This window comes from Streptomyces sp. NPDC026673, assembly GCF_040638135.1.
GTDB lineage: Bacteria > Actinomycetota > Actinomycetes > Streptomycetales > Streptomycetaceae > Actinacidiphila.
In genome coordinates, this window is sequence record NZ_JBEZXR010000014.1 from 17028 (window position 1) to 132370 (window position 115343).

A 115343-nucleotide genomic window follows, 5' to 3' on the forward strand; every position below is an offset into this window, starting at 1 on the left:
GGTGCTCCACCACGCAGGGCCCCCCGCCCCCCCCCCCCCCCACCCGCCCCCGGGGGGCGGGCGGGGGGCCCCCCCCCCCCCCCCCGGCCCTGCGGTCCTACGGACATCGAATTCCGGGTAATTCCCCGCCTCCGACCGGGGGCGGAATTCAGTACACCCAGCAATCCGTGTAGTACCCGTAGTCGTAGCAGTCCGTGTAGTAGTAGTCGTCGTAGTAGTAGTCGTCGTAGTAGTACTCGGTGTACTCCCAGTATTCATAGTCGGAGTCCCAGCCGCAGCCGCCGCCATTGCTCGCGGCCTTGGCCTCCTGGGGCGCCTGCGTGGCGACGACACCGGACTGCGCCGACGCGGGGGCTGCGAACGCGGTGGTGGGGATCAGCACGCCTCCCGCAGCGAGGGCGGCGGAAGCGGTGAAGAGCGCCAGACGTCGGGTACGAGGTGTGCGAGGCATGATCGTTCTCCTTCGTGAGTGATTTCGGAATGGAAATTCGGCGCACGGTCCGGCCGGTTTTCTCTTACGGCCGGGGCGGAATTCAACTTCCGCGGATGCCGTCCGGATGATTCCGGTGGGTTCCTGCTCCGCGTGAAGCCATGCCTCAATTAACCCCGGCCCGGCGCACCGCGTCACGCCCCTGAAATTCGGGGCTTGACAAATTCGGCACGCCCGGTTCCGATGGCGGCGCGTCCGCGTCGATCCCCGCGGGAACCGTCCCCGCACTCCCCTGCCGGCGCAGGGCGGCGTGCCCGAGTGTCACGTCAAGGCCACAGATCTCCCCGTCCCCGCCCGTCACATACATCCCAGTGGTAACTTCCACCGGCCAGTTGACCTTGCCTTTACGACATCCAGGGGGAACCGCGATGAGCACTCCGCCGCCGCCCGGCACCAACCCGTACTCCCAGCCGCCGGCACCCGGCGCCAACCCGTACTCCCAGCCGGCGCCCGGCGGCAACCCCTACTCCCAGCCCCCGCAGGCTCCTTACGGTGCCCCCGGCGGCAACCCGTACGGCGGCCCCGGCGCTCCGGCCCCCGTCCGCCGCGTGAGCGTCAAGGGCGTGTTCAGGGGCATCGTCGGCGTCCTCCTGGCCGGCTTCCTCCTCTACGGCGGCTACTCCATATGGTTCGGGGGTGCCTCGACCGCGGACGCGGGCGACTGCCTGCACGCCGGCAACGCGACGGCCACCGGCCCGATCTCCGTCGGCGATCCCAAGTTCGAGATCGTGGACTGCGGGGACTCCCAGGCCCAGTTCAAGGTCGTGGACCGGCAGTCCGGCATGAACGGTTCCTGCGACGACCAGTACAAGACCTACACCCAGGGCGGGTCCGGCAGGGACTTCACCCTCTGCCTCGAGCCGCTGAAGTAGCGGGCACCGCCGGAGCGGGCCCGCATCGGCACCACTGACGTGCCGTCAGCGTCGGCGTACCGTGGGCGGGATGCGGATCCTTCACCTGTCCGACATCCACATCGGCCCCTTCGACGCGCCGAACGCCCGCGGCGTCAACGCCAGGGAGTCGCTGCGCAGGATGCTCACCGACCTGGAGGCGGTCCCCGACGTCGGCGCCGTCGTCGTCAGCGGGGACGTCGCGGACGACGGCTCGCCGGAGGCGTACACAGCGGCGCGCGAGATGATCGGGGAGTTCGCCGCGCGCAGACGGGCCCCCGCGGTGTTCTGCACCGGCAACCACGACGAGCGCGGCGCCTTCGCCAATGTGCTGGGCAGCGGCCATGTGGGCGTCGACGGAGGCGATCTGGCGACCGCCCTCGTCGACTCCCCGCAGGGCGAGCGGGCGGCGGCGAGCGTGATCGGCGGATACCGCTTCATCACGCTCGACTCGCTCGTCCCCGGCAAGGTGTACGGCAGGGTCGGCGCCCGCCAACTGGACTGGCTCCGCGAGGTCCTGGCCGTGCCCGCCCCGCACGGCTCCGTGGTGGTCCTGCACCACCCGCCCGTCACCCTCGACGTCGAGGTCCAAAGGACCCTCGGACTGCAGAACGGTGCCGAGCTGGCGGCGGCCGTCCGCGGCACGGATGTGCGCCTCGTCCTGTGCGGCCACTTCCACCTGCAGCTCTTCGGCCACCTCGCGTCGGTCCCGGTGTGGGTGACCGCGGGGGTCCTCAGCCGTGTCGACCTCACCGCCGTGCCGCGCACCGAGCGGGCCGTACGCGGCGCCTCGGCGACCCTCGTGGACCTCGGCGGCCCGTACGCCCCGCTGTTCCACGTACTCCACGCACGCGACCCGCAGGCCGGCGAGACGGTGTACGAGCTCGACCGCGACCGGCTTCGCTCGATCATCGACCGCCTGGGGCCCGGTGCCTGATCGAGCGGTGGCCACTGCGCGGAAAGGTCGCGGGCCACCGTGTGACGGTGCCATGATCTGTGGGCGGTTCGTAGCGGCACCGAGGGGGAGCTCTGTGACACGCCTGATCAGTTTTCGGACGGCGGACGGCGGCGAAGCCGTGGTGGAGATCGGCGAGGACGAGCCGGGCGTGGTCTCGGTCTCCAGAGCCGGGGACGCCATCGCGCAGGCCACCGGCTCGCTGGAGACCGGGCTGGACCGGATCCGCGCGGTGGCCGAGACGACACTCGACCGCCTGATCTCGCTGCCCCGTCCACCGGATGAGGTAAGCGTCGAGTTCGGTGTGCGCTTCAACGCCAAGGCGGGGGCTGTCATCGCCCACACCGAAGGAGAAGGCCATCTCAAGGTCGCCATGGTGTGGCGTCGAGGGGAGTCCTGATTCCGCCGGCCCTCCTACACTGGGCGCAGCGGATGCACGGGACGACGGTGACGCTCGGGGGAGACCATCGCTGTGGGACCTGAACGAGGTCAGGTACGCGTACTGTCCACAGACGGCGAGTTATGGGGAGCCGGTGTCCTGGTGGCGCCCAAGGCTCCCGCGACGACCGGTGTCCACGTCCTGACGTGTGCCCATGTGGTCGATGCCGCCGTCGGCGGCCCTTCCGGAGGCCCCCTCCTCGTCGACCTGCCGGGCCGCGACTGGTCGGCCTCCGCCCGTCCCCTGCCCGCGGCCTGGTCGCCCGCCCCGCCGCTCGACGGCGTCGACCCGGGTGTCCCGCTCACCGACAGCGCGGATTTCGCCGTCCTCGTCCTGGACGACGACCACCCCCGCCTCCCCCGTGGTTGCGGCCCCCTGCCTCTCGCTTCCGGCACCACCCCCTACGGCCGGCACGTCGCGATCATCGGTTACCCCCGCGACGCCCCCGCCGGTCTCATCGCCACGGCTCGGCTGACCGGGGCCGGCGGGCCGTGTCCGGAGTGGGTCCAGCTGGACGGAGTGCGCACCACCGGTGCCGTGGTGCAACGCGGTTTCAGCGGCGCGGCCGTATGGGATCCGGAACCGGGCCGGGTCGTCGGTATCGTCACGGCCGCCCACACCGACCGCGCGGTGAAGGTCGCGTGGATGCTCCCGGTCGAGACCGTCATCCGCCTGTGGCCACCCCTCTCGAGCGCCGCCCGGCTCCCGGCCCCCCGCACCTGTACGCCGCCGTCACTGGCCGAGCAGTACGAACTCGCCGACGCCCTCTTGGACGTGCCGCAGATCGGCTACGACTCCGGCCGGGCGCTGCGGGACGCGCTCCCCGCGTCGGTCCGCCGCGGCATCCGCGACCACCCCTGGCCCCGCCAGCAGCTCCACGCGGTGGTCCAGGCGTGCACCGACCACCACGAAGGATGTCGGGCACTGCGCGCGGCCCTGTCCGCTCTGGGTGGGGACTCGGTGTCGGCCCGGACCGCGGCAAGCGTGCTGGAGCGGATCTGCTGCACCGGCGTGCCGGAATCGGGGGGTGGTCCATGACGGTCGCGGAACGGGTACCACCGAGATATCTGGTCGACGCGGTGGCGGAAGTCGGCTGTCTGCGGGACACGGAGATACTCCGTCAGATCGTGCACCGGCTCTGTCCGCAACTGGGACCGGCCCTGGACAGCACGGCCGGGACGTCCCAACGGGGCCTCGTCTTCAGGATCATGGAGGAACTCTCCGCCGAACCGGCCGGCATCGCGCGGTTGATCGAGACCCTGGAGATACGCGAGGGGAACTCGGTCTCGATGCGGAAGCTGAAGGTGGCCACCGCCGCCTGGGAGGTCGAGCTTCTGGACGACGAGAGCTGGGAGCGGCTCTTCGAGTTGCTGGACGGCATCCGCATCCCCGATCTCGACCGGCGGTACACCGCCTTCCTCCACACCTTGGGCCGGTTCGCGGCCCCGGTCCCCTGCACCGAACCGTGGACGGTCTTCCTGCACGCGGCGACGCTGAACGCGCGACCGGGCGATCAACTCCCCTGCTTCCAGGTGCTGCAGCAGCTTCTCGCGCTGGGCGCGGACGTCGAACGGCAGCGGCTCATCATGGACTGGGCCGAGGAGCACGATCCCTATCGGCCGGCCGCCGCCCGTCAGGAGGAGCCGGCCGCCGTGCCGGCTGAGGATGCCCCGGCGTCCGGACGTATCGACGTATGGAACCCGTCGGACTATCTGATCATCCAGCTCCGCCCGCTGCTCGACCTGGACCCCGCGTCCGGACGCGATGCCCTGCTGAGCCACTGGCTGCGCGTGTACCCGGGAGAGCGGGTCAAGGGGGAGGACTCCCGCATCAGGCTGCGCGACGCCGAGAAGGAGGTGGCCGACTTGGTCTTCGAGGCGGAGAGCGATGTGGCCCACCGCAGAACCGAGTTGGCCTTGGAGTTCGTACTCCCCCGGGATCTCCTGGACCTGAGTGTGGAACGATGGCGCAAGACTTCATTCCAAGGGGTGGGCGGTGTGCTCGGGGAGGATCACCACGTCGTCGTGCGCAGTCTCGACCGCCTCGGCCGACGCGATCTCCACGGCCGCTGGGGCCGGAGGTGGGACGCCTTCGCACACGGCCGTGCCGGTCGTGTGCACTGGTTCCCCGGGGACGGCAGATCGCATCTCCTCTCGGAGCCTCCGCCCGCGGTCGTGGTCCTCAGCGACTCCCCCACCGGCGCACGGAACGAACCGGGGGCGCGCGGAAGCCAGGACGAGCTGGTGGAAGCACTGAGAGCGGGGGTCCCTGTCGTCCTCTGGGACCGGAGAGGTCATGGCGATCGCGGTTTCCTCTCCGCCCTGCGGTCCCTGCTGGACCGCCACGATCCCCGCGGATTACCCGATGTGGTGAAGGCGTTGCGCATCGCAGCCGCGGACGGCGATCCTGAGAACGATGTGATGGTCGGCCGCCATGTCGCTCTGCTCTGGGATGATCCGAACCGGATGCCCATCGCACCCGTGGGCACATCAACGGTTCCTCCCACCGATGGGGAGGAGAGTTCGTGACTCGCCCTGACGATGACGCTGTGCCCGGTGCCGGTACGCACGACGGGCAACCGCCGCGCTGGTGGATCTACCGCGGAACCGGTCGGCCGCTGCACGACACGAGTCTGGCCGCGCTCCTGCCCCCTCCCCCTCCCTGGAGGGCCTTCGACGGCGGTCCGGTCCTCCCGCCACCGCCCGACGACGACGCCGAGATCACCCGCCGGCTCGGCGTGCACCACGCCCCGGCCCGGAGCTTCCCCGGTTTCACCGACCACGAGGCGAAGATGGTGAACACCGCTCTCCTCCTGCGCCGGCCCCTCCTGGTGTCGGGTCGTCCCGGGACGGGAAAGTCCAGCCTCGCCTATCGCATCAGCCGCGAGTTGCGCCTCGGGCGTGTCCTGCGCTGGCACATCACCAGCCGCACCACCCTCCAGCAGGGCCTCTACGAGTACGACGCGATCGGTCGTATCCAGGACACGGCGGCGCTCAGGGCGGCCGCGGGTGACGACCCTTCCGCCGAGGTCCGTTCGGCGCCGCCTGGGGTGGGCGACTACATCCAGCTCGGCCCGGTCGGGACGGCGCTCCTTCCGTACGCCGCGCCTCGGGTGCTGCTGATCGACGAGCTCGACAAGAGCGACCTCGACCTGGCCAACGATCTGCTCAGCGTCTTCGAGGAGGGCTCCTACTCGATCCCGGAACTCCTCCGGGCCCGCCGCAGGCATCCGGCGGTGAAGGTCCTGACGGACGACCCCGAGGGCGAGGCGGAGATCACCGGCGGCTCGGTCACCTGCCGCGCCTTCCCCATCGTGATCATGACCTCCAACAGCGAACGCGAGTTCCCGCCCGCGTTCCTGCGCAGGTGCCTCCTGCTCGACATGCCCGAACCCGACGAGGAGGATCTCGAGGGCATCCTCACCGCGCACTTCGGCGGTGAGGCCGCCACGCAGTGGGGTGGCGAACTGATCCCGCGGTTCCTCGAGCGGAGCCGCCAGCGCGGCGGACTCTCCAAGGACCAGTTCCTCAACTCGCTCCACCTGGCCATGTCGGATCCCGACGCCGACCCGACCGGCCCGCTCCCGGAGTTCATCGAGACGGCATGGCACCCCCTCTTCGGGACCGATCCCGGAACGAGGACCGTGTGACCGGGCGGGACGAGGGACCGTCGCCACGCCCGTCCCAACGCGAATTACTGGACGCGCTGTACCTGTCCGCGTGGCGGGACGCATCGGCTCCCTACCCGTACCTGGACTGGGGGTCCCGGCGCTCCCCGGAAACCCGTCCGTCCCCGACGGGGCGGGAGAGCGGCCCTCAGGATCCGCCCCGGGAGACTCCACGGCACGACGGAGCGCCCGAGGACAGCGGCGCCGATTCCGATGACGCGGGCCGCGGCGCCACGCAGCCCGTGGACGACGGCGAGAGGACTTCCCCGACCGCGCGGCGTGCGTCGGCGTCCGCCGACTCGGCCGAGTGGCGCCGCCGGGAAGCGGCGGGACCCGGGGCGTCCGTCCAGGCCTCCTCCTTCTGGGCAGCCACCCCCCGGTACGAGCCGGGGCCCGGCAACCGTCCGGCCTCGGCGACATCGCCCGGCGATCTCGCCCTGGCCCGGTCCCTGCGTCCGCTGCGGTTATGGCGCTCCTCTCCCGGTGCCTGGACGGTGGACGAGGCGGCCACAGCGGAACGCGCGGCGGCCGACGGGCTGTGGCTGCCGGTCTGCCACCCGGCCCGGGAGCGCAGGCTCGAACTGCTCCTGATCGTGGACGACCATCCGTCGCTCGCCCTGTGGCAGGACACCGTCCGCCGGCTCCGTCAATTGCTGGAGCAGACGGCGGCCTTCCGAACCATCACCGTCTCCCGCGTCGGCATCGCGGAGAAGGGGGCGCGCATACGCGGGCTGGGGGCCACGGCGCGCCGCAGTACACCCGGTCCCGACTGCGTGGTGCTCGTGGTCACCGACGCGGTGTCCCCGTCCTGGCGCAACGGCGACGCCGCCGCCTTCCTCTACTCGATGGCCCGATCCTCACCGACGGCCGTCCTCAGCGTGATGCCCCAGGAAGTTTGGGATGTCACCCTTCCCACGGCGGTGCGGGTGGAACTCACCGTCCCGGCCGCGGCCGCCCCGAACCGGCTCGTCCGGTCGCGCCGGATCGGCGCGAGTGCGTCGGTGCTGGGCGATCCGCCTCACCCGAACGCCACGCAGCCCCTGGCCGTGCCCCTGCTGGAACTCACCCCGGGATCCCTGGGGCGCTGGGCACGGCTGATCGCCTCCTCAGGCGGGCGTCACACCATGGCCGCACTGCTGACGGGCATCAACGGCGATCTCGAGTCCCGGACCGATCAGCGGGTCTGTCTGCAGGAGCCCTCGCAGGGCAGAGCGCGTGAGACGGTCGGCCGTTTCATGGCCAAGGCTTCGCCCACCGCATTCACACTGGCTCGCCGGCTGGCCGCCGCTCCGCTCAATCTCCCCGTCATGCGGCTGGTGCAGCGAATGCTGCCGGAGGCGAGGACCTGGAATCTCGCCGAAATCATGATGTTCGGCCTGCTGCGACGAGTCCGCGACGACTACGACGTCGAGGATGCCCAGCGGGTCTCGTTCGATTTCACGGCAGGCGTGAGACAGGAGCTCCTCGCTCTCGGGACGCGAGCGGAGACGCTGGGCGTCCTGCGCCATGTCTCCACGCATTTGGGCCCGCGACTGGCATCGGCCATCTCGGGAGGGGAAGCCCTGGTCGCCTGGCAGACCGATGCCCCCGACCCCCCTTTGACGGACCAAACAAGGCCTTTCGTCAAGCATTTGCGCACCGCGCTTTCCGCGGTGTCAGGTCCGTATCAAGCCCGCGCCGATCATTTGGACCAGTTGCTCGGCGAGGAACACCACATGAATGTGACACTAGGTGACCGATCGGATACGCTGGAGCAACGCGTGCTGCGGCCTGCCGTTGCGACGGTTCCGGATGAGTCGCCCTCGCCAGCAGTCCCAGGAGGTTCCGTGTCGTCCCCCGTGAAGCAGTCCGCAGGCCCTTTGAGCGTTCAGCCGCAGACTGCCCCGCCCAATCCGAGGCGGATCGGCGCGAACCTGCCGCTGCGCAACAGGAATTTCACGGGACGCGAGGAACAACTCACCAAGCTGCGCCAACGGCTGGCCACCGGAATAACCACCGCCGTATTGCCCGAAGCCTTGCACGGCATGGGAGGCGTAGGCAAATCCCAGATCGCCATCGAATACGTGTACCGCCATGGCAGGGATTACGAGCTCATCTGGTGGATTCCCTCCGAACAGACCAACCTGATTGTGCAATCCCTCATCGAACTCGGGGAACACATGGGATTGCGGGTGGGCGCCGACCGAAGCGCCGTACCCGCGGTCCTGGAAGCGCTTCGGGTGGGCCAACCCTACTCGAACTGGCTCCTGGTGTTCGACAACGCGGAGAACCCGCATGAGGTCCGGCAATTCTTCCCTCATGACGGTCCGGGGCGCGTCTTGGTAACTTCCCGAAACTCACAGTGGTCGACTTTGGCCAGCTCACTAGAGGTCGATGTGTTCACACGTTCGGAAAGCGTCGCGCTGATCAAGCGACGCAGTCCGCAGATTCCAGACGAGGCCGCCGACCGGCTGGCCGACGCCCTCGGCGACCTGCCGCTTGCCGTGGAACAGGCAGCCGTGTGGCTCGCCGAGACGGGAATGCCCGCCCATCAGTACCTGGACCTCTTCGAGACCAAGTGCTCGGAACTGCTGGAGCTGGCACCTCCGCCCGATTACGACCTCCCCGTGGCAGCGGCCTGGAACGTCTCCCTCGACCGCCTCCGCGAAGACCACCCGGCCGCACTGCAGTTGCTGCAGATTTGCGCCTTCTTCGCCCCCGAACCCATTTCCCGGGGGTTTTTCGAGGCAGTACGCGGAGTCAACGCTCCCGCCGCGCTGAAGGCCGCGCTGGACGACCCCATCAAGCTCTCACAGGCGGTACGGGAGATCGGCCGCTACGCCTTGGCGCGCATCGACCACCGCAATTCCACCATTCAGGTCCACCGGCTCGTGCAGCGCGTCCTCGTCGAACAGATGAACCCGCAAGAGCGGGCCGAGATGCGCCACTACGCGCACGAGATCCTCGCCAACGCCGATCCGAGGAATCCGGGACTCCCCGAGGCCTGGCCCCGCTATTCGGCACTGCTGCCGCACGTCCGGGCCACCAGGATGGTGGAATGCGAGGACGGCTGGGCCCGGCAGTTGGTCCTCAACGAAGCGCGTTTCCTCCAGGAGCGCAGTGACTACGTGGAGGCGCTGCAGGTCGCCGACGAGGCGGCGGCCATCTGGCGTCGTTCGCTGGGCGACGACCACGAGCACGTGATCGCCATCGACCAGGTGAGGGCGCTGGCCCTGCGCTGGCAGAACCGCTACACCGAGGCGTACGAACTCCAGGCCGAGTTGGTGGACCGGTGCCAGCGCGTGCTGGGCGAGCGCAACGAGACGACCCAGCGGGCGCTGAGCGTGCTGGCGATCCTGCTCCGCCTGCGGGGCGACTTCTACCGGGCCAGCGAACTGGACCAGCAGGCGTTCGAGACGACACACCGCGAACTCGGCGCCGACGACCCGGGCACCTTGCAGTCCGCCCACAACTACGCGGTCAGCCTCCGCCTCGCGGGACAATTCGCGGAGGCGTACCGACTCGACGAGGACACCTACGAACGGCGGGTCGAGGTCCTCGGAGACGACCACCTGGCGACCCTCAGCAGCCGGTACCAGATGGCCCTGGACCTCCAGGAACTCGGCCGCGGTGACGAGGCGAAGACCCTGCTGGCCAACCTCAGGGACCTGGCACTCGCACGTCTCGGCCCGGAACACGACATGACCATCCGGGCCACCCGCGAACTCTCGGTCACCCTGCGCAAACTGGGCGACCACCAGGCCGCGCTGGACCTCTCCGGCATGGCGCTGAAAGTGCTCCGCGAGAAGGCGGGCGAAAACTCGCTGGAAACGGTGCGGGCCTCGCTCAACCACGCGACCGACCTGCGCCAGACGGGCAGCCTCGACAAGGCCGCGGAGCTCGGCCGGGCCGCGATGAACAAGTGCAAGGCACTACTCGGGGCCGAACACCCCCACACGTACGCCACCGCCACCAATCTCGCGGTCACCCTGCGCCTGCTGGGCCAGGTCTCCGAGGCCCACGACCTGGACCACTCGGCGGTGGACGGCCTCAGCCGGGTGCTCAGCCCGGACCACCCCCGCACGCTCCTGGCCCGGACCAACCTGGCCAGTGACCACTTCGCCGTGGGTGAGTTCGAGGAGGCACGCACGATGGACACCGCGCTCCTGACCCTCAGCACCGAATCCCGCGGCGGCAGCCACCCCGCGACCCTGGCCGTCATGGTGAACCTGTCGTACGACCTCGAGCGCCTCGGCGAGCCCGGGGAGGCGCAGGAGCTGCACGACCGGGCACTGGCCCTGTTCCGTACCGTCCACGGGCCGGAGCACCAAGCCACCCTCGACGCGGAGAACTCCAAGCGGGCCAACTGCGACATCGACCTGCTCGGCGTCTGATGCGCTAGGCCTGGCCGCCGAGGCGGGCGCCGAGCCATTCCGCGAGTTCGTCCGGCCCCGGAGGCAGCACCTCACGGCGCAGCAGGGCGGTGTGGAGCGCCAGGACGAGTTCCGGGCGCTCCACGAGAAGGGTCCGGGGGGCTTCCGCTGCCAGGCCGATGCCGATGCAGGCCGCGACAGCGGAAGCCTCCCTGCGATAGCCGGCCGCCGCCTCTTTGTGCTCCTCGGCCACCAGGGCCGCATCGGCGCCCGAGGCCTGGGGCGTGCCCGCCGGAAGGGCGGCGCCCGCCTGGAGTTCCGCACGTACCTTCGTGAATGCGCTTCGATCCGCGAGCCGCAGGCGGGCGAGCCAGGTTCTGCCCCCTCCGCGGACCCTGGTCGGCCCGCCGGCGAGCATGCGGGCCGCGGGGAGGACCGCGGGCGGGGGCCGGCCACTGAGCCAGCGTCGGGCCAGCGCGTCGGCGCCGGACTCGTCCACCGCCAGATTCGCCGCGCGCCACGTGGCGCGCGTGTCGCGGCAGCATAATTCCGCGAGCCTCGCGGGCAGCCCCCGCACGGGCTCGTCCCACCATGCGGCGACGGATTCCGTCAGGGCGGTGACGATCCGTCCCCCGGCCTCGGTGAGCCCGACCGCGTTGTGCAGAGCGACCAGGGCCATGCGCAACTGCCACCGGTGGAGGGCGAATTCGAAGTCGGCCCGCGGGTCGCCGGCGTGTCGTCGCCGACGCCAGAACGCGGTCATGCCGGCGAACGCGTGGGCTCCGTAGAGAAGTCCGCGCAGGGGGCGCGGATCCTCCCGCCAGGGGGCGAAGTACAGGGGTTCCGGGCCCTCACGCACCGGAACGAAGAGCGGAGTCAGATCCCCGAGGGCCGTCAGCAACTGGTGCCGCGCCTCGTGGATGAGCGTGGCGGCCATGGTGGGCGCGTCGGAGGTGAACGACATGGTGATGGCCCCGTAGGCGTCCGGGACGGACGCACTGACGACCAGCAGGCCACGGGCGCCCTCGACGGGGACCACGGAGCGGACGGTGGAGGCGACCGCCCGGTGCGCCCGCGTGTCGGTGCGCCGCAGCAACTCGTACGCGCACCGGAATTGCGACCGCCATTCCTCGACCGCGGACACCGGGAGTTCCGTGGCGTCGCGCAAGGACCGGAAGTCCCGGTAGGGCGACAGATGGTCCAGCACGGTGGGCCGCGCCGACCCCGGCATCGGGAAGCCGACCTCCGGCAGCGGTGACCACCCCTCGGCCGGGGTCATGACGTCCTCGGGCATGCGCACCGAGCCGCTGTCCCCGAAGACCACCGTCCCGTCGTGGCCGCACTCCACACCGACGACGGCCCAGTCCCCCCGTCCCACGCTCCCGGTGAGGCCGAGGGACGGCAGCCACAGCCGCCCGCCGCGCGCGGGGACCCGCAGCGTGCAGCGCATACCGGCCCGGATCGCGGCAGCCGCGGCCAGGGAACCCAGCATCGTCGCGCCCGCCCATGACGGGGCGTCCGATGGGGCGGCGACCACGCCGTGTGCGAGCTGCCGCAGCAGTTGGAACGCCCAGGCGCCCACGGCCGGGTCCTCGAGCACCGCCTCGACGGCATGCGGATCGCGTCGCTGTGCGGTACCGAGCAACGCCCACGCGGCGGCGGGACGGGTCGGAGGAGTCCCGTGCGGCCATCCGCCCTCGGGATGTCCGGCAAGCTCGAGGATCGCCTTGAGCGCCAGGAGCAGGCGGCTTCGCTGAGCTGACCGCAGCAGGGCGATGTCCGCCTCGCTCAGGTCGCCGACGGCGACTCCGACGAGCGTCTTCCGGTGGATCCGATAGGCGTCAGGTGTGATCAAAAGTCACGGACGGACGCAGAAGGCCCTTCATCGGGCGCCGCCGCACATGGCCGCCATGCTGCCCTCGCACAACGGAGCAGCGATATGGGCCACTTGGCCCTGCAGTACCGCGAGCGCGCGGGGGAGGCCGCGCACCTCGTCGAACTCGTCCAAGGATATGCCCGACAGGTCGATGAGTGCTGACTGCAGGCTCTCGGCACTTCCCTCCGTGTACGTCATGCCCCCATGGTGACCGAAGCGTGTCCTCTGGGGAAGACCCACTTGCCACGGCCCCGGAACGAGGCGCCTCGCGTCACCCGGAGGCCTCTGCTTCACCTCACGGCGCTGTGCGTCGTGTTCTCGTGTCGGCGGAGCATCGCGGTCGTTTCGTGGCGGGCGGCGGGCGGTGGTCCGTGCCATCGCCCGCCGCCGGCACCGGTCAGGGGTTGACGAGGACCTTGCTGATCAGGGGGAGGTGGTCGGAGGCCGTCGGGTCGGCCTGCACGACGCGCGTGACGAGCGGGGTGACGCGCTTGGTGGTGTAGATGGCGTCGATCCGCTCGGTCGGGGCCTCGGCGGGGTAGGTCGCCCCGTCACCGCGCCCGTGCAGGGACGTGGCCCAGGCGTCCGTGTAGGAGGTCTGCAGCGGCTGGGACTCCGGCGCGGCCGGCAGCGCGTTGAAGTCCCCGACGAGGATGGCCGGCTTGGTCTTGCCTATCAGATCGACGATCTGCGGGGTCTGCTCCAGCCGGTCGGTCTGCGAACTGGCGGCCAGGTGCGTGTTGTAGACGTGCACGTCCTTGCCGTGGACGTCGATCGTGGCGTGCAGCAGCCCCCGCTGCTCCTGCCCGGGCGACTTGAACAGCCAGGTGTTGTCGGACGCGGTGATCGGGTAGCGGGACAGGATCGCGGTGCCGTACTGGATCCGGTGCCCGCCGGGGGTGGGGGGCTCCTTGTCGATGTTGGCGCCGAACACCACGTGGTAGCCGAGCGACTTCGCCAGTTCCGCGGCCTGGTCGGCCCAGTCGCTGCGCGCGGAGTAGTGGTTGTCGACCTCCTGCAGCCCGACCACGTCGGCGCCGCTCCTGCGCACCACGTCCGCGACGCGCTGGACGTCGAGCACGTCGTCGGTGCCCTGGGCGTGGTGGATGTTGAACGTCATCACGTCGAGCACCCGGGGACCCGGCGCGTCGGCGGCCGAGGCGTGGCCGATCCCGGTGGCCGTGGCGGTGCCGGTGAGCGCGACAACGGCGGCGAGAGCGGACAGGCTGCGTCGCAGCATGACGGATCCTCCTGTGGTACGGGTGCCCAGAACGTTCACGATCATGGTCCGGCCCCCTGGCGGGCGCGTGACCCGCAGATGAAGAACGCCTCCCCTCCCGGTGTCCGAAGCCGGACGTCACCCGACACCCCCACTCCGGGGGCGCGTTGGGCCACTTCCACCTGTACCGCCGTCCGCCGGCCCGATCCACGGCGGAGTCCCGCACACCGGCCGGAGTTGACCCTCGAGTTGGTGGAGGGGCCAGAGTGCTCGGTGTGGAGAGTGAGATGCGCAGCATCGGGGAGATGGCCCGGGACAGCGGACTGAGCGTGAGCGCGCTGCGGTTCTACGACGGTGCCGGTGTGCTGGTCCCGGCCTGGGTGGACCCCGTGAGCGGCTACCGCTGGTACGGCCCCGAGCAACTCGACGACGCCCGGCTGCTGGCGCGGCTGCGGCGGGCCGGCATGCCGCTGGCGGACATCCGGCTGGTACTGGCCGGCTGGTCCGGCGAGGACACCGCCCTGGTGCGCAAGCTCCTTCAGGCGCACCTGCGCCGTCTCGAACGGGGCCTGTCCGATGCCCGTATGGAGTTCTCCGCGATCCGAGCGCTACTCGAACGCAGGGAGATCCCCATGGCCTTGTCCCCCACCGCCGGCGCCGTCCGGTCGACCGTCTCCGCGCCCGAGCTCGCCGCGGCGCTGGACGCGGTCCGCTTCGCGGCCGGTGCCGACCCCGAGCTGCCGATGCTCGGCGGAGTCCTGTTCGACATCGAGGGCGGGACGCTCCACGTCGTGGCCACCGACCGGTACCGGATGGCGGTCGCGCAGGCCGGCGTCACCGGCCACGGCGGGCCCCGTACGCAGGTCATCGTGCCGTCCCCGCTCGCCGACGCCATGCGGGCGCTGCTGATCGACGACGCGGACGTCCTGTTCACCGTGGACGGGGACCGCGTGGCCCTGGAGGCGGGGGACCGTCAGGTGGCGGGCCGGTGCCTCGCCCACGACTTCCCCGACTACCGCCGCCTCCTCCGCCTGCCGGCAGGGAGGCGTGTGCGGGTCGAGGTCCCGGCCTTCCGGACGGCGCTGGAAACGGGCCCCGTCCGCGCCGGCGAGGTGCGCGAGCAGGACGGCGTGCCCGGCGACATCAGCGTGCTCAGGGTCGCGGACGACGGCACGGTGCTCGTCTGCGAGGACGGGGACGACCGCCAGGGCGCCGTCGCCGTCGCCGTCAATCGCGCGTTCCTGCTGGACGCCCTCGCCGCCGGAGCCCGGGACCGGCTGATCCTGGAGTTCGGCGCCCCGACGGCGCCCCTGGCGATCCGCCGGACCGACACCGAGGACGTCTTCTCGCTCCTGATGCCCGTCCGTCTGGAGGACTGACCGGACATGGACCGGACGCGGACCGGGGTGTCCCGGCACCCGGGCCCCCGCGACGTACACCACCGCGGTGCCGGGGTACTCCGGTACCGGAGACGACGCACGGGTGAGCCGGAGGACCGCCACGCCCGCCCGGGCGGAACGAGCGACCGGGGACCACACGCGGCACACGGCGGGGTACGGCCGGCACGTCACCGGGACGGCGCAGTGCGGCGGGGCCGCCCCTCACGGGACGGGCCCCCGGCGCGGAGGGGGGCATCGCAGGTCAGCGCGAGCCGCGGCCTCGCACCCGGTCGGGCGCGCACCACTCCCCCGTTCGCCCCGAATATCACGAATGGGTAGATTCCCATGGAGTCGCCCGCGGCGTGGCCGCACCTCTGGCCTCCCGTCGCGAGCCCCCGAACGCGCGCCCGGATGGACGGGAGGCGGTCACCCGCCCGTCCTTCCGGCCGGACAACAAGACCTTCGGCCCGAGGTGGCCGCCGAGGAACGGTGAGACCGACTATGGCCACTGACACACCCATGCAGCTCGGCATGATCGGCCTCGGCCGGATGGGCGCCAATCTCGTACGCCGCCTCATGCGCGACGGCCATCACTGCGTCGTGCACGACCTCAATCGCGACGCCGTACTGGAGTTGGAGAAGGAGGGGGCGACGGCCACCGGCTCCCTCCGGGACTTCGTGGAGAAGCTGGAACCGCCCCGGAATGTGTGGCTGATGGTCCCGGCGGGGGTGGTGCAGTCAACGCTCGACGAGCTGACCGCCCTGCTGGAACCCGACGACACCGTCATCGACGGCGGCAACTCGTACTACCGCGACGACATGGCGCGCGCCCGGCAGCTCGCCCCGCGGCGGATCCACTACGTCGACTGCGGCACGTCCGGTGGCGTCTGGGGGCTCGACCGCGGCTACTGCCTCATGATCGGCGGCGAGGACGAGCCGGTGGCGCGGCTGGACCCGATCTTCCGCACCATCGCCCCCGGCCGCGGGAACGTCGAACCCACGCCCGGCAGGACCCGGACCGACGGGACCGCGCCGGAGGGCTACCTCCACTGCGGGCCGAGCGGCGCCGGCCACTTCGTGAAGATGGTCCACAACGGGGTGGAGTACGGGATGATGGCCGCCATCGCCGAAGGCCTCAGCATCATCCGGCACGCGGACGCGGGCCTGGGCCGCAGGGCCGTCGACGCCGAGACCGCGCCACTGCGCGAGCCCGAGGCGTACCAGTACGAGATCGACGTGGCCGAGGTCGCCGAGGTGTGGCGGCGCGGCTCCGTGATCGGCTCCTGGCTGGTCGACCTCGTCGCCGACGCGCTCGCCCGCTCACCGCAACTGGACCAGTTCACCGGCCGGGTCTCGGACTCCGGCGAGGGCCGCTGGACGGTCCAGGCGGCGATCGACGAGAGCGTGCCCGCCCCCGTCATCAGCGCCTCACTGGCCGAGCGGTACGCGTCGCGGGGACTCGGCGAGTTCGGCGACAAGGTGCTGTCGGCGATGCGCGGCGAGTTCGGCGGCCACGCCGAGAAGAGCGGGTGAAGGCGCCATGGCCCACCGTTCCCCCTCGCCGAGTCACGGTCCGGTCCCCGACGACCATGTGGTCGTGCTGTTCGGTGCGACCGGTGACCTCGCCCGCCGCAAGCTGCTGCCCGGACTGTTCCACCTGGCCAAGGCGGGGCTGCTGCCGGCCCGCTACCGGATCGTCGGCTCGGCGCCGGCGCAGAGCGCGCTGAGCGACGAGGACTTCCGCAAGCACGCGCGGGAGGCGGTCGCCGAATTCGGCCGGTCGAAGCCCGAGGGCCGCGCGTGGCAGGAGTTCGAGGCCGCGCTGTCGTTCGGCGCGTGCGATGCCGGCGCCGCCGAGCCGCTGCTCGCGGCCGTACGGGAGGCCGAGCAGGCCATCGGGGGCAGCCCGCGGCGCCTGTTCCACCTCGCGGTGCCGCCGAGCGCCTTCGCCTCCGTGGTGGAGATCCTCGGGGAGACCGGCCTCGCCGAAGGCGCCCGGGTGATCGTGGAGAAGCCCTTCGGCACGGACCTCGCCTCGGCCCGCGCGCTCAACGCGTCGGTCCACGCCGTCTTCGACGAGTCGCAGGTGTTCCGCATCGACCACTTCCTCGGCAAGGAGTCGGTCGACAACATCCTCGCCCTCCGTTTCGCCAACGGCCTCTTCGAGCCGATCTGGAACCGCGACCACATCAGTCATGTGCAGATCGACGTGCCGGAGAGCATCAGCATCGAGGGCCGCGCGCAGTTCTTCGAGGGCACCGGCACCTTCCGCGACATGATCGTCACGCATCTCTTCCAGATCCTGGGATTCCTCGCCATGGAGCCGCCCACAGCGCTTGAGGCACGGTCCCTGCGGGACGAGAAGGAGAAGGTCTTCGAGTCGCTGCAGCCCGTCGACCCGGCCCATGTCGTGCGCGGGCAGTACGAGGGATACCGCGCCGAGCCGGGCGTGGATCCCCGGTCGGACACCGAGACCTTCGTGGCGCTGCGCGTCGGGATCGACAACTGGCGCTGGGCCGGGGTGCCCTTCTACCTGCGCTCCGGCAAGTCCCTCAGCGAGGCGCGGCACGTCGTGACCCTCGGCTTCCGCGAACCGGCCCTGCGCATGTTCCCGCTGGCCGCACGGGGCCGTGCCGGGGCCCGGAGCAACGCGCTGGTGATCGACTTCGACGATCCCGGCCGGATCACCACCCGCTTCCTGGTGAAGGAACCGGGCCCCGCCATGTGCCTGAGCACGGCGGAGATGGTCTTCAGCTACGCCGACTCCTTCAACGCGATGCACGCGCTGGAGGGCTACGAACGCCTCCTGCTGGACGCAATGCTGGGCGACCAGTCGCTGTTCACCCGCTCCGACGGCATCGAGCGCCTGTGGGAGGCGTCGACCCCCCTGCTGGAGAACCCGCCCCCGGTCGAGCCGTACGCCCCGGGCTCCTGGGGCCCGGACAGCGTCCGCCGGCTGATCGCGCCGTACCACTGGAGCCTGCCCCATCACACGTGACCGGCGGGCGGTCGGCTGCCCGGGGTGCGGAAGACGGAGGCCGGAGGCCGGGCCTCGGCAGACGGCCGCGGCGGGCATCACCGGCGGGAATCCCGCCCCGGCCAGGGGGGTGGACTCCCCGTGGCCGAGGGCGGCGGTGCGGTCGGTCACGGCCACCCGTCAGGGGCCGCCATCGCTGTCGGCGCGCGCACCCACCGTGGCCCCGACGGCGCCATCCTGGGTCCCGTACGCGGTGCGGCACGGGACCTTCGACGCTGTACGCCGTGGCCTGGACCTGCTGCCCGCCGAGCGCCGGGAGGACCAGCTGACGTGAGGGATGCGAGCGGCACAGGCCGCTGGCACCCCTGTCCACCGGCGACCCTGTCAGTCCGCCAAGGGAGCCGTCAGGTTCCCGATCCGCGTGACCGCCCAGCGCACCATGATCACCGTCACCATGCCGCTCGCCACGACAGCGGTGACGATCGAGGCGGCCGAGCCGGAATGCAGCGCGGTCAGGAACGGGACGACCAGCGCGACCACCACCGCCAGCGCACCGGCGCCGTACCAGGCCAGGAACAGCGCCGGGCCCATGCTGCCCGCAGGGGACTGGGCCGACGACATCAGCAGGTGGTGCTTGGTCGCCCCCCGGCAGGCGTTGACCAGCGAAGCGCCCACCAGCGGCGGCACCAGGGCCGGTGCCAGCCACGCGCGGGCCCCCGCGCCTTCCCCGGCCAGCACCCCCGCCGCCACCAGCGCGCCCACCAGCCCCAGCACGACGGGCACCGCCGTGTGCCGCAGCATCAGGCCCCGGTAGGGATACGGCGCCCACGACCCGCGCCGCGTGTCGTCGGTCTCCACCCGGGCCGGCTCCAGCAGCTGGGTCAGCGACCAGTAGCCGAAGACCAGTGAGGCCAGCGCCGCCGTCACGCCCGTCCCGCCGTGCGCCGAGGCCGCCAGCACCGCGCCCAGCACCGCCAGTACCCCCAGCACGACCGCCCGGCCCAGCCGGCCCGGCGTCCGCAGCAGCGCGAGCGCGTCCCGCCACGGCACCGCCAGTTCCGCCCAACGGGGCGCCGGCAACCGCCATCGCGTCGACCGGCCCCCGCCGGTGACCCCGGCCACCGCCTGCCGCGCGGTACGGAACTCCACCGTGCGCAGCGCGGCCATCACCCCGGTCGCGGTCCGCGAACGCCGCCGTACCGCGGACAGCGCCAGCGACCCGGTGAAGCGGTGTGCCGCGGCCAGCGCGCCGGCCACCACCACCGCCAGCAGGACGCCCGCGGCCCAGCCACCCGGTAGCGCGGCCGGTGTGGGGGCCAGCGCGGCCAGCCCGGCCCAGCCCCACGGCCCGGACCACAGCTCCACCCGTTCCAGTCCCGGCAGCCGGTGTCCGCCGACCGCCAGCACGGTCTGCGCCACCAGCGCCAGCACCGCCATAGCGACGTACGGCGTGGCCAGCCGGGCCCAGCGGGCCACTCGCTCGCTGCCTTCCACCGCGGTGGCCAGCGCGATCGCCAGCAGCGGCAGACCGATGCCGCCCAGCAGACACCAGCCGAACGCGGCCGGCAGCCCCACACCGACCGTCAGGCCCAGCGCGACCATGCCGATCGCCGCGACGAGCAGCCCGGCTCCGCCGGCGATCGCGGCCGAGCCCCAGAACCACGGCCGCAGCACCCGGGCGACGCTCACCGGCTGGGCCAGCATCCAGTCCACGGTCTCGCGCGGCGGCACCACCGGCCCGCGCCACTGGGCGTCCCAGACGGCGATCAGCAGCCATCCCAGCCCCAGCGCGCAGGACCCGGCCGGCAGCGCGGCCAGGATCGCCGGTCCGTGGCCGGAGTAGTCGGCGCCCATCGACTTCTCGAGAAACAGCCCGAGGCTCGGCAGTCCTCCCCACACCGCGAGGAGCAGCGCGACGCAGTACACGGCGTAGGCGATCTGGCCGGTCCTCTTGCGGCGGTGCGGGGTGCGCAGGTCACGGACCAGCCGCAGCGTCTCCCGCGTCCAGTCGTCGGCGTCGGACCAGGCCGCGGCGTGCTCCCCGGTCTCGTCGGTCTCCTCGGCGAGGGTGGTCACCGGGCACCGTCCGGGTTCTCGGCGTTCTCGGCCAGCCAGGTCAGTCCGTCGGTCCCGGTGGCGAGCACCTTGTCCGGGTGGCCGTCGGCCACCACCTTGCCGTCGCGGAGGACCAGTACCCGGTCAGCGACCGCACGGGCCAGTTCTCCGTGGTGTGTCACCAGCAGCACTCCGACGCCGTCCGCGGTCTCCTTCTTGATCAGGTCCACCAGCTGCCGCCGCGCGCCGGGGTCCAGTCGCTGTTCCGGCTCGTCCAGCAGCAGCAGGTCGCGCGGCCGGACCATGGCCGAAGCCAGCAGCAGCGACTGGAGCTGCCCGGAGGACAGTGCCCCGGGCAGCGCGTCGGCGTGTTCGGTCAGCTTCCGCTCGGCCAGTACGTGGCCGATCCAGTCGCCGGCGTCCTCCACGCCGTGGGCCACCGCCACCAGCTGCAGGTGCTCGCGCACGGTGAGGTCGGGGTAACAGGCCGCGGTGTCGCCGACCACCGCCACCCGGGCCCGGACGGCCGGGTCGTTCTCGTTCATCGGCTTGCCGTCGAACTTCACGGTGCCGGTGCTCGGCTTGTCCCGTCCGGCGGCTATGCGCAGCAGTGTCGATTTGCCCGAGCCGTTGTGGCCGAGCAGCGCCACGCACTTCCCGGACCGCAGTCGCAGATTCATGGTGGCCAGCGCGGTGCGCTTGCCGTAGACCCGGCTGACGCCGCTGAGCTCGAGCAATGGTGGTGCACCCATGTCGCCGGGCCTCTCGTCGAACACGATCGCTGTCCCCGCTCCGGCCTCGGGACGACGGCCCGGAGCGGCCCGGCCATTGTCCATGCTTTGTCCGACCGGGGGCCATCGGCCCTGGGTGTCCTTGGTCCACTCCGCGTGGAGGGCGCCGGCGGGTCCGTTGGTGGGAGGTCGCGGTCCGTGGAGACCAGGTGGCCGGCGTGCCACCTCACCATTGGAGCCTCGCGAGCCGGTCCGAGGGCATCAGCGCCTCACCGCTCGTGGGCTTGCGTCGTGCCAGGGCCGACGGCGCGCGGGTGCCGGTCCCCGCGGCCCCCCCCATCGGGATCAGAGCGCGCGGGACTGCCCGGACGGCTTGGGCGCGAGGTCGGCGAGCAGGGTGTCCAGTACCGCCTCCTCCTCCACGCGGACGCCGTGCTCGGCCGGGGCTTCGGCGAGTGGCGGATCCCACGGGGAGGCTGCCGGGAAGCCCGTGTGGGGCGCTCCGCGGTCCGTGACGGCGTCGCGGTGGTCGGCGGCGGTGTAGCGGCGGGGAGTCCACGGGACGCGGGTCGGCAGCGCGGCGGCAGTCCGGTCCACGAGATGGGGTCGGAACCCTGGCCGAAGGGCCAGTCGCTTGCCATGATCCGGTCATGAGCGACAGTGAGGACGCCGTCTACGAAGCACGCCACGGATTCGACCGCCGCACCTCGGGAGTCCTGGCCGTGGCGGTGCTGTTCAGCGCGGTGCTGTTGATGCCCGGAACCGGTACTCCCCTGTTCCTGCGCATCGCCGGCACAGTCCTGTTCACCGGGGGTGGCTCGGTGATGGCCGCGGGCGCTCTGACGCGCAAAGTGGCGTTCCGCGTCGACGGAACGGGCGTACTTCTCGGTGGATCCCCCCTCCGCTACCGGGCCACCACCGTCCACATCCCGTGGGAGGACATCACGGAGGTGGTGCTGTGGCGGCAGCGCGTGCCGAACGCCTCGATTCCCTGGGTCGGCGTCCGCCGCCGTGACGGCGCGCCGTCGCTGCCGGGACCCGGTCGGGGCTCCATCACCCGGGCCGTGGGCGGAGCTCTGGTACCCGTGCCGTTCGAGGTCCTGCAGTCGTCCCGTGCGGTCAGCGGCTGGCGGCTTGACAGGCAGCGCCTCGCCGACGCTGTCGCGCACTTCGCGCCGGGCCTCCGGATCGTCGACGGCCATTGAGGCAGGGATCCTTTCGTGCAGGGGGTTCGATGGCGATGGGGTCGTCGCCGGTGGATCCTTCCGGCGGACGCGCGTGGGTCTTGGCCAGGGGCCGGTCCCGGACGTCGGCCCCAGCCGAGCACGGCGGTGTGCGAGGGGGCCCGGCCGCAGGCCCCCTGTCCCCCTTGCTCGTTCCGGCTCAGCCGCAGACGTCATCCGTTCTGCTGCCCGGCGGGGCCAGAGCCTTCGCCCCCGGTGAGAGGCCGCGCCCCGCCACGGTGCACAGCCTCTCCAGCCACTGCTCCGCGTCGAGTTCGAGGACGTAACCTTACGACCCGTCAACCACGCCCATGGACGCGCCGTCCTCGGTCAGATCGGCGGTCGCGCCGTACCCGGGGGCGAAGTCGTAGCTCTGGGTGCCGCTGCGGACGTCCCAGGTGGTGTACTCGTTCGACGTGCTCTGGGTGCTCAGGGTGGACTTCGAGGTGAAGGCACCAAGCCATTGGACGCCGCGGTACGTCAGCGGCTCGAGCCACTTGTCCTCGCCCCGCGGTGGCCTTCTTTGCCGTCAGCGAGCCGGCGGGAAGACGCAAGACGAGGCGGCGGCTGCCCCAGTTCGCGTAGTACAGATGGGCGTCGTAGAACTGCTCGACGAGTTTGGTCGTATCGCCGCGAAAGCCGCCCCACTGGTACTCGTTGACGAAGCGGGTGGAGGTGATGTCGGCGCGAGTGCAACGTGGTGCGCTGGGGGCACGCGCTCAAATCCGCCGACAACAGTCTGCTGCACTTCGCCGACGGCAGCAGTGCGACGTATGACCTGCTGGTCGGCGCGGACGGCGCGCAGTCCCGGGTCCGCGCTGCTCACCGACGCCCGGCCGGCGCAGATCGGCCAGAACGTCGCCGAGGTCGGCATTCCCGACATCGACCGCACGCACCCCGACCTCGCGGCGACGGTCGGGCGCGGCAACTACTGTGTGCGGCAACGGACTGTTTCTGGCGGGACAGCGCAACGTCGACGAACGCGTTCGCATCGGCCTCGGCTTCCATGACACCGCCGAGGACTGGTTCGCCACCAGCGGGGCAGGTTCATGCGATGACCGGCTTCGGCGGTGATGCGGGACGGCCGCCTGACAAAGGGAACAGCGCAGGGCGGGCCGCGGCCCGCCCCGTCGCCGGCTCCGATGGCCCTGGGGCGTCAGTCGAAGCAGCCGGTTTTCGCCCCGTCCGTCTCGGAGCCGACCTCTATCTCGAATCCGGAGCCCGAATCGAACTCCGGCCCGGCCTCGTAGCCGTGCTCGATCTTCAGCTGGCGGGCGGTGGTGAACTGCACGGTCAGCAGGAGGGCGTCGCCGTCCCCGCCTTTGGTGAAGCACAGTCCCGCCGTTGTTTCGGGGGTGTCCTGGCCCGGAGGGGCGGACTGCAGGTGCCAGCCGTCCGCCTTGGCGGTGGTGCGGTAGAAGTCCACGACCTTCTGCCGGGAGCCGGCGAAGGCGTAGATGCGTTCGGCGTACAGCCAGGCGTCGCCGCTGTCGTCGAGGCAGCCCGCGTCCACTGAGGCCAGGTCGTTGGGAACGGTCGCCCCCTCCGGGGCGGACTGCAGGATCGGCTGGGAGCGCAGTTCCTTCACGCGTGTCGCCGTGTCGTTACAGGTGTTGAACGGGGAGAGCGCGGAGCAGCCGGTCAGGCCGGCGGCGAACAGGGCGGTGGCCAGGAGCAGTGCGCCGGGCAGGGCGAGCGGCCTGGTGGGGTGCGTCCGGGGCGGCATGGGGTCTCCCGAGGGTCGGGGTGGGCGGCTTCAGGGTCTGGGGGGAATTGCACCCTGAGCGAGAAGAGGGGGCACGGCGGTGCCGGGACCGGCCCCACGAGGGGACCGGCCCCGGCACACGGTTGCCGGCTCAACCTGTTACGGGACGGAAGTGTCCCACGGCAGGCACGGGATCACCTGGCAAGGTACCCGTGGCTGTAGAGCCAGCTGCCGGCGGAGTACAGGTACTGGAACAAGTAGCCGCGGCTGTTGTAGTAGCGCATCCAGTACCGGTTGTAACTGCTGCCGACGAAGTTGCGCGCCACCCGGTTGTTGTACTGGTCCTTCCGGGAATCGCGGCTTGTCTGCCCGTACTCGTGGGCGTCACCGAGCCGCTTGGCGGCACGCCAGCCGAAGAAGTAGGTCAGCGCGGCCTGCCAGATGAAGTGCCGCAGGGCGTTGTTCCGGGACTTGCTGCCGGGGAGCTTCCACAGCAGGACACCGGACAGGAGCGTCGCGAAGGCGCAGCCGCCGCTCCCCAGGCTCTTGCAGGCCTTGGCCTCCTCGTACTTCTTGCGCCAGGCCGAGACGCGGCCGTCAAGGTCGAACTGGTTGACCGGGTCGGCGTTGGCGTAGTCATAGGCGTTGGCGCTGCCGCCCCGGACCGGGTCGAGGGACAGGAAGCGTCCGATCGCCGGGTCGTACAGGCGGGCGCCCATGAGCTTCAGCCCGGTGACGGTCTCCGACGAACGCTGGTGCGCGCCGAGCCAGTTGTAGCGGGTCGTCGGCTGCCCCGCCCGGGGGTTGCCGAACTCGTCGGCGTCCAGCACCGTCGGCGCGACCGCCGTGTCGGCCGGCAACTGCAGGGTGATGTCGCCGCGCAGGTTGGCCAGTTGCAGGACCGTACCGCCAGTCTTGGCGGTGGTCGCCGCCAGGCTGCTGTCCGGACCGACGACATTGCGGGTGACCGCGCCGCTGCTCGTGCTCTCCACGATCCAGCGGGGGCTGTCCCCGTCGGAGTCGTAGTGGTTCAGCCGGGAGGCGGTCTGGGTCCAGGTGCCGGAGGCGTTGGACTCCTTGGTCCAGGACCGGTAACGCAGGGCGGCGTCCAGCGTCCAGGTCTGCCGCTCGGTGCCCGCCGTCTGCTGCTGCACCAGGTCGTTGACGTGGTACGCCAGCGTGGTGCCCGGCTTGGCGGTGGTGCGGCCGAACGCATCGTAGACGTAGCCGGTGCCGATCAGCCGGTCGCCGGTGTCGTAGGTGTAGGACGTGGAGGTGGCGCCGGTGGTGGTGCAGTCGGCGTTCACGGCGGCGGTGGCCGTGGCCAGCGTCTTGCGGTTGGAGTTCTTGTCGAAGGTGTAGACGCGGGTGGTGCAGATCGCGTCGGTGGCGGTGTCCTGCACCTGGGTCAGTCGGCCGGCCTTGTCGTAGGCGTACGCCTGGGAGGCGGTGACGCCCGGGGTTCCGGCGTGGGTGGCCGTCTGGCCGTGGACCGTCTCGGTGACGCTGTCGGCGATCACCACGGAGTTGTCGCTGTTGCGGGTGACCGTGCGGGCAGTGGTCGTGCCCGCGGGGTCGATGACGTCCTTCGTGGTGTAGCCGCCGGGCAGGCCTTGCGTGACCAGTTCGCCGTCCTCGTCGTAGCGGGCGGTGAACGTGCCGGCCACGGAGTCCGTCATCGAGGTCAGCAGACCGCGCGGGTCGACGGCGGTGTCGTAGGTGTAGGTGGTGGTCGACGGCACGTTGTCGGTGACGGTGGTCGGCCGGTCGAGCACGTCGTACTTGGTGGTGGTGGTGCCCCCGTCCGCGTCGGTGTACGTCATCTGACGGCCGAGCTGGTCGTAGGTTCTGCTGATGGTGCCGGCGGTCGGTGAGGTGGTGCTGATCGGGAGGCCGGTGGCGTCGTCGAAGGCCGTGGTGCTCACGGGGACGGCGGCGCCGACCCCACCTGAGATGGTCAGAGTGGTGACCCGGCCCGCCGGGTCGTAGCCCGTCGTGGTGGTGCGGGTGATCCCGTTGGCCGTCTCGATGATCTTGGTGGCCTGGCCGAATAGCCCGTACTCCAGGACCTTGGTGGGCAGTTGGGCCGGGTTGGAGCCGCCGCCGGTGATGTCGGCGGCCGGGGCGAGGCGGCAGATCTGGTCCGCCCACTCCGGCTTGCCGCCGCAGGTGCCCGTGCCGTCCGCGGTGTAGTACGTGACGATCGTGGTACCGGCGTCCGAGCCGCCGGACGCGGGCTGCGACTCGCGGTTCACCCGGCCCTGGGCGTCGTAGCCGGTGGTCGTGGTGATCGCCAGGCCGCCCGGGTCGACCGTGGAGCTGGTCGGCTGGCCCTTGGCCCAGTCGTAGGCTGTCGTGGTGACCCGCGGGTCCGCCGTCAGGGTGGGCCAGGAGCGGGGCTGCGCGCCGACCGTGACCTTGGTGACCTGGTCGCGGACGACGGCGGTGCCGTCGGTGGGACGCCCCGAGTCGAACTCCTGGACAGTGTGCTGACGTGCCATCAGCTGGGTGCCGGCGGCTGCCAGTGTGGTGGTACCGCTGGTCAGGTTCGCTGCCAGGGTGACGCGGTGCAGCGGCCCGTAGGTGTCGGTCTCCCGTTCGCCGTTCGCGTCGAACACCGACATGTTCGACAGCAGCTGGGCGCGCTCGGCGGAGGCCAGGGACCCGATGCCCAGGTCCGTCAGCTTGTCCTTGAGCACGTCCGTGGTACCGAGCGCGAGCTCGCGGTTGGCTGCGGACAGGGTGCGGACCACGTTGCCGAAGCGGTCGTACTCGGTGACCGACAGGCGATGGCCCGGTTCGGCCTTGTTCACCGCGCGACCGCTGGCGTCCAGGTAGTGGATGCCGGCCCGGCCGTAGTCACCCGCGGCGAGCGAGGAACCGTCGTTGGAGGCGGGTACCTGGTCGGGCGGGAAGACCGCCGTGGCGTCGGTGGGGATGTCCGACTGGCCCCACGAGGCCGTGGCGGCGGCGCCCAGGTTCTCCGGCGCCGCGGAGCCGGTCAGCGGCACTCCGTAGACGACGTTGGTGACGGCGGTGCCGTTGGTCTGGTCGGCGCTGCCCGGAGTGAGCGTCGCCCGGGAGACCTTGAGCAGCATGCCGGGGCCGGACGCCGGGCTGGAGCCCGCCTCGCCGTAGGTGAACGACCACGGCAGCTGGCCCGCGGGCTTGAGCGAGGTGACCCGCCCTGCCGAGTCGTAGCCGTACGCGGTCTTCAGCGCCGGGGAGATCCGCGGGTCCCAGGTCTCGCGAAGCCGGCCGTCGGCGTCGTAGGCGTAGCGCGCGACCGTGGTTGCGGTGGACGTCGAGCCGCCGGGGGCGGTCGCCCACAGCCTGACCGAGGACACCTGGTCCTTCACGTCGCCGAACGCCGAGGACGTGGCGGTGGTGGAGGTCGCGTAGACGAACTCCAGGACGCGGCAGCCCTTGACGGCGGAGTCGGCGGCGCAGCTGGAGTTGGTCACCGCCGAGTTGCCGGCGATGATCTTCTTGGGTCGGGCGATCTTGGTCTCGCCCACCGTGATCGTCTCCGAGACCGTGGTGGTCGTGGAGTTGTCCACGCCCTCGATCCAGGTCGTGCCGGCCCGCCAGGTGGTACCGCCGGCCTCAACGTGGACGAATGTGGTGGTGCCGCCCTCGGTGCTCTTCAGGGTGAAGTCGCCGCCGAAGCCGCCGGTGAGGGTGTAGTCCTCTGAGCCGGGTTCCGCGATCCAGCCGGTGCCCGCCGCGTTGGCGGTGAAGTGCATCTGGCTGTCGTCACCGGCGAGGCCGATGCTCAGCGAGGTCGCCGAGGTCTTGTGCAGGTACGAGAACGGGGTGGTGATCTGGTCGGCCGCGGCGCTGTACAGCCACTCCTTGCCGAAGATCGGGGCCTGCTCGTTGGCGGCTCCGGCCTGCGGGGAACGGGAGGAGGCGCTACGGGTGACGCTCATCCCGAAGAACGAGGCGTCGCCGCCGGGAAGCGTGTAGTCGCCGGTCAGCAGGTTCACCGAGCCGGGGCCGACGCTCTCGGTGGCCGCGCCGTCGGCGTTGCGGTCCACCACGACGCTGACCGGGTCGGAGGCGCCTGTCGCCCCTGCGCTGCCGGTGAACTCCGCGCGGATCTGGACGACGCCGTCGGGGTCGACGGTCGTGGTGGCGTTCCAGGTGAGCTGCGGGGTCTTGCCGGAGGAGAGCGCAAGCGGCCAGGAGGCCACCGGGTTGCCGCCGGAGGTCACGTCGCCGGGCGGGAGGTTCGCCCAGGCGTCGGCGTCGCCGCGCCGCCACCGGAAGGTCACGGCGTCGAACTTCGGCGACTCGGCCTCCGCGGCCAGCGGCACCCGGGCCGCGGTGCGGGTTCCGTCGTCGGGCAGCGTCACACCGCCGGGGCCGACGTGGAAGGTGTACGAGACCGGGTCGGACTTGTTCTCCGCCTTGTCCGTGGCCCGGACCTGGAGGACGTTGGTACCGGCCTTCTCGGGCGCCAGGGTGATCTTCACCGGGGTGGTGCCGCTGGTCGGGACCTTCTCCCAGACCGCGCCGTCCAGCGACCACTCGATACCGTTCTGGTCACCGGACGGCGGGGTGACGGTGAAGTCGCCGCTCTGGCCGACGCCCTTGACCCAGGCGCCGGTCGGGTAGTCGGTGGAGGTCACCGCACTGGGCGCGGAAGGAGCGCTTGTGTCGACGGTGAAGTACGCGTAGGCGGACCAGCCGGTGTTGTAGTGCTGGCCGTCGTACGGCGACGTGCGGAACTTGTACGTCTTGCCGTTGGCCAGCAGCCCTGAGGACACCTTCACCGCTGCCGGCTGCCCGGAGGCCACGAAGGGCGAGACCAGGACGTCCCCGACTTGCGCACCGGTGGCGTTGTCGAAGATCTGGAACGTGCCGTCGACCCTGTCGTTGTTGGGGTCGACGAAGGTGTCCTGCAGCGTCGGCGTCGTGGTGTTGACGAACCATGTACCGCCGGAGTCCTTGAAGAACGGCGGGCCCGCCTGCTGGTCGGTGCCGGTGCGCGGACGGTAGTTGTAGTTCACCGTCAGCTTGGGTGGGTTCGACGTGGCATTGCCCGAGTTGACCCGCTTCCACTGCGAGAGCACGGTCTCGCTGGCGGCCCGGAGCCCCATGTTGCCCTTGGTGACCTTGGCCGACGCCCATTCCTGGACCAGCGTGGTCACATCGGCGTTGATCCACCCGTCGGGTGCAGAGGTACAGGCGGGATTGCCGCGGGTCTCGGTGGAAGTGGCCTTCTTCGCCGTCCACGTCGGCTGCGAGGTCCAGCGCGAGGAGGTCGACGCGGCCCCGGCGGACCACACCTCCCACGGGTAGAGCATGCAGTCGGTGTTGGCGGAGTGGAAGTTCCACAGCGCCAGCTTGGCGTCCGTCACCAGGGCGTCCTGGATCGGTGTGGTGTTCCACGAAATGAAGGACCGCGCCGTGCGCGGCGTGCCATCGCCGTTGGTGGTGCCGGGATTGCCGAGGTCGAGTTCGACGTCGGTGGACCAGTCGACGGTCTCACCCTGCTGGACGTAGGTGTCGAAGACGTTGCCCAGCGGTGCGGTGGTGGGATCGACCACGACCGGGTAGGTCGTCTCCGGATCGGCGAGGAACGTCGCGTCCGGGGTGAGGACCAGGTCGACCGAGCCCTTGCGCTGGACGACCTTCAGGTCGACCTTGGCCCGGTGCGTGTGCTCTCCGGAGACCTTGTCGACGTCGGCATCCCACATTATTGGCGCGGGCATGACAGCCCGTTTTCTGTTCTTCCTGTCGGTGAACAGGACGCTGCCGTCCTTCAGCTGCTTCGCCTTCAGGCCCTTGGCTTTCAGCGGCAGCGTGTAGGTGTACCCGCCGGCGGCCGGGCGCTGCTTGATCTCGACGAACTGCTCGAAACCTGTGCGGGTCGCCTCGACGACCACGTCTGCGCCCGGTACCGCCTCCGGGTACTCCGCCCGGGTGCCCTCCAGCTTCGGGGCGGGCAGGCCTCCCTTCCACTGCAGCGTTATCTGGTTCTCGCCCTCGCCAAGCGTGACGAGATCGGTGGCCTTGGCCGACTGGGCGGCCTTCAGCGATGCCGCCGGGGACCCGGACTTCCCTGCCAGCCGCAGCCCGTGCGGGTGGGCCTTCGGCGCCACCGACCCGTCGGCAGCCCGGACCAGGTCCAGGTCCACCGATTGCCACTGCCCGCTCGCCTCGTCCCGGAAGCGGATCGGGCCCGCGGTCATCTCCGTGGTGAGAGAACCGTCCTTGTTCACCCACGTCGTCGACGTCTCCGTACGCTCTGACAGCGCCTCTACGCGCTTGCCCGACAACCGGGCCCCCACTCTCGCCGAGGCGAGATCCGGCGCCTGCGTGGCCGCGGGCTTCTTCGCGGCGTGACCGGGCTTCTTCACCGGCTCGTCAGCGAACGCAGGCTGCGTCCCATCGAGCAGCGTCACCGGCAACGCCAGTAAAAGAGCCCCGACCACCCACCGGCGGCCTCTGCCCGGCAGCGGTCTCCCGCGACCAGGACGCCCTGGCATCCCAAAGACCATGATTCTCCCACCAGTTGCTTTCCCATCCGTCACACGCGTGACGGCAAAGAGAAAGTAGCGAGGAGTAAAAGACAGGTAACAGCGACAACCCGTCACAAGATCGGCAACCGGAGCCTCCCTCGCCCCTGTGACAAGCGCAACGTTTGGCAAGCAAGGCGACACACACTGCCATCGAAGCGGCCCACAGCAGGGCGCCCCGCCCCAACCGAGGGAAAGGTGACCATGGTGGTCACGATGGAGTGCAGTAGCGGGAGATCAGAGGCGATCCGGGTCGGGCGACACCAGGGACGCAGCGCCGCCCGAGCACCGCACTCGGCGTACAGTTCGAACCGGAGGCTCCCACGCCGCTCGCCCAACGCGGCGGCGCCCTCGGCCCGGCGCAATTCCAAGCCGCCAGGGCTCGGCACGTACTGGGTGCCTACCGAACCCTGGGGTCCGCGCCACGGGGGCACGGTTACGGTCCCACCAGAAGCCTGTGAGCGGCCGCTTCAAGCGGCGGCCGGCCATCTCCCCACCACCAACCTGAACACATCAATACACAGGGATCACCAGGGACCGCGACGCGCGCGTGACAGAGAAGCCGGTCGCCCGTGGCGGTGGCCAGGGTCCTGAGCATGGCCTCGTCGAAGCCGGCGAGATGAAGGCTTCGCGCGCGCTGCGGAATCGATAACGGCAGAGCCGAGAAGCCGGACACGCACTGGTGCCCGGCCAGGCTGACGTACCCCGGCAGCTGCGTGGCGCCGCCCGACTCTGCTCACGTCAGGCGGCGCCATTGACGGCATCCGGCGGTAGGGGTTATCCGATGATGGCGACGGGAGCGTCCCAGGCGTTGCGGTCCACGGTGATCGTGTAGGCGCCGCGTTTTTCCTTGCTGTTCACCATGTACTGGTGTGCCCGGCTGTGGTCGGTGAACAGTTTCGGGTCCCACGGCCAGTCAGTCGTGGTGGTGTTCTTGTTGTCCCACAGGGCGTACCAGAGATTGCCGGGGAGATCCGTCTTGTCGGACGCGGTGGCGATGGCCTTGGCGCTGGAACTGCTGAAGCCGTAGTAGCCGGCGCGGTAGGTGTTGGTGCGCAGAGTCTTGGTGAAGGAGCGCACATACGTCAGCGTGGCGTCGTTGCATGCCTTGTTCGTGATGTCGTACGGCTCCATGTCGAGGTAGATCGGGCTGCCGGCCTTCATCCCGAGGGACTTGGCCTTGGCCACCGCGTCCTTTGCGTTGCTTGCGCCGACAGCCGCCGCCGTGGAGGCGGTGAACTTCTCCTTGTTGCCGCTGGTCTGGCAGGGAGGCTGCGCGCCGACGTAGAGCGGAATCAGCTTCCAACCAAGGGAGTTGACCGACTTCACCCAGGACGCGGTCAGGTTGGGCTGGGCGCAGCCGCGGTTCTTTCCACCGATATAGACCGCGGCAGCGCCGTAGAAGCCGGTGTTCCACGCCTTCATCGCCGCGAGCGAGGGCGCCGTGCAGGCGTCGAATGCCCGGCCGGTGTATGTCTTCTGCGTCGGCCAGGCCGTAGCTGCCATCGACGTCTGCGCCGCGATACCCGCACCCGCGGCGACGACGACAACCGCCGTCGACCAAGCGATGTATCGGCCCTTCTTGGATGACTTATGTCTGGACAAACCCCACCCCATTCAGATGATGCCCAGTGGTCCTGGTGATGTGCTCTCTCGCTCAGCGCGCCGTGCACACGCAGCCGCCTTGGGCAGGGCATACGGTGTCGCAGATCGACGCCTCATAGCCGAAGTGATCGAAGCTCACCGGACCATATAGGAGACGGGCGATGGCGGCCAACAGCCGTAGCTGCCCCAGCCCTTGGTGCACGGGCGGTCCATATCGTGCCATGCGATCAGCCTCGCTCATCTTGCCGGGTGCACGAACAGCGTTGCCGCCCATGAGCGAGGGAACAGGATCGTGCTACTGGCGGTGCCGGTGCTGGTTGAACCGCCCCGGGTTTCCAAGGTGGCTGGGGTACGCCGGGGCCGTGGTCGGGGTCGGATGGAGGGGTTGGGTGGTGCGTCGGCGGGCGGCTTCGGCGCGGAGGCTGGGAACCGGGTTGCGGGCGGTGTGTTGAATGCGGGTGACCAGGACGCGGGCGGGGTGGTGGGTGGTGGTCAGTTCGCGCCGGGCGGCAGCTTCCCGGAGGAGTAGGTGGGGGTGGTGGCCGCGGGCTTCGGCGTCGGTGAGGACGGTGGCCAGCGCCGGCCAAGCGGGGTCGGCGAGGATACGGTCGGCGTGCTCGGGAATGACGACGCGGGCAACGTGGGCAAGGCCGCGGCCGGCCTGCTCGTGGGGGTGGCGGGCGGTGAGCTCGTGAAGGACGGGGGTCAGGGCCCGGTCGGCTGCGGCTTGAAGGTGGTGGAGGGCTCGGCGGGGCGCAACGACGGGGTATCAGTGATTACTCGGTGGGAAAACGCACCCCGGAGGGATGGGGCCGCCGCGTCTGGTCCGGGTCGTTGACCGGCAACACCCCCGTGCATACGACTGCTTCGGATGTGGGGCGGCGGCGGGCCGCAACATGGACGCGGTCGCCTTCCCCGAGGTGTTGGCGATCGGGACCCGCGCCGCGCATGCCCTTGCCCACACCGACGCCGCCCCGAAGCCCAGCGACGGCTTCGACCCACGACGACGCGGAACGCCACGACACCGACCCCCACCAGTGCCAACCCACATCCTGATCCACGGGAATGCCTGCTCGGGCAAGGGCAAGGCGGCTCGCGCACCTCCAGGATCTCGCCGAAGAAGCACAGAGGTGCTTTCTTCACGACTTTATTCATGTCTTGACAGAGCATCGACAGGCTGTTTCGATCTGCTCGCGTCCCGAGGAAGGAGGAGGGGAGAGGGTCCCAGTACGCCCTCCAGCCCCAGCAGCACGCGTCAGTGCGGACAGCTGTCACTCGCGATGCGCACCAGGTCGGGCGCTCTTCCACCGGCCGGTGCGTCGCACTTCTGCATCGCCAAAGGAGTTCCCCGATCTTTCACACAGACGCACCGCGCGGCAGTGCCGCTTCAACCGTTCACACCGCAGCACCTGCCTCCGATCCGGTCGGGCACTGCCCGACCGGATGGTCCTCATACCCATCGACGTGAACACGCCCCTGAGTCGGGCCGGGAACTCGGGACATCCCCGGCCGGACAGTGGCCGCACATCAACACCGCCAACACACAGTCCAGTTGTGAGTGGCAGAGCCGTTCGGAGCGCACCCGTATCAGCAGCAGGGCTGCGCGGGAGCCCGGGTGGCGCGTACTCCTGAGCTGCCATCAGGGCCCAGGCGACAGCAACCCGCGGGATCGGAACCGCGCATGACCCGCGCATCCCAACAGAAAGGAAGGACATCGTGAGACGTTCCCTCATGGGGGCAGCCGCAGCTCTCACCTTGGTCGTTCTCGCCGGCACGGAGTCAGCGGCCCCGGCCGCCGTGCCGCACCACGGCTCGTCGGTAACGGGCACCTACTCCGCAGGGGCCGCCCATGCCTGGCAGTCGTTACCGAGCGTGCGCTCGGGCACCAGCAGCACAGACACCCCCACCGATGCGACCGTCGTCGTCGACCCCAGCACCACCCGCCAGAAGTACTCGGGCATCGGGTTCTCCATCGATGAGACCAGCGTGTCCAACCTGTGGAAGCTCACCCCTGCCAAGCGTGAGGAGGCCATCCGGCTGCTCGTCGATCCGAAGACGGGGGCGGGCCTGAACCGGTTCCGCCTCACGATCGGCAGCCCCGACCTCATCGAGCACCTGCCCTTCTGGTCGGAGGACGACCTGCCCGCCGGGGTCACCGACGACTTCCGGCTGAAGTACTTCTCCATCCAGCGCGACATCGACCTGCACATCGTCGACACCATCAAGCTGGTCCAGCGCTACAACCCGAAGGCCACGTTCTTCGCGTCCGCGTGGAGCGCCCCGGCGTGGATGAAGACCAACAACCGGTTCACGGGCGAGGTCGCTCTCAAGCCCGGAAGCTCGACGGAGTACTACCAGGTCGGCAAGCTGCGGGACGACTGCATCGACGTCTTCGCCCGCTACTACGTCAAGTTCATACAGGCGTACGCCAGGCACGGCATCCGCGTCGATGCACTAACCCTGCTGAACGAGCCCGGCATGGACGTCGTGTACCCGGCCATGGACATCAGTATCGCGCAGCAGCAGAAGCTCGCCCTCGCGATCAAGAAGGCCCTCCGCAAGGCGGACCTGAACACGGGCCTCTACGTCCACGACTTCAACTTCTGGGACTGGCGCGACCCGAACAGCACCGCGACGAAGAACTACCACCGCATCTTCGACGACGCGCCGGACGGCTCAGTCACCGGCCGGCAGGTCCTGAACGCGACCGACGCCGTGGCCTTCCACCCCTACTGGGGCGACCCGAAGGTCATGCGCGACGCGTTCGAGCAGACCGGCAAGCCGGTCCACATGACCGAGACCAGCGACCTGTCCGCGGCGACCATACTGAACTACTTCCGCTTGGACGCGAGCTCCTACGTCCTGTGGGCGCAGGCCACCGACCAGGACGGCGGCACGCTGCACTGGACGCCCGCACGGGACAACAACATCGACTGGGACGAGGTGGCCGCGACCACCAAGTGGCCCGACCGCCTGGTCAAGGTGAACACCACGACCAGGGACTTCACGGTCCGCGACGAGCTCTACTCCATGGGCCAGTTCGCCAAGTACCTCACGCCCGGCGACGTACGGCTGGCGTCGAGCACCACGGCGGACGGCGTGAGCAACGTCGTCTACCGGCACAACGCCGACAACTTCGTCGCGGTCCTCGGCAACGCCAACAGCGCCGACACCACGGTACGGGTGATGCTCGCCGGCAAGTCCTTCGTAGTGAAGGTCCCGGCGAACTCGTACGCCACGTACCGCTGGAAGCAGCGCATCCCCCGGGACACGCACAACTGGGCGCCTGTGCTGGCCCCGGTGCCCGACGTGGTGGCGGACCAGTACGGCACGACGCAGGTTCCGCTCAAGGCGACCGACCGCGACGGTGACCGGCTCGCCTTCTACGCGACGGACCTCCCGGACGGTGTGACCGTCGAACCCACCACGGGAGTGGTGACGCTCAAGCCGACCGTGGCCGGGGAGAGCGACGTGACGGTGACCGTCACCGACGGCACCGCGCATACCCAGGTGACCCTGCACGTGACGGTGCGGCCGCACAGCGCGCCGGTCGGGGTGAGGGTCGAAGCGGAGTCGTACGCCGACCAGCACGGCTGGACGGCGGGCGGTGCCAACTTCATCGAGGCCAACCCCGCCGCGAGCGGCGGCGCGAACGTGGGCTGGACGGCGCCTGGCAACTGGCTGGACTACGCCGTCGACGTCCCGAAAGCCGGCACGTACGACCTGGAACTCCGCGTAGCCACCGGCTCCGGCGCGGCCGTCCCGGACGCCCTGACCTTCCGGGACGCGGCCGGCACCACGCTGGCCACGGTGACCGTCCCGGACACGGGCGGCTGGGGCTCGTACCAGTCCGTGCACGTCCCGGTCACCCTGGCCGCGGGCGACCAGGTGGTCAGGCTCTTCTGCGAGACGGGCGGCTTCAACATCGACTACCTGCGGTTGTCGTAGCGCTCCCGGCGGGGTACGCCTGACAGATGAATGCCCTCTGACGAGTCGTCGGGAGGGGAAAGCCGAACCGCCCTGGCGACGGCTCGGCTTTCCCTCCCCCTGCTCCGCAGGAGTCCGACTCGAGCCGCTCCCAGCCCCGCGCGATCCCCGACTGCGGCACCTCCCTGCCCTCACGCCGGCAACGGTTCTCGTCACGCGCTCCAGAAGGAAAGGCCCAGGTCGGGGTTGGATCCCCGACCTGGGTCCTGTGCCGTCCAGACCGATACAGCCGTCCGTCTCCGTCCGCAGCGTCCTCGTCGTCCTTCGCGGTCAGCCGGATACGGAGCTGGGGGCTGCTCGGCCTTCCCGTTCACCGCGTCTTGCGGTGCGGCGAACAGGCTGACCTGCCCTGGCTGGTACTCGCCATCAGGCCATGCAACGGACGAAGGCCTGCACGGTGCCTGAGCTCTTCGACTCGTTTTGGAATGTGATCTGCCACTTTGTCGCGCTCATCGCACGGTTGTCCGTCACGTCGATGCTTGCGGAAGACACCTTCCAGCCACCGCTGATGGCATTGGTGCCCGCAGGGCAGGTGACAGTGACGGTCTTGCTTTTGTTGGCCTCGATCGACGCGACCGGACTGTCCACGGTGTCGGGGGACGAGGCGGTCACTTCCACAGCCAGCGCAGGGAACGCCAGGCTAAGAGCCAGCGCGGGGGCGGCGGCCAGGGCGAGGAGCTTGGTGCGGGTCATGGTTCGACCTCCCTTGAGTGGCTCGTGCATTCGGACGAATCGAACGCACGAGCCCAGACTGAGCGGGGCGGAGGAGAACCACCATTCGATGCCCCCCATTGGAGTGACGGAGTGCGTACCGTTGTTTATTGATCGTGGTCGAGTGGGCTTAGCGACCGCCGAAGGCCCTGCACATCGACGGAAGCCGCGAAGCCCGCGGCTTCGACAACGACTCCGGGGTGGGGATCGAAGTGGCCCTCCACGAGTACGGCATCCATGCAGAGGGATGGAGCCGAGGCGCCACGGTGTGGAGCGCCGGTCCTATAGGGCGAGGTACCCCAAGGTCGCCAGGGTGGTCATTGGCCGTGCTCGGTGCGGTTCGCCCAGCTCGAAGGAGGAGCATTGGCGGCGCTGTACGCAGGGGTGCGCTGCCCGGAATGCGGCTGGGAAGAGGGTGGCGAGATCCCGTGGCAGGCGGGTCTCACTGCCAGTCGCCCGGGGGTCACGTCCAGCGCCGAGCCACTCCCCGATGACGAGGCATTCGCCGTCGTCCAGCTCCAGGACGTCGGGGCAGTTGTTGTTGGCGGTCGACCCGCGCTCGGCGGGCGTCGATCCGATACGGCACAGGGGACTCCTTGCAGTGACAGGATCGGTGCTATGGGCACCGAGACGGATTGGGTGTACCGGGTCTTCGAGCCCCACGGCTCGGAGGGGTGGCGCCCTTATGGCCGGGGTTCCGAGCGGTGGCGGGGCGCGATCACCGCCGATGATTCGAGCGAGGGCCCCCGATACGCCGTCGCCCTCGTCGTCGCCGACCTGATGAGCGAGTGGAAGGTACGCGGGCTTTCCCGGGCGAGGCACGTGCGCGTCCTCCTCTGGCGCGACGAGGAGGGAGACGAGGCGGACGCGGACATCATCGTGGATGTCCGGCCGGACATCCACGCTGAATGACCGGCGGGTGTGCGATTCACCTTGCCTGGACCGATCAAGGTCCAGGGCGAACCTGCCCCTGGAGCCACGTCGGCGCGGCCAGGTCGACCAACTGGCTGTTGAGGGACATCACGAGGTTGGAGAGGAAGACATCGCCGGCGCTTGGGCACGCCAGATCTGTCGAAGCGGGGATGCCGAGGCGTACGCAGGTGGTCACGATGCGATGGGTGCGGGCCGTGGTCAGATCGTGGGTGCGTCCCGGGCAGAGCACAAGAAATCCACACGATCTCCCCTTACGGGTCGGTGATGACCTGGGGATTCACGGCGTGGCGGCGGTGCTTGCCGGAGTAGTCAGCGCGGCCGTCACCGGCCCGGTCGCACTCGGGAGGGTGCCGTCCACCAGCACATAGCCCGCATCGGCTGCGCGCAGTGCATGGGCCAGGCCGGGAGCACGGCGGGCAAGGAGACTGGTGACGGATCGGACGTAGGCGTGGGCGGCGCCGACGCTGATCCGGAAGCCGGCAGCGATCTGCGCGAGAGTTTCGTGCTTGCGCAGGTACACCAGCACGGCCAGGGCCCGCTGTGAGGGCCGGGGATTGCAGCGGCGCCGCAGGGCGAGCCGGGTGTCGCAGTCGAAGGTGATCGCGTGGAACTTCCTGCAGAATTTACCGAAAACCTATTGACTCGCTACATATGTTGTGGATCGTGGTTTATAGGCCATAACACCGAAAGAGTTGCAAAGTCGATGAGACGTCCAGTCGGCGGAGTGACTTGGACAGGATGTGGTTCAGGCCCCCGGCAAGCCGGCGCGATACCGAGGCGACAGTGACGACTGAAGCTTCAGGACACGCGCAGATCTACCGGGGACTGTTTTGCCCTCGGAGCCTTCGCACGGGCCGAGCGCCGGTGCGAAGGCTCTGGCACGTCCGCTCTCCCAGCGGAATCGAAGAGCAGCGGACGTAGCCCGTTCCTGCAGGCGAGACCTGTTCATGGGAAGTTTGCCTACTCGATCAAGGCGCTCCCGCCACGCACAGCGCGACGGCGCGCGGCGCGACGCCTCGGGCCGACGCTCCTGATGGGGACGTAAGCGTTGGGGATGGCCGGCCCACGGTGAGCCGTATCCGCTCCTGAGGCACCGACCTCATAAGACAGAGCCGGGCCCGTGTGCCGGTCGTCCCGGGCATTCGCCGGGGACGCGTGGCCCGGCGGGGCCCGGGCCACGCTCCAGCCTTCGTCCCGCTCGCCCGGCCCCTCCGGGCCACGCCACCAGGAGCGTCGAAGTCGTTAGCGTCGTGGACCAGGCCGCTGGCAGGGATCACCTCTCACCGCATCGGGAACCACAGAGTTCCCCTGCCGACCGGGGGCCCCGCCGGTCGCCGGGGATCGCGAACGGCTGATCGGATGACGGGCCGCATGAGCCCTTCCATTAGGGAGCCGTGCATCCCTGCAAGGCTGTGACCAGCGCCAACACGGAGGGGGAAACCCATACCCAGCGTGTTCTGCGAGATCGACTGGGCCTGCGAACACCACGACGTGGTCCTGATCGACCAGGACGGAACCCCGTTAGCCAAACTCCGCATCAACGCCGCCGGTCTGACCCAGCTACTGGATCTGCTGGCCGACCACGGCGACACCCCCGCGCTCCCGATCCCGGTGGCCATCGAGACCTCCCACGGACTGCTGGTCTCCTGCCTGCGCGCAACCGGCCGACCCGTCCACGCCATCAACCCGCAAGAAGTCCGACCACCTTACGAAGGCAATCGACATGCCGTCCCAGTCGGCACGGGCTGCCGCGTCAGTGGTCGCTGGTTCCTTCGCGCGGCGTCACCTGTGACGCCGGAGTAGCGGATCCGAGGAGCCCGGGCCCTGCAACTGCCCCCGTATGGCGGCCGGGTGCGGCCTCGCCCTCAAACCGGGCAGCTTGCGTACTTGTGGTCGCGTCGCGAAGGCGCCCTCCGCGACGGCCGGAGGCAGGCGCGGCCCCTGAAGCGGGAATCGGCGGGCCGCTCGCCGGTGCTCGACGTGAAGGCCGGTGCCGGGGCTCTCCTGAGAGTCATCGGTCCGACCCATGAACTCGCATGGAAGCTGGTGGGGTTGGGCGTCGACCATGGTCTGCCGGCGCCGGCCCTGATGACGGGCATGAACACGCCGCTGGGCCTGCCCGAGAGCAACGCCGCTCGACGTCCCGCATGCGTCCAGGTGTTGGCGCGGCGGTGGCCTGGCCGACAGCGTCGAGCTGACCCTCGCCCTCGCCCTCGAGGGGCTCGACGCGGCGCGCCTGAAGGACGTCGCCCCGGCGAACCCAATCAGAAACGCACCCTCTGACGGATGAACCCTCCCCCACGGCCCGGCGCCGGACACCCGCGTCGTCCACGGCCCGACACCGAGCGACCTGCAACTCGGCACGTGAAGGCGGGCGTCGTGCCGGGCGATCGCCCTTGCGGCAGATGGGCCGGTCAGGAACTGGGGATGCCCATGACGTCGAAGCGCTGCATGAGGGAGGGCTTGCCCCGGTGTGCGGCGCGCAGTTCGCCGGCCCGACGGTCGAAATCCACGGTGCCCCCGGTGCGGGCCTCCAGGGCGCGCAGGTCTCCGAGGAGTTCGACAGCAGCGTCGTAGGCACCGGCCTTCTTCTGAGCGATCAGGCCGTCGACCTCACTCCACGCCTGTTCGGTGTTCTCGGCGAGCTTGACCAAGCGTGCCTCCTGCGCCTCGGCGGCGGCCCGTGCCCGGGCCTGCTCGGCCGCGGCCTGAGCGACTTTCTCTCGCTGCCTGCGGTCGGTACGACGGCGGTAGGCCATGTCGAGGAGTTCGGCCGCGGTGCGCCGGCCGGTTACGTCACGAGGGCCCGGGATAGTGGTCGCCGCCCGATAGCGGGCCAGGAGTCGGGCCCCTGGGGACGCGGTGGTCAGCGCCGCCTCGACGAGGAGGGCGTCCTTGTCGGCGGCGGGAAGACCGGCGACGAAGGCCGCCAGAGCCGTCGGGTCCAGGACCTCCGTGGTGGCGGGCCGGCTGTCCTCGGCGGCGACCGCCAGGAGGTCCGCGTCGACGCCCAGGAACTCCGCCAGGGCACGCTGCGGGCCGGTGAGCGAGGCCAGTCCCGCGGGCACGGGCGGCTCGACCTCGCGGGCGTAGTTCTCCTCGTCGTCCTCCGCGAGCTCCCAGGCGGTGAGCCCGGCAAGCCATGCCACGTACAGCGCCCGCAGGTCTCCCGCCGCGAGTTCGACGCGCAGCCCCACGAATGCGGAGAGCGTGTAGGACGTCTCGAATTCCCACTCGCCGCCGTCCTCCGAGGACACGGAGAAGTCCAGCAGCGTGTGTCCGGACTGGGTCCAGACGCCGAGCGCATCCTCCATCGCGTACGCGGTGGCCTCCTTGGCCGGGAGCGAGCCGTCGGGCAGACGCAGGACGAGGCGACGGCTGCCCCAGTTCGCGTAGTACAGATGAGCGTCGTAGAACTGCTCGACCAGCCTCGTCGTATCGCCGCGGAAGTCGCCCCAGTGGTATTCGTTGACGAAGCGGGTCGGGGTGATGTCGGCGCGGGTGGACAGCGCGCGTACCTGCCTGACCTGGTCCTCGTCCAACGGGCGGTCAAGCGCAAGGAACTCGTAGTACTGGTACTCGCTCACGACTTGGCAGCCTATCGGCCCTACACCCTAGGTTTGGGTCAGCCGCGGAGCCATCCGAACAGCCCATTGCCGCGCCGCTCGCGCTCCCACTCCGCCTCCGCTTCGGCTCGCTCGGCCGCGACGCGCTCGCGCTGTGCGCAACAGCGCGGGCATTCATCGCCGCGGGCCAAGCCAGGGGCATCGTCGGGGTCGACGTCGCCGCCGCAGGTCGGGCAGGGCCACAGCGAGGCCTCCCATTGCCGGTACTCGTCCTCCTGCCGACGTGCTTCCTCCTCCTCAGCTGCCCGCTGGGCGGCACGACGTTGTTCGTCTCGACGGCCGTAGGCATGCAGGTCGTCGGGGTTGCGCAGGGCATCGGTGAGGGTCTGGGCCGAGTCATGTCCGAAGCGCCACCAGATCGCCCCGCACGGGCCGTGCTGCTGCAGCCGGTCCAGTGCGGTGGCCAGGACGGGCACCGTGCCGTCGTAGTCCCGGTACCCGTCCCGCTCTCCGGTGTTCCCTATCGGGCGGCCAGGACGCCACATGCCCTGCCAGTGCTCCTCGGATAAGCGCGCGACCTCATGTATCCGTGCTTGCAGGGCCTTGAGACCGACCTGCTTGGTGAACACGAACGCCACTGGCGGGAAGCCTTCGCGAACAGACGCCTGCCAGAGGGTCGTCCACAGTGGGACTTGCTGCCCGTCCTGGTCCTTCACGGTGCGCTGGAAGAACCGGCGGTAGCGAACGATCTTGTCGGCCACCTTGGCCGCTGGTTCGGTGCCGTTGTCCACCTCCACGAACAGCACCGGCAGCCCGGCCTCCGGCGCACTCAGGACCCCGTCGGCGCGCAGGCTGCCCTTACCCGGCGTAGTGAACGTGCCGGTGACGGGGAGAGCGACCTCGGTGTGCCACCCGCGAAGTTTGCCCAGCCCCGGGGGCCTGGCAGGCAGCGGCTCAATCAGCCCGGCGGCGGGCGGTGTGCCGCGGCGGGCAACCGGCTTGGTCGGCTCCGGCGGTGACTGCAGGAACGCGTCGATGGTGTCGGTCACCTTCACCGCGTGCGCCGCGCCGGCCCTGGCCGCCTCCCGAGCGGTACCGCCCATCTCACCGAGCGGCCGGTCCAGCTCGGTCGCGGCCACCGCCAATCCGGCCGTGGTGAGATTCCACAGGTGCTCGCTGACCGGCCGCCCCAACGGGTTCGTGCCGGTTACCTTGCCGACCGACTCCAGCAGCCCGGCGTCGCGCAGGTCCTTGCACGCGTTGCGGACGGTCTGTACGTCGGCGGTGCCCGGCAGGACGAGCTGCCGCAGTTGCGCGACCGTAGTGACCTTCACCACGCCGAGCGCCAGCAGGACCAGACTCCGCGTCCGCGCCGTCGACCCGAACCGCCACCGCGTCGTGCCCGTCATCGCGCTCGCCCTCCCCACCGCTCCCGGCACGGCACCACCCCACCGGCGGACCCGCCGTCCGCGCCGCCACGGCGGCAGCCGGTGATCCGGGGCTGGGGCGGGCATCCCGAGGCCCTACCTCACGACCCCTACACGACCACTCCACCACGCCCCACTGACACACAAGACAAAGAGCAGCAGGAGTAAAGGGGTTGTCGAGGCGTCCGCCATCGGTCAATGCGCGGTCTGACCTGCGGCATCGCTGCACACGAGGTGGAAGGTCACCGTAGGGCGCGGTGTAGGGAGGACTGTAGGGAACGGTGTTGGGGCGTTTGTACGCACCGACGGCAAGTGCGGGTCACGAGCCGGAGAGGCCCACAGGCCGTACAACGCGCCCGCCCTAGCCGCCCAGCCACTCACCGCCTGGGACCCCGCGAGAGCGATGGCGTGCCCAGGCGGAGGACCTACAGGCAAACCAGCCCCCCGCCTCGCCACGATGTCCGACGGTCTGCTGATGCAAAGTCCGCCCGCCTGCTCGTCGCCGAGGGTCGCGATCCACCAGGGCGCTCAGTGCATCAGCCCGACACCACTCACCGACCACCGCCTCAGTCCTGGTCGGTGAGTGCGGCCGCAGTAGTCGGTGAGCTTCCTCTCGGGCTGGCCACTCTCCATCGTGCTTCAAGCAGGCCCGATAGCCGGGAGTGCATTTCGTGGCGCATGCGCTGTCGGGGGGAGTCGTCCGGGCCGTGAGGATGCCGCCATGGGGCGATCATCACTTCTGGGTGTCTGGCCTGGGTCCGCGCGACGGCGGCTCCCGCTTACGGCAGGTCCCGCTCCTCCGCCCTGAGCACGTACGTGCCCACGTCCTTCTCGGAGTGCGTCAGCCCCTCAGCACGTACCCGCTCCATGGCACGTTGCGCCGTCGAGTTGACCACGCCGAACTCGGCCGCAATCTGCACCACGCTGGGGAGCTTGCTGCCAGGCGGATAGGCGCTGTCCGTGATCCGCTTCATGATCACGTCAGATGGCGCCTGCCGGTGCTGGTTGACCCGCGGACATCCTGGGGCACTACGCGGAAGGGTTTGCCGGAGGCATCGGGTCAGCGACGAAGGTTCCGCGCGCCGGCCGAGTGACCACAAGCCCCGCGTCCCGAAGGATGCTCAGCGCACGGCGAACAGTGCCCGGACCAACCCCGTATTCGTGCGTCATCACAAGTTCGCCCGGCAGACGCGCCCCCGGAGCGTACTCACCGGAACGAATCTTGCGCTCAAGAATCGCAGCAAGTTGCTCGTACACGTATTCGGGCGAGTCGGCACTGATCTTGTCCACGCTCCGACCGTAAGCCGCTACTTACAACCACGCATTACCTAGAACTACTACCAACCACTACCTACTACTACCTACTACTACCTACTATCGGCTAGGCTCGTTCGCCCAGACAACAAGACGCCCCGGCAGGAAGCGGCTACTTCCGTACCGGGGCTCACCGAGAAATGGAGTCTCGGCTATGTGGCACCTTATCGCCGCGCTCGTTGCGTGGTTCCTGCCTGCTCGTGGTCGTCGTCGGGCGGAAGCCCCCCAGCCGGCGCAACGCGTACGTACCTCACTGCCTGCCTACCGCTCACCGCGCCCGGCTGAGGTGATCAACGCTGACGACCTGCCGCTCGTGCCCCGCTATCTCGTCGCCTTCGAGCTGCGCCGAGAGCAGCAAGCACAGCGTGAACGGCGCACGGCGGCAGTGCTGGCAACCATGGGCATCGACTACGCGCCGGAGGCTGTGGCGTGAGCGCGACTGCGAAGCCTTGCGGACAGCACCAACCCGGTCGTGAGCCGTCAGCACTGGACGCCGCTACCTCTCCTGCGTCCCGCCAGCAGACCACGAAGGGCACCAAATGAACGGCTTCAACGAAGCGTGGTCCGGCTACCTGCCGGTCGTGGACGCGGAGGCTGCGCGCGGCGTCGCGGGACTGCGACTGCCTCCGTGGACCGGGCCGGACGGGAAGCCCGCCTACACCCCGGACGACAATCCCGAGGGGATGATCGCGCGACTCGCCGACCGCATGGAACGTGAACAACTCACCGCAGCGTCAGACCTGCTCGAGCTTGCCCGTCAGACGCTCGCCGTTACTGAGCCGCTGACCCCGGACCAATCTCGTTTCGTCGTGGCCCGTCTTTGCGACGTCCTGTCGAACACGCTACGGGTCGCCGAGTCACGCGGCATGCGTCTGACGACCGGAGGCGCCGATGCGTAGGCGCGAAGCTCCACTGATGACTATGCGCGTATCGCGCGACGGCGGGCAGACGTGGGGGCGCCGGCTGCGCTTCCACAGCAGCGACAACCTCAAGCCCCTCCAATCCTCCGTGTGGCCACCGTGCGAGTGCCGCCGATGCATGCCGGGGCTGCACCGCACGTAGCGAGCCGGCCGAGCAGAGAGAGGCCCTGTAGCGACCTGCGGATTCCCGGGTCGCTACGGGGGCCCTGGTGCCCGGTTCGTCTCGTGGCCTCAGCGGGGCTCAGAGCTCCCAAGCACAGAATGAGTGCGATGCCTGTCTGCACGGCTCCACGCACGGGTACTGCGCATCGTGATGTCCACGCGGGGCGACCGAATGTCGCAGGCCAGCCGATCACCCACCTGCGCCAAGCCGTGCGGCGGCCCCCTCCTGGTCGCCTCCCTGACTCTCTCGTGAGCCGCTCCCCCTCTTCGACCGGGGCCGCCACAGAACCCGCTGTCCAAGGACCTCACTCCGTCAGACGTCGGCAGTCTGCCGCTCCAGACCCACCAGCTCGCGCAGCTTGTCGCGCGTCTCCAGGTCAGTCGCATACACCACCGTGCCGACCATGCCCCGAGTGAGCAGGACCTTGTAGGTGTTCCTGATCAGCCGGTCCACGTCGGCGTCGGGCGTGGACTTCTTGAAGACCGGGTCCTTGGACTTCGTACGGTCGGTGACCCAGCGGTACGTGCGCCAGACAAGGTCGGGACCGATGATGACGCCGGACCAGTCGTACTCGAAGCCCTGCGCGGTGTAGACACAGCCGATCTGGCCGAAGCCGGCCGGATCGGTTGCCCATAGGGCCGACTGCGGAGCTCCGGAAATCGCGCGTTCTCCGCGCAGGTTCCAGGGGCGAGCCCAGTCGCCGATCACCACGTCCGGCGGGAGCGGGTCGCCGGGCTTGGGCTCCGGTGACCACGGCCAGCAGTAGCCAGCCGACATCCGGGCGCCGTAACCCTGAGCGCGACGCTCCTCAAGGAACGCCTCCATCTCCTGCGGGCTCTCGGCGACCAGAAGCTGCATGCGGTCGTCGGGATCCCACGTCACCGAACCGCCGGGCTCCAGACCGAGCAGCCGTACGACCCACCGCAGATAGGCATCGCTGCCGCCGCAGCGGAACTGGCTGTCGAGCGGCACGACGCGACAGGTTAGCCCCTTTCGTTCGGCAGCCGTCTTGATCTCTGCCACGGTGCCCATCTCACCAGGACGCACCACCTGGTGTTCGTCGAGGAGGAAGACGGGCACCCGGGCGACGTCGATGAGCTCGTCGATCTGCGGCTTGCCCGTCCGGTGGGCAGACGAGGTGTAACGGTTCGCGGAGGTCTCGCGGATGCGGTGGGCCTCGTCACAGACCACGACGTCGAGAGTGTTCTTCTCGGCCGTCATGAAGCTGTTGAAGTACTTGAAGAGGTCCTGGACCTCCCGCTTCCGGGCGCCGGCGACCTTGCGCATGGTCTTGGTGAAGGACTGCGAACCGGTGGCGTGCAGAGCCGGCACGCCCTCCCGGTACAGCTCGCCAAGCAGGGAGAGAGCGATGACGCTCTTGCCGGTCCCCGGGCCGCCGGTGACGACCACGACCTCCTTGTGGTCGGACCGCTTCGCCTTACGCACCGCGTTGAGCACCATGCGATAGGCGACCTGCTGCTGGTCGAGGAGGATGAACTGCTCTCGCTCCCGCACCTCCTGCGCCGCCACGGCCATCAGCTGCTTGGAGGGGACCGTCTTGCCCGCAAGGAGCTCGTCGGCCGCACGGGCCCCCGAGTGCTTGTCGCTCAGCCTGGCACGGAGGTGGTCGAGGAACTCGCCTCTGGACTCGGCGGTGAACAGTTGACCGCGGTCGTCGAGCTCGATTTCGCGCAGGCCGCTGACCCCGAACTCGGTCGCGTTGTGGAGGTAGGCCACGCCGCCGACCCGCTTGGGGTGCTCGGCGACGGCTCCGTTGAAGTTGACCAGGTATTCGCAGTAGCGGCGCACCTGCTCGATGGGGTTGAGCACAGGGTGCGCGTAGGCGTCCACCAGGCAGAGGGCCGGGTCGTCCTCGTAAGGGGCCGCCTGGCTCCACTGCTTCAGCTCGACAATGACGTAAGACGGCTCTCCGGTGGACGGGTGCACCCCGGCGAGCACGGCGTCGGCCCGCTTGCTGTTCAGCGGCAGCGCGTACTCCAGCATGACCTCCACACCGCCGAGCCCCGCATCGTTGAGTGCCCCCACCAGCGCCGGGATGCTGCGCTCCCAGGAGCGGGCCTCGGAGGTCCCCGGGCGATAGCCGTGCATGTGGACGAACTGTTCGGTCAGGCGGTGGTAGAGCGACCCGTCGTGGGCCATGACGGCGACCGTCCTGGCCGACTCGCGGAGCAGCAAGGAATTCCCCCAGGCAGCACGAAGTGACTCGTGCGGGTGGGGGCATGTCCTTCGAGACTCCACCGGAGCGGAGCGGAAGCCCGTCGGGCCGCAATGATGTGATCAAGGGTACTCATGAGGCTGGCGGCGGTGAAGGTTCTTGTTTGCCGGCGGTCTTTCGGTATCGCTCGGTGTCCTCGCCCTGATCACGTCTGACGCCCGGAGCCTCACGCACCCGGGTCCGTCTTGAGATCCGTTCGGTCCGGGTAGCCCGCGGTCCGTTCAGTCAACCGCGACGCTGTACTCCGGCCGTCCCAGGTGCTGCAGCACGGTCTGGTGGGCCCGCCAGCCGTCGGGGAACTTCGGCGGGACGTCCAGGTAGACCGGTGAGGTGGAAGGGTGGCGGTCGAGGAGGTCCCGGATGCCGGCGCGGCCGATGACGATGCAGGCGTGGCGGTGGCGGGAGAGCAGGACGCAGAGGCGGCCTGTTTCGAGGTGGAAGGCGCTTGCGTCGGCGCGCCCGGACAGGGGGTGCCAGACGAGGGTGACGTCGAACTCTCGGCCCTGAAGGCGGTTGGCGGTGTCGACGGTGATGTCCGCGAGGTGGGGCCCTTGGCGGTCGAGGTGTTCGCGGACGGCTGCGACCTGGTCATTGTGAGCGGCGCCGATGGCGATGCGGGACGCGGTGAGCTCGGCTGCTACGCCGGACGAGTGCGTGAGGGCGCCCCGCTGGAGCAGGCGGTTGGCGGTGTCGGCGAGGGCAGCAGCGAGGTCGCCGTCGGTGCGCAGGGTGTGGCGGTGGGGTAGTTCGAGGTAACCCCATCCCGTGGCGGCGGCCTTCTCGAGGACCTGGTCGACCGGCGTGCCGCCGAGGGCAGCGGTGGCCAGGGTGAGGATCCGGTCGCCGTCGCGCGTGCCGGGGGTGAAGGGGTAGAAGGGGTAGAAGGCCTGCTCCACCAGAGGCGCGGCGGAGGCTGGCAGACGCCAGGAGATGGGCAGCTGGTGCAGGGGCATCCCGGTGTTGTGGGCGAGGGCGACGTCTACGGCGTTGCGCAGCGGGTCCCAGGTGAGGCCGGCCCAGCGGTCGGTGTCCACGGTGGCGAAGGGGTCGAGCTGGCCGGGGTCGCCGACGAAGAGGGCGTGGTCGAAGAGTTTGGCGGTGCGCAGCAGCGCGTCGGAGCGCATCTGGTAGGCCTCGTCCACGATGGCCCAGTCCCACGAGACGTCTTTGACGAAGGCCCACTTCGCCGCGGTGGCGACGACGACTGGGAAGTCCCGCAGGTCGCCCACGTCGGCGGACAAGGCGACGTTGTCGAGGCCGAGGATGCGGCGTGGGGCGGTGTAGCCGCTGGCATGGAGGCGGCCGATGCGCAGGTCGGGGCGGTCGGTGGCGAGGCGGGTGACGAGGTCGTCGACCTGTTCGTTGGTCTGGGCGACGATCATGACGGGGCGGTTCTGGTCGGCGAGGTGTCCGGCGGAGCGGACGACGAGGGTGGACTTGCCCGCGCCGGGCGGCGAGTCGACGACGATGCCCCGTTGATTGGTGGTGTCCAGATCGTGGAGCACGGCGGAGACCGCGGCGTCGGCACGGGCGCCCGGGCTGCCCGAGCCCTGAGGGGTGGGGGACGTCGGTGTGGTCATTCCCAGACCTCCTTGGCATCGTCGTCGGTCGGCTGGTAGCCCTCGCGCGGGCCCCCGTGCGTCCAGGGGACGTCGGTGTCGTCCGGCACGGCGGCCGTGGTGAAGTGGCCACCGAGGACGGTGTAGAGGAGCTCCTCGCCGAGTTCTGGGACGGCGCCGGGAAGTGCCGGAGGTTTCTGCTTGCCGAGCCCGCCGGAGAGTTCGAGATCGACGTCGAAGCCGTCCTCCGCCTCGCGGATGTCGATGATCACGGCCTTCTGGCCGGTGCGGGCCGGACTACGCACGTCCTTGCCGTCTCCGGTGCGCGGCCTGGTCTCGGTCCGGAGCGTGATCAGGGGCCGGAACACCGCGCGCTTGGGTCCTTGGACCATGCGCTCGGCATCCCTGGCCACCACCTGGCCGGCGAAGGCGGCACCGTCAAGTTCGTACTCGGCCATGACCAGCGGATCGTCGAAAGCGCGGTCGGTCTGGTAGCGGGCGACGGCGTCCTCAAGGCGGGCGAGGCGGCGGGCGGCGCCCGCCGCGTGGTCGCGGCGCGGCTGCGGTGCTCCGCCCTCGGCGATGTACTGCGAGCGCAGGGTGAAGGCCGTACGGTCGTACGCCCAGCGGTCGGCGACGGTCCGCCCGGCCGGCAGGTCGCGCAGTAGGTCAATGCCGTGCCACATGTCACGCCAGGTGGGTTGCAGTTGGGTGCGCAAATCGGATTCGAGGGCGCGGACGGCGGCGGCCTGGCGCTGCTCGTCGTCGGTCGCGCCAGCCGCGTCGTAGGCCGCGATCAGCTCGACCAGCAGGCGGTCGAAGACCGGGTCGGTGGCCGGGCCGGCGGGCGGGTGCTCGCCGGGGTCCTCGGCGAGGAGAGCGGCTTCGGGGCCGGTCAGGCCGGTGGGCGGGTCTATCCAGCCCAGCGCTGCTGCCAGGTTGCCGTCCTCGCTGCTGCTCTGGCCGGTGGCCCAGTGCGCGGTGAGCAGCCCAGTCATGCTCAGCAGCAGACTGGAGCCGGGGAACTCGCTCTGGTCGCAGGCCCAGGTCAGCCAATTGCCGAGCAGCGGCACGGCCGGGTCGACGGCGTGTTCGCCGGTGGTGCGGCGCAGCCTGGTGGAGCGGCCGAGGAGACGGGTGAAGGCCAGACCGCCGGGGTTGGGCAGGAGGATCTGCGGGGCGTCCGCGTAGCGTTCGCGGGTCTCCTTGCCCCGGGCAGCCGTATAGGTCTCGGTCTGCTCACGGCACGAGTCGAGGTACGGCAGGAGCAGCGCGCCGAGTTGTTCGGTGAAGCGGAAGCGCTGGGTGCGGTTGCGCGGCTGGGGTACGACCAGCAGGTGCGGCTGGTCGCGGTCAGTCCCGGCCATGGCGGCAAGCGGCGCGCAGGCCTCACCGGCCAGCTTGAGCGGGATGAGGACGAAGGGCCGCTCGGCGATGTGGGTGTGCCGGACGGTGGTGACCGGCTGGGCTCGGCCCGCCTGCTCGGCACGGAGTTTGGCGAGGGCGGTGAGGGTGCTCATGCGACGCCTCCGATCCGGCGTGCGCGCAGCCGGTCGGCGGCGCGGAGGCGCTCGACGATGTCGGCCTGAGTGGGGTCGGGTTCGAGTGCGGCGTCGATGAGACCGAGCGCGGTACGGGTGGAGTCGACGCCGGGCAGTTCGTTGCGCACAGAGGTGCCCAGGCGGGCCGGTTCGCAAGCGGTGGTGGCCTGGTCCCGGCAGTACTGGGCGAGTTCGCAGAAGTCGAGGCAGGAGGGGCTGTAGGCGGCGGTGAGGTCGTCGAGGGCGTCGGCGAGTTCCCGGCCGGTACGGGCCGGCCTTCCGTCCCGGCCCTCTGACAGGTCGAAGCTGGCGTCGGCCGGGAGCATGGCAGCAAGGTCCTCGGCCCGGTCGAGGCGGCCGAGTTGGAACTCGATCGCGTCCAGCTTCTGGCGCAGGTCGACCAGCCTGCCGTACGGCTGGTTGGCGAAGTCCTTGGGGCAGATAAGCAGGAACTGGTCGGCGACGGCGTCGGCGGCCGCTTGCGCGTCCAGGCCGACGGCGAGGAGCGTCTGCCGCAGCGCGATGACGTAGACGGCGGCCTGTTTGGCCGCCTCGGCGACCTTGCCCGGGTCGGCCTGGCCATCGATCGCGGCGAACGACTTGATCTCGGCAATGTAGAACCTGCCGCCGATGCGGTGGGTGACGGCGTCGGGTTCCAGGTAGGCGGTCTGCCCGGCGACCTGCAGGGTGAGAACGGGGTGGTCCAGGATGAGACGCTCGTCGGTGCCTTTTGTGACACGACCCAGCAACCGGCGGGTCTCGGCGGCGCGGAGCTTGAGATCGGGGTTCTGGCCGACCGTGTTGAGGTCCGCCACCCCGGCCTCGCGGACGGGTACGTCGAGCTCCGTGCGCAACAGGGTGAATAGGGCGGCGTAGCCGTCGGCCTTGACCAGCTCCTCGAACGCGTTGCCGCGGGATATCGCGAACGGGGACTGCCCGAAGCGGGCGTCGAAGCCGACGCGGGCGGCGAGCGCGTTCTTGTCGACGCCCGCGGCGTCGAGCACGGCGCGGCGGGCACAGCCGGGGTTGGCGGTCAGCGCGGTGATCTTCCGCGCGGTGTACGGCTGCGGGGCGATCGGTCCGCGCAGGCGCGAGAGCGTGTCATCGGTGCTGGGCGACGGCGCCATGGCATCTTCCTGGGTGGTGCGTGCGAGCAGAGATGGAACAACGGTGATCGGGCGGGGTCGTTAGGAGCCGTCGGTGCCCGTTTGGTCGGCGAGCCCGAGTGCCGGTGCGCCGAAGAGTTTCTGCGTATCGGTCAGTTTGCGGGCGCGCTGTGCGGCTGCCTGCCGTTGTTCGGCGTCGTCCGCGGCGTGGACCTCGGATTCCGTCGTGGCGGCGCGGATAACCCGTTCCGGGTCGGCGGCACCGAAACCTTCGTGGGCTCCGGGTACGTTCTGCGCGAAGCGGTGCAGGAGTCGCCAGGCGGCGTCCGATGGCTGCTCGCCGGTCGCCTGGATGCGCTGTATCTGCTCGGCGACCCTGACGGCTTGGGTGAGGAAGTCGGTGCGTGGGCCGAGCGGCCCGACGATGCGCTGTTCCAGCGGCCAGGTGGACAGGGCGAGTAGCCCTCTGGCAGGCGTCAGCCGGTCGTGGGTGAGGGCCGCGCAGATGTAGTAGGGGCGCGCGTAGGCCTGTGCGGCGAAGGAGCGCTCCTCGTCACGTCGCAGCGACGCCAGGCGGGTGGTGACGATCGTGTCCGCGAAGAAGGCCTCGTGAGCGGCGGAGATCAGTTTGGGAGCGGCGCTGGCTCCGAGGACGGTGAGCGCCTGGTGCACCTGCTCACGCACGGGGATCACGCCGCCCACGGCACGGGCGAGCGTCCTTGCCGGCGAGTCCGGTCGTGGCCGCAGCGGGGGTTCGGTCGGCCGTGCCGCGTCCGGGCCCGCGCCCGCTGCCTCCGCGTCCAGCGCGTCCAGCGCGTCGTGCCACGCCTGCTCCGCGTCGCGCAGTTCACTTCGGGCCTTCGTCGCGGCAGCCTTGTCGCCCGCGCGCGTTGCTTCGCGCAGAGAGGCACGCAGGTCCGTCATCCGCTGTTCGAGTGCTTCGAGTGACTCGGGCATGTCGGCAGCATAGCCCAGACTCCACTCGCTTCCAATGTTTTCCAAAGGGTTCCAAAGTTCGACCAGACCGCGCTACGCTCCTGGCAACCGCACGGCTCCAGCCCAACGGGCAGAGCCTGCATACATCTTCGCCATGCGCCGTATCAGGCCCCACCCTGCCGACGGCCGCAGCGCACTCCCACACCCACTGTCGCCATTCGCGCCACCCAGGCCACTTCACCAAGGAACCGCCATGAGCTCTGCCATGCCTCCGTACCCGCCGAACCCGTCCGCTCCACAATGGGCGACGCAGCACCCGATCGCCCGTCCCCCTGCGCCGCAGCCGCCGGGCAAGCCCTCGCGGCGCAAGGCCTGGCTCACCCACGGCGCGGTCGGAGTCGTCGCCCTGTTCCTCGGCACCGCCGCAAACGGCGGCGGCGCCGAGGCCGACGGCAACTCGGTCACCGCTCCGGCCGCGACGGTGACCGCCACCGCCAAGGCGGCCGCCGCCCCGGCCCCGACGGTGACCGTGACCGCCACCAAGACGGTCACAGCGAAGCCGCCCAAGCCCAAGGGCCCCGCCACCACCGTCGCCGGGGACGGCGAGTACCTGGTCGGCGCCGACATGAAGGCCGGCACTTACCGCACCGCCGGCCCCGACGGCTCCCTGTGCTACTGGGAGCGCGCCAAGGACTCCACCGGCGACTTCGACTCGATCATCGCCAACAACAACCTGCAGGGCAGCGGTCGGGTGACCGTCCGCAAGGGCGAGGTGTTCAAGACGACCGGCTGCCAGAAGTGGGCCAAGGTCGGCTAACTGACGTCCGCCACCGCCGCACGACATTCGTTCGCCCGCCTCTCGCCAACACCCTCGGCTGACGAGTCCGCCACTCGGAACCGCTCCATCGCGAGGTGGCACCAACTGGGCACGTTCCTCGACTGCACACCATTCATCCACGACTTGCACATACCTGATACACATTGGACGCAGCAGCACACGCGACAAGGACACCGCATGCACGAGATATCCAAGGGCGCCAACATCGGCCTGGCCACGCTCAGCGAGGACACCGGATCCATCCAGGTCGCCCTGGGCTGGACCGATCCCTCCGGGACCGGAGAAGCGGACGTGTCCGTGCTGCTCCTCAATGCGAATGGCAAGGTCCGCAGCGACGAGGACCTCTACTTCTACAACAACCCCGCCAGTGCGGACGGCAGCGTCCAGGTGCTCGGCTCGACGCCGACCGCGGACGGCAGCGAGGACCGCATCAGCCTCGACCTGACGGCCATCCCCGCCGACATCGAGTGCATCGTGGTCGCCGCCAGCCGGACCGGCAGCGCTCCGTTCGGCGAACTGGAGGACCTGCGGCTGACCCTGGCCGATGCGACTGGTGAGCCGCTCCTCCACTTCTCCATCAAGGACGCGAGTGTGGAGACCGCCTTCGTCTTCGGCGAGATCTACCGCCGCAACGGGGAGTGGAAGTTCCGGGCCGTCGGCCAGGGATACCACTCCGGCCTCGCGGGACTGGCCACCGACTACGGTATCAACGTCACGGAGGACGAGCCGGAGGCCGCCGCCCCGGAACCTGCCGTTGCCCTGATCCCCGCGCAGTCCGACGCCACCAGGACGCAGGACGCCGCTCCGCAAGCACCGGAGCCGGCAGACCCCGCCCGGCCGGCGGCACCGCACAGGCGCGTACGGATCGCGAAGAAGAAGGTGACGCTGCCCGCAAGCCCCAAGAAGTCGCTGGCCGAGAACGAGTCCTGGCGGTCCGCCCGGCTGTTCCCGGTGCCGCAACTCAAGAGCGATCGTGAGCGCGAGGTCCGCGCCACCTCGGTGCTGCTGTCCGTCATGGCGCAGGTACCGGAGTTCGGCCGCCGCCTGACCGCCGGGTTCAACGCCCCGGCCGGTGCTATGGAGACCTTCGTCGAGACCTCTTTCACCTACGGTGCGACGACGGTCCGCCCCGACGGCGTCATCCGGGCCTCCCGCGCCGGAAAGATCTGGACCGCACTGGTCGAGACCAAGACGAATGGCAATCCGCTCAAGGACGAGCAGGTCCAGTCCTACATGGACATCGCGGCTCGCCGCGGCTACGAGGCGGTGATCACGCTTTCCAATGACGTGGCCCTGCCCGGTAGCCCTGTCGTCAATGTCAAGATCGACGGCCGACGCAAGCACAAGGTCGCCCTGTGGCACCTCTCCTGGGCCGAGGTCGTCCACCACGCCCAGATGCTCGTTCGCCACGACGGCGTCGCCAACCTGGCCCACGCGTGGTTGCTCCAGGAACTCCTGCACTACCTCCAGCACGAGAACTCCGGCTGTCACGGCTTCCAGAACATGGGCACGGCCTGGGTCCCCCTCCGCAACGCCATCAGCGAGGACACCCTGGTACGCGGCGACAAGCAGGCCGTGGAGGTCGTCGAAAGCTGGGAGCGTCTCATCCAGCAGGTCAGCCTCCGTCTCAGTGGCGAACTGGGCGAGAAGGTGTCCCCCGTACGCGCCAAACGCGGTACCGACCTTCAGCTCCGGCGCGCCGAACTCGCGGACCGCCTCGCCGACAACGGGCAACTGCACGCGGAGATCCACATCGAGAGCGCGATCGGTACCCTCGCGATCACCGCGGATCTGCGCACCGGAAAGCTCCGCACCTCGATCGACGTGCCCGCGCCTGAGCAGGGCTATCCCCTCTCCTGGGCCAAACGCCTGGTCCGCCAGCTTGCCGAGGCGCCGGCCGACCTGCACGTCGAAACGCTGCTCGCCGAGGGCCAGGGTGCCGGGCCGCGCGGCACCCTGGAGAAGCTGCGCCCCGAACCTGGCGACCTGCTGCCCAAGGACTCCGCGCAGGTCAAGGGCTTCCGGCTCACCCTCTCGAAGACCATGGGCAACACCCGCGGCAATGCCGAAAGCGGCTTCATCCGCAGCGTCGACACCGCCGTTGACCGCTTCCACTCGCATGTCATCACCCACCTGGGGCTCCCGGCACCGCGTCGGGGCGCGCAGCGCACGGGCCCCACGGACGGCTGACCCCGCACGACCCTCCGCCGCCATACTCCGGTCGCCTCGCCCTCTTCGTGTGCTCCGCGGGGGGGCGATCGGCCGACCCCGAAAGCCATCTCGCCGCCGGACCGTGTCCACTGGAGACCGTCGTGAACACCCCACCGCCGGAGCAGCCCTCCGGCACAACTCAGCCCGAAGCCGTTTCCGCCGAAGCACCCCCCTCCCTGCGCGACCTGATCCGGCTCCGGCTGGCCGGTTCCTCGCTCGCCCCCGAGGCCCAGGCACTGCTGCTCGAATGCCTTGGTGAGGAAACGACCTCCTCGAGGGAGCGCGCGCCGCGCGCCTACCTCCAGTCGGTCACCGTCAGCGGCTTCCGCGGAATCGGCCGCACCGCCCGGCTCCCGCTCACGCCCGGTCCCGGCCTGACTCTGGTCGTCGGCCGCAATGGCTCCGGCAAGTCCAGCTTCGCCGAGGCCATCGAGATCGCGCTCACCGGTGACAACGCGCGCTGGAAGACCAGGTCCGACATCTGGCGGCGCAGCTGGCGCAACCTACACGAGGGGAACGACCCGCAAGTCGCCGTGGAGCTGCTGGTCGAGGGTGACACCGCGCCCAGCACCGTCTACCGCGCCTGGACCGGTCAGGACGTCGCCGAGTCGCACGCGGAGTGGGAGCGGCCCGGCCACGAACCCGCCCCGCTGACCGCACTGGGGTGGGAGCGGGACCTCGCCCATTACCGGCCGTTCCTCTCCTACTCCGAACTCGGCGCGCTGATCGGCGGCAAGCCGAGCGAGATGTACGACGCAGTGGCGGCCATCCTCGGACTGGAGCAGCTCGCGGGAGCCGACAAACGGCTGATGGACCAGTCGAAGGAGCTCGATGGCGCTCTCAAGCAAGCTGCCGCCGAACTCCCCGCACTGATTGCAGAATTGGGCGCCGTCGATGACCCGCGTGCCGCGGCCGCCGTCTCGGCGCTGAGCGGGCGTACGCAGGACCTCGACCAGGCCGCAGCGCTGGTGGCCGGACAGTCGACCATCGACGGTGACGCCCTCACCGGACTGCGCCGCCTCGCCGAACTGACCGGTCCCGACCTCGCCGCGGTCGGCGCGGCGGTGGCCCGGCTGCGCGAAGCGGCCGCGGGTGCCGAGGACGCACGGGCCACCTCGGCCGAGGACTCCTGGCAGCGTGCGGAACTGCTGTCCGCGGCACTGGACCACCATCGCCGCCACCCCGCCCGCCCCGACTGCCCGGTCTGCGGGAGCAATGACCGGATCGACGGCCATTGGGCGGCGGCCGCCGCCGAGCAGGTCGATCGTCTGCGCGAGGATGCCGCGGACGCCCGTGCCGCCCGCCGCGAGCTGAGTGACGCCGGCGAGGCCTTGCGGAACCTGGTCGTGCCTCCCCCGGCTTGGCTGCCGCCCGACCTCGCCGAGCTGTGGCGCGCATGGGCCGGCTGCCGCAGCCTCACCGAAGCGGGGGCCGCCGAGCTGGCATCGCGCGCCGAGTCGAGCGCCGCCGTACTGGCCGACGCCTGCCGGCTCACCTCCCAGCAGGCCGCCAAGCAGCTCGCGGAGCACGACGAGGAGTGGCGCGGCCACGCCGCCCGCCTCGCGGCGTGGCTGGAACGGGCCCGCACCGCGGAGACCGGCCGCCCCCGCCTGAACCACGTGAAAGCGGCCCGCAAATGGCTCAAGGACGCACACGAGGACTTGCGCGCCGAACGGATGCGGCCCATTGCGAATGGGGCGCAGGCCACCTGGGCCGCGCTTCGGCAGCGGAGCAACGTCAGCCTCGGACCGGTGCAGCTCGGCGGCACCGGCACGCAGCGCCGCGTCGTCCTGGACGTCTCCGTCGACGACATCGACGCCCCCGCTCTCGGGGTGATGAGTCAGGGCGAGCTGCACTCCCTCGCGCTGTCCCTCTTCCTGCCCCGCACCACACTCGCGGAGAATCCCTTCCCCTTCCTGGTCATCGACGACCCCGTGCAGTCCATGGATCCCGCGAAAGTCGAGGGCCTGGCCACCGTCCTGTCCGCGCTCGCCCTGCAGCAGCAGGTCGTCGTCTTCACTCATGACACCCGTCTCCCCCAGGCCCTGAAGTACCTGCGGCTGCCCGCCACCATCCTGGAGGTCGTACGGCGCGAGCGGTCCGTCGTCCAGGTGAAACAGGGAGACGATCCCGTCAAACAGGCCCTGTACGACGCCAAGGCGCTCACGAAGGCCCGCAACATGCCTCCCGAGGTCGTCTCCCGGGTGCTCCCGGGCCTGTGCCGCACCGCGCTGGAGGCCGCTTTCCTGCCCGCCGCCCGCCGTCGCCTGCTCCGCAGCGGCCGCGACCATGCCTCTGTCGAGCGGGAGATCTCCCGTGCGCACAAGCTGACCGAGCTCGCCGCTCTGGCCATGTACGGCGACCGGGCCCGCAGCGCCGAGGTGCTCCCTGACCTCGAACGCGCCTACGGCGGCTGGGCCGCAGAACTGATCCGGCTGTGTAACCGCGGCTCCCACGAAGCCGTACCAGTCCCCGATGTCGACGAGTTGATCGATGAGACCAAGCGGCTCGCCGGGAAGGTGCAGGAGCTGTGAGCACCCCGACACCAAGGTTTCCGCCCGCCCCTCGCCCGGCGCCCTCGGCCGTACCTCGGCCGACGCCGCCGCGACCCGCCCAGCCCGGCCCTGCCGCTGAGGCGCTCCCCACCTCCCCCGTGGACCTCCTGTCGAGCACCGACCGGCTGCTCGGCTCTGCCCAGGTCACCAACTCCACAACTGGCGTCTGGCCGCGCGCTGCCGCTCTCCTGCTGCGCCTGGCCCTCGAGGAGGGACTGCGGCAATACTGGCGCACCGTCCGCCCCGAACTGGCCCGCTGCCCGACGCACGCGCAGGCACTCTGCCTTGAGTCGTACGCAGGCGCTGAGCTCGCCCGCCGCTGGTCCGCCGCCTGGTCCGGCCTCAGCAAGGCCTGCCACTACCACTCCTACGAACTCTCCCCCACCGCTGGTGAGCTGCGTGCCTGGCGCGACGAAGCGGCCGCACTGCTGAGGGTGCTTACGGGGAAGGAGTCTCAAGGATGATCGAGTTCAGAGGCTGTGCCTGCGTCAGGCGCAGACACTCGGAGTGCCCCACCGGCTCGGCCCGAAGTCCCAACGCTACGGCTTCACAACTGGTTGAATCGAGCGCCTTCACCTCGCCTCGTTCGGCGCTGAAGATGTAGTGAGAGGGCCACCGAGCCCTTCGCCCCCAAGTTCGTCTTCATCTGATAGACCTTCCAGCCTCCGAGAGCGGACGGATCACGTCCGCGGGACGGATGCCTCGGAAATGAGGAGTGCACCCCCGTGACGTTCACAAAAAACTCCTGGACTGCAGACGCACTCCTCGCGCAAGAGGTGGCGGATCGGTTCGACAGCGCCATCGCCGCCTACAACGTCAACCCGAATCTCATCTCCGAGCATGCCAACCACGAGGAGTCCATCCGCGTGGGAGGGTACGCAAACCGTACGCTCCTCGAGCTGGTCCAGAACGCTGCTGACGCCATGTCCGGGGCCGACGGCAACCTGGGGACGGCTGCCGGTCGAGTCGAGATCATCCTCGACACAGACAACGAAACGCTCTACTGCGCCAACTCCGGTCGCCCGTTCTCGAAGAACGGGATCACTGCAATCACCCATGCACACCTGAGCGGCAAACGAGGCGACGAGATCGGCCGCTTCGGCCTCGGCTTCAAGTCCTCCCTCGCCGTCTCCGACGCTCCTCAGGTGTTCAGCCGGACAGTTTCGTTCGAGTTCAACTCGTCGACCGCACGGGACACTCTTGCCGATATCCGGGTCGCGAGACGCTATCCCATCCTCCGCACACCGACCCTCGTCGATCCGGCCACCGCCTTCACAGACGACCCGATTCTCGCCGACCTTTCCGAATGGGCCGCCACCATCGTGCGGCTCCCCCGTGTTTCCAACCTCAAGAGGCTGCGCCAGGGAATCAAGGAATTCTCATCTGAATTCCTCCTCTTCGTCACAGCAGTTCGTGAAGTGAAGCTCAAGGTCATTGGCTCGGACCCGTTCGAGACGGCCTACGTCTCGCGTGACCTGGGTGACGGCACATACAAGATCGAAGAGCCGAGCGGCGAGGGCGACGAATGGATCGTCGAGCATCGCATGCATGCCCCCTCCGCCGAGGCCCGTCAGCAGGTCGGGGAGGCCGTCTCGCGAGCGGCGGTCAAGGTCACAGTCGCGATCCCCAGACGTCAGGCCAGGCAGCGCATCGGGCAGTTCTGGTCCTACTTCCCGCTCCAGGATCAGACCTCTGCCTCCGCACTCTTCAACGCCCCGTGGAGCGTAAACGACGACAGAACAACGCTTCTCGAGAACGACTACAACCGGGAGATCCTCGGGACGCTCGCCGAGATGTTCGTCGGCATGCTGTCGCGGGTGACGATGCCCACCGACCCTGCTGCACACCTCGACTACATGCCCGCACGAGGCAGGGAGGTTCTCTCGTTCGGAGACGGGATTCTCTGTTTCCACGTGCCGCGGATGAGTGGAAGCCTCCCGCTCGTGCCCAACGCAACCGGCAATCTGAAGCACGCCACCGAACTGCGCCCGCTCGACTTCGGTATTCAGGTCGACGACAGCGTCCACCAGGCCTGGATCGTTTCCCCGAACACCGGGGACGATGTGCCGCACTGGCAATGTTACAGATCGGGTCAGCGATTTACGCGCTTGCGGCAGCTCTTCGTGGCGGCGGCGAACCCGGACCTCATCGATGGTAACGACAGGGATATGTCACGCTCCCTCGACAATGTACCCAAACGAGGACTACTGTCCTGGCTCCGCGAATGGGCTGCCGGAGCGGATACAGTGTCTGCTGCGAACGCATTGCGATTCGTGCTGAACAATCGGAGGCTCCCTGGTGTCGACGGGGCCAAGGTCATCCCGACAACCGCCGGGCTGCGCGCGATTTCGGACCACAACGTCGTCTTCCTGAACCAGGAGGACGGGGCCGAGATCGAGGAGGCAGTCTTCGTCTCGCGCGGCTTCCTGGCTCAGCCCGGCGTGGAGAACGGCCTGCGTCAGGCAGGGTTCCGTGATCTCAGCCCCGTTGCAATTCTCAACGCCCGTCTTGCCCGCCTCTCGCCCACTGCCGGCGATGACGAGCTCTCCAAGATCTGGGACGCCGTCCTCGGTCTTCCGATCCCCGAAGCGGTGAAGGTGCTGACGAGCCGCTCCAACGCGGTCAAGGTCCCGACCCGCGACGGCGGCTGGGCCATGCCTCGCAAGGTCTTCGACCTCGACGTCCCCCTGGGGGACGAGCATGTTGCGCGCACGTTGGACCGTCAGCGCTGTCTGCCCGAAGTGGCGCACCGGCTGGGCGTCGTCCGCGCAGTCGTCAGGGACTACTCCATCGAGGACGAGCCTTGCATGGAGCAGTACCGGCAATGGGTCCTGTCCGAGCTGAACGCGCAGCTCGGTGTCGGCGACCGTCCGATCGAGCGCATCGCGTTCAGCCCGAGCAAGGGTCCGGGCCCCTTCTCCATGCTGTTCATCCTCCGCCATGCGGAGGCGCCCGCGCAGGTGCGCGAGAACTGGACGGTCAAGCTGCTCGAAGCCGGACCTGCTGCCTGGACCTGCGAGGATCTCGACACGGACACGGCCTACACCGTGAAGTCGCCTGCGCATTGGGCAGCGGAGGAAGCCGGTCTGTTGAAATCGACCCGTGGATACCGTGCACCGGCGGACGTGGTTGCTCCGTCTCTCATCAGGTACCGCGAGCTGCTCCCGCTGTTCAGCGGTTCACGACAGGTCGTCGATGCGCTGGGGCTTCCGGACGAACTCGCTCTGGTGCCCCCTCCGGTGCTCAGGGAGTCGCTCGAGGCAAAACTGTTCGCTCCGGCCACCAGCGACGCTGTCCTCGTCGACTTCATTCTGACGGCATGGCGCGTCGCCTGTGCCGGCTCGCAGCCCACGAGCATTCCGGCGCGCGTGGGACGTGCTGTGGAGCCCCGCTGTCCCTCGGCGGTCTACATCGCAGTATCGGATGAACAGGCCAAGCTGCTCGCGTCTCGCCAGCGCCCGTACCTTAAGGCGACGGAGGATCAGGCAACCGAACTTGTCGGCTCCGTGGGCTGCTGTCGATTCGAGGACAGCTTCGCCTTCTCCATGGTCATCGAGGGCGCCCAGGAGGAGGAGCGAGTGCTCGATGTCTTCACCGGGCTGCGCAGTACGGACGTCGCCGACAGGCTGGCCAACGCCACGATCACTCGCGCCGTGCAGGTAGTCAAGCGTGTGACCGCCGAGGACGGCGTCGAGGACCGTCCGCTTCCTTCGTATCTCGACGGTCCGAGGCTGACGGTGCGACGCGAATTCGACGAGCGTCAGCTCCTCGGCATCGTCAATGAAGCCTTCGCCCTGGAGCTCACGAATGCCGAGCTCGAGGGGGTACGGAGGGTCGGGCTCGATCACCGACTTGAGGAGCTTCGGCAGAGGGCTCTGGCTGCCCACACGGATGTCGAGCGACTTGACATCTATTTCGGCCCGGATGACCTGCGCGATGCCCTGCCCAAGGGCCTCTGGCCTGCACTCGAGGCGCAAGGACTGGTCGACGACGAGACGTCCATCGCCAAGCTCTTCCTCACGGTGTACGGCTCGGACTCGATCAGCTTGCTCGCCGACCTGTTCCGACAGGAACAGTTCCCCGACGTCCCGACCCAGTGGTCGGGAGGAGCGACCACCATCTCCTGGTTGCGGAAGATGGGCTTCCCAGCCGTGTACGCCGGCCGGCGCACGATGTACCAGGACGCCGAGTTCGTCGTCCCCGGTGCCGTGAAGCTCAACCCCCTGCACCCGTTCCAGCAGAGGATCAGCAAGCAGCTCCGGGACGTGCTGATCGTCCGGGACGAGAACGGCCGCCATCGCAAGGCGATGGTGGAGCTGCCGACCGGCGCCGGAAAGACACGCGTCGCGGCGGAGACCGTGCTGAGGCTCTTCATCGAGGGAGAGCTTCGTGGTCCCGTCCTGTGGATCGCCCAGTCCCTCGAGCTCTGCGAGCAGGCCGTCCAGACCTGGAGCACGGTGTGGCGCGGTCTCGGGGACGAACGACCTCTGACGATCGGGCGTCTTTGGGATCGCAATGTCGTACACGAGCCGGACACCGAGTTCAGCGTGATCGTCGCGACAGATGCGAAGCTCGATGCCATTCTCCACAGCCCGGAGTACGCGTGGCTCAGCCACGCGTCGACCGTCATCGTCGACGAGGGCCACCGTGCGGGTGATTCCGAGCTGTACACGCGCATTCTCGGTTGGCTCGGCGTGGCCGGCCGAGGCTGGGAACGCCCTCTGGTCGGACTCTCGGCGACACCCTTCAAGGGAAAGTCCATCTCGGCGACCAAGGCCCTTGTGAACCGCTTCGGCGGCCGCAAGATCAAGGCCTTCGAGGAGAATGCCTACCGGGAACTCGCGGAGATCGAGGTTCTGGCACGGGTCGAGCACCAGGTGCTCCTCGGCGTCGATGTCCCGCTGGAGCCGGACGAGATCGACGAGGCGAAGAGGCAGCGCAGGATCAGCCCGAGCGTCCTGGAGCGCATCGGCCAGGACCAGGCACGAATGTCGACCCTGGTCAACCACATCATGGGGCTGGACCCAGCCTGGCCCGTTCTGGTCTTCACGCCCAATGTGCTGTCGGCGCAGGTGCTTGCCGCGACGCTGCGGTACCGCGGCGTCGAGGCGGCAGCGGTGAGCGGACAGACCGGTCGGCAGGAGCGCCGTGACATCATCACGCGTTTCAAGAAGAACGAGATCCGCGTCCTCACCAACTGCGACCTGTTGATCCAGGGCTTCGACGCCCCGGGTGTCCGGGCGCTCTACATAGCGCGTCCGACGTTCAGCCCGAACGCCTACATCCAGATGGCCGGACGCGGCCTGCGCGGCCCTGCCAACGGCGGGAAGCCCGAGTGCCTCATCGTGGACATGAAGGACGACTTCGGGGACGGGGACGTCACCGACCTGCTCGGATACCGCGAGTACGAGGACCTCTGGAAGGAGCAGGGCGCGTGATCCTCGTTCCCGACCTGGCAGACATCGAGAAGACCGCAGGCAGCGCAGCCGAACGCCGGATCGCCCAGCTTCTGCGCGACGTGCACGACGACCCCGACGCGGTCGCCTTCCACTCGGTGAAGCTGCGCTCCCACGCCTACAAGCAGCAGGCGGAGGCCGACTTCGTCATCCTGTGGAAGAAGGTCGTGATCGTCATCGAGGCCAAGGGGGGAGGAGTCCGGAAGTACGAGGGCGTGTGGTACAGCGTCGACCGGCGCAACGACTGGCACAAGCTCGCCGGTTCCCCCATGGAGCAGGCGAGGTCTGCCATGTACGCGCTGCGGGACATCCTCCACGAGGAGGGCGTCGGCTGGTTCGCGCAAGAGGCCGTCGTCATCACTCCGGACATCGACACCCCTCCGCACTCGGTCGAGTGGCAGCCGGCCAACTGGCTGGGGAAAGACGACATGACCACGGCCCGTCTGACCGCTGCACTGGACGCGATCGCGGCGTCCGCACGGAAGCCACCGGTGGGGCAGAAACTTGCCCGGGTGGAGGACCTGCGGGCCCGTCTGTTCGGGGAGTTCACCCGCATGCCCGCGATCGACGCGCAGCGTGGCGCTGTGATCGAGGAGCAGAACCGTGCCACTACCGGCCAGGCCAGGGTCCTGGCCGCACTGGCCCGCAACCCGCGGATGATGGTGTCCGGCGGCGCCGGCACGGGCAAGTCACTCGTCCTCGCCGAGGCGGCGAAGCAGGAGGCGGATCAGGGCAGGTCCGTGCTGATCACCTTCCGGTCCCCGAGGCTCGTGGAGTTCTTCGTTCCCCGTGTGCAAGGCCGCTCCCTGGACGTGATCCCGTTCGGGGAACTGAGGGAGAGCAAGGCCTACGACATCGTCTTCGTGGACGAAGCCCAGGACCTGATGACTCCTGAAGTCATGGACACCCTCGATGTGATCATCGTCGGCGGTCGTGCCTCTGGCCGGTGGCGGATGTTCCTGGACAAGAACAACCAGTCGCACGTCGACGGCGCCTTCGACGACGACACCTTCGAGATCGTCGAATCCGAGGCACTCTCGGTGGATCTGGACCTGAACGTGCGGAACACGCGTGCCATGGTCCACATGGTGAAGGAGTACCTCGGTGCGGACCTCGGCGACCCGGGCATCGTCCATGGCGAGAAGGTCACCTGGCACTCGTCCGACGTCCCCGCCGGCATCCACGCGGCGGAGTCCGTGGTACGCCAGCTCGTCGCCGATGGTGTCCGCCCGGAGACCGTCTGGATCATCAGCGTGACATCTCTCGACGATGCCCGTAGGACAACCGACGGGTTCGTCGTGACCAGCCCCAAGTCCGCGAAGGGCCTGGAGGCAGAGCACGTCGTCGTCTGCGACCTGCCCGCGTCGTTCGGCATCGCCGAGAGTGCGGCGTTCTACGTCGCCGTGACACGAGCCCGTGTCTCGCTGCACATCGTGGTGTCCAAGGAGGACCGACGGCAGCTCCAGCACCTCGCTCGGAAGCAGTTGGAGGGAAAGTGAAACTGACCAGGGCGCAGGAGATCGCGCTGGAGCATCTCCGCAAGGCATATGTCGGACCCGATGGCGATGACGACGAGGTACTCCTCAATCTGCCCGATCGCCAGTATGCAGTCGGCATGCTGTTCCCGAGCGGATCACGGGTGATGAGCCCCGATGGCTCCGGCTCGGAGACGGACGTCTCGGCCGACGTGTCCTCCGGAGACGTGGAGGAGGACGGGGCCGGTGTGCCTCTCGCGGAGGACTGGCGCCCGTCGTCGGTGGCCGTCTCCTTCGTCACGGACAGGTCCACCGTCACCGTCGCGTTCTCCGGAGGGACGTACCAGCGGGTCGCCGGGGACGGCCCTCCGCGCTGGCGGCGGCACCCGTTCTCGTTCGAGGGATTCGAGCTCTCCCCGAAGCAGCCCCCGCATGAACTGACCGCGGGGGACGTGAAGCTCGAGATCGGCTCGAGGTGGCGCGCCTACGGCGACGACCACCTGGTGACCGTGCACGCACGTGTGCGCTCGGAATCGACGGGTGATGATCGGCTCGACATCGAGCGAATGCTCTTCCAGGTCAAGCTGGCGGTGGCGTCCGCGCAAGGCGGACAGATCCTGGAGTACGACCCCGCGAAGTCCTTCACCGTGGACGAGGAGTCCGCGGAGCTGCGTCTTCGTTATCGGGACCGGAAGGTGTACGCGGTGGGCCACGGGATGGCCGCCGACTGGGAACTCATCGACGGGAGATGTACCGCTGTCTCCCTCGCCTCCGTCCCGGCGTTCGTCGTCCCCGCGGTGGAGACGACGGGCTTCGAGGCCGATTCCAACGCGGCCAAGGCGCTCCGGCTCGAAAATCTGGCGCGCATCGACACCGCGTCGGACGAAGTCGTGCCGATGTTGGATGTGTTCGTCCAGGCCTTCTCCGAGTGGGTATCGGCGCAGGAGGCCCGAGTCGATGGCTTCGGGGACGACGCCGACGTGGCGCGAGCCATCACGAACCGCGCCCGCACTTCTGTGGAGCGCATGGAAGCCGGTGTCGCCCTGTTGCGGGACCCTCGTCGGCAACAGCTGAGGGTTGCTTTCGCGCTCGGTATGTCGGCCATGCGTCTGCAGATGCTGCAGACCGCGCTCAAGCGCGGTGCCGACCCGGACCGAGTGGAGGAGCCCCAGTGGCGTCCCTTCCAGCTCGGCTTCCTTCTCGTGTCACTGGCGTCCACAGTGGACGAGGAGCACCCGGAGCGGGAGCTTGTCGACCTCATCTGGTTCCCCACAGGCGGCGGCAAAACGGAGGCGTATCTCGGCCTGGCGGCGATCGAGATCTTCCGTCGTCGGATCATGCACGGCATCGCCGGCGCCGGTACGGCGGTGATCACGCGATACACCCTCCGGCTTCTCACGGCGCAGCAGTTCCAGCGGGCCGCCTCACTCATCTGCGCCATGGAACTGCTGCGGAAGGACGATCCGCGGGCCAGGGCCATGGCCAGGTTCTCCATCGGTCTCTGGGTCGGCAATGAGGTCACTCCGAGTTCGAGAGCGGATGCGAAGGCCGCGCTCCAGCGCCTGCACAAGGCCGCCAGGCCCGAGGAGACGAATCAGTTCCAGGTCGAGAGCTGCCCGTGGTGCGGGGCGGCTCTGGTCCCCGCGTCGAGGTCCCACGACCCGAAGCAGTACGGTTTCCGGCTTGACGGCAACGACATCGTCATCCACTGCACCAGCGCGGACTGCCGGTTCCATGACGAGCTTCCCCTGGCCGTCGTCGACGACGTCCTCTACGAGGAGCCCCCGACGATCCTGCTCGCCACGGTCGACAAGTTCGCCCGTCTCCAGTTCAAGCCGGAGGCAGGCCAGCTGTTGGGCCTCAACACGATGTACCGTCAACCTTCAATGATCATCCAGGATGAGTTGCACCTGCTGTCGGGGCCGCTCGGCACGACCGTCGCGGTCTTCGACGCCGTCATCCAGATGCTTCTGAGCAAGGGCGGCACCACTCCCAAGATCATCGCCTCCACGGCGACGATCCGTGCCTCGGCGGAGCAGGTCCGAGGGCTCTACGGACGTGAGGTCGCGCTCTATCCCCCCGCGGGGCTCGACGGCGATCGGACCTTCTTCTCGCGCCCTGTCGAGAGCGGCGAGGGCCGCCTCTACGTCGGGCTGATGCCGCAGTCCGTCTCGCAGGTCTCCGCGGTCATTGCGGCGACCGCGCCCTTGATCGAGATCCCTGCGGTGCTGGCCAGGGACACGGACTCCGGCGCCACGCGGGACTCGTACTGGACCACGGTGATGTACCACAACAGTCTCCGCGAGCTCGGCCGCAGCGGAACGCTGGTGGTCGACGACGTCAACGGACGTCTCGAGCCCCGTGCGGATCGACTGGACCTGCCGTTCCGACGCGTACGCGCCGGTCGGGTCCTGGAACTCACCAGTCGCCGAGGGCCCGAGGAACTACCCAACGACCTGCGGGAACTCGGGCGGAGCGCCGACCACACCGACGAGGCCGTCGATGTCGTCCTCTCGTCGAACATGCTGTCGGTCGGCATCGACATACCCCGCCTGGCACTCATGCTGATGGTCGGCCAGCCCAAGACGACCGCCGAATACATCCAGGCCACCAGCCGGGTGGGCCGTGGCCGGAACAACGGCATCGTGACGACGTTGTTCAGGTCGAACCGGGCCCGCGACCGGTCGCACTTCGAGACCTTCAAGGGGTACCACGAGGCGCTCTACCGCGACGTCGAGCCGACGAGCGTCACCCCCTGGTCCCTGGCGTCGCGCGACCGGTCACTGGCCGGTGCCCTCGTGGCGCTGATGCGGCACACCTTCCCCGCGCTCGCAGAACACGACTCGGCATCGGCTCTCGACCTCGAGGACGACCGGATGCGCGGCGCGATCGAGCGACTCGTCAAGACCTTCGTCGACCTGGTGAGTCGCTCGGAGCACATCGAGGCCGAGGAGACGCAGGCGCAGGTGTGGCTGCTCCTCAATGACTGGGATCGCCGCGCGAGACTCGCACGCGAATCCGACTCGGCCCTGATGTACCGCCGTCGGAAGGCCGACGAGGATGCTCTGCTGAAACAGTTCGGGCAGCAAGGGGAAGGTTGGCTCGTCGCCGACTCGATGCGGTCCGTCGAGCCCAACGTCGCTGTCCAAGTACGTGAGCCCTTCGAAGGAGGCGATCGTGGAACGAATCCTGCATGACCTGCGTCTCTCGGAGACGATCACACCGTTCGGTGTGGGAGCCATCGTCGACGTGCTCGGGGAGTCGTTGATCGCGCCCGACACCTCCTGGTGGGACCGCAAGTCGGCCCCCGAGGTCAGTTGCGAACGCCTCCTCGCACGGTTGGGCGCGGGCGTCCTGCGGCAAGCACCGTCCCACTCGGGACGTGCGGCCAAGGAGACCGCCCATCTGCTCTACTGGCGGTTCCCGACGTGGCGGTTCTGCGAGCGGTGCACGAAACTCTCGCAGCTCACCGGCAGGAACAAGGGACGCTGGAGCAACAACTGCGACTGTGGCGGTGCACTCGTGCCGATGCGGTACGTGGCCGTCTGCGAGAAGGGCAGCCATATCCAGGACATTCACTGGTTCATGTGGGCTCACCGCGGGCGCGACGCCGGCGTAACCGAGTCGGTGCGCCATTGCCGTGCCTACAAGGAATTGCGGTTCGTCCGATCGTCCCAGCACGGGGAAGGCCTGGCCTCGCTCCGGGTCGAGTGCAACGGGTGCAAGCGCTCGCGTCCCCTCTCCGATCTCGTCGGGGGTGAGTCGCTCCACCGCGACGGCGTCCGTTGCGGTGGGACCCAACCGTGGGAGGAGCCCAAGCCCGGCAACGTGTGCGAACACAAGCTGATCGCCGTTCAGCGCGGCGCCACGGGCAATTACATCGCCGAACGCCTCTCCGCACTCGATATCCCCGAGGAGCGCCCGCAGTCGGTGGGGACGGCGGATCGCATCCGGAGCCACATCTACTTCGAGAAGGTCGTCGCGGACAACGGCGGCCCGCAGGCCGAGATGGTCGCCGAATGGATCGCGAACGAGGTCGGAGCGACCGCGGAGGAGGTCCTCAACCTCGCGGACGGTGGCATCGACGACTCCCCGGAAAGCCCGCTTCTCGACCTGAAGGACGGCGAGTGGGCAGCTTTCGTCAAGAAGCTCGAGGGTGGTAGGGACCACGGCGTCGGCGACTTCGTCGTCGACGGATGGGCGGTTCCCTCCGACTCGGCCTGGCCGACGGAGCTGACCAGCCGACTCGTCGGCGTGGGTCAGGTGCGCCGCGTCCGTGAGGTCAGGGCGCTCCGTGGCTTCCGACGCCACAGCGCCGAGGCCGCGTTGATCACTGCGGACCTCGGACCCGACCGCAGGCGCAGGCCTGTCTACCCGGCCATCGAGATGTTCGGCGAAGGGATCTTCCTGCGGTTCGACGAGGACCGGATCTCCGAGTGGGAAAATCTGCCCGATGTCCGGGCACGGGCGGAAATCCTGATCGGACGGCGCGAGGCGAGCGAGTGGGCTCACCGCCTGGACGTTCCAGAGCCTCGCTTCATCGCCTTGCACACGCTGGCCCACCTCCTCATCCGCAGACTCGCGTTCGCGAGTGGCTACGCATCCGCGTCTCTGCAGGAGCGCATCTACGCCAACTCGGAGCGTCCGGACCGCACAGCGGGAATCCTGATCTACACGGCTGCCGGGGACGCGCAGGGGACGCTCGGCGGGCTCGTTCGCCTGGGCGCCCCCGACAAGCTCCTCCCGCTGCTGCTGGCCGCCCTGAGTGACGCCGATGTCTGCTCTAACGACCCGGTGTGCATCGAGAGCGACCGCCAGGGCGTGGCTCAGCTCAATCTGTCGGCGTGCCACGGATGTGCCCTGGTCAGCGAGACATCGTGCGAGACGGGCAACCGCCTGCTGGACCGTCAGCTCGTTCTGGGGGGAGGTGGTGTGACTGGCCTGCTTGATCACGTACTCGATGAGGTCCGGAGCAGCACGTGAGGTCCACCTCACCCCATCCGGAGGCCGATCCGGGGAGGTTGTGGACGGGTGATGCAGGTCTCGGTTGAGGGATCTTGAAATGGGTGAGGGCCTTCTGGCCTGGTGTGGATTGCGACATCTGCACCGGCGACCAGAAAGGCCCTCGTGCCACACCGTAATGCACCCCTGACCGAGACCGGACGGCTGCGCCTGGCCCGCTGCGTCGTCGAGGACGGCTGGCCGCTGCGCCGTGCCGCCGAACGCTTCCAAGTCTCGCCCACCACCGCCCAGCGCTGGGCAGACCGCTACCGCGCCCTGGGCGAGGCCGGCATGACCGACCGCTCCTCACGCCCGCACCACAGCCCGCGCCGGACCCCGACCCGCACCGAACGCCGAATCATCAAGGTCCGCCTCGCCCGCCGCTGGGGACCAGCCCGCATCGCACACCTGCTGAACCTGGTGCCCTCCACCGTGCACCGCGTGCTGACCCGCTTCGGACTGGCCCGCCTGACCCACCTGGACCGCGCCACAGGCCACCCGATCCGCCGCTACGAACGCGACAAGCCCGGCGAGCTGGTCCACGTCGACATCAAAAAACTCGGCAACATCCCCGACGGCGGCGGCCACAACATGCTCGGCCGCCCAGCGGGTCGCAAAAACAAGTCCGGCACCGGCTACAGCTACCTGCACACCGCCGTCGACGACCATTCCCGCCTCGCCTACAGCGAGATCCTCACCGACGAGAAGAAGGAGACCGCCACCGCGTTCTGGGCCCGCGCCCAGGCGTTCTTCACCGCTGCCGGTGTCACCGTGGAGCGGGTCCTGACCGACAACGGATCCTGCTACCGCTCCCGCGTCTGGCGCGAGGCCCTGGCCGCGGCCGGGATCGCCCACAAGCGAACCCGGCCCTACCGGCCTCAGACCAACGGCAAGGTCGAACGCTTCAACCGCACCCTGCTCGAGGAGTGGGCCTACGCACAGCCCTACCGCTCAGAGACCGAACGGCGTGAGGCGTTCCCCGGCTGGCTGCACACCTACAATCACCACCGCGGACACACCGCGCTCGCAGGCAAGCCACCCGCCAGCCGCGTCCCCAACCTCACCGGGCAATACACCCCAAGCAGGTTACGTTTCGCCAAATTTCGTCAGGAATGATGTGATCCGTGTCCCAGCCCAAGAGTGGTTGTCACCCCCCCCAAGCCGAGCAATGCTCAGGACTTGTGGACCGGTTCCGGGAGGGACGCGGAGGGCGTACCTTCCCGAATGATCCTGTGATGGTCACCGAGTAGGCCCGCGTTCGCAGCGCGGGTCGGGAAGGCGCGCCCATGCTCAGCGTAGTCACCGACGACGGCTCCACCCAGTCGGCTCCCTGATCGACGAGATCGTCCGCGAGGGCGCCCGCCGGATGCTCGCCGCCGCCTTGGAGGCCGAAGTAAACCAATACATAGCCGAGTTGGCGGCCGAGACCGACGAGCGCGACTGGCGTCTGGTGGTTCGCAACGGCCACCACCGGTCCCGCACCGTGGTCACCGCAGCCGGCCCGGTCGAGGTCACGGTGCCGCGGGTCAACGACCGCCGCGTCGACGAGGCGACCGGCGAGCGCAAGCGGTTCTCCTCGAAGATCCTCGCCCCGCTGTGCCGCAAGTCACCGAAGATCTCGGAGGTCCTGCCGCTGCTCTACCTGCATGGACTGTCGTCCGGGGACTTCGTTCCCGCGCTGGAGCAGTTCCTCGGCGGCACGGCCGGCCTGTCGCGGGCGACGGCGACCAGGCTGACGAAGCAGTGGAGCGACGACCACGCCGCATTCCAGGACCGCGACCTGTCCGACCGCGACTACGTCTACGTGTGGGCAGACGGCGTGCACCCCAAGGTGCGGCTCGGGCAGGCGCACTCGTGCGTTCTGGTGCTGCTCGGCGTTCGCTTGGACGGCTCCAAGGAGCTGATCGCGCTGGCGGAGGGGCTGCGCGAGTCCACCGAGTCGTGGGCCGACCTGCTGCGCGACTGCCGCCGCCGGGGCATGCGGGACCCCGAGCTCGTCGTCGGCGACGGAGCGATGGGCCTGTGGAATGCGCTCGCCGAGGTGTTCCCCGCCGCAAGGCATCAGAGGTGCTGGGTTCACAAAGCCCGGAATATCACGAACTGCCTGCCGAAGTCGGCTCAGCCGGGTGCAACGAAGGCGATGCAGGAGATCTACAACGCCGAGGACGTGCGCCACGAGGCGTCGCATGATCGTGCGGAGGTGAAAGGCCACCGCATCCGGGCCGTCGCAGCGGCCCGGTTGAAGCTGGGGGCAGCCTGATCCGGGGGACACCGGGGAGGGTGGGAAGCAGCCCCGACAACGACGGGACGACTCGGTACTGCCAGACGGGTCGGGCCCGGCAAGCGAGATCAGAAGGTGTAACGCGAGTGAACCAGCGGCTGAAGTCCCGTAATCGTTGTGCCGGCTCGAACCTGGCGGATCTGGGCCGGTGTGCAGTGCTCGTACCCCTGTGTCTTCGAGGGGTCGTCTTCGGCGCCGGTGGTCGTGGCCGGTCCGGAGGCCACGGTGAAGGTCTGCGGCGTAACCGTGGCGATGCTGCCGGGATAGAGCTGGGCACCGCCCTGGTCAAGCGGTCATGTGGTGAACGTGGGAACCGTCCCCGGTCGCCCCTGGTACGGGCAGCCGGTCCGTCCTGGGGGCAGGTCTGTCGCCGACTGGTGGCCGTGGGACGGGGCGGAGGCCCCGTAGTAGTCCGAGGCCGGGAGAGCCGGTCGCATGGCGAAGGGGGCCAGCAAGTCGGCAGCAAGGATGTTGGAATGCCGGGAGGACGTTGGTGAACACTGACGCGCTGGAGGACGCCGCCTTTTCGGCGGAACGCCGGGTACTGGAGATCCAGGCCAAGCTGCACCGTTGGGCCCGCGAGGACCCTCATCGCAGGTTCGATGACCTGTTCAACCTCGTTGCCGATCCCGCATTCTTGCTGACGGCATGGATGCGGGTGCGGGGCAACAAGGGAGCGCGCACGCCGGGCGTGGACGGCAAGACCGTCTACTACGTCGAGAACGTGCGCGGCGTCGAGGATTTCCTCGGCGGGCTGCGGTCGCAGATCAAGGACCGCACGTTCCGGCCGCTGCCGGTCCGCGAACGCATGATCCCCAAGGCGAACGGCAAGCTTCGTCGCCTGGGAATCGCGTCCGTGGCCGACCGGACGGTCCAGGCCTCCCTCAAGCTGGTGCTGGAGCCGATCTTCGAGGCGGACTTCCTCCCGTGCTCCTACGGGTTCCGCCCGATGCGCCGGGCCCACGACGCGATCGCCGAGGTGCACTACTTCGCTTCGAGACCTCGTAATTACGAGTGGATCGTCGAAGGTGACATCACGGCGTGCTTCGACGAGATCGACCACACGGCCCTGATGGACCGGGTGCGGGATCGGATCGGAGACAAACGCGTGCTGGACCTGGTGAAGGCATTCCTCAAGTCGGGCATCCTCGCCGAGGACGGCCAGCTGCGAGCGAGTGACACCGGCACCCCGCAAGGTTCGATCCTCTCGCCGCTGCTGAGCAACGTGGCCCTGTCAGTCTTGGACGAGCACCTCGCCCAGCATCCCGGCGGCCCCCGCTCGTCTCAGGCGCAGCGGAACAAGCGGCGACGGCACGGGAAGGCCAACTATCGCCTGGTGCGGTACGCGGACGACTTCCTCGTGCTGGTCTCCGGCACCCGGGAACACGCCGAACAGATACGCGGTGAGGTTGCCGAGGTGCTGGCCCCGATGGGCCTGCGCCTGTCGGAGGAGAAGACGCTGATCACCCACATCGACAACGGCCTCGACTTCCTCGGATGGCACATCCAGCGCCATCGGAAGCGGGGCACAGACCGGCACTACGTCTACACCTATCCTTCGCGCAAAGCCGTGAAGGCCGCGATGGACAAGGTGCAAGCCAGATGCCGGGAATGGGACACCAACCAACCGCTCGACGCCCTGTTGCTCCAGCTCAATCGGCTGCTACGGGGCTGGTGCGCGTACTTCCGCCCCGGGGTCTCGCACGCCGCCTTCCAGTACCTGGGCCACTACACGTGGGAACGGGTCATCGGATGGCTGCGACGCAAGCACCCCAAGACCACCTGGAAGGACCTCCGTCGCCGCTACTGCGGCGGACGGTGGTGGCCACGCGGCCAGGAGCGAGAACTGTTCGACCCGGCAAAGGTACGCACTACGCGATACCGCTACCGAGGGACCGTCATCCCGACGCCGTGGCCGACAGCAGCATGAAGGTAACAGTGCGACCCAGCACGGGACTTGTGGAGAGCCCGTTGCGCTGTGAGGCGCACGGCGGGTTCGGAGAGCGGCCTGGAGAAACGGGCTGGCGGCAACGCCAGCACCGCGCTCCAGGCCGACTCAACCGCGCCCACGCGGAGAAGGCAATCGAGGCGTTCACGCGCACCTACGGTGCCAAGTGGCCCAAGGCCGCCGCGAAGATCACCGACGACCGGGACGAGCTGCTGGCGTTCTACGACTTCCCGGCCGAGCACTGGCTCCACCTGCGGACCGCGAACCCGATCGAGTCGACGTTCTCCACGGTCAAGCTCCGCACCAAGGTCACCCGCGGTGCCGGCAGCCCGGCCGCAGCCCTGGCGATGGTGTTCAAGCTGGTCGAGTCCGCCCAGGCTCGATGGCGCGCGATCACCGGTGCCCATCTGGTGCCCCTCGTCCGTGCGGGAGCCCGGTTCGAGAGCGGCGTGCTGGTCGAGCGGTCCGAGGTGGCCGCGTGAACGACATGTTCGCTGCACTCGAAGCCCTAACCGAGCGCGATCCGGACCGGCGGGACCTCGCCGCCGCCTCGCTCGGGGATCTCCTACGCGGCACCGCCCTGGACACCGATGCGGCCCGCTTGGTCGTCGGGCGTCTGGTCAGACTAACCGTCAACGAACCCGTCACCCGGGTTCGGGAATCCGCTCTGAACGCGGTCAGTGAGGCGTTCAACCACCACCGCCTGCCCCTCGACCTCGTCAAACCGCTGGCGGCTGCCATGCCGACGATGGAACCCGAGATCCTCGGGCACGCGATCTACATCCTCGGTGCCACGCACGCTCCCACGGCACTACCGATGATCGAGCCGTTCCTCGCCCACCCCGACCAGGAAGTGCGCGAGGAAGCCCGCCTCGCCGCGGCCGAGATCATCGCGTCAAACCCAGAAGAGACCATCCACAACTCTTGACGATTGCTCCCCCAAGCCGGCCGACGGGGTGAGAGGACCTGTGATTGCGATACTTGGCGGACGTCGCGCAACCCCACGAGCGGCGCGGGCCCGATGTCGATGCGGTCGTCGCGGCTGCCGCGCTGCGCGGCGCGGACCGGATCATGCTCAGCTGCCGGGCCGCGGAGCCGGAACCGGTCGTGCTGCTCGCGGCGTGTCCGCTTGCCGGTCTTGGTCAGGCTTCACCACGCAGGTCTCCAGCCGGACGTGGCCCCGGCTGCGGTCGGTGGTACGTCGCTTGGACTTCGCCCCACTGCAGGTGAGCAGGATGCGGAGCCTGCCGGGTAACTACTCCGCCTCGCACGGCCGCCAGGTCAGAGGTCGCTTCAAAGCCCTCTCCAACGCTGCATCGAGGCCCAGCGCGGCGGCAAGGATGTGCATGCCGAAGCGCGGCGGAACCGCGTTGCCGATCTGCTGCGCGATGACGCTGCGCGCGCCGGGGGCTTTCGCGTCGTCGCCGTTGCGGCGACGCCACGGGTAGTCCGCCGGGAAAGTCTGCAGTTGTCCCAGCTCGTGCAAGTCAAACTCGCCGAGCTTGTGGTCACCCCACACCAGTTTGTTCCGCGAGCCCTTGCCGGTGACCGTGGCCGAAGGTTCATTGTGACGCCGCCGCCCCCGGGCCTTCGGATCTCCTCCCGTGCCGTAGTTGGAGACCACCTCGTACGGGGTTTGGCGCGCCAGCACCTTCTCCATCGCGACCGGTTCTTCGAGCCGCGACGTGCCTGCGCCACGGGTGGTGCTTCGGCTGTAGTGCCAGTGAGTGGGCTCGGGCAGCTCCGGCTTACCTTGCAGCAGCGCTCCCTCACCGGCCCAGCGCGCAATCATGATCGCCCTGCGGCGCGTCTGCGGTACGCCGAACTCCTCTGTCCGCAGCACTTTGGGATCTGCGACCTCGTACCCCTTGCCCGCGAGAATGCCCGCGAACACCTCCCAGACCGGCAGTACGGCCGGAACCTGCTCGAGGACGATTGCCTGGTACGGTCGGGTCGTCTCTCTGAGTAGCGCCTCGAGTGCCCATCGCAAGGGTTCAAGCACCAAACCGGTGCGCTCGTCGCTGAGGTGCTTCAGCTCCCCGCCGATAGATGCGAAGTCCTCCACGATCTTGACCTCGGCGTACCGCTCGGCGAACTTCGACACCTCGTTCAATGCGGCGCGACCCTCACCGTTGCCGGCCACCGTGAAGGTCTGGCAGGGCGGGCCGCCTACGAGCACGTTTGCCTCGGGATAGCGTTCCGGTCCGAATTTCCGCACGTCTCCACACTCTGTGTGCAGATCGGCGGCGAGGCGAGTGGCGCACGCGTCCTTGTCCCATTCGATCCCCTCGACGACCTCTACGCCCAGGTTTCGAGCGGCCACGTCGAATCCGCCCGGGCCGGCGAAGAGGTCGACGATCTTGAAGGTGTCGGACACGCGCATTCCTTGCGGGACGAGGAGGGGGGCAGGTCGGCGTCCTCGCTGCTCCCCAGGTCAGGGGCATTGAACGGCCCCCATGGTAGCCGGCCGCGTGGCTGATGATGCCAATGTTCAGGCCACGGGAAGCATTCGGGGTCAGGAGCCGTTACATGCGGAGCGCCGCTGCGATCGCCTTGCCGACTGCTGTGGCCAGGGGCGGGGGCATGGCGTGACCGACCTGGCGATATCTGGAGGTCTTGCCTCCGAAGAAGCGCCAGTCCTCCGGGATCGCCTGGATGAGCGCGGCCTGGTCGACGGTGAGCTTCGGGTGCTCGTCGACGGGGAAGCCGATGTCCGGCGGGGTGTCGCCCAGGCTGTTGCCGTTCACACCGAGCGCGGCCCAGGCCTTCTTGCTGCCGGTGGGACCGAGGTCGGCCCCACCGCGCCGGTCGGAGCCTCCGACGAGGGCGGGGGCGATGCGGTTGGCGCCCTTTATCCAGCGTTCGGCACCGGTCCAGCCGTTGGCGGACATGGAAGGGCCGAGGACCTGGCCGACGGTCGGAGGCGCCGGCTCTTGCGGCTCGGGCCAGGAGAAGCTGGGGAAGTAGGGGTCCCGGAGAGCGACGAGGAAGCCGCTCCTGCGGTTCTGGGGTACGCCGAAGTCCGCCGCGTTCAGGATTTTCCAGGCCGAGCGCAAGCCCGCTTCCCGGAGCTCGGCCTCGATCCATGAGCGGTCGGCGGCGAAGCCTGGGCTCTCGACAAGGTCGGGGACATTCTCCAGCAGTACGGCCTTGGGCTTGATGTCTCGTGCCAGGGCTATCGCGGCTCTGAGGATCCTGCGCTCGTCCGCGTCCTCGGCCCGAGCGACTGTCGCCATGGAGTTCACACGTGGGAGCCCGGCGCTGAGAAGGTCGACGCGGATCGTCTCCGGACGCATGTCGGTCCGGAACTGCACGACGTCCATGCAGACGACATCCCATCCCGGCCGGTTGAGGTCGATGGTGAAGCAGGCATCGGCCTTGCTGTCGATGAGCAGTACCGGGTCGAAGCCGGCCCGCTCGAGTCCCAGGGCCTGCGCTCCTGCGCCAGCGCAAATCTCGAGCGATGTGAACCGCCGCGCGTCGAGCGGTGGTACGGCTGGAGCAACCCGGGGGTTGGGTGGCTCGGCCTCCTGTCGCGCGGATGTCGACGTCCCGCGGGGAGCAGCAGTGCGGGTCGCTCCGTGCCCGGACGTGCCGCCCTCGTCTGCGCCGGTTGCGGCGGTGAGACGTTGAGCGTCGACGGATTCCTGGGCGACCGCGCGCAGTTCGTCGTCCCTAGCGTCCTCCTCGATGCCGTCGAAGAGCACGAAGGGGGCGAGACGGAGCAGTCGTTTGAGGAAGTCACGGAGGGTCTCGCGTTCGTTGAGCCCGGTGAGGTCGAGGTCCTTCCAGACGCGGAGGATGGCCCGGACAAGGTGAGGGCTACCGCCGAGGGCGGCCCGGCGGGCGTAGATCTGGTCGAAGGCGGCTTCGCCGAGAATCTTGAGAGCACTGTAGGGCTCGGGATCGTCGGAGGACCGTACGAGTTGGGCACGCCACCACAGTCGGCCGAAGACGTGGCGGGTGAGGTCGGTACCGAGGACGCGGTCCTTGGGCGGCTGGGGATAGCGCCAGAAGGCGACGTCCGGGAGCAGGACGAGTGCGAGGAAGGCCCAGACGTCTCGGGAGGCGGCCTCGGCTGGCACCATACCCGTCTCGGCATGCAGGAAGGCGGCGACCCGGAGGTCGAACTCGGCATTGTGGGCGCGGTCGAAGTCCTCGGGGAATCCTGCACGCCCAGCAAGATCGACAACGCCGGCGCGCAGTTCCCGGAGCTGCCGGCCGGAGACCCGGTCCCCGCCTGTGGCCACGTAGACCGCCGATTCGTGCGACACGGCGATTCGACCGGCGAGCTCGGCCACGGACAGGTGTTGGTACTCCTCGAAGAGCGGTCTGGCCTGCTCGGCGAGCAGCCGAGGGTAGAGGAAGCTCATCAGGACACCTCGAAGATCTTGACCGCCGCCTGCAGATCGGAGGCGAACAAAGCGGGTGACTTGCGTTGCCGCAGGCGGATGTCGCCGATCGACTGCGCCGGGAACATGTGGTGGAAGAGGCTCAGCATGGTGGCGCCGAGCGAGCCGTCGGGGAAGTCGGCGTCCTCGGTGAAGTCGTCGTGGCCGAGGGCGTGTTCGATCATGATCCGGGCCGTGTCCGCATACACCGCGGAGAGCACGAGCCGGTCGATCGGACGAGGCTTGGCCGCGTTCTCGAATGCGGTGGCGGTGACCGGGTTCCGCTCATTGACGAGCAGCAGCAAGGACCCCATGGTGGCACTGTCCAGGCCGCCGCTGATCTGCAGGTGCCAGGCCGCGTGGTCGGGGAAGGACGTCCGGGCGAAGTCGATCACGGCCATGGGGAACTGGGGTGCGTCACCCTGGAGGCGCAACGACTCCCGGTCGCTCCACAGCACGGAGCCTGCCCGACGGGGTGAGGAGGGGCGGGCTTCGTGGCGACGCTCGGCCAGGACCAGAGCGGTGTCGAGGAGGAGGAGGCCGCCCAGGTCGGCTCCGCGCAGCAGGACGTCGATCTCCGTGCTGATCGTGCCGCCGCCGGTCAGGCGTGCATGGTTAGCCGGTCCGCCGAGGTTGGATCCGGTGGCCGTCCACACGACAGCGACGGCAAGTGCCGCATCCGCGGGGAGGCCGGACTGCGCGCGGGCACGATCAAGGTCGACTCTGACGATCCTGCGCAGATGCAAGTCCATGTGGTAGTCCCAGTCCGGCAAGGCATCGGGCATGGCCACTTCGCCATCCTCGGTGACGAGGAACCACGGCTCGGCGGCGACGACGTCCTCGCTCGGGGTGCGGTACGGAAGTACGCGCCGGGTCACTGGCTCCTCACCGCCTCGACCTTGATGTCGATCTCGGTCATCGTGTCCGGTGCCGGGCGTACGAGGGCGCGCCAGAGGGAGTCCCCACCCTCGATCTCGCACGGCTCGGTCGTTCGGAGGTCACCGGCTTCGTCCTCCCAGCCGACGAGAACGGGCATGCTCGCACCCTTGGGTGGGTCCGTCTCGCGGCCGTTGGCGCCGGGGAGTGTCACGGCGAGATCGATCCGGACCCGCTGGAGTCCGGGGACGGGGAGCCGGAATTCCTGGACGAGCACCGTGTCGTCCTCCCGATCCTCGTAGTACGGCTCTCCGACGTACTGGACACGCGGCCGTCTGCGTGCCGTGACGGCGGCACCGTTGGTCGGACCGTCGACGGACGCATGCTGGTCGGCGGTGGAATCACTGGACCTGACCGCTTCGGCACCGGCGGACCAATGGGTACCGTGTGCATCGTTCGGCGTGGGCCGGCCCGAGCTGGCGCCACGTGGGCTCTCCTGCTCCTCGTCAGAATCCTGCGGGCGAGCACGCACGGCAGTGCTGCCGGGCTTGGCGTAGGCGGTGGCCCCACCGATTCCCCAGGCTCCGCCCACGAGCCCGGAGAAGAGAGAGCTGGCCGCGCCGAGCGCTACGTGGCTGGCGCCGGGGCGGGCAACACCCCCCAGCGAGAGCAGTCCCTGCAGCGCCTCGTCGATACGCCGGAAGGTCGTGTGCACGAAGGTGCTCTCCGGCCTGTCGAGTGACTGCGGGTGCCAGGCGTCGTGCGTGGGCGGCTCAGCCTGGGCGTAGATCTCGTCCATGGTCTCGTCCCCGCGGAAGACTCCGGCGTAGCCCTGGCTGACGCTCGGCGGCTTCGGTCCGGGCCGGTACGTGACAACGAGCTCCGCAGGGCGCATGAGGCACACGTGATGAACGAGGTCCTCGATGTCGATCACCCGCGAGGCGCGGGTCGGTTCCAGGGGCGGCATGATCCGCTTGACCAGGCCGAGACGCCCGAGATGGCGCTTCGGCTTGAGGCAATGGAGGTCGCTGCCGGTCGGGCCGGTCATCGTCTCGTAGGCGGCGACGAACATGTCGAGCGGCCGGGTCTCCCTCGGATCCGGCACGTGGTGTTCGACGCCGTCACATGTGACGGTGAAGCGCATGGCGGGAGGCCTGCCGTCGGTGGAGATCATCTTGGGCCAGAGGTGCCAGGCGATGGTCTCGGTCAGGTAGTCGGCTGCTGCGACGGGCTCGAGTTCGTCCAGGTTCGGGTCGACGACGACGATCGTCGTCCCGGTCTCGTCGGGTTCGAAGGGCCTGAGTCCCAGACGTCGTGCTGTGATCTCCGCCAGTCGGCCGACCAAGGGTTCGACAACGGCGCCGGAGGTGTCACCCCACCAGTGGCGGCCGGTGTAGCGGCGATCGCCCTGTGGTTCAGCGGCAACGTAGCTCTTCCAGAGGGTGCAGCCGATGAGCCGCGTCTCGTGGCCGCCCTGCGGGGTACGGCAGCGGGAGTGCACGAGGATCGTTCCGGGCCTGGACGCGAGGTAGAAGATGCCCTTGCCGAAGCCGTAGGTGCCGCCGCCCAGCGCAGAGTCGCGCGGTTCTCCGATATTTCGGATGAAGGACACGAAGTCACGCTCGGGCCCGACGGCGTTGTCCGCGCGGGTGGGCCCTCCGAGTCCTCGGGTGCCGCGGTCCGATACGGCCAGAACCCGGACCGGGCCTCGTTTGAGGGTCTCACGCAGCGGAAACTGCTCCGGCCCCGCCGGTGCGCCCTCGAGGAGGAGTTCGCGCCATGCGGCGGCATGTGCGGGGCCGACCGTCCATATGTCCATGCGGTAGTCGACCGGGCCGGGTGATGGCGTGAGTCGTGCGTCCCAGCTGTTCTGGGCGGACTCGCGCACCAGGACGGTGAGCAGGTCGAGCTCGGGGCGTCCGAGCTGGTTGCGGATGCCCTCGGCCGCGCTCGCCCCTTCCGGCGGATAGGGCTGGGAGAACCAGCGGGGCTCCGTCACACGGACTCCTGGATCATGGTCTCGATCGTCCGGGAAACCTGGTCGGGCTGCAGTGGGGCGGGGAGCGCGCCGGACAGGTCGATGGTGTACTCGACGTCCAGTACCGACACCGGGACGCCTGCCGCGATGAGGGTCTGGGCGGTCAGTCCAGGGAAGTCGGCGTCGACGCCGTACCACCTCTCTTCGGCGATCGTGAACCGTACGTCCTGGTAGTGGTCGGTGTCGGCAAGGTGGTAGCCGGCCCGCGCAAGGAGGTCGAGCAGCGCGCTCTCGTCGTCGCAGAGTCGAAGTGCCTCGGCGACTGCTTCCGTGAAAGCGGTGCCGCCGCCGTCCGCGCCGGCGCGGTGCAGGCGGAACCAGACCAGGCAGAGCGTCCCGTGCTCCGGTGCCTCGAGTTGGTCCAGGCCGTGGATCCGTGGCCTTCGCCCTTCACTGTTTGTGGTCGTCTTCACCTCGAGGGCACTCGTTCCGGCGAGGAAATCGTGACGGTGGCCCTCGGGCCCGGACCACAGCCGGTGGGCGCTCGGGTCCTTACGGAGGAGCTGACTGAGTACCTTCAGCTCGCCGAACAGCCCGGCGAGTTCCTCGGGCCCCAGTGGCCCGCCCTGTGCACTGAACAGGGCCTTCCACCTGTCGAGCACACCGTGGAGCGCCTTGACGGGATTGTCGGGCGACTCCCCCGCTGCACCGAGTACATCGACGCACAGCTCCGTGAACAGGTCGTTGAGATCGTGCCGCAGGCAGGAGAGGTCGGCGTAGGTCTGGTAGGTCCTGGCGTCCTCCAGGGGCCGCTTGCGCAGGCGGAGCACCGGTCCGTCCAGGCCCTGGCGGACCTTGCGGTGTGCGGCTATCGGAAGGAGTACGTGACGATGCCCTTCGTGGTCGACGGCCAATGCCATCGGCCCGATCTCGACGTCGAGGGGCAGGTCGCAAACGCGCAGGCGTCGTTCCCCTGTGGCTGTCTCGGCCTCCAGCGCTCTCCACTGCTGCTCGACGAGACTGCGCAGTTCGTCGTCGTTCATGCCTCGGCGCCGTCGAGGAGGCTGTAGTCCTCGTCCTCGATCCGAACCCTGGACAGGTCGGCGGAGATGTAGCTCTCCACTGTGCTGTCCCCGTACGGGGGTTCCGGGAAGACCAGGCCCACACCGATGACGTGTTCTTCCGCATCCAGGGGTGCACGCAGCTTCTTCGCCGGGCTCGGCCGGGAGACCTTGTCGATCGGGTAGAGGACCAGCAGTCCGGTGTCGGGAAGCTGCTCACGACGCTCGTCCATGATGCCCTGCTCGGTCAGGTTGCCCACTTCCCCGGTCAGGTCCACGGCAGCGTCCCGACGGCTCATGAGGGTCTTGATGTCGGCGAAGTCCGGGGCGGGGTTGGGCATCTCGAGGCGGGCACGGTTGTTCCGCCCGACGCACACCCCGGGGGCGAAGGTGAAGTCGTCGCCCTTGGGGTTGCCCACGATCGCGACATTCCATCGGCGCAGCGATCCGGCTGTGGTGACTCGCTTCCGGATGTACTGGATGATCAGGTCTGCGTCGTTCTCCGGCGACTTCTCGTGGAACTTGTAGCTCGACAGGAAGTCGATCACGATGTCGTGCGGCACACCGCGGAATACGTATCTGCCGTCGGCCACCCGTTCCTCGGTCCTGACCGCGTTCGCGGCAGCGGAGGCGACCAGATTCCGTGCGGCGGTGATGTTGTTGCTCAGCCAGTCGGCGTTCGTGTGGAAGTAGTGGGTCTGAACTCGCTTGCCACCGTAGGAAGAGGCAGCCACGACCGCGTCGCGCATCTTGGCGGCAGCGGTCACACGCAGGGCCGGGTGCGTACGCAGGCGCACGGCGAAGGTCAGCGGGGTCTCGGACTCGGTCATGTAGATCTCGATGTCCCGGCGCATCTCGGTCTCGACCGTGGCCAGGTGCCGGAACCACTCGGCCAGCTCGTCCGTCATCCAGATCCGCGGCAGGTCGGCGTAACCGTTGCGGAAGCCGAACCAACGTCCCATCTGCAGCAGCGTGTCGTACGCCGATACGGAGCGGACGAAATAGCTGACGGACAGACCTTCGAGCGTCAGCCCTCGCGAAAGGGTGTTGCCGCCCACGGCGATGGCCACGACCGGACCGTTCTCGTAGTCGAGGCGGTCCTCACTGCTGGAGTTGTCCATGATGACGCGGCAACTGTCGAGCGTCCCGGGCAGCTCGGGCAGCAGCTCTTCGAATTGCACCTTGGTCTCGCCGAAGTCACCGGCCGGCACGCGCCCGGTCTCCTTGTCCCACAGATCACGCAACCGCGAGACGAAGTCGGCGTCCGCCGACGCCAAGGCCCGCGTGGACCGGTCGCGCAGATTCTCCAGGGGTCTCTTGAAGCTGTTGTGCACAGCGGTGTTGACGCTGGTATGGATCAACATCGTGTTGTGCGGGTTGCCTGTCCCGCGGACCCGTCGGGCAGCGGTGACCAGCCAGAAGTACTCGACCGCGCGACGCAGAGTGTCGGTGATGACAGGTTCGAAGCCTTCGATATCGGCTCTGGTTTCCGGGCGCACGGCGGGCACATCGGCCTCGGGTACCGACCGGATCATGTCGTGGCCGTCGTCGACCAGCTCCGGGTCCTCACCGTCGAGGGCATAGCGACCGAAGAGGACCTCGGTGCCAAAGTGCCCTGCAGGCTTGGGAAGATTGACGACGAAATCCTTGGGATACAGATCCTGCGCGCCCGGGTCGATCAACAGGTTCGCGAAGGGCGAAGCCGTGTATCCGACGTACGCGGACCTCGGCAAGTGGCTCATGATCTCGAGGATGAGCGGATTGATCGAATTCGTCGCCACGGTGGCCTGGTCGGCCTCGTCGTCGATGATCAGCGCGGGACAGTCCTGGAGGTAGTCCGATGCCTTCTCAAGCCAGCCGGCCAGCTTGCGCAGCACCGTCGCGTTCTTCTTCACCACGCACAGCACGTGCGTCCCGTTGCTCCGCCCGAAGTACGAGGCCGGGTTCTCGTGCGGCGTGAAGTCCTTGTCGAGTCCCGTGAGCTGGGACCATCGCGAGGGGTTGGGTTCCACCAGTTGCTGCACGAGTCGAGCCTGGGTCTGACGCCTGAGGCCGTTGTGAATTCCCGCCAGAACGATGAACAATTTGTAGCCTCGGTCGGCCGCCTTTGCCATGACCGAGGTGAAGTTGGTCGTCTTGCCCGACTGGACGTAGCCGACGACCAGGCCACGCGTGGAGAACGTTTTCTCCTTGGGGTGGTTAAGCAGCGAGACGACGCGGGTGGAGGAGTCGTCGAGGCTCCGGATCGCCGGTTCCTCGGGCCAGCCGTCCTTGCGCAGCAGGTCCACTATCGCGGGCCAGCACTTGTCCTTGGCCTGCGGACCCGTATACCAGGTGTCACGACCGTCTACAACGACGGCGTGCGGCTCCTCGAGCTCCCTGACCCGGATCATCTGCTGCTCGTGCCGCTCCCGGATCGATTGCACAATGTCCGGGCTGATGCCCAACTGCTCCAGCCGCTTGACCGCTTCCGAGGGCGGGAACGCGTCCAGGAGTGCCTTGAACGTGTCGTACATTCCGTCGAGATCATCGGTCATGGCAGTCGACCGTTCCCCGCTTCCACTCGTGCACACAGCCGGACCACGAAGACCAGCCCGCGTAGGAGCGCGGCTCACAAGCGGGCATGGCGGACAAAGCGCCCCAGGCACGCCACACCGTGCCTCCTCGCACAACTCCCACACATTAACCGCCGCGATCGGGGCGCAAGGGCGGAACCAGGTCACGATCTGTCTTCGCATGACGCTGGAGCATCCGGCCCGCACACCCCGGACGTCAGCGCTGTCCGGATCGCCCCGCTCGTACCTTCGTGGCGATCCGCTGGGCGACCTCCTCGGGAGCCTCGTGCTCCCAGAACCTCAGCACCATCCAGCCTGCTGAGATCAGGTGCTGTGTCGTCTCACGGTCACGGGCGATGTTGCGGTCCAGCTTGGCGCGCCACCACTCCGCGTTCGCTCTCGGCCTCGTCGCATGGTCGGGGCAGCCGTGCCAGAAACAGCCGTCGAGGAACACGGCTATCCTCTGCCTGCCGAACACGATGTCCACCGTCCGGCGGGGCATACCGGGCACGGGAACGTGCACGCGGTACCTCAGCCCGCTCCCATTCAACAGACGACGAACGGCCAGCTCCTGCGCGGTGTCGCGGGATGCCTGGCGACTCATGCGCGCGGCAACGGCGGCCGATGATGCGGTTGGCGACACATGGCCATTCTCCCGCATTCGTGGATCAGCGAACCACGACATCAATCGGCTCTCCGAGGCTGCCGAGACCTTCAGACGGATCGCTACTGTCCGCGCTTGCGATTCGACAGATGGTGACTGCCGTGATCCATGACCTGCCGGACGAGCCCCACCGTCAGCTCCGGGAGAGCAACGACATGCAGCAGTGGCATGTGGGACACTGCACGCGTGTCCCGCACCCCCGTAGAGCTGATCATCGACGCCGACGGGCGTGTCGTGCTCCCACTCGGACTTCTCGCCGAGGCTGGACTCGACCCCGGGAGCCGCATCCTCGCCTACAGTGAGGGCGACGGACGCTTGGTGCTCCGACGCGAGGAGGACGCGGTGCGCGATCTGTTGGAGCGAGGCACCCTGTAGGCCCTCACAGGCGATGACTGCTTGCTCCTGAAGAGCAGCAACTACTTCAGCACAGCTAATGCCCGTGTCGCAGCCAGCGCGGGGGCGGCACGTTCGCGTCACGCACTGTGAGTCACTACCGTTCCTGCTGCGGGGTATCGATCACGAGCGCATCCCGGCCAAGGTGACCGTGACGAGTCGGCGGACGGACGCCTCGGTCGGGAGGTCGGCGGCCGCGCCGACCAACGTGGTCGGGCGACACCGCGCGCGGGGTCTTCGGCGTCCATCTCATCTGGGGCACGCGAGACGCCTGGGGTGGCCGGGACGCAAGCCGCCTTGGGCTCCGGGCGGATGTGAACTCGAAGGCCCGTCGGGGGTAGGGCCACTTACGGCGGTGGGCCCCAGTTCAGGGGCCCACCGTCACAGCCGTCTCACGCTCTGGTCAGTAGCGCCTCCAGCGCCTCCGCTGTACCCGGGTAGCGGTCGAGCAGCGCCGCGCCCGCCGGACCGGATTCCGGCCTGGCCCAGGGGTCGTTGCAACCCAGGAGGTGGGCCAGGGCGTCGGTCGTGGTCGGGTGGGTGGTGAGGAGGGTGGCGGGGCGGGGGGACTGTCGGGTTGGGGGCAGGGCCGGGGACGCCGGCTGGACCGCGCGCCACGGGGGGATCCACTCGTCCAGGGCGGCGAGGCGGCCCGGGAAGATGCGGCCGGCCTCGCGGATGAGGAGGGGGGCCAGCTCCGTGCCGCCCTTGCGGAGGCTCATGATCAGGGTGGGGAGCCACGGCAGGAGGACCTGGTCGGGCAGGCGGGCGAATGCGTTGGAGACGGCCTCCACCACGAAGTCGGCCAGGCTCGGCACCGGTTCCAGGGCGTGGAGGAAGCCGCTCAAGTAGCGGGGGTAGGCGGGGACGACCAGGGGATTGGCGAGCAGGTCGTCGCACCGGGACCGGAGGTCCGTGCGGGTCATGGTGCCCAGGTGGACCTGGGCCGCCCACAGCAGCGCGGTCTTCGACGGGTCCTGCGGGTGGGACTGCGCGACCGCCAGTTCCAGCTGGGTCCGGTCGCAGCCCAGTGACAGGGCCAGGGTCTCCATGCTGAACAGGAAGCCCAGCATCGCCGCCACCTGGCGGACGGTGGCGTCCTCGTCGGTGAACGCCGTCGGCAGCAGCGTGCAGTAGTGGGCGTAGCCGGTCTTGACGAAGGACTCGATCCACGGCGGCAGCACCGGCTCGCTGGTGCGGTAGTAGGACAGGAGCCGGCGTACGCGGCGCAGCACCTCCGGCGCCCCGTCGACGCCGCGTTCGGACGACAGCACTTCCAGGGCCCGCGTGCCCAGCTCGTCGGCGAGGCGGCGGCTGCGCAAGTACAGCGTCGCGTCCTCGACGGTCTCCAGGACGGTCGCCGCGGTGGCCCGCGGGCCGTACGCCGTGCGGCGAAGGCGCTGCTCCAGCACCTGCTCGATACTGACGCCCTCGTAGCCCAGCTCGATCAGCGCCCGCTGGTGCGTGCCGAGGGCCAGGTCCCAGGACTCCTGGATCGGGCGCTCGCCGAGAGTGCGCTCACCCATGATCGGACGGGCGGTGCCCTGCGGCATCAGGCGGCGGAGCGTCCACAGGACGTCGGAGCAGGGGCCGAGTTCCGGTCGCCCGGCGATGTCGAGCAGGGCGCGCTGCACTCCGCGCTGCTGGAGTTTGAGGCCCAAGGGCGCGAGGCGGTCGTGGACATCGCGGGCCAGGGGCGGCAGCGCGTCGTAGCCGACCTGGCCGATCCGGTCGCCGCCCATCATGATCTCGACGAGGCGGCGCACGTCGCGCCGGCCGGGCACAGTGTCCTTCTCTATGCAGGTGACGGCCGCGTCCTGGAAGTCGTACGGCGTGGGCTTGGCCCGGTCGCGGATCCCGGCCAGCAGGATCGACGTCTCGAACACCGCGATGGCGTCGGCGGTGGAGGCGAGATAGCCGTTGCGGCGGGCGGCGCGCACGATCTCCACCGACCAGCCGAGCAGTTCGGCCTCGTCCAGGTGGTCGAGTACGGGTGGGCGCTGGAGGAAGCCGGTCAGCTGGTCGGCGGCCGGTGCCTGGGGTACGGGTGGCGGGGTCTTGGGGGATGTCGTCGACTTCGTGCCCGCCTGGCCCGTCAGGCGGTAGGGCCTCACGCGAGTGCGCTTGAGGTTCTTCGTCCACTGCGTCGCGGCGATCGACACCGAGCCGGCGGCCAGGCCGAACTGCGCCTCGATCGCCGCGTGGCTGGACGGGATCAGGCCGTGCAGCCACTTGGTGGCGCTGCGCGGAGTGATCTCGAAGGTGTCGGCGCCGTCCACGCCGAACTCCGCGACGCGGCTGGCCGCGTGAAACGCGCCGCAGACATAGAGGCAGTCCGCCGGATCGGTGCCGGTGGCGGCCAGGTGCTCGCGCATCCGGGTCCACATGTGGCGCTCCCGGTCCTCGTCCACGCCCACCCGGTGCGGGTCGCCGGGCGCGAGGCGCCGGAAGAGGCTGCCGATGAGGAACATGACCTGGCGGTACGTGTCGTGGTCGCTGTCGCCGAGGGGCAGCTCGACGTACTGGTGCCACCACTCCGACCAGTGCCGCACCCGGCCGTGGCGCAGCAGATGCTCCTCCAGTTCGGCGAAGCGCGGTCGCAGGTCGCCGATCTCCACGCCGACCGCGTCGCCGTGCAGCGCGGCTTCCTCCTCGGCGGGCGGCGCCTCCGGATCGTCCGGTGCGGCGGGCTGCTCGGCCTGTGCGTCCCACTGGAAGACGTGGTCGGAGGAGCGGTCGACCAGGACGAGTTCCACGCCCGGGGTGTCCAGGGCGTAGGCGATGGCCTGGTACTCCGCCGAAGCCTCGGTGATCGGGGCGACGACCGACAGCGGGGCCCACTCGGCGGGGAAACCGTCGACCTCGGTGGCGAACGCCTGGACCGCCACCGGCAGCCTGCAGTTGCGCAGTTCGGTCAGCATCGGCGCCATGTCCTCGCACAGCTCCAGGTAGACGACCTTGGGCTGCTTCTCCCGCAGGCGGCGTGCCATCGCGACCGCCGAGGCGGGCGAGTGGTGGCAGACCGGGAAGATCTCCAGCGGCTCGCGCACCGCGCGGTCGACGTCGTCGACCATGCCCAGGAGGATGCCCTCCAGGGCGTCGGGCCCGTCCGCGAACGTCGTGGCGGCTTCGCGCAGCTGGCCGCGCAGCGCTTCGAAGGTGCCCTCGTGGGTGCCGCTCATGACAGCTTGGCGATCGCGTCGCGGCCGCCCTCCAGGAACTCCGGCCAGGCGCCGCCCTCGTCCTTGCTGCGCGGCTCGACGACGCCGTGCAGGTATTTGTTGAGGATGGCCAGGTCCTCGGGCTCGCGCCGGGCCAGTGAGCCGACGAGGGAGGAGGCGAGGGCGCGGGCGGTCAGGGCGCGCTCGCCGAAGAAGTTGCTGTGCAGGATGGAGTCCTCGAGTACGCCGATCTGCTCGGCGGTGGACAGCGCGGACTCCAGTTTCTCGTCGTCGCTGCCGGCCGCGGCTGCGGAGGCGCGCAGGTCGGCGAAGCTCTGCAGCAGCACGTCGAGCAGGGTGGGCGGCACGTCGAGCTCTATCTGGTGGCGGCGCAGCAGTTCCTCGGTGCGGAAGCGGACGATCTCCGCCTCGCTCTTCTTGTTCGTCACGACCGGGATGCGGACGAAGTTGAAGCGGCGCTTGAGCGCGGAGGACAGGTCGTTGACCCCGCGGTCGCGGCTGTTGGCGGTGGCGATGATCGAGAAGCCGGGCTTGGCGAAGACGATGTTGTCGCTGTCGCCGTCCAGTTCGGGGACGGAGATGTACTTCTCGGAGAGGATGGAGATCAGCGCGTCCTGGACGTCGCTGGTGGAGCGGGTGAGCTCCTCGAAGCGGCCGATGGCGCCGGTCTCCATCGCGGTCATGATGGGCGAGGGGATCATCGAGTCCCGTGACTGGCCCTTGGCGATGACCATGGACACGTTCCAGGAGTACTTGATGTGGTCCTCGGTGGTGCCGGCCGTGCCCTGGACGACGAGGGTGGAGTTGCGGGAGATCGCGGCGGAGAGCAGCTCGGCGAGCCAGCTCTTGCCGGTGCCGGGGTCGCCGATGAGCAGCAGGCCGCGGTCGGAGGCGAGGGTGACGATGGAGCGCTCGACGAAGCTGCGGTCGCCGAACCACTTCTGTGCGATCTCGCGGTCGAGGCCGTCGGAGGGTTCGGAGCCGAGGATGAACAGGCGGACCATCTTGGGCGACAGGCGCCAGGAGAAGGGCTTGGGGTTGTCGTCGACGGACTCCAGCCAGTCGAGTTCCTCGGCGTACTTGGTCTCGGCGGGGGCGCGCAACAGGTCGGACATGAGGGGCCTTTCGGGCGTTGTGGGGTTCGCGGGTCGTCTCGGGGTGCCTTGCGTTGCTTGGGACTGCCCTGGGACGCTCAGGCGAGGAACGTCTTGAGCTCGCGGACGAGCTTGCGTATGTGGCCGGAGATCACCGGCGTGCCGAGGGCCTTGAAGCGTTCGCGGAACCAGGGGTTGACCTCCTGGCGGCCGGAGCTGGTGACCGAGCCGACCGGGATGAATTTCACTCCGGAGCGGTGGACGGCCTCGATGCCCTCGTACAGCGGCTGGGAGCGGTCGAACTCGTAAAAGTCCGAGATCCACACCATCACGGTGTCCGCGGGGTCGGTGATCTTCGGGCGGGCCATGGCCATCGCGACGGGGCCGTCGTTTCCGCCGCCGAGGTTGGTCCGCAGCAGGGCCTCGAACGGGTCGTTCACCCAGGGGGTCAGGTCGATGGCACGTGTGTCGTACGCGATCAGGTGGACGTCCACCTTCGGCAGCCCGGCGAAGATCGACGCCAGGATGGTGCAGTTCACCATCGAGTCGACCATCGAGCCCGACTGATCCACGACGACGATCAGCCGTTGCGGCGTCGTCTTGCGGGCGGTGTGCCGGTAGTAGAGGCGGTCGACGTAGAGCCGCTGCTCCTCCGGGCTCCAGTTGGTGAGGTTCTTCCAGATCGTGCGGTCGAGGTCGAGGTTGCGGAACACCCGCTTGGGCGGGATGGAGCGGTCGACGGCCCCGACCGAGGCCTTCTCGACCTGGGTGCGCAGCACGTCGGCGACCTCGTCGACATAGCGGCGGATCAGGGCCTTGGCGTTGGCCAGGGCGACGCCCGACAGGTTGTTCTTGTCCCGGAGCAGCTGCTCGATCAGGGACATGCTCGGAGTGAGCTGTGCGGCGAGCTTGGGGTCGGCCAGCACCTCGCGCAGGTGCATCCGCTTGACGAGGTCGGCCTCGATCGCGCCGAGTTCCGGGCCCATCGCCGGGATGAGCCGGCTGAGGTCGGGTGTGGTGCCCCCGCCGCCGGTGCCGGTCGGGTCGGGTCCGACTCCGTGTCCGGCTCCCGCTCCGGGTCCGGCCGTACGTCCCCCGGCGCGGCCGCCCCGCAGCTCGCCGGGGCGGCAGCCGAGCGCGCGTTCCAGCCAGCCCGCGTCGGACTGCCAGCGCGCCAGCTGCCCGGCGGTGACCGTGCCGTTGCCGGTGGCGAAGACATTGAGCAGCACCTTCGACGCCAGGGCGGCACGTCGTACCTCGGCGGCCCGGTCGCGTGGGCCGTCGTCCGCTTCCGGCACCATCAGACCGTCGAACTCGGCGGCGAGCTCCGGGTGGCGCTGCACGACCGAGTCGACGGAGGTCTGCGGATCCAGCAGCGCGGACGGCAGCCCGATGTCCTCCACGACGGCGAGGCTCGCCGACTCCAGCGTGGCCTGCTCCTCGTGGTCGAAGAGCCGGGCCAGCAGACGCCAGTACAGGACCTGGCGGCGGTTGTCGTGCGGGTCGGCGACGGGAGGCCCGTCGGTGCCCTCGGTGTGGCCGGTGGTCTGTTCCGTGGTCTGGTCGGTCATTTCCGCAGCAGCCTTCCCGCGCGTTCCCGCAGGACAGCCACGGTGTCGGTGGCGGCCTTCTCGGCCTTGACGCCGTTCTTGTCGGTCGTCCCGCCCGCCCATGCCCCGGCGTGGACGGTGACGGCCTTCTTCCGCACCGTCGTCTCGACGGCGAGCGGCTGGACGCGGTACGTCCCGGTGTCCCAGCGGAGCAGCCCGATGCAGGCGCGCGACGCGGCGACGGCTTCGGGGGCGAGCGGCCCGGCGGACGGGATGCGGTCGGTGTCGACGGCGAGGGTCTGCCCGGCGAGGGTGAACGTCACCACGCCGTCCTCGATCGCGGCGGCGTAGCCCTCCAGGAAGACCGGTACGGCGATGCGCGCCGGGTGGCGGTCCAGGGGCGCGACGGCCGGATCGGCGGCGGTGGGCAGTGCGACGCGGGCGGTGGCGAAGGCGTCGGCGGGCTCGCCTGCCTGTGCGTGGTCGTCGTTCCAGAGCAGGTCGCCCTCGGCGGTGACCGGGATGCCGGTGAGGTCCATGGAGCGGCCCTCGCCGACGGCGGCGAGCAGCGACATGTGCGGGCGGAGCAGCTGCCAGAGTCCGGCGCCGACGACGGTGTCGGGCTTGGGCGCGGACACGCTCGCGCGCACCAGGTGGGGCGTCGTGCCGTCCGCGGGCTCGAATATGGCGTGGATCTGGGCCTGTACGGCGGTCGCGTGCTCCTGCAGGTCGACGCCGAGGGGCAGCAGGCGGCCCGTCGCCGTGACGGCGAGGGGCGTGTCGGCCACGCCGGGGACGGTGAGCAGCATCGCGCGAGACCACAGGTCGGCCCAGCGGCGTACCGGGAAGCGCTCCATGGCCGCGCCCGGGCAGGAGGCAGCCAGCTCGGCGGCGAAGCCGTCGAGGAGGGTCGCGAGGCGGCGCAATGCCGGGTCGGGCAGCATCGCGGAGACGATCTGCGCCGCGCCCGACACCAGGTCGTGGTCGAGGCCCTGCCAGCCGGAGCGGGCCAGGTCGGACAGCCAGGACCGGGCGGCGGCCAGAAGGTTCGGCGCCTGGCCGCCTTCGGGCTCCGGGAAGCCCTCCTCGGCGCGGGACCGGCCGGTCGCCTCCTGGATCCGGGCCGTCAGCGCGTCGTGGGCGGAGCCGAGCAGCGCGGTGCGGGCGGCGGCGAGAACAACCAGGTGGTCCTCGCTCGCGGCGCCGGCCGCCGCCTTCTCGGCCGCTTCGGCGACCCTGGCGGCCAGCGGGGTCCCCGCGACGGCGTGGACGAGCTCCGTCAGGCCCGCGGTCTGGGCGGCCTGGGGGCGCAGCAGTCCGCCGACGAGCGTACTGTCGAAGGCGTCGACGGCCGCCAGGGCCTCGTCGAGCCCCGGGAGGGCTTCGGTGAGCATGTCGACGCGCATCACGCCACCGCCCTGGTCGGCGGGAACCACTGCATCTCCGGCAGCGGGGCCGTGGTGGGGGCGAGTTCGAGGTAGGCGAGGTGGCGCAGGAACCGGCTGAAGACCGGCGCGGCGGCCTGCTTGTCCCCCTGCGGAGGGCGTGCGCTCGTCATGGCGACGGTGATGCTCTGCGCGTCCGGCTCGCCGCTCGCGCTCTCCGCCTTGACGTAGCGGGCGACGCGCTCGGCGCCGTACTGCAGCACGGCCTCGACGATCAGGGCGCGTATGTGGTTGCAGAAGCCGCCGCGTGCGCCGCCGCAGGGCCGGTTGTTGTTGGTGCTGCAGGTGTAGGCGTAGCTGCCCGCGGCGACCGACGAGACGTAGACCCGCTCGATGTCCGAGCCGCTGGACACCACGCCCTGCAGGCGTCCGTCGGCCAGTTCGACGAACGGCACCTTGGCGAGCTTGCGCGGCCGCGCGGGTGCCGTCACCCGGGCCGTGCTCGACCTCTCCCAATCTGACATCGCGCCATCTCCTGAGCAGCATGGGGTATTCCGCGCCACATCGGCGGGACGTCAATGAACTTACTTGCGATCACTGACAACGCCGGTCGGGCGTCCACAGCCGCTCGACAGGGTGGGTGTCCGGCGGGCTCTCGGCGGGGGTGCCGACCGCCCGGAACGCCTGAAGCAGTGCATTGATCGGCCGTTCGCACGACGCGTGTCGACGGGCTGCGGGGTCGTGAGCGCCGGGGCGGTGCGACCGCGGCCGGCGGATATGGGAGCGACAGAACACGGTGATCCACGCCAGGTCGTGGGCGTCCACTACTGCAGCCGTAGATCGTGATCGCTGTGCTGTGCTGTGCGTATTGTGCGGGACAGTCATCGCTCGTCTCGATAATGGGTTGAGGGTGCTGGCCGGGGTGGTGATGATCGGCCTGTGAACTTGATGGCGGACATCGCGCTCGGGGAAGAGTTGCGCCTTCGTACGTTGACCTGGCGCGATGCGCCGCTGCTGGTCGAAGGGACCTGCGGGGAGGATGACTCGGCCCTGTGGGGACCGGACCCGCGCGGCCCGTACTCCGATCGCGACGCGCAAACCGCTTTGCGGTCCTGGGCGCCGGATACAGGGCGACAGACCTCGTACGGCCTGCTCGACCGTGACCGACTGGTGGGTGCGCTCGGGCTGATGTTCGACGGGCCGGGCAGTGCGGAGTTGGCCTACTGGGTCCGTCCGGAAAGCCGCCGACAGGGGCTGGCTCTGCGCGGCGTCACCGCTCTTACCGAGTGGGCGCACACCGCGCTGCGGTTGTCGCGCGTCTGGCTTGAAATCGATCCGGACAACACCGCATCGCTGCGGCTGGCTGCCCGCGCCGGCTACCGCCTCGAGCAGCGGTTGCCGCGTCACTGCCGCGCATGGACGGCCGAGGATCCCCGCGACGACATCTGGCATGACTGCCTGATCTGGACGCACTCCACCACCACAACGGGCCCGTCATCGCCTGGATAGGCTCGTCGTCCGACCCGTGCACGATGCGATCCACCGGCTCGGCTGGTCCCACTGGCAACGCCGGCACCAAGCCACAGCTTGAAAGACCACGATCCACGGCCGGAGCACTACCGCTCCGAACACTGATCCAGCGAGTCACCGTCGCCCGCATCACTCCGGCGCGTTGTACCTCCTCCGCTCCGGTAGGGGCGCGGCAAACCGCCAGCCGCGGGCGAGCAGCGCGTCGACGGCGGTCACGGCCGTCCGCAGCCGTTGCTCGTGCGGGCCGGTGAGCACCACGTGCGGCAGGCCCCGGCGGGTGAGTTCGGTGCGGAAGCGGCCGGTCATCCAGGAGCGCAGGTGCTCGCCGTCGCGCAGCCCGTCGTCCTCGAAGGGCACTCCGGCGTCGTCGGTGAGCAGCCACAGATGCTGCCTGCCCCTGGCGGCGACGGCCTCCACGCGGGGGTTGTGTCCGCCCGCGTAGCGCTCGTGCCAGATGGTGGTGGCCAGGGCGTCGGTGTCGCAGAAGAGGACGGGTGACCCGGCACGTGCGGCGGCGTCCTCCTCGGCGAGCTGCCGTTCGGCGATCAGCTCGAACTCGGCGGACTCCCAGGTGACCTCGTCGAAGGAGGCGCCCGGGCGGTCCGCCAGCAGCCGTGTGTACTTCTCCTCGCTGTACGTGCGTCCGTACTCGGGTACCCAGCGGGTCGCCTCCCAGACCCCGCCACGCGCCCGGTAGTGCGACGCGAGGGCGCGGGCCATGGTGGTGGTGCCGGTGGACTCCGCGCCGACGACCACCACGCGGCGGGCCAGGGCCGCCCGTACCGGCGCGGCCAGATACGGCCAGCGCCCGGCGGGGTCCTCGCGTACGGCGGTGCCGGAGACCGGATACGCCGTACGTCCGACGTCAACGGTGACCGCCACCGCGCCGAAGCGGCGGCCGAGTTCCTCGCAGTACGGTTCCGAGGTGAAGACCGCGTCGACGGGTTCGGCGACGGCGCCCTTGAAGATGGCCATGTGGGCGTCCCATGCGGCGGGGTCGGAGTAGTCGACGGGTATGTCGTCGACAGCGCCGACGACGTCGATGCCCGTCTCGGGGTGGACCTCGCGCATCCAGGCCACCCGCTCCGCGAGCGGGATCGACTCGACGGCGGAGGCGCACACCAGCACGGTGAGGCGGCGGCAGCGCGCGGCGGCGCTGCGGACCAGGTGGTGGTGGCCGGCGTGCGGCGGGTAGAACTTGCCCAGCACCAGCCCGTGGTCGAACTCGCTCACGCCGCGACCTCCGTCCGGCTCATCGGCCCCGTGCGGACGGCCGGTTCGGTGCGCCAGCCCCGGAGTCCGACGACGCACAGCAGCAGGAAGCCGGCGTAGAGGAGCGAGGTGAGGTACAGCCCCTTGTAGGCGTACAGGGGGATGTAGACGAGGTCGGCGGCGATCCACAGATACCAGGACTCGATCTTCTTCCGGCACTGGCCGTAGGTGGCGGCCAGCGACAGCGCGGTGGTGAGCGCGTCCCAGAAGGGCACGGTGGAGTCGGTGGCGCGGTCGAGCGCGACGGTCAGCAGCACGGTGGCGATCACCGTCGCGGGGACGAGGACCGCCCAGGTGCGGCCGCTCGTACGGCTGACGGCGAGCCGTCCCGGGCCGGATCCCCCGGCGATCCAGGACCACCATCCGTACACCGCCAGTGCCACGTAAACGACCTGTAGGGCGGCATCCGCGTACAGACCGGCACCGGCGAAGAGGAGGATGAAGAAGAGGTTGTTGGCGATGCCGATCGGCCAGTTGGCAATGTGCCGGCGCGCCACGAGCCATACACAGAGCGCTCCGCTGCCGAAGCCGAGTACCTCGACCCAGCTGACCGGGGTGTCCAGCAGGGTGAACAGCGGCTGCTGAAGCCGAGCAAGCAAATCCGCGAGAACCACGCGGCTACCTCCCATAAATGTCAGCTTGACGATAATGGGTGGGGGTGGCTGCGGCAAGGGAATTACCGCGGGGCGGACCCCCGGGTCGCGGAGGCCGTGCCCGGCGTTCGTGACCGGGGTCGGGGGCGCAGTCCGGGTCGCGGTCGGGGTCGGAATCGCGGTCGCGGTGGACTCCGCCGCTCACCTCCGTGCGGGGTGACGGTGAGCGCGGGATGGCCGTCCACCCGACGGGAGGCAACCGGCCGCGGACACGTTCACGTCGGACCCGTCACACCCCGCGCAGCGCATGCTCCCGCCGGAAACGGGCGGGTGTCGTACCGAGGTGCGCCCGGAAGGCCCGTGAGAACGCGGATTCCGAGTAGTAGCCGACCTGGCCGGCCACGGCCGCGACGGTCGCGTCGGTGGTGGTGAGCAGTTCCGCCGCCGCCATCAGCCGTGCCCGGGTCAGGAAGGCGCCCACGGTCGTCCCCGTCTCCCGGGTGAAGTGGCGCAGGAAGGTGGCGCGGGACATGCCGGCCGTACGGCTGAGCCGTTCGATCGTCCAGTCGGCCCCGGGGTCGGCGAGCATGCCTTCGACGGCCGACGCGATGCGGCCGTCGGCCGCCGCGGTCCACAGGGTGGTCCCCGTGGTGGCGCCCCGCGCGGTGCGCAGCACCATCGCCAGCAGCACGGTGCACAGGGCGGAGAGGATCGCCGCGGTGCCCTCGCCCTCGCGTCGTGCCTCACCGCGCATCAGGGCGCTCAGCATGCGCAGCACCTCGTCGCTCTCGGCGGACTGCCCGAAGGAGACGTGCACCGGGTCGGGCAGGCTCGCGAACAGCAGTGAGCCCGTACCGGCGTCGAAGGTGTAGTGCCCGCAGAACAGGTCGATGACGGGCTCTCCGCCGTGCTCGCTGCGCGTGGTCACGAACACGTCGCCGGCCGTCTCCGCCGTCCCCGTCGGGCCGCCCTCGCCGTCGGTGATCACCCGGTGCGAAGCGCCGCTCGGGATCATCACCACGTCCCCGGGGCGCAGGTCGAGCAGGACCGTGCCCACCTGCAGCCGGCACGTGCCCTCCAGCAGGACATGGAAGGGCGCCTCCCGCTCCCCGTGGGCCGCCACCTCCATCCTGGTGCCCGCCCCGAGCAGGCAGTGTTTGTCGAGGTCGGCCCTGAGCCGGGCCAGGCGCAGCAGTCGGCTGACGGAGTCCACGGTGAGACTTTCGGGCAGGAGAGTGAGACGGTCGAGTCTATTTGGACGAGTGGCCGGCTCGCAGACTCGACGCATGGAGATCACCACAGCACTCACCGCAGATGTCCTGGTCATCGGCTTCGGCAAGGGCGGCAAGACCGCCGCTCACGCGCTCGCCGAGGCCGGCCGCCGCGTGGTCCTGATCGAGCGGTCCGCGAACATGTACGGCGGGACCTGCCCGAACGTCGGCTGCGTTCCGACCAAAATGCTCGTCCACTACTCCGGCACCAAGCGCCTCCAGGACGACGCTCAGGAGTTCTTCGCCCACTCGGTCGCCGGTGTCCGCGCGCTGACCAGTGCCTTCCGCGCGGGCAACTTCGAGGCGCTGAACGGCAGGGACACCGCGACGGTCATCACCGGCACGGCCCGGTTCGTCGATCCGCACACCGTCGCCGTCGGCGAAGGAGCGGACCGCATCACCGTCACCGCCCCCACGATCCTGGTCAACACCGGCTCGGAGCCGGTGATCCCCCCGATTCCCGGCCTCGCGAGCAGCTCCCACCTGGTCTCCAGCACGGAGCTCACCCGCACGCAGAACCTGCCCGAACGTCTCGTGGTCCTGGGCGGCGGATACCTCGGCCTGGAGTTCGCGGGGATCTACCGGCACTTCGGCAGCGAGGTGACGGTCCTCGAGGCCGCCGACCGGCTCCTGCCGCGGGAGGACGAGGACATCGCCGCGTCCGTCGGGGAGATCCTCACCGGCGACGGCATCCGCGTCGTCACCGGCGTTCACGTCACCGAGGTGCGGGACAGCGGGGCCGTCTCGACCGTCGTCTATGAGAAGGACGGGCGGACCCACACCGTGGAGGCGTCCGCGCTGCTGCCCGCCACCGGGCGCCGGCCCGTCACGGACGGCCTCCGGCTCGACGCCGCCGGCGTCCGGACCGCGCCGAACGGCGCGATCGTGGTCGACGAGTACCTGCGCAGCAGCCAACCGCACATCTACGCACTCGGCGACGTCAACGGCGGCGAGCAGTTCACCTACATCTCCCTGGACGACGCGCGCATCGTCCTGGACCAGCTCCTGGGTGAGGGCAAGCGCACCACGAGCGACCGCAGGGCAGTGCCCCACACCCTGTTCATCACTCCCCCGCTCGCCACGGTGGGACTGACCGAGAGCCAGGCGCGCGCACAGGGGCTGAACATCAAGGTCTCACGGGAGAAGGTCGCGGACATCGTGGCCATGCCCCGCGCCTACACGGTCGAGGAGACCCGCGGCGTCATGAAGTTCATCGTGGACCCGGACACCGATCTCATCCTCGGGGCCGCCCTGCTCAGCATCGACGCGCAGGAGATCGTCAACACCGTCGCGCTGGCGATGCGGCACCACATCACGGCCACGCAGCTCCGCGACTCGATCTACACCCACCCGAGCTCGACCGAAGCCCTGAACGAGGTCTTCGACAAGGTCGTCTCCTAACCGGGTCCGGGTCCAGCTCCGCCCGCGGCGGGCACCCACCCGGGCACGGTGTGCCGTCAGGTCCACATCGGGTGCCGCGACGCCCTTCTCAGGGCATCGCCGCGACGTGTGTCGGGGCAGGATGCCCCGGCCGTCCACCCATGAGACAAAGAGGACAGGCTCGCAGCCCGGGTGCCTAGAGCCGCGGGCGGCGCCGAACGAGAACGACCGGCCGACCCGCCTTCCGGAAGAGAAAAGAACCATGCAGCAGAAGAACAGGCCCTTCGAACTCGCCGACGTCCGGATGCACACGCGCGAACTCGCCGGCGGCGTGTACGCGGTCATGGCAGCGGATGTCGACGACACCGACCACACCGCGACGAACGCCGGGTTCGCCGTCGGCGATTCGGGGGTGCTGGTGGTCGAATCGCTGAGCAACGGCCGTTTGGCGTCCCAGGTCATCGGCGCGGTGCGCACAGTGACCCCGCTGCCCATTCGATTCCTGGTCAACACCAGTTTCCACGGTGATCATTGTTTCGGAAATTTCGCCTTCCCGTCACAGACGGTGATCATTCACCATGAGGCGACCAAGCGTGTGATCGACGAGCGCTTCGAGCAGGACCGCGCCTTCATGATCGACTTGCTCGGCCCGAACGCCGGCATCGAGGAGGTCGTGGCCCGCTCGGCGGACGTCGCGGTGTCCGGGTCGTGCTCCCTGGACCTGGGAGGCAAGCACGTGGACATCGAGCACATCGGCTTCGCCCAGACCGACGGCGACCTGGTCGTCCGCATGCGCGAGGACAACATCGTCTTCGTCGGGAACATGCTGCAGGCGCCGCCCCCGGCATTCCCGTGGCTGCTGGAGGGGCGGGCCGACGAGGCACTCGCCACCTACCGGCGCCTCTACGACATCCTCGACGACGACACCCTGATCGTGCCGGGCCACGGCCGCACCATGCGCCGCGCGGACATCCCGCACTCGATCGCCTACCTCGAGGAGCTGACCGGCCTGGCACGGGACGCCCGGGACAAGGGCCTGTCGCCCGACCAGGCCCGCGAAGCACTGGAGATGAAGGAATACAGCGACTACAGCATGTACGAATCCATCCACCTCCAGGTCAACGTCCCCGCGGTGCTGAACGCGCGATGAGCGCCGTGGGCACGAACCATGGCACCTGAACCTTCCCACCCGGAGCGGGGCGGGGACTGGATCCGCGTCGGCACCAGGTGCCCGTTCGCCAAGGGGGCGGGGTTGCCTCCAGCGGGAATTGAGCGGCGGATCCAGGGTGCGGCCCGTCCTGCCCGTCCCGGGCCGCGCCGCGCGTACCGGGCGTCCGGCAGGATGACCCCGTGACCTTCCTCCCCGGTACCCGTGCCCGCGCCCACGACCCGATACGGATCCGGATGGCAGCGGCCGCGGCAGCGATCGTGACCGTCGGTGCCGGGCTGGGGCTGCGGGCCATGGCGGCGGGCAGCACGGCCAAGTACGGCGGGGACGCGCTCTACACCGTCCTGGTTCTCACCCTCGTCGTCCTCGTCGCGCCACGGCTCGCGCCCCTCAAAGCCGCCGCAATCGCGCTGGCGTTCAGTTGGGGCGTCGAGTTCCTGCAGCTCAGCGATGTGCCCGCGGAGTTGTCCCGGCGCAGCACCGTCGCCCGTCTGATCCTCGGCTCCACCTTCAATCCGCCGGACCTGTTCTGGTACGCCGTCGGTGCCGCGGCGGGCTGGCTGGTCCACACCGCGGTGGGTCGGCGCCTGTCAGGCAGGCAAGCGGCGCGCGGGTGACGGCGCCTCAGCGCCCCGCGGTGAGCTGCGCCGCCATCTCCCGGGCGGAGGACGGCAGTCCGCGGACGGGTTCGCCGTACTGTGGATGCGCCTGGTCCAGGGTGGGCACCATCGGGCGGGACCGCTGCGCGGGGACGCGTTCCAGGACGGTCGTCCCGGTCTCCGCCTCCAAGGCCGGGGCGTAGCCCGCCGCGCGCAGGGCGGCGAGGGTCTCGTCCGGCGGGGCGGTGGAGATGAGAACCGTCGGCGCGATGCGCCGCAGCCCCAGCTTGGCGAGGCCGCGCACCGCGGCGACCTCCGCGATCAGGGTCGTGTCCTCGGAGCGCACGCAGCAGGCGGAGCGCACCACACGGAGCCGTCCGTGGCCGCGGGCGACGTCCTTGACCGTGTAGGTGAGCGGCTGCGGCAGTTCGGTTCCCGGCCGGCAGACGGCGGCGAGGCGGTCGAGGATCCCGTCGGCGTCCCAGCCCGCGTCGAAGGCGCGGCGCAGTGAGGCGGGGGTGATGCGCCAGACCACGGCGTGCCCCTCGGACTCGATGTCGCCGACCGCCGACAGCAGTGCCGCCAGGTCGGGGGCGGGGGTGCCGGTGACGGTCGCGGTGGAGTCGGCCTGGAACCGGGCCGTGGTGCTCGGTGCGGGCAGCGTCGACCGCAGGGCCTCCCGCAGCGCGGACACCGCCTCGGCCAGTGCCGGGCGTTCGGCCATCCCCTCGCCCAGCCGGTCCGCGCCTGCGGCCGCCGGGTCGGCGTCCGCGCCCGGTACGGCCGGGTAGTGGCGCGCGGCCCCGGCCTCGAGGAGGCCGACGACGGCGCGGCCGACCGGGGTCAGTGCGCCGTGAGCCGTCAGACCGAGCAGCTCCGCCTCGGTCAGCGTCGCCTCGAGCCGCCCTTCGAGGTCTTCCTCCTCGTAGGGGGTCATCAGCACCGGCCGGAACCACACGGCCCGCGCGAGGAGTTCCTCACGCGCCTCCTCGCCGGCGGCCGATCCCTGCCCGTCCGGCAGCGTGGCCAGCGCCCCGAGCACTCCGTGCCGCAGCGGGACCGCGTACGGGTCCTGGGGGCTGATCAGGGCGACGGGGGTCTCGTCCTCCTCCGGCCAGTAGGTGAACACCTCGGGCACCACGGCCCAGGCGGCCACCAGCGGCAGCAGCTTGCCGGCGGGCGTGGCCGCCGCCCACGCGTCGTAGCGCTCGCTGGGCAGCAGGCGCGCGGGCTCTTTCGGGGACTCGGGCCGGCGGCGCCCCCGGCCGCGCGCGGCGGGTGCCTCCTTCTCGGCGTGGGGCGCGGCGAGACCGGCGTTCACCGCCAGGTCCAGCCACAGCCTGGTGTGTTCCTCGCTCGTGCCGGCCGCCTTGGCCAGCCTCCTGGTGTCGCGTACCGCGATCCCGCCCGCCTTGCGCACGGCCACGGGATGCGCGGCCAGCTCCCGCAGCACCAGCTCCGCCCGCCAGGCGGCGGCCCCCGCGGCCACCGCACCCTCCCCCGCCCACTCCCGGGGCAGGCGCGTCAGGCACGTCAGCGGTTCCGGGTCCAGGCTCGGCGACGGCGCGGGCAGGTCTCCGCGCAGCGCGCGGCCCACCTCGTACGGCAGCTCCACCAGGTCCGGGCCGACGGGGACCACCATGCCGCGTGCGGCCAGCCAGTCGGTGCCCTCGTCCCCGCTGCCGCCCTCCCGGAAGGTGTACTTGCTCTCCGGTCCGGCGTAGCCGCCGTCGCGGGAGACGAAGCAGTGCGTGCGCATCAGCGGCGGGCCCGGCACCATGTGGTCCAGTAGCGCGTGGGCGTCCGCGGGGGCTCCGGCGACCATCTCCCGCACCCGGTCGGCGTCCGCGAGCAGGGCGCCGATCGCCGCCTGCGCGTCCGCGCGGGTGCGCAGCTCCCCCGCACCCAGTACGGCGGCGATCCGCTTGATCTCCGGCGCGTTGTACGCCTGCGTGAGCAGGGTGTCGGCGGGCCTGCCGTAGCCGTCCATCCGGGCCGCCCACGTGTGCAGCAGCGGCGGCAGCGCCAACTGGCCGCTCGGGGCCGGGAGTACGAGGACCCGCTCCCGCAGGCGTCGCAGCGACTCCGCAGTCCGTTCGCGGGGAGTGCCGCCCCGTTCCAGCCAGTCCAGCACCTCCGCCTCGGGCACCAGCCGGGTGTAGGGGTCCACCGGCGGCGGCGCCGGGCGCCAGGCGTACGTCTGCCGCTCGGCGGCCGGCACAGGGCCGTACGCCTCCAGGGCCCTGGCCGCCACGCAGGCCAACAGCTCCGCCTCGCCGCCGGTCCCGGCGGCGACGGCGCGTTCCGCCGATTCGTCGGTGAGCAGGTGTTCCGCCAGTTGCCGGAACGTCCTGACGGGTGAGTAGCCCGCGGCACGCGGCAGTGCGCGCTCCTCCAGCAGGGCCGTCAGACGCTCGCCGGGGAGTTCGGCGAGCCATTGCTCCAGGGCGGGGAGTACGCGCACCGCACGAGCCTAGAACATCCCAGCGGCAAGCGGCCTCCGTACGGCCGCCGTTCACCCTCACGCGGGCGGGGCGGCCCGCGACCCCCGGTTTCCCCGAAGGCCGTGACCGGCATCGGCCCGCTCGCCGGGAACGGTACCGGCCTGCCGGGATCCCCGAACCCTCGCCGCTTCAAGCCCTCTTGGCAACGTCCCGCACCACTCCACCCGCAAGAGGAAACTGTATTCTGTCATCCGTATACAGACTCCCGGACGCGCGGAGGAGACATGGACGACCTGGATCCCGGGATAGTGCTGGGCATGACGGCTCGGGCACCCGACGGCGTGGTGATCATCGACCGGGAGGGGCTCATCCGCTACTGGAACCACGGCGCGGAGCGGATCTTCGGGTTCTCCGCGGCCGAGGTCGACGGCCGCAGCCTCGATGTGATCATCCCCGAACGGCATCAGCAGCGGCACTGGGACGGATTCGAGAAGTCCATGGCCAGCGGGACCACCAAGTACGGGGACGACGACCTGTTGACCGTCCCCGCGGTGGGCGCCGGCGGCCGGAAGCTGTCCATCGAGTTCAGCGTGGTGCTGCTGAACGACGCCGAGGGCCGCCCGGGTTACGTCGGGGCGGTCATCCGGGACGTCACCGCGCGGCGCGCCCGGGAGAAGGAGCTGTACCAGAAGGTGGCGGCCGCCAAGGCGGAGCACGCGGCGACTCCCTGACATCCGCGTCCACGAACGCGAAGCCCTCGTGCCGACCGGCACGAGGGCTTCGCCGTGTGGAGCCGTATGGAGCCAGGTGGAGCCGCGAGTGCCCCGCGCGCACGGATCGCGCGGGGCACTCGCGGGGCATCCGCGGGGTACGTCAGACGATGATCTTGCCGTCACGCAGCTTGGCGATCTCGTCCGCGCCGTACCCCAGGTCCGCCAGGACCTCGCTGCCGTGCTCGCCGAGCAGCGGGGCACCCTTGATCTCGGGCTTGAAGTTGGAGAACTTGATGGGGCTGCCCACCGTCAGGTAGGTGCCGCGGCCCTTCTGCTCGACCTCGACGATGGTGCCGCTCTTGCGCATGTCGGGGTCCTCGGCGAGCTCCTTCATGCTGAGCACCGGGGCGCAGGGCACCTCCCACTTGCGCAGGATGTCGACGGCCTCGTACTTGGTCTTGTCCGCCAGCCACTTCTCGATCTCGCCGAAGATCTCGAAGATGTGCGACTGACGCGCCTTGGCGGAGGTGTACTCCGGGTCCTCGACCCACTCGGGGTGGCCGATGGCCTCCGCGGTGCGCTTCCAGTTCTGCTCCTGGATCGTGAAGTAGATGTAGGCGTTGGGGTCGGTCTCCCAGCCCTTGCACTTCAGGATCCAGCCCGGCTGGCCACCGCCGCCGGCGTTGCCGCCGCGGGGCACCGCGTCGCCGAACTCGCCGTTCGGGTACTGCGGGTACTCCTCCAGGTAGCCGATCTTCTCCAGGCGCTGCTGGTCGCGGAGCTTGACCCGGGTGAGGTTGAGGACGGCGTCCTGCATGGACACCGACACCTTCTGGCCCACCCCGGTCGCGTTGCGGTGGATGATCGCCGTCAGCAGGCCGATCATCAGGTGCATGCCGGTGTTGCTGTCGCCGAGGGCGGAGCCGCTGATGGTCGGCGGGCCGTCCCAGAAGCCGGTGGTGGACGCGGCGCCGCCGGCGGCCTGGGCGACGTTCTCGTAGACCTTGAGGTCGTTCCAGGACGAGTCGTCGTTGAAGCCCTTGACCGAGCCGAAGATCAGGCGCGGGTTGAGCTCGTGGATGTGGTCCCAGCCCAGGCCCATGCGGTCCATGGCGCCCGGCGCGAAGTTCTCGACCAGGATGTCGGCCTCGCGGATCAGCTTCTCCATGACCTCCTTGCCCTCGGGGGTCTTGGTGTTGATCGCCAGCGAGCGCTTGTTGCTGTTGAGCATCGTGAAGTACAGCGCGTCCAGGTCGGGGTCGTCCCGGAGCTGGTTGCGGGTCACGTCGCCGCCCTGGGGACGCTCGACCTTGATGACGTCGGCGCCGAACCAGGCGAGCATCTGGGTGCACGCGGGACCGGCCTGGACCCCGGTGAAGTCGATCACCTTGATTCCGGCGAGCGGCTTTTCACTCATGGTGGCTTCCTTCTTGTGGATGTTCGCGGTGCGCGGGTGGGCGGTGCTGAGGGAACGGTGCTTCGGGGTGCGGGACTTCGCTCTACGGGGCGGTCACTTCTTGGCCGGCGTGATGTTGCCGACGGTGATGCCCTTCGGGTTGAGGTGCGCGATGTGGCCGCTCTCGGTGCCGGCCGAAGGGTCGATCACGCAGTCGATGAGGGCCGGACCGCCCGAGGCCAGTGCCTCGGTGAGGGCGGCGGTGACCTCGGCGGGCGTGGTCGCGCGGTAGCCCTTGCCGCCGAACGCCTCGAACATCTGGTCGTGGCGGGCCGCGGACATCAGGGTCGTCGGCGACGGCGCGTCGTCGAAGGGGTTGACGTCGTCGCCCCGGTAGACGCCGCCGTTGTTCATGATGACCGTGACGACGGGCAGCTTGTAGCGGCAGATCGTCTCGATCTCCATCCCGCTGAAGCCGAAGGCGCTGTCGCCCTCCACAGCCACGACCGGCTCGCCGCTCTCGACGGCCGCGGCGATGGCGTAGCCCATGCCGATGCCCATCACACCCCAGGTGCCGCTGTCCAGACGGTGCCGCGGGACGTGCATGTCGATCACGTTGCGCGCGATGTCGAGGGCGTTGGCGCCCTCGTTGACCAGGTAGATCTCGGGACGTTCGCGGATGACGTCGCGTACGGCCTTCAGGGCGCCCATGAACTGCATCGGGTGCGGGTCGGCCTTGAGGCGCTCGGCCATCTTGGCGACGTTCTGCGCCGAGCGCGCCCCCAGCTCCTCCCGCCAGGCGGCGGGGGTCGCGATCCGGCCCGGCTTGCTCCGCTCGATGAGCGCCTCGACGACCGACTCGATGTCACCGACGAGCGGTGCGGCGATGGGCTGGTTGCTGTCCATCTCCTTCGCCTCGATGTCCACCTGGACGAACTTCGCGTCGGGGTTCCACTGCGGCGCCTCGCCGTGGTTCAGCAGCCAGTTCAGGCGCGCGCCGACCAGCATGACGACGTCGGCCTTCTTCAGCGCCAGCGAGCGGGCGGTCGCCGCCGACTGCGGGTGGTCGTCGGGCAGCAGGCCCTTCGCCATCGACATCGGCACGTAGGGGATGCCGGTGGACTCGATGAACTCGCGGATCTGCGTGTCCGCCTGGGCGTAGGCCGCGCCCTTGCCGAGGACGATCAGCGGCCGCTGCGCGCCGGCGAGCAGCTCGATGGCGCGGTCCACCGCCTCGGGGGCGGGCAGCTGACGCGGCGCGGGGTCCACGAGCCGGCTCAGCGTCTTCGCACCGTCCTCGGCGTTCATGATGGAGCCGAGCACCGCGGCGGGGATGTCGAGGTAGACACCGCCGGGGCGCCCGGAGACCGCGGTGCGCAGGGCGCGGGCGATGCCGCGGCCGATGTCCTCGACCCGGCTGATGCGGTAGGCGGCCTTGCAGAACGGCTGCGCGGCGGCGAGCTGGTCCATCTCCTCGTAGTCGCCCTGCTTGAGGTCGACGAGGTGGCGCTCGCTGGAGCCGGAGATCTGGACCATCGGGAAGCAGTTGGTGGTGGCGTTCGCCAGCGCCACCAGTCCGTTGAGGAACCCCGGCGCCGATACGGTCAGGCAGATGCCCGGCTTCTTGGTGAGGTAGCCGGCCGCGGCCGCCGCGTGTCCCGCGTTGCTCTCGTGGCGGAAGCCGATGTAGCGGATGCCCTGCGCCTGGGCGAGGCGGGCCAGGTCCGTGATCGGGATGCCGACCACCCCGTAGATGGTGTCGACGTCGTTCATCTTGAGCGCGTCGACCACCAGGTGGTACCCGTCGGTGAGCTCGGCCGGTGCGTCGGCGTTCGCCGCGGTCTCCAGAGTTGAGGGGGCGGTCATGGTCCGAGGTCCTCCTTGGGCAAGTCATGCGAGTGCGGCTTCTTCTCTCACCTTCCGCAGCGCGCTTCCCCGCGTCCAAGACCTATCGGCGACCAGCCGATAAACAGCATTTATCGACGCACGCCGCGGGGGTCGTGAGCTCGGTTGATAGACCTCCGCTATCGGCCGTTCGCCATCGCGTATTGGACGGGTGCTTCACAGGCCGCGCAATCTCGCTGAGGACGGTTCACCAGACCTGGCGCGAGGAGGTGCGGTCATGGCCGTTCCGGCCGCGGGATCCGTGCGGGGTCCCGACCGCTACCGGCCGCCGGCGATCACGGGCCTGGCCGATCTCCTCGACCGGCAGGTGCGCGAGCGTCCGCGGGCTCGTGCGCTCGTCGCCGGCGGCGACCGCGCGGGGCTCTCCTACCGTTCCCTCGACACGCTGGCCGGCGACCTGGCCGCGCGCCTCGCCGGAACGGGGCTGCGGCGCGGGGACGCGGTCGGCCTGGTCTGCGCCAACACAGCGGAGTTCGTCGTGGCGCTGCTGGCCGGGGCACGGGCCGGGCTGGTGGTCGCCCCGGTGGACCCCTCCCTCCCCGAACCGCGGATGTCCGCGCGGCTGGAGGCGCTGGGGGTACGGGCCGTCCTGCTGGGGCCGTCGGCAGGCGCCGGCGCGGCGCCCGCCGTGGTGCACGGTGTTCCCGTCTGGCCCCTGCGGGTGGACGCCGCCGCGACCGGTACGGCAACCGTCGCGCTGGACACCGGCGCGGGCACCGCGCCCGGTGCGCGGGGCGCGGCCGGCGAACTGTCGGCGCACGACGCCCTGGTGCTGTTCACCGCGGGGACCAGCGCCCAGGCGAAGATGGTCCCGCTGACGCACGCCAACGTGGCCGCCTCCGTACAGGACGTCTGCGCCACGTACGAGCTGGGGCCGGATGACGCGACGGTCGCGGTGATGCCCTTCTTCCACGGGCACGGTCTGTTCGCCGCGCTGCTGGCCACCCTGGCGAGCGGGGGCTGCGTGCTGCTGCCCGAAGGGGGGCGGTTCTCGGCGCGCACCTTCTGGGACGACATGCGGGCTGCGGGCGCCACGTGGTTCACCGCGGTCCCCACCATCCACGAGATCCTCCTGGAGCGGTCGGCGGCGGACGCCGCGGGCCCCCAGGTGCCGCCGCTGAGGTTCGTGCGCAGTTCCAGCGCGCCCCTGAACACGGCCACCCAGCGGGCGCTGGAGCGTACGCTCGGCGCTCCCCTGCTGTCGGCGTACGGCATGACCGAGTCGGCGCACCAGGCGACCAGCGAGCCGCTGCCGCAGCACGGTGCGCTCAAGCAGGGTTCGGTCGGCCGGGTGACCGGGGTCGACCTGCGCGTCCTCGACCCGGACGGGAAGCCCTGCCCGGCGGGCGGCGAGGGCGAGTTGTGGGTGCGCGGCCCCACGGTGGCCCGCGGCTACCTCGGCGACCCCGCCGAGACGGCGCGCGGTTTCGCCGACGGGTGGTTCCGCACCGGGGACCTGGGCTCACTGGACGAGGACGGCCATCTGTTCCTCACCGGGCGCCTGACCAACCTCATCAACCGCGGGGGCGAGAAGATCTCGCCCGAGTACGTCGAGGACGTGCTCGCCGGGTGCCCGGGGGTCGCCGAGGCCGCCGTGTTCGCCGTCCCCGACGCGACGTACGGGCAGCGGGCGGCGGCCGCCGTGGTCCTGTCGGGCGGCGGGGGGCCCGGGGCGGAGGAGATCCTGCGGTACTCCCGCGGCCGCCTGGCGCCCTTCGAGGTCCCCGATCTGATCCGGATCGTCGACTCCCTGCCGCACACGGCCAAGGGAGGGCTGGACCGGGCGGCGGTGGAGGTGCTGTACGCGCACCGGCCCGCGGGGGCCGGTCTCACCTGACGCGGTGCTCCGCCGGCAGCGGCTGGTCGAAGAACTCGTCCAGCGACAGCCCCGCCGCCGCGTTCATGAAGGCCCGCGCCGCGACCGAACCGGGGGTCGCCGCGTGGATCGCCACCGAGACCTGGGCCCTGGCGTCCGGCTCGACCAGGCGGACGGCCCGCATCCTGCCGAGCGGGGGCATGGCGCGCAGCCAGGTGTGCGGCACGATGCTCGCGCAGGCGCCGGCGCCCACGCTGGCGTAGAGGGCGGCCACCGAGTCGGTCTCGACCTGCGGGGTCACCACCACCCCGCTCTCGGCGAACGCGTCGTCGATGACCTGGCGGATCCGCATGTCGGGGGTGAGCAGCGCCAGCGGCATCGAGGCCGCGTCCGCCCATCTCATGGTGTCGGTCTGCGGCAGGAGCTGGTCGCTGGAGGCGAGGAGCATGTACCGCTCCTCGTACAGCGGCATCACCTGGAGGTTCTCCCGGTCGTGCGGGGCGAAGTGCGCGATCGCGGCGTCCAGTTCGAAGGCGAGCAGCTGGCGGTGCAGCTCCGTCGTGGACAACCGGGAGCGGACCTGGACCTTGGCCAGCGGGTGCGCCGTGCAGAAGGCGGCGACGGGCAGGACGAGGGTGGTCGACGCGGTGGGTTCGGTGCCCAGCCGGAGGGTGCCGGTGATGCCGGACTGGACGGCGGCCACCTCGGCCTTGAACGCCTCCTGCTCGGCGAGGATCCGTTTGGCCCAGACCACGAGCCGTTCGCCCTCCGGGGTGAGGCCCTGGTAGTTGTGACCGCGGTTGATCAGCGTGACGTTCAGCTCCCGCTCGAGCTTGGCTATCGCGGCCGAGAGCGCGGGCTGCGACACGTAGCAGGACTCCGCCGCCCGGGCGAAGTGCCGCTCCCTGGCCACCGCCACGAAGTACTCCAGCTGACGGAACAGCATGAACGACTCCTCTCTGCCTGGGGCCGCGGCCGCGCCGGCACGTTCCGCTGGAGTCGCGAGGCCGTCGGTGCCGGCTGGTCGACGTCCCGTGGGTGAAGAACGTCCCCGTGCGGCCGACGACGGACGAGCTGGTTGCCCTGCGGCCGGCCAAGCGTACCGAGCGCCGCGGCGCACCTCTCACTCGTGCCCGCCGACGGGGCCGGTGCGGGCGCCGCGGGGTGTCGTCCCGTACGCGTCCCGCCGGTCGCACGGGCCGCGCCGCGGGCCGGCCGGCGGGTCGCCGGTCCGGGTCCCGGTCCCGGTCCCGGTCCCGCCGCGGGCTGCGACGGGACCGGGCGCCGGATGCGCGTCGGCGATCGCCCGGTCGGTGGACCGGCGATCGGTGGGTGATCGGGTGGTGTCGTCAGGGGTGCGGACGGGAGGTCAGGCGGGGACCGGCTCCCGGGTGGCGCCGTTGTCGGGGGCCGCGGTGCCGCCCCGTGCCAGCAGGTCGGTCGCGGCGTGCACCGCCCGCAGGTGGGGGGCGTCGGCACCGGAGATGTCGGCCATCTCCACGACCGCCGTCACGATGGCGTCGAGTTCCAGCTGCTTGCCGGCCTCCAGGTCCTGGAGCATGGAGGTCTTGTGGTGCCCCACACCCTCCGCGCCCCGCAGCCGCTTCTCGATGGAGATGTCGGGGGTGCTGCCGACCCGGGCCGCGATGTCGAGGGTCTCCTCCATGAGGTGGGTGACCAGCCGCCGGGTGGGCGGGTGCCGGCAGATGTCGACCATCGTCGCCCGGGTGAGGGCGCTGATCGGGTTGAACGCGACGTTGCCCATCAGCTTGATCCAGATGTCGTCGCGCAGGTTGGGCTCGACCGGGCACTTGAGCCCGCCGGCGATCATGGCCTCGCTCAGCGCGGTGCACCGGTCGGAGACTCCGCCGCCCGGCTCGCCGATGGAGAACCGGGTGCCCTCCAGGTGCCGGATGACACCGGGGGCCTCGATGACCGTGGCGGGGTAGACGACGCAGCCGATCGCCCGCTCCGGCGGCAGCACCTCGCTGGTGGCGCCGTCCGGGTCGACCGCCTCGATGCGCCGCCCCTCGTAGGGGCCGGTGAGCTTGTGGAAGTACCACCAGGGAATGCCGTTCTGACCCGCCACCACCGCGGTGCGCTCACCGAGCAGCGGGGAGATCAGCGAGCCGGAGGTCGGGTAGGAGTGTGCCTTCAGCCCGAGGAACACATAGTCGACGGGACCGATCTCCTTCGGGTCGTCCGTGGCGTGCGGCCTGGCCACGAAGTCACCGCGCGGGCTGTTCACCCGAACCCCATGGGCACGTATCGCCTGAAGGTGCTCACCTCGGGCGATCAGGTGGACGTCGGCGCCACCACGGTGCAGCGCCGCGCCCACGTAAGCGCCGATCGCACCGGCTCCGAGGACTGCGATTTTCACGGCGACTCCTCTCCATTCGAAGGGGGAGTGAATACTGTATGCAGTACTCTCTCTGGATGTACAGTCCCCTCACGGAAAGTCGCGCGCTCGCACACGGCCCGAGTCCGCGCCACCGCAGGGCCGATCCGCCCCCGGCGCCCCACAGGGCATGAACCGGGTCACACAGGGCCCGGACAGGTTGATCGAGCACGAAGCGGGGGAACGCTTCGCCGCACATGCGGTCCTGGGAACGTCACGGTCGCCAAGCGCGGCCGGCACGCACGCATCGCGGGCGGACCGGCCGACGGCGCCGCCGTGACGTCAGTCGGAAGCGACGGAAAAGGAGAGCGATGTCGGATTCACCCCCTCAGCAGATCGGTGTGGTCACCGAGTCCACCGCCGGGGAGACCCGGGTGGCGGCCACACCGGACAGTGTCCGCAGGCTCCTGGGCCTCGGCTACGAGGTCGTCGTGGAGTCGGAGGCCGGAGCGGCCTCCGGCTTCTCCGACGAGGCCTACGCCGAAGCGGGAGCGCGGATCGGCGACGCCTGGCGGGCGGACGTCGTCCTCAAGGTCAACGCCCCCTCGCACGAGGAGATCGGGAAGCTGCGTGACGGAGCGACCCTCATCGGGCTGATCGCCCCCGCCATCAGCCCCGGCCTGGTCGAGGAGCTCGCCACCCGGCCGATCACCGTGCTCGCGCTCGATGCCGTGCCGCGCATCTCCCGGGCCCAGTCGATGGACGTGCTCAGCTCGATGGCCAACATCGCGGGCTACCGCGCGGTGATCGAGGCGGCCCACGTCTTCGGGCGCTTCTTCACCGGGCAGGTCACCGCGGCCGGCAAGGTGCCGCCGGCGAAGGTCCTGGTGGCCGGGGCGGGCGTGGCGGGTCTCGCCGCGATCGGCGCGGCCGGCAGCCTGGGCGCGATCGTACGGGCCACCGACCCGCGGGCCGAGGTCGCCGACCAGGTCCGCTCCCTGGGCGGGGAGTTCCTCGCCGTCGAGGTGGAGCAGGAGGCCGGCGGCGACGGATACGCCAAGGCGACCTCCGAGGCCTACGACCGGCGTGCCGCGGAGATCTACAGCGAGCAGGCCGCGGACGTCGACATCGTCATCACCACCGCGCTGATCCCCGGCCGCCCGGCCCCGCGGCTGATCACGGCGGCCGACGTGGCCTCCATGAAGCCCGGCAGCGTCATCGTGGACATGGCCGCCGCCCAGGGCGGCAACGTCGAGGGCACGGTGAGCGGGAAGGCGATCGTCACGGACAACGATGTGACGATCATCGGTTACACCGACCTGGCGGGCCGACTGCCCGCCCAGGCCTCCCAGTTGTACGGGACCAATCTTGTCAACCTGCTGAAACTCCTCACACCCGGCAAGGACGGGCGGTTGACCCTGGACTTCGACGACGTCGTGCAGAGGTCCGTGACGGTGGTGCGCGAGGGCGAGAAGACCTGGCCGCCACCGCCCGTGCAGGTGTCGGCCGCGCCCGCCGGGAAGGAGGCGGCGCCGGCGGCGGTCCCGCAGCCGAAGGAGCCCCGCCTCTCGCCGGCCGCCCGCTACGGCCTGATCGGCCTCGGCATGCTGGCGATGTTCCTCCTCGTCGCCTTCTCCCCCGCCCAGCTCGTGGGCAATTTCACGGTGTTCGCGCTGGCCGTCGTCATCGGCTACTACGTGATCGGCAAGGTCCACCACGCCCTGCACACCCCCTTGATGTCGGTCACCAACGCCATCTCCGGGATCGTGGTGGTCGGGGCCCTGCTGCAGATAGGCCGCGACGGAGTGGCCGTCACCGTGCTGTCCGTCGTGGCGATCATGCTCACCACCGTGAACATCTTCGGAGGATTCGCCGTCACCCGCCGCATGCTCGGCATGTTCTCGAAGGGCTGAGGATCGATGAACGCAACCACGGCCGCCCAGGCCGCCGACATAGTCGCCGCGCTGCTGTTCATCTTCAGCCTGGCCGGACTCTCCCAGCACCGCACCTCCCGCGCCGGTGTGGCGTACGGCATGGCCGGCATGGCGCTGGCGCTGGTCGCCACCGTCGTCGCCGCCTCGCGGGACATCTCCGCCACCGCCGTCGTGCTGATCGTCGCCGCGACGGCCGTCGGCGGCGCCGTGGGCCTGTGGCGGGCCCGCAAGGTGGAGATGACCCAGATGCCGGAGCTCATCGCCGTCCTGCACAGCCTCGTCGGCCTGGCCGCGGTGCTGGTCGGCTGGAACAGCTACTACGAGGTCGAGGCGCACGGCGCCGCGCAGACCCGGGTCGCCCAGGACCTGCTGGGCATCCATCACGCCGAGGTGTTCATCGGCATCTTCATCGGCGCGGTGACCTTCACCGGTTCCGTCGTCGCCTTCCTGAAGCTGTCGGCACGGATCAAGTCCCGCCCGCTGACGCTGCCGGGCAAGAACGCCCTCAACCTCGGCGCGCTGCTCGGGTTCGTGGCGCTGACGGTCTGGTTCACGGTGAGCCCGGGCCTCGGCCTGATGATCGCCGTCACCGCCCTGGCACTCGCGCTGGGCTGGCACCTGGTCGTCTCGATCGGCGGCGGCGACATGCCGGTCGTCGTCTCGATGCTCAACAGCTACTCGGGCTGGGCCGCGGCGGCGGCGGGCTTCCTGCTCAACAACAACCTGCTCATCGTCACCGGCGCGCTCGTCGGCTCCTCCGGCGCGTACCTGTCGTACATCATGTGCAAGGCGATGAACCGGTCCTTCATCTCGGTCATCGCCGGCGGATTCGGCGTCGAGGCGGTGTCGAGCGGCGACACCGAGCAGGGCGAGCACCGCGAGACCACCGCGGAGGAGACCGCGGAGCTGCTGGAGAGTGCCACGTCGGTGATCATCACCCCGGGTTACGGCATGGCGGTGGCGCAGGCCCAGCACCCGGTGGCGGAGTTGACCCAGGCCCTGCGCCGCCGCGGGGTGCGGGTACGGTTCGGCGTCCACCCGGTGGCCGGCCGGCTGCCCGGGCACATGAACGTGCTGCTGGCCGAGGCCAGGGTGCCGTACGACGTCGTGCTGGAGATGGACGAGATCAACGACGACTTCGGCGGCACCACGGTGGTGCTGGTCATCGGCGCCAACGACACCGTCAACCCGGCGGCGGAAGAGGACCCTTCCAGCCCCATCGCCGGAATGCCGGTGCTGCGGGTGTGGGAGGCCGAGAACGTCATCGTCTTCAAGCGCTCCATGTCCTCGGGGTACGCGGGCGTGCAGAACCCCCTGTTCTTCCGCGAGAACAGCCGCATGCTCTTCGGTGACGCGAAGGAGAGCGTGGAGGACATCCTGCGCTCGCTGAGCGCGTCGGGGTCCGGTTCCACCGCGTCGCTGCCGGCCGGGCGTACCGACCAGCAGCCCGCGCCCGCCTGATGGCCCCGATCCACACCGGCGGTGGGGGGGGGGGGGGGCGCGGGGCCCCCCCCCCCCCCCCCCCCCCCCCCCCCCCCCCCCCGGGGGGGCCCCCCCCCCCCCCCCCCGCCCCCCCCCCCCAAGGGGGCCGGGGTGGCCCC

The 115343-nt window shown here is 69.8% G+C and carries 75 protein-coding genes and 6 pseudogenes; 39 read left to right on the forward strand and 42 right to left on the reverse strand.

The genetic code is table 11. From position 1 onward, the window contains the following. Positions 1-148: 148 nt before the first annotated feature. A complete protein-coding gene (locus AB0F62_RS13115; RefSeq protein WP_361796464.1) occupies positions 149-451 on the reverse strand; it encodes a hypothetical protein in 303 nt (100 codons plus the stop codon). 407 nt (positions 452-858) lie between these two features. Between AB0F62_RS13115 and AB0F62_RS13120 the strand changes: the two genes are divergently transcribed. The 7 genes from AB0F62_RS13120 (at position 859) to fxsT (ending at position 10814) form a co-directional block, all read left to right on the forward strand. After that, positions 859-1362 (forward strand): hypothetical protein, encoded by a 504-nt coding sequence (locus AB0F62_RS13120; protein ID WP_361796467.1) that lies wholly within the window; start codon positions 859-861, stop codon positions 1360-1362. 70 nt (positions 1363-1432) lie between these two features. Then, entirely contained in the window at positions 1433-2317 is an 885-nt protein-coding gene (locus AB0F62_RS13125) for a metallophosphoesterase (RefSeq protein WP_361796470.1), read from the forward strand. Between the two features lie 94 nt (positions 2318-2411). Further along, the gene (locus tag AB0F62_RS13130) at positions 2412-2735 is read left to right on the forward strand and encodes a CU044_2847 family protein (protein ID WP_361796473.1); all 324 of its coding nucleotides are present in this window, start codon (positions 2412-2414) and stop codon (positions 2733-2735) included. A 72-nt stretch (positions 2736-2807) separates the two neighbouring features. Further along, positions 2808-3812 carry a trypsin-like peptidase domain-containing protein gene (locus tag AB0F62_RS13135; protein ID WP_361796476.1) on the forward strand — a complete coding sequence of 335 codons (1005 nt, stop codon included), beginning with the start codon at positions 2808-2810 and terminating at the stop codon, positions 3810-3812. After that, entirely contained in the window at positions 3809-5302 is a 1494-nt protein-coding gene (locus tag AB0F62_RS13140; protein WP_361796479.1) for a hypothetical protein, read from the forward strand. Before AB0F62_RS13135 ends, AB0F62_RS13140 begins: the two co-directional genes overlap by 4 nt. Positions 5303-5322: 20 nt before the next feature. Then, positions 5323-6423: a MoxR family ATPase gene (locus tag AB0F62_RS13145; protein WP_361796673.1), complete on the forward strand. Its 1101-nt coding sequence runs from the start codon at positions 5323-5325 to the stop codon at positions 6421-6423. Next, the gene (gene fxsT / locus AB0F62_RS13150) at positions 6378-10814 is read left to right on the forward strand and encodes an FxSxx-COOH system tetratricopeptide repeat protein (RefSeq protein ID WP_361796482.1); all 4437 of its coding nucleotides are present in this window, start codon (positions 6378-6380) and stop codon (positions 10812-10814) included. Before AB0F62_RS13145 ends, fxsT begins: the two co-directional genes overlap by 46 nt. A gap of 4 nt (positions 10815-10818) precedes the next feature. Here the strand turns inward: fxsT and AB0F62_RS13155 are convergent, their stop codons facing one another. The 3 genes from AB0F62_RS13155 to AB0F62_RS13165 form a co-directional block, all read right to left on the reverse strand. Then, positions 10819-12648 (reverse strand): HEXXH motif domain-containing protein, encoded by a 1830-nt coding sequence (locus tag AB0F62_RS13155; protein WP_361796485.1) that lies wholly within the window; start codon positions 12646-12648, stop codon positions 10819-10821. Positions 12649-12675: 27 nt separating this feature from the next. Further along, on the reverse strand, positions 12676-12867 hold the full coding sequence (locus tag AB0F62_RS13160) for a hypothetical protein (RefSeq protein WP_361796488.1): 192 nt from the start codon (positions 12865-12867) through the stop codon (positions 12676-12678). 199 nt (positions 12868-13066) lie between these two features. Then, complete coding sequence (locus AB0F62_RS13165; RefSeq protein ID WP_361796491.1) at positions 13067-13909, reverse strand: endonuclease/exonuclease/phosphatase family protein; 843 nt, start codon at positions 13907-13909, stop codon at positions 13067-13069. Positions 13910-14175: 266 nt separating this feature from the next. Here AB0F62_RS13165 and AB0F62_RS13170 point away from each other — a divergent pair, with 266 nt between their 5' ends. From AB0F62_RS13170 to zwf, 3 genes are all read left to right on the forward strand, one after another. After that, positions 14176-15267, forward strand: a complete 1092-nt coding sequence (locus AB0F62_RS13170) for a MerR family transcriptional regulator (protein WP_361796494.1) — start codon at positions 14176-14178, stop codon at positions 15265-15267. A gap of 519 nt (positions 15268-15786) precedes the next feature. Continuing rightward, positions 15787-16800: a phosphogluconate dehydrogenase (NAD(+)-dependent, decarboxylating) gene (gene gnd, locus AB0F62_RS13175; protein WP_361796676.1), complete on the forward strand. Its 1014-nt coding sequence runs from the start codon at positions 15787-15789 to the stop codon at positions 16798-16800. Positions 16801-16807: 7 nt separating this feature from the next. After that, complete coding sequence (gene zwf / locus AB0F62_RS13180) at positions 16808-18265, forward strand: glucose-6-phosphate dehydrogenase (protein ID WP_361796497.1); 1458 nt, start codon at positions 16808-16810, stop codon at positions 18263-18265. A 363-nt stretch (positions 18266-18628) separates the two neighbouring features. Here zwf and AB0F62_RS13185 read toward each other — a convergent pair whose 3' ends face one another. The 3 genes from AB0F62_RS13185 to AB0F62_RS13195 all read right to left on the reverse strand — a co-directional run bounded on the left by AB0F62_RS13185 (position 18629) and on the right by AB0F62_RS13195 (position 21627). Then, on the reverse strand, positions 18629-20320 hold the full coding sequence (locus tag AB0F62_RS13185) for a hypothetical protein (RefSeq protein ID WP_361796500.1): 1692 nt from the start codon (positions 20318-20320) through the stop codon (positions 18629-18631). Continuing rightward, the gene (locus AB0F62_RS13190) at positions 20317-21051 is read right to left on the reverse strand and encodes an ABC transporter ATP-binding protein (RefSeq protein ID WP_361796679.1); all 735 of its coding nucleotides are present in this window, start codon (positions 21049-21051) and stop codon (positions 20317-20319) included. Before AB0F62_RS13190 ends, AB0F62_RS13185 begins: the two co-directional genes overlap by 4 nt. Before the next feature lie 324 nt (positions 21052-21375). After that, positions 21376-21627, reverse strand: a complete 252-nt coding sequence (locus tag AB0F62_RS13195; protein ID WP_361796503.1) for a DUF2399 domain-containing protein — start codon at positions 21625-21627, stop codon at positions 21376-21378. Between the two features lie 53 nt (positions 21628-21680). Here AB0F62_RS13195 and AB0F62_RS13200 point away from each other — a divergent pair, with 53 nt between their 5' ends. Both AB0F62_RS13200 and AB0F62_RS13205 read left to right on the forward strand, forming a co-directional pair. Then, on the forward strand, positions 21681-22235 hold the full coding sequence (locus tag AB0F62_RS13200; protein ID WP_361796506.1) for a hypothetical protein: 555 nt from the start codon (positions 21681-21683) through the stop codon (positions 22233-22235). A gap of 718 nt (positions 22236-22953) precedes the next feature. Then, positions 22954-23294: pseudogene (locus AB0F62_RS13205) on the forward strand (FAD-dependent monooxygenase); the annotation flags it as partial. Positions 23295-23409: 115 nt separating this feature from the next. On the opposite strand, the gene AB0F62_RS13210 reads toward AB0F62_RS13205, so the two are convergent. The 4 genes and pseudogenes from AB0F62_RS13210 to AB0F62_RS13225 all read right to left on the reverse strand — a co-directional run. Continuing rightward, positions 23410-23979: a hypothetical protein gene (locus tag AB0F62_RS13210; RefSeq protein WP_361796509.1), complete on the reverse strand. Its 570-nt coding sequence runs from the start codon at positions 23977-23979 to the stop codon at positions 23410-23412. A 173-nt stretch (positions 23980-24152) separates the two neighbouring features. After that, positions 24153-30455 carry a DNRLRE domain-containing protein gene (locus tag AB0F62_RS13215; RefSeq protein WP_361796512.1) on the reverse strand — a complete coding sequence of 2101 codons (6303 nt, stop codon included), beginning with the start codon at positions 30453-30455 and terminating at the stop codon, positions 24153-24155. An 807-nt stretch (positions 30456-31262) separates the two neighbouring features. Continuing rightward, entirely contained in the window at positions 31263-32090 is an 828-nt protein-coding gene (locus AB0F62_RS13220; protein WP_361796515.1) for a glycoside hydrolase domain-containing protein, read from the reverse strand. Between the two features lie 388 nt (positions 32091-32478). After that, a pseudogene (locus AB0F62_RS13225) lies at positions 32479-32847 on the reverse strand (mobilization protein); the annotation flags it as partial. A gap of 959 nt (positions 32848-33806) precedes the next feature. Here AB0F62_RS13225 and AB0F62_RS13230 point away from each other — a divergent pair. Then, entirely contained in the window at positions 33807-36038 is a 2232-nt protein-coding gene (locus AB0F62_RS13230; RefSeq protein ID WP_361796518.1) for a carbohydrate-binding protein, read from the forward strand. Between the two features lie 405 nt (positions 36039-36443). On the opposite strand, the gene AB0F62_RS13235 is transcribed toward AB0F62_RS13230, so the two are convergent. After that, positions 36444-36770: a hypothetical protein gene (locus tag AB0F62_RS13235; protein ID WP_361796521.1), complete on the reverse strand. Its 327-nt coding sequence runs from the start codon at positions 36768-36770 to the stop codon at positions 36444-36446. Between the two features lie 636 nt (positions 36771-37406). Between AB0F62_RS13235 and AB0F62_RS13240 the strand changes: the two genes are divergently transcribed. Beyond that, the gene (locus tag AB0F62_RS13240; protein ID WP_361796524.1) at positions 37407-37700 is read left to right on the forward strand and encodes a hypothetical protein; all 294 of its coding nucleotides are present in this window, start codon (positions 37407-37409) and stop codon (positions 37698-37700) included. A 166-nt stretch (positions 37701-37866) separates the two neighbouring features. Here the strand turns inward: AB0F62_RS13240 and AB0F62_RS13245 are convergent. Further along, positions 37867-38286, reverse strand: a pseudogene (locus AB0F62_RS13245) (transposase family protein); the annotation flags it as partial. 878 nt (positions 38287-39164) lie between these two features. Between AB0F62_RS13245 and AB0F62_RS13250 the strand changes: the two are divergent. Then, positions 39165-39410 (forward strand): annotated as a pseudogene (locus tag AB0F62_RS13250) (transposase); the annotation flags it as partial. Between the two features lie 725 nt (positions 39411-40135). On the opposite strand, the gene AB0F62_RS13255 reads toward AB0F62_RS13250, so the two are convergent. The 4 genes from AB0F62_RS13255 to AB0F62_RS13270 all read right to left on the reverse strand — a co-directional run bounded on the left by AB0F62_RS13255 (position 40136) and on the right by AB0F62_RS13270 (position 44004). Next, a complete protein-coding gene (locus AB0F62_RS13255; protein WP_361796527.1) occupies positions 40136-41308 on the reverse strand; it encodes a hypothetical protein in 1173 nt (390 codons plus the stop codon). A gap of 38 nt (positions 41309-41346) precedes the next feature. Continuing rightward, entirely contained in the window at positions 41347-42696 is a 1350-nt protein-coding gene (locus AB0F62_RS13260) for a replication-relaxation family protein (RefSeq protein ID WP_361796530.1), read from the reverse strand. 797 nt (positions 42697-43493) lie between these two features. Continuing rightward, on the reverse strand, positions 43494-43688 hold the full coding sequence (locus AB0F62_RS13265; protein ID WP_361796533.1) for a GntR family transcriptional regulator: 195 nt from the start codon (positions 43686-43688) through the stop codon (positions 43494-43496). A 55-nt stretch (positions 43689-43743) separates the two neighbouring features. Next, complete coding sequence (locus tag AB0F62_RS13270) at positions 43744-44004, reverse strand: winged helix-turn-helix domain-containing protein (protein ID WP_361796536.1); 261 nt, start codon at positions 44002-44004, stop codon at positions 43744-43746. A 178-nt stretch (positions 44005-44182) separates the two neighbouring features. Between AB0F62_RS13270 and AB0F62_RS13275 the strand changes: the two genes are divergently transcribed. Both AB0F62_RS13275 and AB0F62_RS13280 read left to right on the forward strand, forming a co-directional pair. Continuing rightward, positions 44183-44461, forward strand: a complete 279-nt coding sequence (locus AB0F62_RS13275) for a hypothetical protein (RefSeq protein ID WP_361796539.1) — start codon at positions 44183-44185, stop codon at positions 44459-44461. Between the two features lie 106 nt (positions 44462-44567). Next, the gene (locus tag AB0F62_RS13280) at positions 44568-44927 is read left to right on the forward strand and encodes a hypothetical protein (RefSeq protein ID WP_361796542.1); all 360 of its coding nucleotides are present in this window, start codon (positions 44568-44570) and stop codon (positions 44925-44927) included. 496 nt (positions 44928-45423) lie between these two features. Here AB0F62_RS13280 and AB0F62_RS13285 read toward each other — a convergent pair whose 3' ends face one another. The 5 genes from AB0F62_RS13285 to AB0F62_RS13305 form a co-directional block, all read right to left on the reverse strand. Then, the gene (locus AB0F62_RS13285) at positions 45424-47307 is read right to left on the reverse strand and encodes a DUF2075 domain-containing protein (protein ID WP_361796545.1); all 1884 of its coding nucleotides are present in this window, start codon (positions 47305-47307) and stop codon (positions 45424-45426) included. Between the two features lie 261 nt (positions 47308-47568). Beyond that, positions 47569-48927 carry an AAA domain-containing protein gene (locus tag AB0F62_RS13290; RefSeq protein ID WP_361796548.1) on the reverse strand — a complete coding sequence of 453 codons (1359 nt, stop codon included), beginning with the start codon at positions 48925-48927 and terminating at the stop codon, positions 47569-47571. Continuing rightward, entirely contained in the window at positions 48924-50426 is a 1503-nt protein-coding gene (locus AB0F62_RS13295) for a hypothetical protein (protein ID WP_361796551.1), read from the reverse strand. Before AB0F62_RS13295 ends, AB0F62_RS13290 begins: the two co-directional genes overlap by 4 nt. Then, positions 50423-51574 (reverse strand): hypothetical protein, encoded by a 1152-nt coding sequence (locus AB0F62_RS13300; RefSeq protein WP_361796554.1) that lies wholly within the window; start codon positions 51572-51574, stop codon positions 50423-50425. The genes AB0F62_RS13295 and AB0F62_RS13300 overlap by 4 nt, the downstream gene beginning before the upstream one ends. A gap of 60 nt (positions 51575-51634) precedes the next feature. Further along, positions 51635-52510, reverse strand: coding sequence for a hypothetical protein (locus AB0F62_RS13305; protein ID WP_361796557.1), 876 nt, complete (start codon positions 52508-52510; stop codon positions 51635-51637). Between the two features lie 232 nt (positions 52511-52742). Between AB0F62_RS13305 and AB0F62_RS13310 the strand changes: the two genes are divergently transcribed. From AB0F62_RS13310 to AB0F62_RS13370, 13 genes and pseudogenes are all read left to right on the forward strand, one after another. After that, on the forward strand, positions 52743-53306 hold the full coding sequence (locus AB0F62_RS13310) for a hypothetical protein (RefSeq protein WP_361796560.1): 564 nt from the start codon (positions 52743-52745) through the stop codon (positions 53304-53306). A 198-nt stretch (positions 53307-53504) separates the two neighbouring features. Next, positions 53505-55517, forward strand: a complete 2013-nt coding sequence (locus AB0F62_RS13315) for a TerD family protein (protein ID WP_361796563.1) — start codon at positions 53505-53507, stop codon at positions 55515-55517. Positions 55518-55639: 122 nt separating this feature from the next. Continuing rightward, the gene (locus tag AB0F62_RS13320; protein WP_361796566.1) at positions 55640-58072 is read left to right on the forward strand and encodes an AAA family ATPase; all 2433 of its coding nucleotides are present in this window, start codon (positions 55640-55642) and stop codon (positions 58070-58072) included. Positions 58073-58191: 119 nt separating this feature from the next. Continuing rightward, positions 58192-58557, forward strand: a complete 366-nt coding sequence (locus tag AB0F62_RS13325) for a hypothetical protein (protein ID WP_361796569.1) — start codon at positions 58192-58194, stop codon at positions 58555-58557. Between the two features lie 261 nt (positions 58558-58818). Beyond that, positions 58819-63531, forward strand: a complete 4713-nt coding sequence (locus tag AB0F62_RS13330) for a DEAD/DEAH box helicase family protein (RefSeq protein ID WP_361796572.1) — start codon at positions 58819-58821, stop codon at positions 63529-63531. Continuing rightward, complete coding sequence (locus AB0F62_RS13335; protein WP_361796575.1) at positions 63528-65048, forward strand: NERD domain-containing protein; 1521 nt, start codon at positions 63528-63530, stop codon at positions 65046-65048. The genes AB0F62_RS13330 and AB0F62_RS13335 overlap by 4 nt, the downstream gene beginning before the upstream one ends. Beyond that, positions 65045-68221 carry a helicase-related protein gene (locus AB0F62_RS13340; protein ID WP_361796578.1) on the forward strand — a complete coding sequence of 1059 codons (3177 nt, stop codon included), beginning with the start codon at positions 65045-65047 and terminating at the stop codon, positions 68219-68221. The genes AB0F62_RS13335 and AB0F62_RS13340 overlap by 4 nt, the downstream gene beginning before the upstream one ends. Further along, positions 68202-70007, forward strand: a complete 1806-nt coding sequence (locus tag AB0F62_RS13345; RefSeq protein ID WP_361796581.1) for a DUF1998 domain-containing protein — start codon at positions 68202-68204, stop codon at positions 70005-70007. Before AB0F62_RS13340 ends, AB0F62_RS13345 begins: the two co-directional genes overlap by 20 nt. Before the next feature lie 144 nt (positions 70008-70151). After that, positions 70152-71141 carry an IS481 family transposase gene (locus AB0F62_RS13350; RefSeq protein WP_361796584.1) on the forward strand — a complete coding sequence of 330 codons (990 nt, stop codon included), beginning with the start codon at positions 70152-70154 and terminating at the stop codon, positions 71139-71141. A 170-nt stretch (positions 71142-71311) separates the two neighbouring features. Continuing rightward, positions 71312-72195: pseudogene (locus AB0F62_RS13355) on the forward strand (IS256 family transposase); the annotation flags it as partial. Positions 72196-72799: 604 nt separating this feature from the next. Next, positions 72800-74236, forward strand: coding sequence for a group II intron reverse transcriptase/maturase (gene ltrA / locus AB0F62_RS13360; protein WP_361796587.1), 1437 nt, complete (start codon positions 72800-72802; stop codon positions 74234-74236). A gap of 140 nt (positions 74237-74376) precedes the next feature. Next, a pseudogene (locus AB0F62_RS13365) lies at positions 74377-74736 on the forward strand (transposase); the annotation flags it as partial. 5 nt (positions 74737-74741) lie between these two features. Then, positions 74742-75182 (forward strand): hypothetical protein, encoded by a 441-nt coding sequence (locus AB0F62_RS13370; RefSeq protein WP_361796682.1) that lies wholly within the window; start codon positions 74742-74744, stop codon positions 75180-75182. Positions 75183-75509: 327 nt separating this feature from the next. Here AB0F62_RS13370 and AB0F62_RS13375 read toward each other — a convergent pair whose 3' ends face one another. The 7 genes from AB0F62_RS13375 to AB0F62_RS13405 all read right to left on the reverse strand — a co-directional run bounded on the left by AB0F62_RS13375 (position 75510) and on the right by AB0F62_RS13405 (position 85719). Continuing rightward, positions 75510-76631 (reverse strand): DNA cytosine methyltransferase, encoded by a 1122-nt coding sequence (locus AB0F62_RS13375; RefSeq protein WP_361796590.1) that lies wholly within the window; start codon positions 76629-76631, stop codon positions 75510-75512. Positions 76632-76779: 148 nt separating this feature from the next. Next, complete coding sequence (locus tag AB0F62_RS13380; protein WP_361796593.1) at positions 76780-78627, reverse strand: DUF6339 family protein; 1848 nt, start codon at positions 78625-78627, stop codon at positions 76780-76782. Continuing rightward, positions 78627-79523, reverse strand: a complete 897-nt coding sequence (locus AB0F62_RS13385) for a hypothetical protein (protein ID WP_361796596.1) — start codon at positions 79521-79523, stop codon at positions 78627-78629. Before AB0F62_RS13385 ends, AB0F62_RS13380 begins: the two co-directional genes overlap by 1 nt. Then, complete coding sequence (locus AB0F62_RS13390) at positions 79520-81520, reverse strand: hypothetical protein (protein ID WP_361796599.1); 2001 nt, start codon at positions 81518-81520, stop codon at positions 79520-79522. Before AB0F62_RS13390 ends, AB0F62_RS13385 begins: the two co-directional genes overlap by 4 nt. Next, the gene (locus AB0F62_RS13395; protein WP_361796603.1) at positions 81517-82542 is read right to left on the reverse strand and encodes a PD-(D/E)XK motif protein; all 1026 of its coding nucleotides are present in this window, start codon (positions 82540-82542) and stop codon (positions 81517-81519) included. The genes AB0F62_RS13390 and AB0F62_RS13395 overlap by 4 nt, the downstream gene beginning before the upstream one ends. Beyond that, positions 82539-85097 carry a Z1 domain-containing protein gene (locus AB0F62_RS13400; RefSeq protein WP_361796606.1) on the reverse strand — a complete coding sequence of 853 codons (2559 nt, stop codon included), beginning with the start codon at positions 85095-85097 and terminating at the stop codon, positions 82539-82541. The genes AB0F62_RS13395 and AB0F62_RS13400 overlap by 4 nt, the downstream gene beginning before the upstream one ends. A gap of 235 nt (positions 85098-85332) precedes the next feature. Continuing rightward, positions 85333-85719, reverse strand: coding sequence for a very short patch repair endonuclease (locus AB0F62_RS13405; RefSeq protein WP_361796609.1), 387 nt, complete (start codon positions 85717-85719; stop codon positions 85333-85335). A gap of 246 nt (positions 85720-85965) precedes the next feature. Here AB0F62_RS13405 and AB0F62_RS13410 point away from each other — a divergent pair, with 246 nt between their 5' ends. Continuing rightward, on the forward strand, positions 85966-86154 hold the full coding sequence (locus AB0F62_RS13410) for a hypothetical protein (RefSeq protein ID WP_361796612.1): 189 nt from the start codon (positions 85966-85968) through the stop codon (positions 86152-86154). 410 nt (positions 86155-86564) lie between these two features. On the opposite strand, the gene AB0F62_RS13415 is transcribed toward AB0F62_RS13410, so the two are convergent. The 5 genes from AB0F62_RS13415 to AB0F62_RS13435 form a co-directional block, all read right to left on the reverse strand. Further along, entirely contained in the window at positions 86565-89354 is a 2790-nt protein-coding gene (locus tag AB0F62_RS13415; RefSeq protein ID WP_361796615.1) for a hypothetical protein, read from the reverse strand. Continuing rightward, positions 89351-90469, reverse strand: a complete 1119-nt coding sequence (locus AB0F62_RS13420; protein WP_361796618.1) for an AAA family ATPase — start codon at positions 90467-90469, stop codon at positions 89351-89353. The genes AB0F62_RS13415 and AB0F62_RS13420 overlap by 4 nt, the downstream gene beginning before the upstream one ends. 77 nt (positions 90470-90546) lie before the next feature. Beyond that, positions 90547-92019 (reverse strand): VWA domain-containing protein, encoded by a 1473-nt coding sequence (locus AB0F62_RS13425; RefSeq protein WP_361796621.1) that lies wholly within the window; start codon positions 92017-92019, stop codon positions 90547-90549. Further along, positions 92016-93434, reverse strand: a complete 1419-nt coding sequence (locus AB0F62_RS13430; protein ID WP_361796624.1) for a hypothetical protein — start codon at positions 93432-93434, stop codon at positions 92016-92018. The genes AB0F62_RS13425 and AB0F62_RS13430 overlap by 4 nt, the downstream gene beginning before the upstream one ends. After that, the gene (locus AB0F62_RS13435; protein ID WP_361796627.1) at positions 93404-93907 is read right to left on the reverse strand and encodes a hypothetical protein; all 504 of its coding nucleotides are present in this window, start codon (positions 93905-93907) and stop codon (positions 93404-93406) included. The genes AB0F62_RS13430 and AB0F62_RS13435 overlap by 31 nt, the downstream gene beginning before the upstream one ends. Positions 93908-94331: 424 nt before the next feature. On the opposite strand from AB0F62_RS13435, the gene AB0F62_RS13440 reads away from it, so the two are divergent. After that, positions 94332-94892, forward strand: coding sequence for a GNAT family N-acetyltransferase (locus tag AB0F62_RS13440; RefSeq protein WP_361796685.1), 561 nt, complete (start codon positions 94332-94334; stop codon positions 94890-94892). Positions 94893-95042: 150 nt separating this feature from the next. Here the strand turns inward: AB0F62_RS13440 and AB0F62_RS13445 are convergent, their stop codons facing one another. The 3 genes from AB0F62_RS13445 to AB0F62_RS13455 form a co-directional block, all read right to left on the reverse strand. Then, positions 95043-96146, reverse strand: a complete 1104-nt coding sequence (locus AB0F62_RS13445) for an AAA family ATPase (protein WP_361796630.1) — start codon at positions 96144-96146, stop codon at positions 95043-95045. Next, on the reverse strand, positions 96143-96799 hold the full coding sequence (gene pnuC, locus AB0F62_RS13450) for a nicotinamide riboside transporter PnuC (protein ID WP_361796633.1): 657 nt from the start codon (positions 96797-96799) through the stop codon (positions 96143-96145). Before pnuC ends, AB0F62_RS13445 begins: the two co-directional genes overlap by 4 nt. Positions 96800-97067: 268 nt before the next feature. After that, the gene (locus AB0F62_RS13455) at positions 97068-97991 is read right to left on the reverse strand and encodes an AraC family transcriptional regulator (RefSeq protein WP_361796636.1); all 924 of its coding nucleotides are present in this window, start codon (positions 97989-97991) and stop codon (positions 97068-97070) included. 73 nt (positions 97992-98064) lie between these two features. On the opposite strand from AB0F62_RS13455, the gene AB0F62_RS13460 reads away from it, so the two are divergent. The 3 genes from AB0F62_RS13460 (at position 98065) to AB0F62_RS13470 (ending at position 101214) form a co-directional block, all read left to right on the forward strand. Beyond that, on the forward strand, positions 98065-99450 hold the full coding sequence (locus AB0F62_RS13460) for an FAD-dependent oxidoreductase (RefSeq protein WP_361796639.1): 1386 nt from the start codon (positions 98065-98067) through the stop codon (positions 99448-99450). 241 nt (positions 99451-99691) lie between these two features. Further along, a complete protein-coding gene (locus tag AB0F62_RS13465; protein WP_361796641.1) occupies positions 99692-100579 on the forward strand; it encodes an MBL fold metallo-hydrolase in 888 nt (295 codons plus the stop codon). A gap of 254 nt (positions 100580-100833) precedes the next feature. Next, positions 100834-101214 carry a DUF2809 domain-containing protein gene (locus tag AB0F62_RS13470; protein WP_361796688.1) on the forward strand — a complete coding sequence of 127 codons (381 nt, stop codon included), beginning with the start codon at positions 100834-100836 and terminating at the stop codon, positions 101212-101214. A gap of 7 nt (positions 101215-101221) precedes the next feature. On the opposite strand, the gene AB0F62_RS13475 is transcribed toward AB0F62_RS13470, so the two are convergent. Then, positions 101222-103660 carry a helicase-associated domain-containing protein gene (locus tag AB0F62_RS13475; RefSeq protein ID WP_361796644.1) on the reverse strand — a complete coding sequence of 813 codons (2439 nt, stop codon included), beginning with the start codon at positions 103658-103660 and terminating at the stop codon, positions 101222-101224. 264 nt (positions 103661-103924) lie between these two features. Between AB0F62_RS13475 and AB0F62_RS13480 the strand changes: the two genes are divergently transcribed. Beyond that, on the forward strand, positions 103925-104371 hold the full coding sequence (locus AB0F62_RS13480; protein ID WP_361796647.1) for a PAS domain S-box protein: 447 nt from the start codon (positions 103925-103927) through the stop codon (positions 104369-104371). Positions 104372-104513: 142 nt separating this feature from the next. Here AB0F62_RS13480 and frc read toward each other — a convergent pair whose 3' ends face one another. Both frc and oxc read right to left on the reverse strand, forming a co-directional pair. Next, positions 104514-105770, reverse strand: coding sequence for a formyl-CoA transferase (frc, locus tag AB0F62_RS13485; RefSeq protein ID WP_361796650.1), 1257 nt, complete (start codon positions 105768-105770; stop codon positions 104514-104516). Between the two features lie 93 nt (positions 105771-105863). Beyond that, on the reverse strand, positions 105864-107615 hold the full coding sequence (oxc, locus tag AB0F62_RS13490) for an oxalyl-CoA decarboxylase (protein ID WP_361796653.1): 1752 nt from the start codon (positions 107613-107615) through the stop codon (positions 105864-105866). A gap of 256 nt (positions 107616-107871) precedes the next feature. Here oxc and AB0F62_RS13495 point away from each other — a divergent pair, with 256 nt between their 5' ends. Beyond that, positions 107872-109491 carry a FadD7 family fatty acid--CoA ligase gene (locus AB0F62_RS13495; RefSeq protein WP_361796656.1) on the forward strand — a complete coding sequence of 540 codons (1620 nt, stop codon included), beginning with the start codon at positions 107872-107874 and terminating at the stop codon, positions 109489-109491. On the opposite strand, the gene AB0F62_RS13500 is transcribed toward AB0F62_RS13495, so the two are convergent. Both AB0F62_RS13500 and AB0F62_RS13505 read right to left on the reverse strand, forming a co-directional pair. Next, positions 109484-110416, reverse strand: a complete 933-nt coding sequence (locus tag AB0F62_RS13500) for a LysR family transcriptional regulator (RefSeq protein ID WP_361796659.1) — start codon at positions 110414-110416, stop codon at positions 109484-109486. The two genes, AB0F62_RS13495 and AB0F62_RS13500, sit on opposite strands and share 8 nt — an antisense overlap. A 423-nt stretch (positions 110417-110839) precedes the next feature. Further along, on the reverse strand, positions 110840-111850 hold the full coding sequence (locus AB0F62_RS13505) for a 2-dehydropantoate 2-reductase (protein ID WP_361796662.1): 1011 nt from the start codon (positions 111848-111850) through the stop codon (positions 110840-110842). Between the two features lie 329 nt (positions 111851-112179). Here AB0F62_RS13505 and AB0F62_RS13510 point away from each other — a divergent pair, with 329 nt between their 5' ends. Together AB0F62_RS13510 and pntB are read left to right on the forward strand one after the other, a co-directional pair. Then, a complete protein-coding gene (locus AB0F62_RS13510) occupies positions 112180-113721 on the forward strand; it encodes a Re/Si-specific NAD(P)(+) transhydrogenase subunit alpha (protein ID WP_361796665.1) in 1542 nt (513 codons plus the stop codon). A 6-nt stretch (positions 113722-113727) separates the two neighbouring features. Beyond that, positions 113728-115203, forward strand: coding sequence for a Re/Si-specific NAD(P)(+) transhydrogenase subunit beta (pntB, locus tag AB0F62_RS13515; RefSeq protein WP_361796667.1), 1476 nt, complete (start codon positions 113728-113730; stop codon positions 115201-115203). Positions 115204-115343 lie beyond the last annotated feature (140 nt).

Coding starts and splice junctions, on each gene's coding strand:
- AB0F62_RS13465 (WP_361796641.1), top strand. CDS start 99,692: ATGCAGCAGAAGAACAGGCCCTTCGAACTCGCCGACGTCCGGATGCAC.
- AB0F62_RS13495 (WP_361796656.1), top strand. CDS start 107,872: ATGGCCGTTCCGGCCGCGGGATCCGTGCGGGGTCCCGACCGCTACCGG.
- AB0F62_RS13275 (WP_361796539.1), top strand. CDS start 44,183: ATGTGGCACCTTATCGCCGCGCTCGTTGCGTGGTTCCTGCCTGCTCGT.
- AB0F62_RS13500 (WP_361796659.1), bottom strand. CDS start 110,416: ATGCTGTTCCGTCAGCTGGAGTACTTCGTGGCGGTGGCCAGGGAGCGG.
- AB0F62_RS13415 (WP_361796615.1), bottom strand. CDS start 89,354: ATGAGCGGCACCCACGAGGGCACCTTCGAAGCGCTGCGCGGCCAGCTG.
- AB0F62_RS13425 (WP_361796621.1), bottom strand. CDS start 92,019: ATGACCGACCAGACCACGGAACAGACCACCGGCCACACCGAGGGCACC.
- AB0F62_RS13200 (WP_361796506.1), top strand. CDS start 21,681: ATGAGCGACAGTGAGGACGCCGTCTACGAAGCACGCCACGGATTCGAC.
- AB0F62_RS13210 (WP_361796509.1), bottom strand. CDS start 23,979: ATGCCGCCCCGGACGCACCCCACCAGGCCGCTCGCCCTGCCCGGCGCA.
- AB0F62_RS13190 (WP_361796679.1), bottom strand. CDS start 21,051: ATGGGTGCACCACCATTGCTCGAGCTCAGCGGCGTCAGCCGGGTCTAC.
- AB0F62_RS13300 (WP_361796554.1), bottom strand. CDS start 51,574: ATGGCGCCGTCGCCCAGCACCGATGACACGCTCTCGCGCCTGCGCGGA.
- AB0F62_RS13160 (WP_361796488.1), bottom strand. CDS start 12,867: ATGACGTACACGGAGGGAAGTGCCGAGAGCCTGCAGTCAGCACTCATC.
- AB0F62_RS13125 (WP_361796470.1), top strand. CDS start 1,433: ATGCGGATCCTTCACCTGTCCGACATCCACATCGGCCCCTTCGACGCG.
- AB0F62_RS13370 (WP_361796682.1), top strand. CDS start 74,742: ATGTTCGCTGCACTCGAAGCCCTAACCGAGCGCGATCCGGACCGGCGG.
- AB0F62_RS13215 (WP_361796512.1), bottom strand. CDS start 30,455: ATGCCAGGGCGTCCTGGTCGCGGGAGACCGCTGCCGGGCAGAGGCCGC.
- AB0F62_RS13310 (WP_361796560.1), top strand. CDS start 52,743: ATGAGCTCTGCCATGCCTCCGTACCCGCCGAACCCGTCCGCTCCACAA.
- AB0F62_RS13115 (WP_361796464.1), bottom strand. CDS start 451: ATGCCTCGCACACCTCGTACCCGACGTCTGGCGCTCTTCACCGCTTCC.
- AB0F62_RS13120 (WP_361796467.1), top strand. CDS start 859: ATGAGCACTCCGCCGCCGCCCGGCACCAACCCGTACTCCCAGCCGCCG.
- AB0F62_RS13295 (WP_361796551.1), bottom strand. CDS start 50,426: ATGAGCACCCTCACCGCCCTCGCCAAACTCCGTGCCGAGCAGGCGGGC.
- AB0F62_RS13470 (WP_361796688.1), top strand. CDS start 100,834: ATGGCAGCGGCCGCGGCAGCGATCGTGACCGTCGGTGCCGGGCTGGGG.
- AB0F62_RS13260 (WP_361796530.1), bottom strand. CDS start 42,696: ATGACGGGCACGACGCGGTGGCGGTTCGGGTCGACGGCGCGGACGCGG.
- AB0F62_RS13435 (WP_361796627.1), bottom strand. CDS start 93,907: ATGTCAGATTGGGAGAGGTCGAGCACGGCCCGGGTGACGGCACCCGCG.
- AB0F62_RS13380 (WP_361796593.1), bottom strand. CDS start 78,627: ATGAGCTTCCTCTACCCTCGGCTGCTCGCCGAGCAGGCCAGACCGCTC.
- AB0F62_RS13510 (WP_361796665.1), top strand. CDS start 112,180: ATGTCGGATTCACCCCCTCAGCAGATCGGTGTGGTCACCGAGTCCACC.
- AB0F62_RS13315 (WP_361796563.1), top strand. CDS start 53,505: ATGCACGAGATATCCAAGGGCGCCAACATCGGCCTGGCCACGCTCAGC.
- AB0F62_RS13280 (WP_361796542.1), top strand. CDS start 44,568: ATGAACGGCTTCAACGAAGCGTGGTCCGGCTACCTGCCGGTCGTGGAC.
- AB0F62_RS13405 (WP_361796609.1), bottom strand. CDS start 85,719: ATGAGTCGCCAGGCATCCCGCGACACCGCGCAGGAGCTGGCCGTTCGT.
- AB0F62_RS13420 (WP_361796618.1), bottom strand. CDS start 90,469: ATGTCCGACCTGTTGCGCGCCCCCGCCGAGACCAAGTACGCCGAGGAA.
- fxsT (WP_361796482.1), top strand. CDS start 6,378: ATGGCACCCCCTCTTCGGGACCGATCCCGGAACGAGGACCGTGTGACC.
- AB0F62_RS13240 (WP_361796524.1), top strand. CDS start 37,407: ATGGGCACCGAGACGGATTGGGTGTACCGGGTCTTCGAGCCCCACGGC.
- AB0F62_RS13290 (WP_361796548.1), bottom strand. CDS start 48,927: ATGACCACACCGACGTCCCCCACCCCTCAGGGCTCGGGCAGCCCGGGC.
- AB0F62_RS13305 (WP_361796557.1), bottom strand. CDS start 52,510: ATGCCCGAGTCACTCGAAGCACTCGAACAGCGGATGACGGACCTGCGT.
- oxc (WP_361796653.1), bottom strand. CDS start 107,615: ATGACCGCCCCCTCAACTCTGGAGACCGCGGCGAACGCCGACGCACCG.
- AB0F62_RS13265 (WP_361796533.1), bottom strand. CDS start 43,688: ATGAAGCGGATCACGGACAGCGCCTATCCGCCTGGCAGCAAGCTCCCC.
- AB0F62_RS13480 (WP_361796647.1), top strand. CDS start 103,925: ATGGACGACCTGGATCCCGGGATAGTGCTGGGCATGACGGCTCGGGCA.
- frc (WP_361796650.1), bottom strand. CDS start 105,770: ATGAGTGAAAAGCCGCTCGCCGGAATCAAGGTGATCGACTTCACCGGG.
- AB0F62_RS13165 (WP_361796491.1), bottom strand. CDS start 13,909: ATGCTGCGACGCAGCCTGTCCGCTCTCGCCGCCGTTGTCGCGCTCACC.
- zwf (WP_361796497.1), top strand. CDS start 16,808: ATGGCCCACCGTTCCCCCTCGCCGAGTCACGGTCCGGTCCCCGACGAC.
- AB0F62_RS13170 (WP_361796494.1), top strand. CDS start 14,176: ATGCGCAGCATCGGGGAGATGGCCCGGGACAGCGGACTGAGCGTGAGC.
- gnd (WP_361796676.1), top strand. CDS start 15,787: ATGCAGCTCGGCATGATCGGCCTCGGCCGGATGGGCGCCAATCTCGTA.
- AB0F62_RS13140 (WP_361796479.1), top strand. CDS start 3,809: ATGACGGTCGCGGAACGGGTACCACCGAGATATCTGGTCGACGCGGTG.
- AB0F62_RS13395 (WP_361796603.1), bottom strand. CDS start 82,542: ATGAACGACGACGAACTGCGCAGTCTCGTCGAGCAGCAGTGGAGAGCG.
- AB0F62_RS13440 (WP_361796685.1), top strand. CDS start 94,332: ATGGCGGACATCGCGCTCGGGGAAGAGTTGCGCCTTCGTACGTTGACC.
- pntB (WP_361796667.1), top strand. CDS start 113,728: ATGAACGCAACCACGGCCGCCCAGGCCGCCGACATAGTCGCCGCGCTG.
- AB0F62_RS13235 (WP_361796521.1), bottom strand. CDS start 36,770: ATGACCCGCACCAAGCTCCTCGCCCTGGCCGCCGCCCCCGCGCTGGCT.
- AB0F62_RS13400 (WP_361796606.1), bottom strand. CDS start 85,097: ATGACCGATGATCTCGACGGAATGTACGACACGTTCAAGGCACTCCTG.
- AB0F62_RS13460 (WP_361796639.1), top strand. CDS start 98,065: ATGGAGATCACCACAGCACTCACCGCAGATGTCCTGGTCATCGGCTTC.